Origin of the sequence: Saccharospirillum salsuginis (assembly GCF_014651855.1) — a bacterium.
Classification (GTDB): Bacteria; Pseudomonadota; Gammaproteobacteria; order Pseudomonadales; family Natronospirillaceae; genus Saccharospirillum; species Saccharospirillum salsuginis.
The window spans coordinates 1-114,503 of sequence record NZ_BMXR01000014.1 but is presented as its reverse complement, the minus strand read 5'-3'; the positions used below and the strand labels follow the sequence as shown (position 1 = coordinate 114,503).

At 60.2% G+C, this 114,503-nt stretch carries 110 protein-coding genes and 1 pseudogene; 74 read left to right on the top strand and 37 right to left on the bottom strand.

Annotated elements, in window-relative coordinates:
* The first annotated feature begins 26 nt into the window (after positions 1-26).
* From IE111_RS21625 to IE111_RS21610, 4 genes and pseudogenes are all read left to right on the top strand, one after another.
* Positions 27-440 carry an SRPBCC family protein gene (locus tag IE111_RS21625; RefSeq protein ID WP_189612783.1) on the top strand — a complete coding sequence of 138 codons (414 nt, stop codon included), beginning with the start codon at positions 27-29 and terminating at the stop codon, positions 438-440.
* 102 nt (positions 441-542) lie between these two features.
* Positions 543-953 (top strand): VOC family protein, encoded by a 411-nt coding sequence (locus IE111_RS21620; RefSeq protein WP_189612781.1) that lies wholly within the window; start codon positions 543-545, stop codon positions 951-953.
* Positions 954-1,056: 103 nt separating this feature from the next.
* A pseudogene (locus tag IE111_RS24835) lies at positions 1,057-1,293 on the top strand (GNAT family N-acetyltransferase); the annotation flags it as partial.
* A 122-nt stretch (positions 1,294-1,415) separates the two neighbouring features.
* Complete coding sequence (locus IE111_RS21610) at positions 1,416-2,315, top strand: hypothetical protein (protein ID WP_189612779.1); 900 nt, start codon at positions 1,416-1,418, stop codon at positions 2,313-2,315.
* A gap of 70 nt (positions 2,316-2,385) precedes the next feature.
* Here IE111_RS21610 and IE111_RS24680 read toward each other — a convergent pair whose 3' ends face one another.
* Positions 2,386-2,520: a hypothetical protein gene (locus IE111_RS24680; RefSeq protein ID WP_268245054.1), complete on the bottom strand. Its 135-nt coding sequence runs from the start codon at positions 2,518-2,520 to the stop codon at positions 2,386-2,388.
* A gap of 270 nt (positions 2,521-2,790) precedes the next feature.
* On the opposite strand from IE111_RS24680, the gene IE111_RS21600 reads away from it, so the two are divergent.
* Positions 2,791-3,084, top strand: coding sequence for a BrnT family toxin (locus tag IE111_RS21600; protein WP_189612777.1), 294 nt, complete (start codon positions 2,791-2,793; stop codon positions 3,082-3,084).
* Positions 2,966-3,286 (top strand): BrnA antitoxin family protein, encoded by a 321-nt coding sequence (locus IE111_RS21595; RefSeq protein WP_373300959.1) that lies wholly within the window; start codon positions 2,966-2,968, stop codon positions 3,284-3,286. The genes IE111_RS21600 and IE111_RS21595 overlap by 119 nt, the downstream gene beginning before the upstream one ends.
* Before the next feature lie 96 nt (positions 3,287-3,382).
* Here IE111_RS21595 and IE111_RS21590 read toward each other — a convergent pair whose 3' ends face one another.
* Positions 3,383-4,615 carry a cation:proton antiporter gene (locus tag IE111_RS21590; RefSeq protein ID WP_189612772.1) on the bottom strand — a complete coding sequence of 411 codons (1,233 nt, stop codon included), beginning with the start codon at positions 4,613-4,615 and terminating at the stop codon, positions 3,383-3,385.
* A 124-nt stretch (positions 4,616-4,739) separates the two neighbouring features.
* Positions 4,740-5,057, bottom strand: a complete 318-nt coding sequence (locus tag IE111_RS21585) for a MerR family transcriptional regulator (protein WP_189612770.1) — start codon at positions 5,055-5,057, stop codon at positions 4,740-4,742.
* Between the two features lie 291 nt (positions 5,058-5,348).
* On the opposite strand from IE111_RS21585, the gene IE111_RS21580 reads away from it, so the two are divergent.
* The 6 genes from IE111_RS21580 (at position 5,349) to recQ (ending at position 11,046) form a co-directional block, all read left to right on the top strand.
* Complete coding sequence (locus IE111_RS21580; protein ID WP_189612768.1) at positions 5,349-6,515, top strand: MFS transporter; 1,167 nt, start codon at positions 5,349-5,351, stop codon at positions 6,513-6,515.
* Positions 6,516-6,553: 38 nt separating this feature from the next.
* Entirely contained in the window at positions 6,554-7,096 is a 543-nt protein-coding gene (locus tag IE111_RS21575) for a hypothetical protein (RefSeq protein WP_189612766.1), read from the top strand.
* 20 nt (positions 7,097-7,116) lie between these two features.
* A complete protein-coding gene (locus IE111_RS21570) occupies positions 7,117-7,887 on the top strand; it encodes an AfsA-related hotdog domain-containing protein (RefSeq protein ID WP_189612764.1) in 771 nt (256 codons plus the stop codon).
* A 3-nt stretch (positions 7,888-7,890) separates the two neighbouring features.
* Positions 7,891-8,583 (top strand): HAD family hydrolase, encoded by a 693-nt coding sequence (locus IE111_RS21565; RefSeq protein ID WP_189612762.1) that lies wholly within the window; start codon positions 7,891-7,893, stop codon positions 8,581-8,583.
* Positions 8,580-9,086 (top strand): DUF2165 family protein, encoded by a 507-nt coding sequence (locus IE111_RS21560; RefSeq protein WP_189612760.1) that lies wholly within the window; start codon positions 8,580-8,582, stop codon positions 9,084-9,086. Before IE111_RS21565 ends, IE111_RS21560 begins: the two co-directional genes overlap by 4 nt.
* Positions 9,087-9,231: 145 nt before the next feature.
* Positions 9,232-11,046 (top strand): DNA helicase RecQ, encoded by a 1,815-nt coding sequence (recQ, locus tag IE111_RS21555; RefSeq protein WP_189612832.1) that lies wholly within the window; start codon positions 9,232-9,234, stop codon positions 11,044-11,046.
* Between the two features lie 153 nt (positions 11,047-11,199).
* On the opposite strand, the gene IE111_RS21550 is transcribed toward recQ, so the two are convergent.
* The gene (locus IE111_RS21550; RefSeq protein ID WP_229805473.1) at positions 11,200-12,426 is read right to left on the bottom strand and encodes an MFS transporter; all 1,227 of its coding nucleotides are present in this window, start codon (positions 12,424-12,426) and stop codon (positions 11,200-11,202) included.
* Positions 12,427-12,737: 311 nt separating this feature from the next.
* Positions 12,738-13,361, bottom strand: a complete 624-nt coding sequence (locus tag IE111_RS21545; protein ID WP_189612759.1) for a rhomboid family intramembrane serine protease — start codon at positions 13,359-13,361, stop codon at positions 12,738-12,740.
* Between the two features lie 277 nt (positions 13,362-13,638).
* On the opposite strand from IE111_RS21545, the gene IE111_RS21540 reads away from it, so the two are divergent.
* Entirely contained in the window at positions 13,639-15,000 is a 1,362-nt protein-coding gene (locus tag IE111_RS21540; RefSeq protein ID WP_189612757.1) for a tetratricopeptide repeat protein, read from the top strand.
* Here IE111_RS21540 and IE111_RS21535 read toward each other — a convergent pair.
* The gene (locus IE111_RS21535) at positions 14,997-15,815 is read right to left on the bottom strand and encodes an ATP-grasp domain-containing protein (RefSeq protein ID WP_189612756.1); all 819 of its coding nucleotides are present in this window, start codon (positions 15,813-15,815) and stop codon (positions 14,997-14,999) included. The genes IE111_RS21540 and IE111_RS21535 overlap by 4 nt on opposite strands.
* Before the next feature lie 408 nt (positions 15,816-16,223).
* Entirely contained in the window at positions 16,224-17,276 is a 1,053-nt protein-coding gene (locus tag IE111_RS21530; RefSeq protein WP_189612754.1) for a peptidase M42, read from the bottom strand.
* Between the two features lie 622 nt (positions 17,277-17,898).
* Between IE111_RS21530 and IE111_RS21525 the strand changes: the two genes are divergently transcribed.
* Positions 17,899-18,453 carry a hypothetical protein gene (locus tag IE111_RS21525; protein WP_189612752.1) on the top strand — a complete coding sequence of 185 codons (555 nt, stop codon included), beginning with the start codon at positions 17,899-17,901 and terminating at the stop codon, positions 18,451-18,453.
* Between the two features lie 54 nt (positions 18,454-18,507).
* Here IE111_RS21525 and IE111_RS21520 read toward each other — a convergent pair whose 3' ends face one another.
* From IE111_RS21520 to IE111_RS21510, 3 genes are all read right to left on the bottom strand, one after another.
* Positions 18,508-19,266, bottom strand: coding sequence for a DnaJ domain-containing protein (locus IE111_RS21520; protein WP_189612749.1), 759 nt, complete (start codon positions 19,264-19,266; stop codon positions 18,508-18,510).
* Between the two features lie 13 nt (positions 19,267-19,279).
* Positions 19,280-19,975, bottom strand: a complete 696-nt coding sequence (locus IE111_RS21515; RefSeq protein WP_189612747.1) for a vWA domain-containing protein — start codon at positions 19,973-19,975, stop codon at positions 19,280-19,282.
* Positions 19,976-20,044: 69 nt separating this feature from the next.
* Entirely contained in the window at positions 20,045-20,485 is a 441-nt protein-coding gene (locus IE111_RS21510) for a universal stress protein (RefSeq protein WP_189612744.1), read from the bottom strand.
* A gap of 244 nt (positions 20,486-20,729) precedes the next feature.
* On the opposite strand from IE111_RS21510, the gene IE111_RS21505 reads away from it, so the two are divergent.
* Positions 20,730-21,008, top strand: a complete 279-nt coding sequence (locus tag IE111_RS21505; RefSeq protein ID WP_189612742.1) for a type II toxin -antitoxin system TacA 1-like antitoxin — start codon at positions 20,730-20,732, stop codon at positions 21,006-21,008.
* On the opposite strand, the gene IE111_RS21500 is transcribed toward IE111_RS21505, so the two are convergent.
* A complete protein-coding gene (locus IE111_RS21500) occupies positions 21,005-21,871 on the bottom strand; it encodes a LysR family transcriptional regulator (RefSeq protein ID WP_189612741.1) in 867 nt (288 codons plus the stop codon). The two genes, IE111_RS21505 and IE111_RS21500, sit on opposite strands and share 4 nt — an antisense overlap.
* A gap of 94 nt (positions 21,872-21,965) precedes the next feature.
* Here IE111_RS21500 and IE111_RS21495 point away from each other — a divergent pair, with 94 nt between their 5' ends.
* Positions 21,966-22,943, top strand: coding sequence for a YeiH family protein (locus IE111_RS21495; protein WP_189612739.1), 978 nt, complete (start codon positions 21,966-21,968; stop codon positions 22,941-22,943).
* Here IE111_RS21495 and IE111_RS21490 read toward each other — a convergent pair.
* Positions 22,878-24,269: a cytochrome-c peroxidase gene (locus IE111_RS21490; protein WP_229805472.1), complete on the bottom strand. Its 1,392-nt coding sequence runs from the start codon at positions 24,267-24,269 to the stop codon at positions 22,878-22,880. The genes IE111_RS21495 and IE111_RS21490 overlap by 66 nt on opposite strands.
* A 274-nt stretch (positions 24,270-24,543) precedes the next feature.
* Between IE111_RS21490 and IE111_RS21485 the strand changes: the two genes are divergently transcribed.
* Positions 24,544-25,038 (top strand): tetratricopeptide repeat protein, encoded by a 495-nt coding sequence (locus tag IE111_RS21485; protein ID WP_229805471.1) that lies wholly within the window; start codon positions 24,544-24,546, stop codon positions 25,036-25,038.
* Positions 25,039-25,095: 57 nt separating this feature from the next.
* On the opposite strand, the gene IE111_RS21480 is transcribed toward IE111_RS21485, so the two are convergent.
* The 4 genes from IE111_RS21480 to IE111_RS21465 form a co-directional block, all read right to left on the bottom strand.
* Positions 25,096-26,175 carry a TRAP transporter substrate-binding protein gene (locus tag IE111_RS21480; RefSeq protein WP_189612737.1) on the bottom strand — a complete coding sequence of 360 codons (1,080 nt, stop codon included), beginning with the start codon at positions 26,173-26,175 and terminating at the stop codon, positions 25,096-25,098.
* A 123-nt stretch (positions 26,176-26,298) separates the two neighbouring features.
* Positions 26,299-27,588 (bottom strand): TRAP transporter large permease, encoded by a 1,290-nt coding sequence (locus IE111_RS21475; RefSeq protein WP_189612735.1) that lies wholly within the window; start codon positions 27,586-27,588, stop codon positions 26,299-26,301.
* A gap of 7 nt (positions 27,589-27,595) precedes the next feature.
* Entirely contained in the window at positions 27,596-28,159 is a 564-nt protein-coding gene (locus IE111_RS21470; RefSeq protein WP_189612732.1) for a TRAP transporter small permease, read from the bottom strand.
* A gap of 147 nt (positions 28,160-28,306) precedes the next feature.
* Positions 28,307-29,212 (bottom strand): aldo/keto reductase, encoded by a 906-nt coding sequence (locus tag IE111_RS21465; protein ID WP_189612730.1) that lies wholly within the window; start codon positions 29,210-29,212, stop codon positions 28,307-28,309.
* A gap of 287 nt (positions 29,213-29,499) precedes the next feature.
* On the opposite strand from IE111_RS21465, the gene IE111_RS21460 reads away from it, so the two are divergent.
* Together IE111_RS21460 and IE111_RS21455 are read left to right on the top strand one after the other, a co-directional pair.
* Complete coding sequence (locus tag IE111_RS21460) at positions 29,500-30,231, top strand: GntR family transcriptional regulator (RefSeq protein WP_189612728.1); 732 nt, start codon at positions 29,500-29,502, stop codon at positions 30,229-30,231.
* Positions 30,232-30,304: 73 nt separating this feature from the next.
* A complete protein-coding gene (locus IE111_RS21455) occupies positions 30,305-31,423 on the top strand; it encodes a Gfo/Idh/MocA family protein (protein WP_189612726.1) in 1,119 nt (372 codons plus the stop codon).
* A gap of 92 nt (positions 31,424-31,515) precedes the next feature.
* Here the strand turns inward: IE111_RS21455 and IE111_RS21450 are convergent, their stop codons facing one another.
* Positions 31,516-31,833, bottom strand: a complete 318-nt coding sequence (locus IE111_RS21450) for an antibiotic biosynthesis monooxygenase family protein (protein WP_189612724.1) — start codon at positions 31,831-31,833, stop codon at positions 31,516-31,518.
* Positions 31,834-31,965: 132 nt separating this feature from the next.
* Between IE111_RS21450 and IE111_RS21445 the strand changes: the two genes are divergently transcribed.
* From IE111_RS21445 to malG, 9 genes are all read left to right on the top strand, one after another.
* The gene (locus tag IE111_RS21445; protein WP_189612722.1) at positions 31,966-32,400 is read left to right on the top strand and encodes a GNAT family N-acetyltransferase; all 435 of its coding nucleotides are present in this window, start codon (positions 31,966-31,968) and stop codon (positions 32,398-32,400) included.
* 86 nt (positions 32,401-32,486) lie between these two features.
* Positions 32,487-32,957, top strand: a complete 471-nt coding sequence (locus tag IE111_RS21440) for a VOC family protein (protein WP_189612721.1) — start codon at positions 32,487-32,489, stop codon at positions 32,955-32,957.
* A 26-nt stretch (positions 32,958-32,983) separates the two neighbouring features.
* Positions 32,984-33,568, top strand: a complete 585-nt coding sequence (locus IE111_RS21435) for a sigma-70 family RNA polymerase sigma factor (protein WP_189612719.1) — start codon at positions 32,984-32,986, stop codon at positions 33,566-33,568.
* 373 nt (positions 33,569-33,941) lie between these two features.
* Entirely contained in the window at positions 33,942-35,171 is a 1,230-nt protein-coding gene (gene serA, locus IE111_RS21430) for a phosphoglycerate dehydrogenase (RefSeq protein ID WP_189612718.1), read from the top strand.
* 283 nt (positions 35,172-35,454) lie between these two features.
* On the top strand, positions 35,455-35,940 hold the full coding sequence (locus IE111_RS21425; protein ID WP_189612716.1) for a hypothetical protein: 486 nt from the start codon (positions 35,455-35,457) through the stop codon (positions 35,938-35,940).
* Positions 35,941-36,079: 139 nt separating this feature from the next.
* Positions 36,080-37,837, top strand: coding sequence for a methyl-accepting chemotaxis protein (locus tag IE111_RS21420; protein WP_189612714.1), 1,758 nt, complete (start codon positions 36,080-36,082; stop codon positions 37,835-37,837).
* A gap of 199 nt (positions 37,838-38,036) precedes the next feature.
* Positions 38,037-39,215 carry a maltose/maltodextrin ABC transporter substrate-binding protein MalE gene (gene malE, locus IE111_RS21415; RefSeq protein ID WP_189612712.1) on the top strand — a complete coding sequence of 393 codons (1,179 nt, stop codon included), beginning with the start codon at positions 38,037-38,039 and terminating at the stop codon, positions 39,213-39,215.
* A gap of 375 nt (positions 39,216-39,590) precedes the next feature.
* Positions 39,591-41,165: a maltose ABC transporter permease MalF gene (gene malF, locus IE111_RS21410; RefSeq protein ID WP_229805470.1), complete on the top strand. Its 1,575-nt coding sequence runs from the start codon at positions 39,591-39,593 to the stop codon at positions 41,163-41,165.
* A 10-nt stretch (positions 41,166-41,175) separates the two neighbouring features.
* A complete protein-coding gene (gene malG / locus IE111_RS21405) occupies positions 41,176-42,402 on the top strand; it encodes a maltose ABC transporter permease MalG (protein WP_229805469.1) in 1,227 nt (408 codons plus the stop codon).
* A gap of 295 nt (positions 42,403-42,697) precedes the next feature.
* On the opposite strand, the gene IE111_RS21400 is transcribed toward malG, so the two are convergent.
* A complete protein-coding gene (locus IE111_RS21400; protein WP_189612710.1) occupies positions 42,698-43,192 on the bottom strand; it encodes a MarR family winged helix-turn-helix transcriptional regulator in 495 nt (164 codons plus the stop codon).
* A gap of 102 nt (positions 43,193-43,294) precedes the next feature.
* Here IE111_RS21400 and IE111_RS21395 point away from each other — a divergent pair, with 102 nt between their 5' ends.
* From IE111_RS21395 to IE111_RS21380, 4 genes are all read left to right on the top strand, one after another.
* Entirely contained in the window at positions 43,295-44,179 is an 885-nt protein-coding gene (locus IE111_RS21395) for a DMT family transporter (RefSeq protein WP_189612709.1), read from the top strand.
* Between the two features lie 70 nt (positions 44,180-44,249).
* Positions 44,250-44,909, top strand: a complete 660-nt coding sequence (locus IE111_RS21390; RefSeq protein WP_189612707.1) for a fumarylacetoacetate hydrolase family protein — start codon at positions 44,250-44,252, stop codon at positions 44,907-44,909.
* Positions 44,910-45,440: 531 nt separating this feature from the next.
* A complete protein-coding gene (locus IE111_RS21385; RefSeq protein WP_189612705.1) occupies positions 45,441-46,277 on the top strand; it encodes an LEA/WHy family protein in 837 nt (278 codons plus the stop codon).
* Between the two features lie 93 nt (positions 46,278-46,370).
* Entirely contained in the window at positions 46,371-47,399 is a 1,029-nt protein-coding gene (locus IE111_RS21380; protein WP_189612703.1) for an amino acid ABC transporter substrate-binding protein, read from the top strand.
* A gap of 14 nt (positions 47,400-47,413) precedes the next feature.
* Here IE111_RS21380 and IE111_RS21375 read toward each other — a convergent pair whose 3' ends face one another.
* Positions 47,414-47,929 carry a C40 family peptidase gene (locus IE111_RS21375; RefSeq protein ID WP_229805468.1) on the bottom strand — a complete coding sequence of 172 codons (516 nt, stop codon included), beginning with the start codon at positions 47,927-47,929 and terminating at the stop codon, positions 47,414-47,416.
* A 134-nt stretch (positions 47,930-48,063) separates the two neighbouring features.
* Here IE111_RS21375 and IE111_RS21370 point away from each other — a divergent pair, with 134 nt between their 5' ends.
* The 18 genes from IE111_RS21370 (at position 48,064) to IE111_RS21285 (ending at position 64,615) form a co-directional block, all read left to right on the top strand.
* On the top strand, positions 48,064-48,870 hold the full coding sequence (locus IE111_RS21370; RefSeq protein WP_189612701.1) for a DUF432 domain-containing protein: 807 nt from the start codon (positions 48,064-48,066) through the stop codon (positions 48,868-48,870).
* A 10-nt stretch (positions 48,871-48,880) separates the two neighbouring features.
* A complete protein-coding gene (locus tag IE111_RS21365) occupies positions 48,881-49,726 on the top strand; it encodes a mechanosensitive ion channel family protein (RefSeq protein ID WP_189612699.1) in 846 nt (281 codons plus the stop codon).
* A 159-nt stretch (positions 49,727-49,885) separates the two neighbouring features.
* A complete protein-coding gene (gene mnmG, locus IE111_RS21360) occupies positions 49,886-51,787 on the top strand; it encodes a tRNA uridine-5-carboxymethylaminomethyl(34) synthesis enzyme MnmG (RefSeq protein ID WP_189612697.1) in 1,902 nt (633 codons plus the stop codon).
* A complete protein-coding gene (gene rsmG / locus IE111_RS21355; protein WP_189612695.1) occupies positions 51,784-52,428 on the top strand; it encodes a 16S rRNA (guanine(527)-N(7))-methyltransferase RsmG in 645 nt (214 codons plus the stop codon). Before mnmG ends, rsmG begins: the two co-directional genes overlap by 4 nt.
* A 4-nt stretch (positions 52,429-52,432) precedes the next feature.
* Positions 52,433-53,233 carry a ParA family protein gene (locus IE111_RS21350; protein ID WP_189612693.1) on the top strand — a complete coding sequence of 267 codons (801 nt, stop codon included), beginning with the start codon at positions 52,433-52,435 and terminating at the stop codon, positions 53,231-53,233.
* A gap of 21 nt (positions 53,234-53,254) precedes the next feature.
* Complete coding sequence (locus IE111_RS21345; protein ID WP_189612691.1) at positions 53,255-54,139, top strand: ParB/RepB/Spo0J family partition protein; 885 nt, start codon at positions 53,255-53,257, stop codon at positions 54,137-54,139.
* A gap of 160 nt (positions 54,140-54,299) precedes the next feature.
* Positions 54,300-54,716: a hypothetical protein gene (locus tag IE111_RS21340; RefSeq protein ID WP_189612689.1), complete on the top strand. Its 417-nt coding sequence runs from the start codon at positions 54,300-54,302 to the stop codon at positions 54,714-54,716.
* Positions 54,717-54,752: 36 nt separating this feature from the next.
* Positions 54,753-55,634 carry a F0F1 ATP synthase subunit A gene (gene atpB / locus IE111_RS21335; RefSeq protein WP_189612687.1) on the top strand — a complete coding sequence of 294 codons (882 nt, stop codon included), beginning with the start codon at positions 54,753-54,755 and terminating at the stop codon, positions 55,632-55,634.
* 88 nt (positions 55,635-55,722) lie between these two features.
* On the top strand, positions 55,723-55,953 hold the full coding sequence (atpE, locus tag IE111_RS21330) for a F0F1 ATP synthase subunit C (RefSeq protein WP_189612685.1): 231 nt from the start codon (positions 55,723-55,725) through the stop codon (positions 55,951-55,953).
* 53 nt (positions 55,954-56,006) lie between these two features.
* A complete protein-coding gene (locus IE111_RS21325; protein WP_189612683.1) occupies positions 56,007-56,477 on the top strand; it encodes a F0F1 ATP synthase subunit B in 471 nt (156 codons plus the stop codon).
* Between the two features lie 9 nt (positions 56,478-56,486).
* Positions 56,487-57,023 (top strand): F0F1 ATP synthase subunit delta, encoded by a 537-nt coding sequence (locus tag IE111_RS21320; RefSeq protein ID WP_189612681.1) that lies wholly within the window; start codon positions 56,487-56,489, stop codon positions 57,021-57,023.
* Between the two features lie 13 nt (positions 57,024-57,036).
* Entirely contained in the window at positions 57,037-58,581 is a 1,545-nt protein-coding gene (gene atpA, locus IE111_RS21315) for a F0F1 ATP synthase subunit alpha (RefSeq protein WP_189612678.1), read from the top strand.
* A gap of 44 nt (positions 58,582-58,625) precedes the next feature.
* Entirely contained in the window at positions 58,626-59,492 is an 867-nt protein-coding gene (gene atpG, locus IE111_RS21310; protein WP_189612676.1) for a F0F1 ATP synthase subunit gamma, read from the top strand.
* 23 nt (positions 59,493-59,515) lie between these two features.
* On the top strand, positions 59,516-60,922 hold the full coding sequence (atpD, locus tag IE111_RS21305) for a F0F1 ATP synthase subunit beta (RefSeq protein ID WP_189612674.1): 1,407 nt from the start codon (positions 59,516-59,518) through the stop codon (positions 60,920-60,922).
* Positions 60,923-60,945: 23 nt separating this feature from the next.
* Positions 60,946-61,365 carry a F0F1 ATP synthase subunit epsilon gene (locus IE111_RS21300; protein WP_308427570.1) on the top strand — a complete coding sequence of 140 codons (420 nt, stop codon included), beginning with the start codon at positions 60,946-60,948 and terminating at the stop codon, positions 61,363-61,365.
* Positions 61,366-61,842: 477 nt separating this feature from the next.
* The gene (locus tag IE111_RS21295; protein ID WP_189612670.1) at positions 61,843-62,772 is read left to right on the top strand and encodes a DMT family transporter; all 930 of its coding nucleotides are present in this window, start codon (positions 61,843-61,845) and stop codon (positions 62,770-62,772) included.
* Positions 62,769-63,392: a lysoplasmalogenase gene (locus IE111_RS21290; protein ID WP_189612667.1), complete on the top strand. Its 624-nt coding sequence runs from the start codon at positions 62,769-62,771 to the stop codon at positions 63,390-63,392. The genes IE111_RS21295 and IE111_RS21290 overlap by 4 nt, the downstream gene beginning before the upstream one ends.
* Positions 63,389-64,615 carry a sterol desaturase family protein gene (locus tag IE111_RS21285; RefSeq protein WP_189612665.1) on the top strand — a complete coding sequence of 409 codons (1,227 nt, stop codon included), beginning with the start codon at positions 63,389-63,391 and terminating at the stop codon, positions 64,613-64,615. Before IE111_RS21290 ends, IE111_RS21285 begins: the two co-directional genes overlap by 4 nt.
* A gap of 388 nt (positions 64,616-65,003) precedes the next feature.
* On the opposite strand, the gene IE111_RS21280 is transcribed toward IE111_RS21285, so the two are convergent.
* Positions 65,004-67,637 (bottom strand): bifunctional diguanylate cyclase/phosphodiesterase, encoded by a 2,634-nt coding sequence (locus IE111_RS21280; RefSeq protein WP_189612663.1) that lies wholly within the window; start codon positions 67,635-67,637, stop codon positions 65,004-65,006.
* Positions 67,638-67,881: 244 nt separating this feature from the next.
* Between IE111_RS21280 and IE111_RS21275 the strand changes: the two genes are divergently transcribed.
* Positions 67,882-68,862: a TauD/TfdA family dioxygenase gene (locus IE111_RS21275; protein WP_189612660.1), complete on the top strand. Its 981-nt coding sequence runs from the start codon at positions 67,882-67,884 to the stop codon at positions 68,860-68,862.
* Between the two features lie 238 nt (positions 68,863-69,100).
* On the opposite strand, the gene nirK is transcribed toward IE111_RS21275, so the two are convergent.
* From nirK to merR, 4 genes are all read right to left on the bottom strand, one after another.
* A complete protein-coding gene (nirK, locus tag IE111_RS21270; protein ID WP_189612657.1) occupies positions 69,101-70,174 on the bottom strand; it encodes a copper-containing nitrite reductase in 1,074 nt (357 codons plus the stop codon).
* A 261-nt stretch (positions 70,175-70,435) separates the two neighbouring features.
* Positions 70,436-70,981, bottom strand: coding sequence for a cytochrome P460 family protein (locus IE111_RS21265; RefSeq protein ID WP_189612654.1), 546 nt, complete (start codon positions 70,979-70,981; stop codon positions 70,436-70,438).
* On the bottom strand, positions 70,914-71,885 hold the full coding sequence (locus IE111_RS21260; RefSeq protein ID WP_189612652.1) for a PQQ-binding-like beta-propeller repeat protein: 972 nt from the start codon (positions 71,883-71,885) through the stop codon (positions 70,914-70,916). The genes IE111_RS21265 and IE111_RS21260 overlap by 68 nt, the downstream gene beginning before the upstream one ends.
* Before the next feature lie 60 nt (positions 71,886-71,945).
* A complete protein-coding gene (gene merR / locus IE111_RS21255; protein WP_189612650.1) occupies positions 71,946-72,368 on the bottom strand; it encodes a mercury resistance transcriptional regulator MerR in 423 nt (140 codons plus the stop codon).
* A gap of 110 nt (positions 72,369-72,478) precedes the next feature.
* Between merR and merC the strand changes: the two genes are divergently transcribed.
* The 3 genes from merC to IE111_RS21240 all read left to right on the top strand — a co-directional run bounded on the left by merC (position 72,479) and on the right by IE111_RS21240 (position 78,747).
* Positions 72,479-72,892, top strand: coding sequence for an organomercurial transporter MerC (merC, locus tag IE111_RS21250; protein WP_189612648.1), 414 nt, complete (start codon positions 72,479-72,481; stop codon positions 72,890-72,892).
* 266 nt (positions 72,893-73,158) lie between these two features.
* A complete protein-coding gene (locus tag IE111_RS21245; RefSeq protein WP_189612646.1) occupies positions 73,159-75,798 on the top strand; it encodes a type VI secretion system Vgr family protein in 2,640 nt (879 codons plus the stop codon).
* A gap of 24 nt (positions 75,799-75,822) precedes the next feature.
* On the top strand, positions 75,823-78,747 hold the full coding sequence (locus IE111_RS21240; RefSeq protein ID WP_189612644.1) for a hypothetical protein: 2,925 nt from the start codon (positions 75,823-75,825) through the stop codon (positions 78,745-78,747).
* On the opposite strand, the gene IE111_RS21235 is transcribed toward IE111_RS21240, so the two are convergent.
* Both IE111_RS21235 and IE111_RS21230 read right to left on the bottom strand, forming a co-directional pair.
* Complete coding sequence (locus IE111_RS21235; protein ID WP_189612642.1) at positions 78,715-79,686, bottom strand: formylglycine-generating enzyme family protein; 972 nt, start codon at positions 79,684-79,686, stop codon at positions 78,715-78,717. The genes IE111_RS21240 and IE111_RS21235 overlap by 33 nt on opposite strands.
* A gap of 377 nt (positions 79,687-80,063) precedes the next feature.
* The gene (locus IE111_RS21230; protein WP_189612639.1) at positions 80,064-81,002 is read right to left on the bottom strand and encodes a formylglycine-generating enzyme family protein; all 939 of its coding nucleotides are present in this window, start codon (positions 81,000-81,002) and stop codon (positions 80,064-80,066) included.
* Positions 81,003-81,486: 484 nt separating this feature from the next.
* On the opposite strand from IE111_RS21230, the gene IE111_RS21225 reads away from it, so the two are divergent.
* Positions 81,487-82,215, top strand: a complete 729-nt coding sequence (locus tag IE111_RS21225; RefSeq protein ID WP_189612638.1) for a KilA-N domain-containing protein — start codon at positions 81,487-81,489, stop codon at positions 82,213-82,215.
* Between the two features lie 55 nt (positions 82,216-82,270).
* Here IE111_RS21225 and IE111_RS21220 read toward each other — a convergent pair whose 3' ends face one another.
* From IE111_RS21220 to merE, 3 genes are all read right to left on the bottom strand, one after another.
* The gene (locus IE111_RS21220) at positions 82,271-82,789 is read right to left on the bottom strand and encodes a hypothetical protein (protein ID WP_189612636.1); all 519 of its coding nucleotides are present in this window, start codon (positions 82,787-82,789) and stop codon (positions 82,271-82,273) included.
* A 6-nt stretch (positions 82,790-82,795) separates the two neighbouring features.
* Positions 82,796-83,344: a redoxin domain-containing protein gene (locus IE111_RS21215; RefSeq protein WP_189612634.1), complete on the bottom strand. Its 549-nt coding sequence runs from the start codon at positions 83,342-83,344 to the stop codon at positions 82,796-82,798.
* A gap of 112 nt (positions 83,345-83,456) precedes the next feature.
* Entirely contained in the window at positions 83,457-83,687 is a 231-nt protein-coding gene (gene merE, locus IE111_RS21210; protein WP_189612631.1) for a broad-spectrum mercury transporter MerE, read from the bottom strand.
* A gap of 228 nt (positions 83,688-83,915) precedes the next feature.
* Between merE and merA the strand changes: the two genes are divergently transcribed.
* Complete coding sequence (gene merA, locus IE111_RS21205) at positions 83,916-85,562, top strand: mercury(II) reductase (RefSeq protein ID WP_189612629.1); 1,647 nt, start codon at positions 83,916-83,918, stop codon at positions 85,560-85,562.
* A gap of 191 nt (positions 85,563-85,753) precedes the next feature.
* Complete coding sequence (locus IE111_RS21200; RefSeq protein WP_189612627.1) at positions 85,754-86,374, top strand: class I SAM-dependent methyltransferase; 621 nt, start codon at positions 85,754-85,756, stop codon at positions 86,372-86,374.
* Between the two features lie 50 nt (positions 86,375-86,424).
* Here the strand turns inward: IE111_RS21200 and IE111_RS21195 are convergent, their stop codons facing one another.
* The gene (locus IE111_RS21195; RefSeq protein WP_189612625.1) at positions 86,425-86,976 is read right to left on the bottom strand and encodes a carboxymuconolactone decarboxylase family protein; all 552 of its coding nucleotides are present in this window, start codon (positions 86,974-86,976) and stop codon (positions 86,425-86,427) included.
* Between the two features lie 97 nt (positions 86,977-87,073).
* Between IE111_RS21195 and IE111_RS21190 the strand changes: the two genes are divergently transcribed.
* The gene (locus tag IE111_RS21190) at positions 87,074-87,991 is read left to right on the top strand and encodes an AraC family transcriptional regulator (protein WP_189612623.1); all 918 of its coding nucleotides are present in this window, start codon (positions 87,074-87,076) and stop codon (positions 87,989-87,991) included.
* On the opposite strand, the gene IE111_RS21185 is transcribed toward IE111_RS21190, so the two are convergent.
* Together IE111_RS21185 and IE111_RS21180 are read right to left on the bottom strand one after the other, a co-directional pair.
* On the bottom strand, positions 87,964-89,334 hold the full coding sequence (locus tag IE111_RS21185; protein WP_189612621.1) for a sigma-54-dependent transcriptional regulator: 1,371 nt from the start codon (positions 89,332-89,334) through the stop codon (positions 87,964-87,966). The two genes, IE111_RS21190 and IE111_RS21185, sit on opposite strands and share 28 nt — an antisense overlap.
* Complete coding sequence (locus IE111_RS21180; RefSeq protein WP_189612619.1) at positions 89,327-90,814, bottom strand: sensor histidine kinase; 1,488 nt, start codon at positions 90,812-90,814, stop codon at positions 89,327-89,329. The genes IE111_RS21185 and IE111_RS21180 overlap by 8 nt, the downstream gene beginning before the upstream one ends.
* 187 nt (positions 90,815-91,001) lie before the next feature.
* On the opposite strand from IE111_RS21180, the gene IE111_RS21175 reads away from it, so the two are divergent.
* Both IE111_RS21175 and IE111_RS21170 read left to right on the top strand, forming a co-directional pair.
* Positions 91,002-91,358, top strand: coding sequence for a DUF4168 domain-containing protein (locus IE111_RS21175; RefSeq protein WP_189612617.1), 357 nt, complete (start codon positions 91,002-91,004; stop codon positions 91,356-91,358).
* A gap of 298 nt (positions 91,359-91,656) precedes the next feature.
* On the top strand, positions 91,657-92,019 hold the full coding sequence (locus IE111_RS21170) for a DUF4168 domain-containing protein (protein WP_189612615.1): 363 nt from the start codon (positions 91,657-91,659) through the stop codon (positions 92,017-92,019).
* Positions 92,020-92,127: 108 nt separating this feature from the next.
* Here IE111_RS21170 and IE111_RS21165 read toward each other — a convergent pair whose 3' ends face one another.
* Positions 92,128-92,472: a DsrE/DsrF/TusD sulfur relay family protein gene (locus IE111_RS21165; RefSeq protein WP_189612613.1), complete on the bottom strand. Its 345-nt coding sequence runs from the start codon at positions 92,470-92,472 to the stop codon at positions 92,128-92,130.
* Positions 92,473-92,560: 88 nt separating this feature from the next.
* Here IE111_RS21165 and IE111_RS21160 point away from each other — a divergent pair, with 88 nt between their 5' ends.
* From IE111_RS21160 to IE111_RS21150, 3 genes are all read left to right on the top strand, one after another.
* On the top strand, positions 92,561-93,229 hold the full coding sequence (locus IE111_RS21160; protein WP_189612611.1) for an ArsR/SmtB family transcription factor: 669 nt from the start codon (positions 92,561-92,563) through the stop codon (positions 93,227-93,229).
* Positions 93,226-94,050, top strand: a complete 825-nt coding sequence (locus IE111_RS21155; protein ID WP_189612609.1) for a sterol desaturase family protein — start codon at positions 93,226-93,228, stop codon at positions 94,048-94,050. Before IE111_RS21160 ends, IE111_RS21155 begins: the two co-directional genes overlap by 4 nt.
* 112 nt (positions 94,051-94,162) lie before the next feature.
* Positions 94,163-95,479, top strand: a complete 1,317-nt coding sequence (locus IE111_RS21150) for an MFS transporter (RefSeq protein WP_189612607.1) — start codon at positions 94,163-94,165, stop codon at positions 95,477-95,479.
* Positions 95,480-95,483: 4 nt separating this feature from the next.
* Here IE111_RS21150 and IE111_RS21145 read toward each other — a convergent pair whose 3' ends face one another.
* Positions 95,484-96,464, bottom strand: coding sequence for a hypothetical protein (locus IE111_RS21145; RefSeq protein WP_189612605.1), 981 nt, complete (start codon positions 96,462-96,464; stop codon positions 95,484-95,486).
* A 127-nt stretch (positions 96,465-96,591) separates the two neighbouring features.
* Here IE111_RS21145 and IE111_RS21140 point away from each other — a divergent pair, with 127 nt between their 5' ends.
* A complete protein-coding gene (locus tag IE111_RS21140) occupies positions 96,592-97,029 on the top strand; it encodes an SRPBCC family protein (RefSeq protein WP_189612602.1) in 438 nt (145 codons plus the stop codon).
* A 34-nt stretch (positions 97,030-97,063) separates the two neighbouring features.
* Positions 97,064-98,443 (top strand): DNA recombination protein RmuC, encoded by a 1,380-nt coding sequence (locus IE111_RS21135; RefSeq protein WP_189612600.1) that lies wholly within the window; start codon positions 97,064-97,066, stop codon positions 98,441-98,443.
* Between the two features lie 76 nt (positions 98,444-98,519).
* On the opposite strand, the gene IE111_RS21130 is transcribed toward IE111_RS21135, so the two are convergent.
* A complete protein-coding gene (locus IE111_RS21130; RefSeq protein ID WP_189612598.1) occupies positions 98,520-98,966 on the bottom strand; it encodes an SRPBCC family protein in 447 nt (148 codons plus the stop codon).
* Positions 98,967-99,127: 161 nt separating this feature from the next.
* On the opposite strand from IE111_RS21130, the gene IE111_RS21125 reads away from it, so the two are divergent.
* The 5 genes from IE111_RS21125 to IE111_RS21105 all read left to right on the top strand — a co-directional run bounded on the left by IE111_RS21125 (position 99,128) and on the right by IE111_RS21105 (position 104,918).
* Complete coding sequence (locus IE111_RS21125) at positions 99,128-99,901, top strand: sulfite exporter TauE/SafE family protein (protein WP_189612597.1); 774 nt, start codon at positions 99,128-99,130, stop codon at positions 99,899-99,901.
* A gap of 44 nt (positions 99,902-99,945) precedes the next feature.
* The gene (locus IE111_RS21120) at positions 99,946-101,475 is read left to right on the top strand and encodes a hypothetical protein (RefSeq protein ID WP_189612595.1); all 1,530 of its coding nucleotides are present in this window, start codon (positions 99,946-99,948) and stop codon (positions 101,473-101,475) included.
* A 96-nt stretch (positions 101,476-101,571) separates the two neighbouring features.
* A complete protein-coding gene (gene dauA, locus IE111_RS21115) occupies positions 101,572-103,287 on the top strand; it encodes a C4-dicarboxylic acid transporter DauA (protein WP_189612593.1) in 1,716 nt (571 codons plus the stop codon).
* Between the two features lie 185 nt (positions 103,288-103,472).
* Positions 103,473-103,946, top strand: coding sequence for a hypothetical protein (locus IE111_RS21110; RefSeq protein WP_189612591.1), 474 nt, complete (start codon positions 103,473-103,475; stop codon positions 103,944-103,946).
* An 87-nt stretch (positions 103,947-104,033) separates the two neighbouring features.
* Positions 104,034-104,918 carry a TIGR02285 family protein gene (locus tag IE111_RS21105; protein WP_189612589.1) on the top strand — a complete coding sequence of 295 codons (885 nt, stop codon included), beginning with the start codon at positions 104,034-104,036 and terminating at the stop codon, positions 104,916-104,918.
* A 165-nt stretch (positions 104,919-105,083) separates the two neighbouring features.
* Here the strand turns inward: IE111_RS21105 and pobA are convergent, their stop codons facing one another.
* Positions 105,084-106,274, bottom strand: coding sequence for a 4-hydroxybenzoate 3-monooxygenase (pobA, locus tag IE111_RS21100; RefSeq protein ID WP_373300955.1), 1,191 nt, complete (start codon positions 106,272-106,274; stop codon positions 105,084-105,086).
* Between the two features lie 370 nt (positions 106,275-106,644).
* On the opposite strand from pobA, the gene IE111_RS21095 reads away from it, so the two are divergent.
* Entirely contained in the window at positions 106,645-107,556 is a 912-nt protein-coding gene (locus IE111_RS21095) for a LysR family transcriptional regulator (RefSeq protein WP_189612587.1), read from the top strand.
* Here IE111_RS21095 and IE111_RS21090 read toward each other — a convergent pair.
* Positions 107,553-108,545 (bottom strand): aldo/keto reductase, encoded by a 993-nt coding sequence (locus IE111_RS21090; protein WP_189612586.1) that lies wholly within the window; start codon positions 108,543-108,545, stop codon positions 107,553-107,555. The two genes, IE111_RS21095 and IE111_RS21090, sit on opposite strands and share 4 nt — an antisense overlap.
* 160 nt (positions 108,546-108,705) lie before the next feature.
* On the opposite strand from IE111_RS21090, the gene IE111_RS21085 reads away from it, so the two are divergent.
* The 3 genes from IE111_RS21085 to IE111_RS21075 all read left to right on the top strand — a co-directional run bounded on the left by IE111_RS21085 (position 108,706) and on the right by IE111_RS21075 (position 114,393).
* Entirely contained in the window at positions 108,706-109,911 is a 1,206-nt protein-coding gene (locus IE111_RS21085; protein WP_189612584.1) for an MFS transporter, read from the top strand.
* 108 nt (positions 109,912-110,019) lie between these two features.
* Positions 110,020-113,163, top strand: coding sequence for a glycoside hydrolase family 3 protein (locus IE111_RS21080; RefSeq protein ID WP_189612581.1), 3,144 nt, complete (start codon positions 110,020-110,022; stop codon positions 113,161-113,163).
* A 432-nt stretch (positions 113,164-113,595) separates the two neighbouring features.
* Positions 113,596-114,393: an AraC family transcriptional regulator gene (locus IE111_RS21075; RefSeq protein WP_189612579.1), complete on the top strand. Its 798-nt coding sequence runs from the start codon at positions 113,596-113,598 to the stop codon at positions 114,391-114,393.
* The last annotated feature ends 110 nt before the right edge of the window (positions 114,394-114,503 follow it).

Below are 114,503 nucleotides of genomic sequence, written 5' to 3'. Positions count from 1 at the left end.
CGTTATAACCTCGATGAGGAGTGAGCATGAACATTTCAATCGAAACTGAAGTCAATGCGCCTCTGCGCGCGGTTTGGGATGCCTGGGTGACACCCGAAGATATCACCCAGTGGAATTTTGCCATCGATGAGTGGTGCTGCCCAAGAGCGGAGTTGGATCTTGTGGCGGGTGGTCGCTTCAATTACCGAATGGAAGCCAAAGATGGGTCGGCCGGTTTCGATTTTGAGGGGGAGTTCACCGACATCAACCCTTACCAGTCGATCCACTTTAAGCTCGGCGATGATCGTGAAGTCGAGGTGCGGTTTACAGAAACGCAAAACGGCGTTCGGGTCATCGAAAAGTTCGAAGCTGAAGATGAGAATACTGCGGAGCAGCAACGACAGGGCTGGCTCAGTATCCTGAATAACTTCAAGCAGCACGTTGAGAGCAAAAGCAAATAACAAAGGCCACCAGGGGATGCTTCGCGCCCCTGGGTTCAAGCGTCCGGTGTCGTGAAGCCAAGCGTCAGGTCCGTTCAAATCGCCAAGAGGCAGGACACAACTATGGCCATTCAACTGGACCACATCATCGTACCGTCCAAAGACCGAGTCGCCGCCGCACGGCAACTCGGAACACTGCTTGGCGTGCCCTGGGCCGCTCAGGGCGCGGTCGGACCGTTCTCCCCGGTGTATGTCAGTGAATCACTGACGCTCGACTTTGACCAGTGGAATGATCCGGTTCCGAAGCTGCACTACTGCTTCCGGGTGGGTCAAGACACGTTCGACGTCATTCTCGCCCGCATCAAGGGGGCCAGAATCCCCTATCGAAGCCTTCCCCACGGCCCCGATGACTACACGGTCAACACTGCTTTCGGTGGCAACCTGGTCTATTGGAGTGAACCGGACGGGCATGTCTGGGAAATCCTCACGGTCAGCTATGAACGCCAGACCGCGCCGCTCGATGCGGGCGATTGACCTAAAGTCGCTAACCAAGCATAGGTACATTTGGGTCTGGCGTCCGGATGGATGGCCGGGGACTGAAATTGGCTGGGCTATCGCAACGTAGTATTGGGGGAAAGGGTACGCGAATGAGGCGGCTGAAGCCGCAAAAAATAGGGCCTTTGATTACCTTGATAACAACGAACTGATTATCGTGATTCATCCCCACAATGACGCGTCAAAGCGAGTGGCCCTGAGGATCGGAGAGGTTTATCGGAACACCACAGGAGTGAACGGTAATCTGTCGAATAAACTTACAGTCTACGCGTATGTTGGAAGGCAGAACGACGCCAGGCTCTTGAATTGCAAGGAGTAATACAATCGACCACGGAAATTGCATGCTGAATTCATAATCAGCCCACACCCAGTGGCTGAGTCCTGTCACTAACACGAACCCTGACGGTTCGAACCCTGTACAGTGGCAGTTGGAGGCCATTCATGTATATGTCTACGATCAGGAAATCCGTTCTGGCACTACCTCTCCTGCTGTTGTCCAGTGTGTTCGGCGCCAGTGTCGCTGAAGCCGGCATGCTCTATTGGAACCTGTTCAACTTCGAAGAAGAATCCTCTGTGGGCTCCGTTTTTGTCACGTACGCCACAGCCGATGACATGCTGAACGATGCCAATCGTCTCAGTGTTGTTTCCCCGGATGGACCCGGGAGCTCCGAGAACAACATCATTGGCTCCGGGTCGGATGGGGATATTTTCTGGAACGTATTTAACTTCGAGGAAGAATCCAGTACTTCGGCGGTCTTTGCCACATACGGCACGAGCGATGACATGCTGAACGACGCGAACCGGCTCAGTGTGGTCTCTCCCGACGGGCCTGGGAGTTCGGAAAACAATATCGTCGGCTCGGGTTCGGATGGAGAGTCCTACTGGAATGTGTTCAATTTCGAGGAAGAGTCCAGCGTGAGTGCGGTGTTCGCCACCTACGGCAGCAATGACGACATGCTGAACGATGCGAACCGGCTCAGTGTGGTTTCCCCAACTGGGCCGGGGAGTTCCGAGAACAACATCATTGGTTCAGGGTCGGATGGAAGTCTCTACTGGAATTTGTTTAACTTTGAAGGTGAATCCAGCGTCAGTGCGGTTTTCGCGACCTACATCACGCTTGAGGACATGCTGAACGATTCAAACCGGCTCAGTGTCGTCTCGCCCAATGGCCCCGGGAGTTCGGAGAACAACATCGTGGGTACGGGCGCGTTTGCCATGAATGTGAGCTTCCCGGTTAGCGCCCCAAATTCACTGGTCCTGTTGCTGTTCGGGCTTGCGGTTATGGGTGGTGTTCGGCATACGAAAATGAAGGCAGGCTCTTGGAGTCGACCCCTGGGTTAATTGTCGGCGGCTGAGTAACATCAAAGCGGGATGGACAGGCTACCGAGCCCGTCCATCCCACGCAATCGAGTTACGTCGCCAACCGACGGGCCAGCCGGCCGACGGTCAATCCCTGCACCAGCAAACTGAACAACACCACCGCATAGGTAACGGTCATCAGTAGGTCCCGTTCGTCGCCGGTAGGTAGGGACAATACCAGCGCCACTGATATCCCGCCGCGCAAGCCGCCTGGTTAACCCGCAAAATCGTCGGTTTAGGGCCGTTTATCTAGCCATTCGTACAGCTCAGTGTCGGGCAGGGGGCAGAGTAACAGTCTTTCCCGGCCGTAGAATTGGCGGATGTGGTCTACGCGCTTAACCGCTGGTCGATTATGGGATGGGCATTCTCCCTCGTAAACTCGCGCCGTGGTGCTTGGAGTTAGGAGTATTTGGCTCGGCACCTTGAAAATACGTACACTGTAATTACAATGTAATGCATGAGCCACCTTACCTTTGACTGGGATCCTCGCAAGGATGCCGCTAATCGGAAGAAGCATGACGTCTCGTTTAACGAGGCCAAAACCGCCTTTACAGACGAGTTTGGCCGTCTAATAGCGGACCCAGACCATTCTGATGAGGAGGATCGGTTCATACTCCTCGGAACGAGCATTCATTCTCGTTTGCTGGTGGTGTGCCATTGCGTTAGAGACGGCGAGACCATTCGATTTATTTCTGCACGAAAAGCGGACAAGCGAGAACGAAAGACTTATGAAGGGTATAGACATGCGTGATCATTACGATTTTTCAGATTCCGTTAAGAACCCATACGCCAAGAAGCTCAAGAAGCAGGTTACGATCCGGCTGGATGAGGATACCATCGCGTATTTCAAGAATCTGGCTGAGGAAAAAGACCTTCCGTATCAGAGCCTCATTAATCTCTATCTGCGCGACTGCGCACAGTCACATAAAGACCTTAAGATTGAGTGGCAATAAACTATTAACAAACGGCTGCTCTCGGGCAGGCAAAAGATCCGGCCAAAAATTGGCCTCCACTTTTGCCTGCCGCAAAGCCGGGCGTTAACTCTGAAATCAGGCCGTGAGCCGACGGGCCAATCGGCCGACGGTTAACCCCTGCACCAGCAAACTGAACAGGACGACTGCGTAGGTGACCGTCACCAGCAAGTCGCGCTCGTCCCCTGTTGGCAGTGACAATACCAGCGCCACCGATATACCACCGCGCAGACCGCCCCAAGTCAGGACCGGGATCGCACCGGGTGAGAAGGTGCGGAACCGGGACAGCATCATCACCGGCACGCTGACCGCACACAGACGGGCCAGCAACACCATGGGAATCATCAGTGCGCCGGCCAGCCAGGGGCCGACGGTAAAGCTCAATACCAATACCTCCAGGCCAATCAGGAGGAACAGAACGGCGTTGAGCATTTCATCCAGCAATTCCCAGAAATGCTCCAGATGCGACCAGGTCGATTTGGACATGGCGCTGTCCCGACTGCGGTTGCCGAGAATGGCGCCGGCGACCACCATGGCGATGGGGCCGGACAAATGCAGACTGTGCGCAAGACTGTAGCCGCCCAATACCACGGCCAGGGTGATCAGTATTTCGACCTGATACTGGTCGATGCTGGCCAGCATGCGATGAGCGATGCCCGCGAGCAACAAACCGAGAACCAACCCGCCCACGGCTTCCTGCACAAACAGGAGCGCCACACCGCCCAGGGTCGCCTGACCCGTAGTGGCGATGCCCACCATGACCAGAAACACCACCATGGCAACACCGTCGTTGACCAGGGACTCGCCGACAATCTTGGTCTCGAGGGATTTGGGTACCCCGGCGGACTTGAGTATGCCGAGCACGGCGATCGGGTCGGTCGGGGAGATCAGGGCACCAAACACCAGACACCAGATCAACGGAATCGACACACCGATCAGGTTGAACACGCCCCAGGCCAGAAAGCCGACGATGAAGGTCGATAGAATCACACCGCCGGTGGCCAGCATGCCCACCACGTATTTGCGTTCGGCCAGGGTTTTCAGGTCGACGAACAGAGCGCCAGCGAACAGCAGGAACGACAACATGCCGTCCAGCACCGTGGCGGAGAAATCAATGCTGTCGAGAAAGCCCTGACCCCAGGGGATCAGTCCCGGTGCGACGGTATGGCCGGCGAGCAGGATGCCCACGGACATCACCAGGGCCAACACCATGATCCCGATGGTGGTCGGCAAGCCGATAAAACGATGGTTGAACCAGGCAAACAGGGCGGCCAGTGAGACCAGCAGCCCTGCGGCATCCAGACTGTTCATATAGGTTCTTTCCTTAAGTGAGCATGTCAGGGCACCTTTCGGTGCCATGACGTAATTGGGGGAGCGTACTATAGCGGGCGAAGGGCGAGGCGTGAACCGGCATGCGGAGAACGGCTGCTCGGTTTCAGGAGGGGTCCTTGGTGGGCAGTACCAAGTCGAACATTTTATTCAGCTTTTCAATACGACGATTCACCTTGGTGGCCGCACCATCCAGAGTGTGACCGTCTTCAATCAGTTCCTGGATCAGGACAATCTTCTTCACATTGAACAGGTCATATTGACGGGTATTCCCTGAATCCGGTGTCGACTCGATGTAGCCCTTGTCCTGCCAATAGCGGATTTTCCGTGTGGGGACACCGGTTATATCGGATGCCTCGTGAATACCTACTTTTACTTTTTGAAGAAACTGCTGGTACTTGTTGTCGAATTCATTCCCGGTCATCGGACCTACCTATTCACTTGCTGATTGTTGAACGATTTCAGCATCCATGATGCCCGACCCATCTGGTCTCGGCACCGATCCAGTCATCGGTTGGTTCGCATTGTAACAATGCGGACACCGGGGCGGATCTTATATTCCTTCAACTGGGATACAGACGTTTGCCTACATCCATGAAAGGGAGGTTACATAAGCTGCAATAAAAAAACAACGAATGTAACTGTTGACCAACTGCATGGCGATAAAGTACATTCATTGTCGTCAAGTTACAAAGAATGTCGTCAAGGAGACATTATGGCTCGCTTAGGCAAAGTCCGTTTATCACTCGCCGTGCTGGTACTGACGGCCATAGCCGTCGTATCACAGTTGTATCTGTTTTTACCGGTCGCTGATGTACTCGCGGAGTATTTCGATGAGGATCTGTCCGCCATCACATTGCTGACCACCTATTTCGGTTTTGCCTATGCGGTAGGTTTCCTGGTTTGGGGCAGTCTGTCGGATCGCATTGGCCGCAAGACTGTACTGATCGTCGGACTGACCGGCCTGGCGACGACCAGTCTGCTGTTGGCCTGGGCGCCAAACTACACGGCAGCATTGGCATTGAGAGTGATCCAGGGTTTTATGGCATCCGCATTTCCACCGGTAGCCCTGGCATTGATTGCCGAATCGTTTCCGCCGGCTCAACGTATGAAAGGCATCGCCTGGATGAGCACCGCTTTTTTGCTGGCGGCCCTGGTGGGGCAGTGGCTCGGTAGTGTGCTGGTTGAGGGGTCTCTGCTGCCCATTATGGCTCTGCTGGCGACTGTCTATGCCATCAGTGTGTTGGCGTGTTCGACTCTGCCCGGACAGCCGCCGCAAAGCAGGGACTCGACAACACCAACAACCACACAAAATGGCAAGTTGACCGCAATTGCGACTAATACAGCCTTGTGGAAAGCCTATGCCATCGCGCTGGTGTTGCTGGGCAGCTTTGTCACGCTCTATGCCTCCTTGGCGCTCGAGTTCGGACAAAAACCAATTGTTCAGGGCGTCAGTGTGGCCACCTTGAGGTTACTCTCGATTCCCTGCATGTTCATGCCATTGTTCATCGGCCGGTTTATCGCCCGCTTCGGTGCTCAAACCACCGCTTTCCTGGCTGTCAGCCTGGCGGCCGTCATGCTGTTCCTTCAGGCCTTACTCATTGATAGTCCGCTGTTTGTCGTGTGCCATCTGATATTTGTGGCCTCCATCGCGGCGGCGGTGCCCAGCGTCATCGCCCGGGTCAACCAGGTCAGTGAACCGCATTTCAGGGGCCTGGCGGTCTCTCTCTACACCTTTACTCTGTTCATTGGTGCAAGTCTGGGGGCCAGCTTACCGGCCCAACTGGGTAGCGCTTCCACAGTGGTCATGGCCGTAGCGTTGTCCATCGCCGCATTCATCAACCTGCCGCGTCGTCAATCCTCTATGGTAACCGCACCATAGAGCGGTTGAAGACTCATTGTTCACGGTAGGAGAACGAAATGACCGACATCACCTCGCTGATCGAGCCTGATTTTACCGTTGCCGGCCAACTGGTCGGTACGCGGAACGAGACGACCATTCGGCTGACGCGTTACCAGAACAAGGGCACACCCGATATTCGTATGGGTGGGGAGCATATAAGCCTTGTGACGGATGAAAGTGGCCACTTGAAGGGGCTGGCTAAGCTCTTGGTGCGATCAGCCTGCGAGCCTGGCGATTTGCCTTCAGAAGAAGAAGCCCATCGGATCGCCACGGAATTTTTCAACACGCACGCACCCGATTTGCTTGAGGCAATCGAGGTGAAATGGATAAAACCCCATACAGAGGAGATTACGCACAACTCAAAGAAACATCATCTGCACGGTATGAAAGTTAAATGCAAGAATCAATGGAATGGCCAGTATTTTTGGGCCGTTGTCGGGCCAGATAAAAAAGTCATGGTTTTCGAACGTGACGTTATCTGGGACTTTCTAAAAGCCGGTAGACAAACCGAAAAGTGGCTTCACGATCATTGGCTGATAAAGAAAAACTACACGTACTGAAGAGCTATCAAGGATTTAGCATGGAATCGACCAGAGAACAGACTCTCTATACCATTGTCGGAGACAATTTATCCACATATCGCGACCTGGAGCGGTGCATTAGCTACAGCCAGGCAATAGACTACATCAAACAGGGCGACCTTAGTGAGGTTGGTTTTATATTGGGCCAAGGCTTGTCGGAAGAAGCCATTGGCTATCTGCAAGCAAAGCTTGCTCGGCGCGGCTATTCACATTGTTTGCTGAACAGTGAAACTAAACTGTTTCGGTTTGCTTCATCGGCTGAGACGCACAAACATAAGAAAGAAAACGTGTTGATTACATCGCCGGAGAAACTCGAGGAAGACCACTATGTCATGAAGTTGGTCGTTGATGAAAAAGGGGAGTTGCTCCAGGATCATCTGACGGGTTTTCATATCCAGGGTATGGTGTTGATTGAAGCGGCTCGTCAGGCATTCCTGGCTGTCACAGAGAAATTTTTCTTCCCTGATGACCTGCCATCGTCTCACTATGTGGTGATCAATCGGATGGACACCCATTATCAGTCTTTTGTTTTCGCGGTCGATTCTGACATTCACTATCGCATAACGAATAAGTCCATTCGTCCGGGGCGATCCACTTTTTCGGCGGCCATCAGTTTTCATCAGAACGGTACGTCCTGCACCACGGTCGATGTCGAGTTCTCCGTTTTCGAAGCATCCAAGTTGGCTTCGAAGGAGCGGAAAATGGCGGTCCGAGCCATCGCTTCATCACATCAGGCACATGAACCCAAGCCGATGGTCGAGGCGGTCTAAAACATGGATCGGATAGCAGCCTTTTTCGATGTGGATGAGACACTGATCAACCTAAAAAGCATGTTCAGTTTTCTCGAGTTCATGGTACATGACAAGCATCGTGACCCTGAACAAGCGGATAAAGAGTTTCAGGCACTAATGACGGAATTTCGTGATCTGGGCAAATCTCATCCGCGTTCCGAAGTCAACCGTCTCTATTATGAGCAATTCAAAGGGGTCAGACAGTTGGAATTCGAACATCTGGCTGATCGGTGGTTTCAACAGGTGGAAGCCGATACGAGCTTTTATATTCAACCCACACTGGAGCGACTTCGACATCATCAAACCTTGGGCCACGAAGTGGTGTTTGTGTCAGGCGCCTGCAACGAATTGCTGGCGCCGCTGGCTAACCGACTTGAAGTCTCACATCTACTGGGGGTGCAGCTGGAGGTGAGCGGAGGTTGTTTCACCGGAAAGCTACGGCCTCCGCAAACCATTGGCGGTGGCAAGGCGAAAGCCATCACGGCGTTCATGACTGAGAAAGGCATCGATGCGCCGGGCAGCTACGCCTATGGTGATCACTACAGTGATCGACACATGTTGGACTGCGTGGGTCATCCGGTCGTTCTGAAGGGGGATCAAGCCCTTGAGGACTGGGCTAAGGCTCGACCTCACACGCTGTTAAACCCTCTGTCGACTCAAGGAGCGGCCCTGTGAGATCAAACGTTTTATTTAAAGCCGTCATTATCACCGGGCTGGCCACTTGGCTGACCATAGCGGCCACCAACAATGCCCTGGATAGAGGCACCAATGTTCATCTGCTGTCGGCCATGTTCTCAATGTCCGGTCTAATTGACGACCCTGTATTTGGGAACGGGTTGGAAAATCGCGCGATTCAGTGGGAAGGAGCCGGTGCCCTGGCGCTGACGTTGATCGTCATTGTGCAATATGCGATTGCTATTGGCCTGTGGGTGGCGGCAGTCTTGCAATGGCGCTCCGCAGTGCGAAGTCAGGGAGAACAAGTTGCGATTACCGCCACTAATCTGGCCCTGGCGGCTTTTGCATCGCTGTGGTTGTTCTTTCTGTGCGGTGGGCTTTACTTTGGTTACTGGCTGAAGTTTTCCGGCCCCCAAAGTGTTCATTTCACCTTGCTGATCCTATCCGTGATCACCATGATGATGAACAACCAGCCAGTGAGGCTCGCTCAAGATACTGCCTGACGGTAACTTGAGTTGACAGCCGGGCGCATAGCCCGGCTGTTTCCACCTCCGAACCCAGTTGTCACACCGACAGCACGATGGGCTTGTGACTGACTCGCCGAAAACACTCCTGCGAGTCGTCTTCAGAACCGATATACTCGCCCGGATGGACACCTCACCGATCTCCGTACTGCAACACGTCTTTGGCTACGACGACTTCCGGGGCCCCCAAAAAGACGTCATCGATACCCTGGTCAGCGGCCAGGACTGCCTCGTGCTTATGCCCACCGGCGGCGGTAAATCCCTCTGCTACCAGATACCCGCGTTGGTTCGTGAGGGCACCGGCATCGTCATCTCGCCGCTGATCGCCCTAATGCAGGACCAGGTCAACGCGCTGCGTGAACTGGGCGTGCGCGCCGGCTTCCTGAACTCCACGCTCGGTTTCGACCAGGTGCGCGCCACTGAACAGGCCCTGCTCGCCGGCGAGATCGATCTGCTCTACATCGCGCCGGAACGGCTGCTGCAGGATCGGACGCTGGAGCTTTTGGCCCAGGCACGCCTCGCCCTGTTTGCCATCGACGAGGCGCATTGCGTGTCCCAGTGGGGGCACGATTTCCGGTCGGACTATCTCAAGCTCGATATTCTGGAACAGCGGTTCCCGGCTGTGCCGCGCATCGCGCTGACGGCGACCGCGGACCAGCGCACCCGGGTGGACATCCAGCAGCGGTTGGGGCTGACGCAGTCCCCGGCGTTTATCTCCGGGTTCGACCGGCCGAATATTCTGTACAAGATTCATCCCAAGCAGCAGCCGCGCAAGCAACTGCTGGCGTTCCTGCGGGAGGAGCATCCCGGTCAGGCGGGCATCGTCTATTGTCTGTCGCGCAAGAAGGTGGAACAAACGGCGGAGTGGCTGGTGCAACAGGGCTTCAATGCCTTGCCCTATCATGCCGGGTTGCCGGCCGATGTGCGCCAGAACCACCAACAACGCTTCCTGCGCGAAGACGGCGTCATCATGGTGGCGACCATCGCGTTCGGCATGGGCATCGATAAACCCGACGTGCGCTTTGTCGTTCATCTGGACCTGCCCAAGAGCATCGAGGCCTATTACCAGGAAACCGGCCGCGCCGGGCGCGATGGCGAACCGTCGACGGCGATGTTGCTCTACGGCTTCGAGGATGTGGTCAAGCTGCGCCAGATGATGGCGCAATCGCAGGGGTCGGACGAGCACCAGCGCTACGAACAGCAACGGCTGAACGCCATGCTCGGTCTGTGTGAAATCACCACCTGCCGTCGCCAGGCGCTGCTGCGCTATTTCGGGGAGGAACACACCGAACCCTGCGGCCATTGCGACACCTGTCTGGAACCGGTGGAAACCTGGGACGCGACCGAGGCGGTGCGCAAGGCGCTGTCCTGCGTGTACCGCACCGGCCAGCGCTTCGGCGCCAATCACATCATCGACGTCCTGCGGGGCAGCGACAGCGAAAAACTGCGCCGCTTCGGACACGACCGGCTCTCGACCTACGGCATCGGCACCGAACTGTCGGCGAACGAATGGCGCTCGGTGTTGCGGCAACTGGTGGCGAACGGCTTGCTGGAGGTCGACCCGGAAGGCTTCGGCGGTTTGCGGCTCACCGAGGCGTGCCGGCCGGTCTTACGCGGCGACCAGACCGTGGCACTGCGCAAAGACCTGGCGAAGTCCCGCTCCGCTCCCAAGCCGAAAACCGGGTACACCGACGACCCCCTGTCGCAAGACGGGGAAGTCCTGTTCGAAGCCCTGCGCCAACGGCGCAAGGAACTGGCGAATGAAAACGGCATCGCGCCTTTCATGGTGTTTCACGACCGCACCCTGCGCGACATGGTTCGCCAACACCCGCGCTCTCTGGACGACATGCGCACTGTCTCCGGCGTGGGCGACAGCAAGTTGGAGCGGTACGGCGAAGCGTTCCTGTCCGTACTGCAGGCCCAGGCTCAGGAAGCGTAGTTCGTAGGTTGGATCGGTCCGACGCTTCGGTAGCGCGCGAGCGCGTAATCCAACATGCCTTATTGTGGCTCTTAAATCCAAGCGGAATGATCCTGTTGGATTACGCCTTCGGCTACCGATTCCGGGGTGCCGGACCAGACGTACCGATCCAACCTACTGCTCCACCTCGGCGGGCCGGAACGAAAAGGTCGCCCCCACGGTGGCCACCAACGCATAACCGGCCATGGCCAGCAGCATCAGTCGCGCCGTACCGCCCGCATCGATCAGGAACCCCAGTAACACCGGCGAGGCCGAGGTGCTGATCACCATCATCGATGTCATCAGCGAGCGGATGCTGCCGAGGTGGGTGGTGCCGTACACCTCCGCCCAAACGGCATTGGCGATGGTGCCCATCATGCCGATGCCAATGCCAAGAGTGCCCATCATCAGATAGACCACCCAGCCACCTTCCAGAAACGCCCCGAAACAGAGCCCGACGACGAACGGCAGGCCCAGAAAGCGCAACAGGTGTGTGGCCGAAAAGCGGTCCACCAGGGTGCCGGTGACGATCGAGCTGGCCCAGTGCACGGCGCCGTAGACGATGAAGGCACTGGCGAACAACGCCGACGACCATCCTTTTTGTTCCAGAACGAACCCCTGGTGGATGAACAGGCCGGTGACGATAAACGGCGGTGCCAGGATCAGCGGAATCGCCAGCCAGAACCGGCGATCGGCCAGGACGGTGCGCCGGGACCCATCCGGGATGGACTCGGCCCGACTGGTGGCGGGTTCGCCCCGGGTCTCACGCTCGCTCGGTCCGGCCCGTTTCAACAGGAAGCCGATGGTGGGTAGAAAGACCAACGGAATGAACAGGGCGATGATCAGCCAGCTGTTCTGCCAACCGACCAGGGCGATCAACGCCACCGCCAGGCTCGGTAGCACCATTTCTCCCAGCGGCACGCCATTGCCCGCCACGCTGGTGGCCTTGCCGCGATTGTAGGAGAAATAGCGGCCCATGGTCGTCATGGCGGTGTGCGGCATCATCCCCTGGCCGCAGAAGCGCAGCAGAAAGAGAGCGATAACCAGGCTCGGCAGCGAACTGACCTGCCACATCAACAGGGCCGCCACCGTCAGCCCGAGTGCGGCGGCCGTGATGAACCAGCGCAACGCGATGCGGTCGATCATGCCGCCCACCACCAGAATCGTCAGGCCGCTGACCAGGGTCGCGGCGGAATAGGCCGAGCCGTAGGTCGCCGCCGACAACCCCAGCTGCTCCTGAATGGCCGTGCCGTACCAACTGATGAAAAAGGACTGACCGAAGTTGCCGAAAAAAACGGTCATCAGGCCGAAGACCAGCATCGGCCAATAGGATTGAAAGACGGTGACGTAGCCTTTGAGCACGGTGTTCCCCGGAATGGATGAATGGTGAAGGAGGCGGGCAGTGTACCGGTTTGGACCGTTGCTGTTTAGGAACGCAGGGGTGTTTGTGGTGGGACGAGCGCGGTTTTGTAGGGCAGAAGAGGCTTCGCCGATATCTGCCGTGGAATTGCCATTGGATTTCTTAGAGGCAACTCAGTGGGCTTCGCCCACTCGGCAGATGTCGCCTGGAGCTCTTCTGCCCTACGGTTGTGGGTTATGCCGGTGGCAGGGTACCCATTCGGCAGATAACGCCCTTCGGGCTCTTCTGCCCTACGATAGCCTCAGTTCGCCGGTTAAAACGGTCCGGGGCGTTGGCGTTGGGCGCGCCGCCGGACGTAGGGCAGCCACACATACCCCAATACAAACCCGCTCACCAAACCGCCGATGTGCGCGGCGTTGTCGATCGGCCCGAAAAAGCCGATGGCGATGTTCAGACCGACAAAACCCAGGGTGTTCTTCAGGAACATGCTGCGGAAGTCCGGCTTGAACAGGTTGGTGGTCAGCAGCGCCAGGAAGAAGCCGTACATGCCGAAAATGGCGCCGGAAGCGCCGACACTGACCACGTTGTCGTTGAACACCAGGCTGGCGGTGCTCGCCAACAGGCCGGTCAGCAGGTAGACGATGATGAAGGAGACCCGACCGAGCAGCGGTTCGAGAAAAATGCCGATGTTGGCGAGGACGATGGCGTTGAACACGATGTGCAGCAGGCCACCGTGCAGGAAGACGCTGGTCAGCAAACGCCACCATTGGCCATCCAGGGTCAAGGGGCCGAAATTGGCGCCGAGCTCGACCAGGGCCCGGGCCGGGAACCACATGATGCTTTGGGTATAGGCCACGGTGAACAGAAAGATGGCGGCGTTGATGTAGATGATGGCGGGCGTCAGCCAATAGCCGCGCCGCATGGCGAAGAGGTTCATCCAGGACGTCCTTCGAGTGTCTGAAGAAAAACAGTGTACCAGAGGATGGGGTAGGCTCGCGGGGGCACAAGCTCGGGCAAGACGGTTTGACAGTGCCTTTACCCACAGAAAGTGTGGATAACTGTGTGAATAAGCTGGGAGGCGATGGCGCCGAGGCGCTCCCGTCGGTAAGATCGAAAAGACGTTAAAAAACAACCAGTTATAACCCCCTCCCGTAGAACCCCCGGAATCGGCTATTATCCCGCCACGCCTGTTGACCGACGCCGGACCCAAGCCGATGACCGCGACCACCAAAGCGACCGAAATCCTGCAGCTGATCCAGCAAGATCGGCTCAGCCCGGCCTCCGCCCGGCTCAAACTCTGGTTGAAAAAGGAACCGGACAATGCGGACGCCTGGCACCTGATGGGCGTGGTCCACCTGCACCGGGAAGCCTTTGCGGATGCCCGGGAGGCCCTGGCGCGGGCGCATCGGCTCCAGCCCGGAAACCCCTACATCCTGAACAATCAGGCCGTCGCCCTGCTGCGCCTCGGTCGCCCGAACGAGAGCGTCGACGCCGCCCGCAAAGCGCTGGCCCTGGCCGATGCCGACCCCGGTTTCTGGGCCAACCTCGGTTACGCCCAGCAGGCGAGTCGGGATTTCGCGGCCATGGCCGAGGCTTTCGAACAAGCCAGTCGACGGGCGCCCGGCGACACGGAATTTACCCTGGGTTGGGCCACGGCGCTTCGCCAACAGGGTGATTACGCCGCCGCCCGAACCACCCTGGACAAGGCCGAGCACCCTGATCTTGGTATCCGTCTGGAACATCTGGTGCTCGCCGTGCTGACCGGTGACTCGAAGGCCGAACAACAAGCCGACCGCGCCCTTGGCGGGCACGATCTCGACGCAGCCGATGCCCTCGCCGACGCCGGCTGTACCGGGGCCGCCTTAACCCGATACCGCCGCCACCTCGAGCGACACCCGGACGACGCCACGGCGCGTTACCTGGCGCAGGCTCTGGAAGGCCGGATCGCGGAAACCAACAACATCGACTACGTCGAACACCTCTACGACGAGGCCGCGCCGCGTTTCGAGGAACGTCTGCTCGGTCATCTCGACTACCGGGGGCCGCGGTGGCTGGCGGAGCATCTGAATCACCTCGGCGAGCCCGACCTCATCTGGGATCTCGGTTGCGGCACCGGCCTCGCTGGGCCGGTCCTCAAAGCCGAATGGCCGAACGCCACCCTCGTCGGTGTCGATCTCAGCGACGCCATGCTGGCCCTGGCTCAGAAGAAGCGGTGTTACGCCGCGCTCCACCACGCGAGTCTGAACGATGGCCACTTTCTCGACCGGCTCGCGCCCGAACATCAACAGCCCGACCTGGTGCTGTTGATGGATGTGCTGATCTATTTGCCGAACGCCACCGACTGGTTACGATCGCTGGTGGATAAGTTGCCCGGTGGCTGTCGCGTGGTGATCACGTTGGAGCAAGGTCGGCACGAGCAGATCCAGCCGCAGGCGCGGATCCAGCATGACGGCGATGCGATTCGGGAAGCTCTGTTACCCAACCCCTGTGTGCTGGATGAAGCCGGGATGATCCGGCTGGAGAAAGGCCGGGCGGTTGAAGGGCGCTGGCTGATCCTGGAAAAAGGCGGTTGTTAAACCGCCACTGGAAAGTCCCCTGGCGGTGTGCCGGGACTGTCCGGATCTTCCGGTCGGGAATTGCGCTCAAGATAGGCCAGGATCGCGTCCCGGAGTTCCGTTCCCTTGTTCAAGCCCTGGTTGCCGAATAACCGGTTGAACTCGATCAGATAAGGGTAATCGCCCACCATGGCGATATCGAACCCGGCGTGATTCACTCCCAGCGTCGTGGCTACCCGCATCGCCAGGTCCAGTGCCGCCTGCGGCACCTCACCGTATTCGACCCAGCCACCGCGTGCGACGTTGTTGTAAAACCCCTGATCCGCCTGGTGTCGCCAATAGGCGGTGATCACTTTGTCCCCGACGATAACAATGCGCAGATCTTTCTCGATCGGCAGGTATTCCTGCACATACAGCACATCGGTGATCTCGCAATACCGCACCCAATCCAGCCGGTTTTGAATCAACCAGACGCCCTCGCCCATGCTGGCTTTCGGTTTCTTGGCGACGAACGGCAGTGTCATGGTGTCCCACAGCAGGTCGCGCTGGGTCGGGCCGTTGGGCTCGATCAGGGTCAGCGGTGTGTGTTCCGGGGCGACCATTTCAAAGGCGCGGGTCATTTCGATTTTGTTATGGCCGATGCGGTAGCTGGCTTCGCTCGGGAAGATGCGACAGTTGAGGCCGTAGAGCAGGGCGTTGAGTTGCCAGTAGCCGGGGAACAGGACCCAGTCGGCGTCGGCCAGGGCGTCTTTGTGAGCGAAGAAATGTTCCGGTTTGAGGGTCTGGACGTTGGGGAAGCCCAGGGTTCTGAACACGTCGAAGGAGATCAGTTTCATCGGGGTTGTCGTGGGTTGGGGAGGCGAAATTTTATACAGAAGTGGGGTGGGTGCAAGGGTTTGTTATTGTGCCAGTGGTTATTGGTGCCAGTGGTCCGCGACCGGTGCCGGGGGTAGGCCCATCGGGGCCGCCGTGTACCCATCCATGGGGGCTAGACCGCAGCATCCCTGCTGCGCACTACCCCTGATGCATTACCCCGGCGCCGGTCGCTTGGGTCCGTGGTTGCTCTCGCATCCGGTTCCACTGCCTGTAATTGGCGGGTACTCGCGTAGGGTGGGCACGGCCCACCATGGAAGGATACATCGGCTCCAGCCTGTCCTTTGGCTGTAAGGTGTCCAGACGTGGCGCATCCTGGACATTGGTGGGCCGTGCCCACCCTACCTGGCCTAGCTTTAACCAGTAGTTCGTCAGCGGTTACTCACCGCCTTGAGCAGTTCCACGAAGGCTTCCACGGCGGAGACCTGGGCGGTTTCTTCCATGGTGTGGTAGCCGGTGGTGGGGATTTGCATTGTGGTGCCGTGGACGAGGCCGTTGGAGGCGGCGGTGATGCGGCCGAGTTCGGTGCTGCCGAGGGAGGCGGGTTTCTGGCCTTGTTGTTCGGCGAGGGCGTTGCGGGCGAGGATGAAGTCGTCTTTGTAGCTGTAGCGGATGTCGAGGTCGCGGCAGATGGCTTCGAGTTCGGTGGTGGTTTCGATGTTGAATTCGGCGTTGGCGTCGCGGTGGCGCAGGACGATGTCCTGGGTGTCGGCGGTCTCGCGGTCGGGGTAGGGGCTGGTGTCGACGACGATGAGTTGGTTGGTGGTGCCGCCGAAACGCCGGAACCATTCGAGCAGGTAGCGCCAGCTTTTACCGGCTTCTTCCTGGGCGGTGAAGAAGGCGGTGCCCTGGTAGCCGAGGGCGAAGAGGTGGACGAGGATGGCGGCGGTGAGGACGTTGTCGAGCTGGCCGCTGAGCAGGCCGTTTTGCTGGTTGAGGCGGTCGCGAAAGGCGACGGGAGTGCCGGCGACGAGGTGTTCGAGGCCGTCGACGGTGAAGATGAGGTTGTTGCGGTATTCGCAGATGTAGGTATCGCGGATGACACCGGCGCCCCGGTAGGCGCCGGACCAGGGTTCGTAGGCCAACAGCGGGGTGTCGGAGAAGCGGTCGACGATTTTGCGCATCAGTTCTTCGGAGACGGAGTTGCCGAGCAGGTCGGAGCGGCTGCCGGCGACGAAGGCGGCGTACTGGAATTCGTTGGGGCCGGTGCAGATAAGGCCGTGGCGGTCGATGTGGGCGGAGAAGTAGTTGCTGTGCGGTTTGTCGCCCTGGGCGACGAGCAGGCCTTCGTACCAGGTGACCTGGGCGCCACGTTCTTCGAGTTCCCGTTGCAGCACGCGAAAGAAGGCGTGTTCGGCGCCGACGACGCTGGGTTCGCGGATGAGTATTTTCAGCAGGTCGATGAAGTCGTCAAAGTGCCGCATGGTGGTGGTCGTTCCCGCTGTGAGGTTGGTTCGAATAGCGTAGAACAGAGGTTGGGTTGGTGCCTAGTGGTTTGGGTGCCAGCGGAGCCGTGATATGTAGGGCAGAAGAGCTCCAGGCGATATCTGCCATGGTTTATGTACCGTGTCTTTGGATGACCTGTGGCACGTTATACTCCCATGGCAGATATCGCTCCGCTCTTCTGCCCTACATGCAAGTGGCCAGTTCGAATGTTGGCAATACACGTTCGGGGGTCAGGGGTGGGGGTGTCCCTAATCCGGGATGTCGGTGCGCAGGACGCGCGCCGTCAAGCCCCCATGGATGGGTTGAGTGGGCGGCATACCGCGCGACCCGGATTAGGGACACCCCCACCCCTGGCCCAAAGCACCGAAGAATAACCAACCACCGGGCCGCCGAACTCAACCATTTCCTCAGAACCCTCCCCTCAGAACCAACTCCAAGGTTGCTATATCAAAATATATTGATATAGTTGGAGTCACAATTGACCCGCTGATTTAATGTGTAACTTGCGAGCGGTATATAAATGCAGCTAAAGCGCCGTTGCTTTATCTACTCTTTTCCCCTCGCCATTGAATCAGCACCGATGAACGACACAGGTGCTCGATGACAACGCTTTTCTCTCATTTTCTCGCCCAGGTTCTGGGGTGTGCCAGTACCGAGAATGTTCATAATCTCGTGCGGACGCGGCTGGTGTTCACGCCGGACCATGGTTTGTCCAACGACGCCATCGACGATTTTATTCTGAACGGGACCGAGGATGAGGCGATGCTGATATTCTGGTCCAACACCTTGTCGATCGATCTGGATTTGCTGCGCGATGCGGCGTCCATGGCGCGTCGCAGTCGGGCGGCGCAGTCGAAACGCCTGCCGGAGTTGCAGTTGAACTGGACCGGGCGGACGGCGAATCTGGAGCCGGAACGGCTGATTCAGGTGACGGTGCGGCTGGATCTGGAAGACCACCCGTTGCGTGAGCGGTTCGAGCGCGCGGGGCCGGGGGTGCTGGAGCGCACTACCGGGTATACGCTGGCCGATCTGAATCGGCCGGGGGCGATGGATCAGGTGGTGTCGGTGGCCAATGCGCATTGGCATGAGGTGGAGCAACTGACCGGCCTGCCGGCGGAGCGCATCCACATCGAGCTTGAGGCCTTGCCGGTCTGATGAGGCAGCGTCCCCCGGTATGCCAGAGTCCCGGGGGAAGGGTTCGGAGGCTCCTCAATCCCCCAGCAAATGGCTGCGCGCGGCGTTGATGCGGGCGGCGAGGTAGGGGCTGCCGCCCCGGTCGGGGTGCAGGCGTTGCATCAACCGGCGGTGGGCCTGGATGATCTCGTCGCGGCTGGCGCCGGGTTGCAGACCGAGGATTTCATAAGCCTCGGTGTCGGTCATGCGGCCGTCGCCGGTGTTGCCGCTTGAGTCTTGGTGGTCGTCGCCGGTGGTCTGGCCGGGGTCGTCCTGGCGCCAGGCTTCGCCGAAGCGGCGGTCGAGGTAGGTTTCCAGCAAGCGGGCGGATTCGGTGTCCTGCTGACGGCAGTATTGCAACAGTTCGATGAATTCGTCGTCGCCGAGGTCGGCCAGGTCGCGGCCGGTCATGGGGCCTTCGAGAATGCGGCCGCTCATCTCGCCGCTGTCGTGATCGAGCACCATTTCCAGCAGGGCGGCCCGCACGGTGGATTGTTGGCCGGTGTTGGCCTGGCTCTGTTTGCGCTGTTGCCGGCGTTTGTGCCAGACCGCGAGAAACGGCAGGGCGCGAAGCAGAATGGGTAACAGGCGCCGCAGGAACGGCAGGCTGAAGGCGAGCAGGGCGCCGAGCAGATAGAGCCGCCGGGTCAGTGCCAGGTAGAGAATGGCGAAGAGCAGCAGGGCGACGACAACCTGGGCGGCGGCCCTGGCGCGTTTTTGCGGCGGTTGGCGTTGGATGTAGAGAAACAGTCCGCCCAGGGCGAGCAACAGCAATAACAGGCTGAATGGATTCACGGTCGTCCTTATGTCACTTCAATTGCCGGGTGAGGCGTTTGACTTCGCCGCCGTGTCGGGCCTGGAAGTCTTCCAGCGCCTGTTTGCCACCGGTTGCGTATACTGCCACGGCGCCGAGCAGGTCTTTCAGTACGGCCGGGCTGCGATGGTCGAAGGGCACGTAGGCGCCACCGGAGAGTTGGGCGATCTGTTGGAAAACGCGCTGGGCGTCGATGTCGTGGCCTTCCTGGAAGGCGAACACCGGCGTGCGCAGCATGCCCAGTTCACCGGCGAGCTGACACAGGTCGTCGGCTTTCTCCTCGCAACAGTCCCCCACCAGAATGACCGCTTTGACGGCCTGCTCACGCGTTTCGCGAATCGCCTGTTTGAGCACACGGGCGATCTGGGTGTGTCCGCCCAGGCAGGTTACACGGTTCATTTCCTTGAGCAAGCGTTCGGTTTGGGTCAACCAGGGAGAAGCGTGGAATTCCTTGAAGCCGCGATAATAGACCAACTGGATGGCGAGCCCGCCAAGATCGCGGGTGGCGAGAAAGAGTTCACTTTGCAGCTGGCAGGCGGTGTCCCAGGTGGGCTGGCGACTGGCTGTGGCGTCCAGCGCGAAAATCAGCCGGCCTTCGCGGCGAGCGACCACAGGGGTTTTGTCCGCTTGCTTGATGAAGCGGTCAATGGCCTGCGAACTGGAACGGGTCGTGATGTTGCGATCGGACATGGTCGTGGCGCCTCCTGCCCCGAATGGTACAAAGAGCGGGGGCGGAAGGCCACGGTCCGGTAACGTCGCTTACCGTACAGTTACACAGGTGCAGGGTGCGAGATGGCTGACCTTGTGCGAGACGCTGCCGATCAACAGGCTCTTCCAGTCGCCGAGGCCGCGAGTGCCCATGACGATCATGTCCACGCCCAGGGTTTCCGCCTTGGCGATGATTTTCCGGGCCGGATCTCCGATTTCCAGCGAGGTCTCGACATCGGTGACGCCCTGGTCCCGGACAATGCCGGCGGCGGCTTCGAGAATCTGATGACCCGCTTCTTCCAGTTCCTCGCGGGAGGCGTGCAGCGTAATGCTGGCACCGCCCAACACCATGACCTCGTCACCGGCGGCCGGTTCCGGCACATGGAAGAGGTGGAGTTTGCCGTCGTGGTGCTTGGCCCAGTCCGCAGCGAACTCGATGGCTTTCTTGGACTGTTCGGAGCCGTCCACCGGCACCAATACTGTCTTGCTCATGGTGTATACCTCCTGACTTGCGGTTCCCATAACCGCTGTATGAGTTCGGCCACCGTTCTCATCAAGGGGCGATGACCTCGACTATCAGCATGGCATAGTCTAGACGAGGTATTTTGATCTGCATCAAGATGCGGTATGGGCCGCATTTGTGAGCTGCGGTTCGGGTAATTGTGATCTTATCGAACGGCGCCTGCGAAGATCTGGTCTAAACTGATGCGTCATCACTTCCGGAAAGGATACGGCCATGCGATCCGAAGAACCCGCCCGTCAGGTTCACCCCTTTGAGTTTCACTTGACCGAAGCCGAATACCGCCTGTTCGAGCGCGCCGCCGAAGCCTGGCATTGTTCCATCCAGGATTTCCTGCTGGACGCCGCGCTGGAAAAAGCCATCGCCGTGACCGAGGAAGACGTCTCGTCCCATTTGGCGACCGTGACCTCGGATGAGCTGCACCCGCCGCTGGAGCCGGCACCGGAAACCCACACCATCGACGTTTCCCCCGCGAAGAATTCTTCGCTCGCTTAGTCCAACTGGGTGAGCATCGCTTGAACCAAGGCGTTATCCCGGTTCTCGGGTGAGCATACCCAGGAGAAACGCCGCATCAGGTTCAGTGGTGTGTCCAGTGGCACCAGGTGGCCGGCCGTTACCTCGTCCTCGATCGCCAGAGCCGACAGGCAGCCGATGCCGAGGCCGGCCCGGACCGATTGCTTGATCGCCTCTTGCCGCGTCAGTTCGAGCGCGACCCGGGGTTTCATGCCCTCCGCCTGAAAGGCGGCGTCGAGCACGGCCCGGGTACCGGACCCGGCTTCGCGCACCACCCAGTCCTCGCGGGCCAGTTCTGCGACCGACGGTGTCGGTCCGGAGGCGAGCGGATGATCCGGTGCGCAAAACACCGCCAGACGATCCGAGCGCCAGGGCACGATGTCGAGCGTCGGATGCAGGGCCGGCCCCTCGATCATGCCCAGTTGGGCACGGCCTTTTTCCAGTCGCTCCAATACGCCTTCTGTATTGAGAATATCCAGCTGCGTCGAGGCGTCGGGATAGCGCCGTTGGAACCGCGCCATCATGGTCGGCAACAGATAGCTGGCAATGGTCACGCTGGCGGCGACGCGCAGGGTGCCGGCGATGCGGTGGTCGTCGGCCCGGTTCAGGCCGTCACTGAGGCTGAGGATCTGCCGGACCCGGGGCAGAATCTGCTGGCCGGCGTCGGTGAGCACCAATTCACGCCCGATCCGGTCCAGGACGGCGTAGCCGAGCTGGCGCTCCAGCTCCTTGATCGCCTGGCTGGCGGCGGACTGGCTGATGGCCTGTTCGTCGGCCGCGAGGGTCAGGCGGCCGAGGCGGGCGGTGGCTTCGAACAGGCGCAGTTGGCGCAGGCTGAGATTCATTGGAAAATCTTAAGTGATGGATAAGAAATATCCAATATACTTATAGAGCGTCCGGTTTTAAAGTCCTCCCCAATTGGAATAAGGGAGCCGACCCGTGCTGATTCGCCTGTTGCTCATCGCCTTTGCCGCCACCGCCCTGGCGCAAACCGCCACGCTGACCGCCATCGGCTTGAGCGCGTTGCCGTTGGCGATTCTGATGGGCATCGGTTACGGCAACCTGGCCCGGCCGGAATACAACGACCGCGACGCCACCCTGTTGGCGTTCTGCCAGCAAAAGTTGCTGCGGCTCGGCATCATCCTGTTCGGTTTCAACCTCAGCTTTCAGCAGATCGCGTCCGTCGGCTACCAGGCCATCTTGTTGGATATGGCGGTCATCGTGATCGTGTTGTCCCTCGGTATTTTTGTCGGCGTCCGGCTGTTCAGGTTGCCGCGCGAAATCGCGGTGCTCACCTCGGTGGGCAGTGCCATTTGCGGCGCGGCGGCCATCATGGCGACCGAGCCGGTGATGCGCGCCCGCGAGCGCGATGTCACCGTGGCGGTGGCCACTGTGGTGTTGTTCGGCACACTGGCGATGTTCAGTTACTCGGTGATCTACAGCTTCGCCGGTATGGATCCGTCCCTGTTCGGTATCTACATCGGCAGCACGGTGCATGAGGTGGCGCAGGCCGTCGCCGCCGGACAGTCCATCGGCGGCGAGGCGATGCAGAACGCCGTGGTGGCCAAGCTGATCCGCGTGATGCTGTTGGCTCCGGTCGTCATTGCTCTGGGCAGTCTGATGTTCCGCGAAGCCGCCGAGCCGGGTCGGCGCCGGCCGATTCCGGTGCCCTGGTTCGTTTTCGGGTTCATCGCCACGGCCGCATTCAACAGCGTCGTTTCCTTACCCGCACTGGCCTTGGAAGGGCTGCAACTCGCGTCCCAACTGAGCCTGGCCATCGCTATGGCGGCGCTCGGCATCAAGACCCGCTGGGCCACCATCCGCCAGGCCGGCACCAAACCGCTGGCGCTGTCACTGGTGCTCTTTATCGTCCTGATGGTGGGCGGCTACGGCCTGAACCTCGTCTTCTACGGTTGATTGGTCGACTGGTAAACCGCTGGGCACCCGATCGGGAATGCCCAACCGATGCCCCAGGCTGGTGGCGTCGGACAGACTCTCCAGAAACGCCACCAGAGCATGTATCTCGGCATCGGTTCGTTCTGGAATATCGATGCTGATGCTGTTCCGGATGGTGGCCATCTCCCGTGCATCCTGCCACACCAGGAAATCGTGTCGATTCAGGTAATCGTCGTCGATCAAAATCAATTGTTCACGATCGTACCGATCCAGAGCCGCTTCCGGGTTCAGGTGGTGGCGAATCATGCCTTCCAGTGTGGCGTAGGCGCCGTTGTGACCGTAGGGCGCGGTGGCGGCCACATTGCGCAAGCTGGGCGTGCGGAAATGATAGCGATCGGCCAGGCGATCGGTCTCATTGATGCGACCCATGTCCCGCGCTTTGTGATCGAAGGCGCGCGTGCGTCCCGGTCCCAGCGGTGGCAAACCCAGGCCGTGGAATTGCTGGTCGCTTTGCAGTGGGCCGCTGTGGCAACCGCTGCATTGGGCCTCGCCATAAAAAAGCCGCATGCCGGTTTTTTGCGTGTCGGTGAGGGCGGTTTCATCACCGCGCAAATAGCGATCGAAGGGGCTGTCGTCGGCGCGCCATTCGAATTCCATGAAGGCGGCGAGCGCATTGGCGATGTGGCTGATGCGAATGTCGGCGGATTGGTCGACGTCGTCGAAGGCGCGTTGGAACCCGGGTTCATAGCCGCCAACGCCACGTACGCGTTCGGCGAGCACACGCCAGCCGTAATCGATGCGTCGGCGCACGGCGCCCAGCACTTCGTTTTCATTGGTGTCGCCGGCCATTTCGAATTCGGAGGTGATCGGAAACAGGGCCTGAGCTGCGACGATGTTGCGCAGGTCGGTGGGCAGAAATTCGAGAGCCGGTGAGTCGAAACCACTGGCGTAGAAGTCGCTGGTTGAAAGCCGACCGTCGTGAAACAGAACCTCCCAGCCGCGAAACCCGAGATTGAACAGCCCCGGTGCGTTGCGCGGTATGCGTTTTTTCACCTTGGATTCACCGGAACCGGATGTCCGTTGCGGGCCGAGGCCTTGACCGCCTTCGCCTATGCCGAGCGATAAGCCGTCCGAGGTGCCGAAGTCCGGATGGTGGCAGGTGCTGCAGGCGATGTTGCGGTTGCCGCTGAGTACCGGGTCGTAAAACAGCAATTGACCTAGTCGGGCCTGGTCCATGTCGATCGGGTAAAAGTCGTCATCGGTCAGGGCTCGGGGTAAATCCGATGCCTGAGCCATGGTAAAAAATACACCGATGAACAGCATTGAACGGAGCGGTTTTTCAATCATGGTTTTCCCCGCTTTTCTTGTTATATTGACGGAATGGATAGATCCATTCCAACGACTAAGACTGCAAAGTCGGCTGCTGTGCCAAAACCCGCACCGGCTACCGGACAGACCTATGCGGGGTCGCCGTAAACCCATCCATGGGGGCTTGACGGCCGCCGTCCAGGCGGCCGACATCCCCGCATAGGTCTGTCCGGTAGCCGGCGCTGGTCACCTGTTGACTCTGGATTGTTCAAAACCAATCTCCTCTATTATTCACGACACCGGGAGTACAACAATGACGATGAAATCCCTGTCGACCTCGATCGTAACCGGTCTGGTGTTATCGTTCGGTTCGATGACGACTCAGGCCGATGTGAAGGAAGGCCTGCGTCTGATGAAGGCCGATCAATTCGATGCCGCGATGGAAGAATTCCTTCCGGCGGCGGCCGCCGGGAATGCCACGGCGGAGGAGTTGATTGGTGTGATGTACGCCATGGGGCTGGGCGTCGAAAAAGACGACCGGCGTGCCTTTGAATGGTATCTGCGTTCGGCGATGAAAGGGCATCCGGGTGCGCAGTCCGGTGTCGGCTGGTATTACGAAGTCGGCCGGGGGATCGAGGCGCCGGAACTGGTTCGAGCCTATATGTGGTATGTCCTGTCGGCGATCGGTGGCGATCCGGACGCGGCGATGAGTCAGGAAGAAGTCGTGAAAAAGATGACGCCCGAACAAATCGAGCAAGCCAAAATTCTGGTGGAGGATTACAAACCCTTGTTGTATCCATTTCGGTAACCACCGGGTCGGTATTGGAAAAAAAAAGGGCGAGCCCGAAGGCTCGCCAAACTCCCCTTACATCAGGTCTTGCTCGTACTGAGCTTCGATCGCTTCCTCGGCTTCTTCCGCTTCGGAGGCGAGCAGGTTGTACCACTTCTCGCCGTCTTCGATGTTTTCCTGGAACCAGGTGTACACCGGGGCGGCGGCTTCACGGAATTGCTCTTTTTCTTCCAGCGTCGGCACGTAGAGCTCACCACCGGCTTCGGCGAAGTCCTGGTAGGCCTGGATGGACTTGCGCTTCGGTGACGCGAAGGTGGCTTGCTGCAACGCATCGAAACCATCCACGACGACACGGCGCAGGTCTTCCGGCATGTCCATGAAGACTTCGTTGTTCATGTACCACAACGCCGCCATGTAAGCGTGACCGTCCAGGGTCATGTGCTTCAGCCCGGCTTCGGGAAATTTCATGCCCATGACGTCGGTGATGCCGTTCTTGGAGCCTTCGACTACGCCGGTCTGGAACGAGGTGAACAGTTCCGGCCAGGGGATCGGTGTCGGGCTGGCGCCCATGGCCTTGACCAGTTCCTGCGGCAGGTCGGCGACGATGGTGCGGATTTTCATGCCTTCCATGTCGTCGGGTTCCTGAATGGTTTTCTCGGTGTTGGCGAAGTTGCGCCAGCCGCCGGTGTTGCCGATGGTCATCAGGCGGACCCGCTCGTCGGAATCTTCCAGAATGGCGTCGCGCATCTCGCGGGTGAAATCGCCCTGGAAGACGGTTTCGGCAACCCGGTCGTCGCGCAGTACGTACGGCAGATCCAGAACCTGCACGTACGGATACATATTGGCGGCACCGCCGGAGGTGGAGATGTAGATGTCCACCGATCCGTCTTCCAGCGCCTGCAGGCACTCGGTGCCGTTGGCGCACAGTTGGGTACCGATGTAGAGATCGACCGCGATGCGACCGTTGGACCGTGATTCCACGAAGTCCTTGAAGACGACCAGGCCGTCGTAATCCTCGTCGTTTTCATTCGAGTTGGCCACAGCGCGCAGGTTGTAGTCGGCCGCGCTGGCGACGCCCATCGCCATACTCAGAACGGTGCCGGTCACGGCGCCCACGCATTTGGCAATCAAGGTTTTTCTGGTGTCCAAGCTCATAGCTGGCTCCTCTTGTCGTCTTCCATTGTTATTGTCTTGACTTCACGATCGATGGTCGCGCCATCGGTAACCGGTTCGGCCCCGGGGGGCCGAACGTCGGATTCATCGGGTTCGTCGAACCCGTTATTTCACCAGTCCCAACCACTTCGGTACCGTCAGGGATACTTCCGGCACGAAGGTGATCAGGAAAATTACGGCGATCTCCACCGCCAGGAACGGCAGGATGGCCTTGGCAATGGATTCGACCCGTTCGCCGGATACGCTCGAGGCGACGAACAACACCAGCCCCATCGGCGGTGTCGCCAGGCCCACGGTCAGGTTCACGCTCATGATCATGGCGAAGTGCACCGGATCGACGCCGAGTTCGATGAAAATCGGGGCCAGGATCGGGCCCAGGATGATGATCGCCGGGCCGGCATCGAGGAACATACCGATGATGAACAGCATGATGTTGATCATGAACAGCAGAATGTAGGGCACCTCGCTGATCGACAGCACCCAGAACGCGAGTGATTCGGCGGCGTGGGACAGGCTCACCACGGTTTTGAACGTGATCGCGGAGCCGACCAGTAACAACACGACGGCCGATGCCTTGGCACTGCGTGTGAAGATGGCGGGCAATTCGGACACCTTGACGGTGCGCATGACCCACACGCTCAGTACCAGCGCATAACCCACGGCCACGGCCGAGGCTTCGGTCGGGGTGAAGATACCGCCGAGAATGCCACCCAGAATAATGACCGGTGTCAGCAACGGCAGGATGGCCTTGCGGGTGCTGCCCGCCCGTTGACGCCAGGTGTGTTTCTCCGAGGCCACCGGGAAGTCGTATTTCTTGGCCATGATGGCGGTGACGGCCATCAGCGCGCCGCCCATCAGAACGCCGGGCACCAGTCCGGCGGCGAACAAAGCCGCCACCGAGATCTCCATGGTGTAGGCGTAGATGATCATGATACCGGACGGCGGGATGATCGGTCCGATCACCGAGGACGCGGCGGTGATCGCGGCGGCGAACTTGCGCTTGTAGCCGTTCTTTTCCATCGCCGGAATCAGCATGGAGCCGATCGCCGAGGTATCCGCCACGGCGGAGCCGGACAGGCCGGCGAACAACATGCTGGACATGATGTTGACGTGTGCCAGGCCGCCCCGCACATGACCGATGAAAGACTGGGAAAAATGCACCAGGCGCAAGGTAATGCCGCCCTGGTTCATCAGTTCCCCGGCCAGCATGAAAAACGGAATCGCCATCAACGGGAAGGAGTCGATGCCGTTGTAGATGTTGCGGAACAATAGGGGCAGGTCACGGTCCATCCCCTCCCACACCAGCATGGCACCGGGGGCCAGCAAGGTCGCGAAGAATACCGGCAGGCCGATCAGCAACAGAATCAGAAACAGGGGTAAAAACAGAATCAGCATCGGGGCCTCACTCGGATACAACAGGGGTGGGGTGGCTGTCTTCACCTTCGGGCAAGCGTGAGGCGAATCCTTTGAACAGCAACAGACCCACGTCCTTCATCAACATCTCGATGTTGACCAGCAACATGGTGCCGAAGCAGACCGGCATGGCGAGATAGATCCAGGCGCGCGGCAGATCGAAACTGGCGGCACGTGTGCGGAACCCGCGCTGAAAATATTCGAGACCGAGTGTGAACAGGTAGTACAGCACCACCAGCGCACAGACATGGAGGAACAGTCTCAACAGTCGGGCGGCCGCCCTGGGAATGAAGTCGTGCAGCATCTCGATGGCGACGAACGACCCCTGGCGATAGGCGCCGGCGGCGACCAGGGCCATCATCCAGATCATCAGCGCCCGGGCCGCTTCTTCCGGCCAGGGCAGGGCGTTGTTGAACACATAGCGGAACACGACCTGCAACAGGATCGACGCCACCATCAAGGCGACGCAGATCCAGGCGATGGAGTGTCCGATTCGGATCAACCCGGTGTTGAGTTTGCGCAACCCGGTCAGGATGAAGAGGTAAGCGTTCATCGGGCGCATCCTCTCCGTGACCGGTGCGAGCGGTTCTTAGTTGTCATTGTTGAACCTCGCACGGTGGGCCGTTGTGGGTAACGGCCTTCTTTTATCGGTTGTGTATCGAGCCCGGTCGCCGACGGGTGGCAACCGGAGTCACGTCGATCAGGGCACTTCCTCGCCCGCGGCCGCGGTCCAGATTTCATACCACTGCTCGCGGCTGACGGTGATGTCGAGCGCGCCGGCCAAGCCTTCGATGCGTTTCAGGTTGTTGGTCCCGACCACCGGCACAATGCCGGCCGGATGCGCCAGCAACCAGGCGAACGCCGCCAGGTCGACCCGGTGCTCGTGATTGGCCGCCAGTTGTTCGAGCAGCGGGCGTACGCGCATCGCAGCCGCCGAGTCATTGTCGAACAATTGCCCGCCAGCCAGTGGCGACCACGCCATCGGCTGTAATAAATCCAATCGCATGTCCGACAGGGTGCCGTTGGTGAACGCGCTGCGTTCCAGCACGCTCATTTCGATCTGGTTGGTCACCAGTGAATGGCTCATGCACGACTGCAGCAGTCGCCAGTCGGGTGCGTCGAAGTTCGATACACCGACCGCGCGGACCTTGCCGCTGTCGATCAGGGCATCCAGTGCCGGGCCGGTTTCCTGAGGGTCCATGAACGGATCCGGCCGGTGGATCAGCAGCAGGTCGAGGTGGTCGGTGTGCAGGTGACGCAGGCTGTTCTCGACGCTGTTCTGGATGTAGGCGGCACTGGTGTCGTAATACTTCACCTTGCGCTCGGGAAACTTGTCGGTGTTCAGGGCGATGTCGCACTTGGAGATGAGTTCCATCCGGTCGCGCAACGCCGGGTCGGCTTTCAGCGCCTGACCGAATACCGCTTCGCACTCGTAATTGCCGTAGATGTCGGCGTGGTCGAAGCTGGTGATGCCCTGGTCGAGGCAGACGTCGATCTTGCGGCGGACATGGTCGACCGAGGTGTCGCTGTCGTCGGCCAGACGCCAGACGCCATAGACAAGACGGCTGAGTTGGACATCGCTGTTGGGGAGCGTGAGTTTCTGCATGTCAAAACTCCGGTTGCCGGCAATCGCCGGGAACGTTTTCAGTGGTGAATTGAGTCTTAATCCTATCTCAGATCGCTGTTGTTTGTTGGGAAGACTCAATTCAGAAATCGGTTGCATCCATACCCTAGCAATGTATTCTGTTGATGTAAATCAATAGTGAATGAATTATTTGAGGGGCGGTCGAAACGGCTGTGGTATGCTTGCCGCCGACCCCCGGTCTGGGACATGCTAGGCGGTTTTCCGGCCCAGCCAGTCCGGGTCATGATCGACAGCAACCGGAAGTCCGCATGACGAACATCAGCAGAGCCCACAAGAACAATGCCAAACGCCTGCCCCTCTACATTCAGATCAGTGAACTGCTGCATCGCGAGATTGCCGCGGGTCACTATCCGGTAGGAGAGCGACTGCCCGTCGAAGCCGACCTCGCCGCCCAACTGGGTGTCGCCGTCGGAACCCTGCGCAAGGCACTCGCCAAACTGGAAGAGGACGGTATGCTGGAGCGTCGTCAGGGGTCGGGGACCTATGTGAAGTCCACCCTGAACGACAAGGCGATTTACCAGCTGTTTCGGTTGGAGTTGATCGAGGGAGGCGGCATGCCTAATGCCGACATTCTCTCGGTCGACGGCCGTACCGAAGCCACCGTCGCCGACCAGTTGGCGCTGCCACCGGAGACGCCCCTGTGGCGAATCCGACGCCTGAGGTTCCTGAACAAGACGCCCGGGGCCTGCGAAGAGATGTGGATCAACCAGGCACACGACCCGAACCTGAACGCCGAAGTGCTGCACGAGAGTTTGTACAAGCATTATCGCGATCATTTCGACTTCTGGATCACCCACATCGAGGACCGCATCAGCTGCACCAAAGCCCCCGACTGGGTGGCCAAGCTGTTGAATAAGGAAGCGGGCGATATGGTTGGCTACGTGGAACGCCTGAGCTGGTCCAACAAGGAGCGCATCGAGGAATTTTCGCGCACCTGGTTCGACCCGGACATCGTGCGCTACATTTCCCGACTGTCCTGACCCTCCTGCCGGACTCCGAAACCGACATCCGGGCGCGTGCGCCCGGTATCCAGACCAAAGGGGAGTACCGGTGATGAAACACCTGAATTACGGCATTCTGGGCTGCGGCATGATGGGGCAGGAGCACCTGCGCAACCTGGCCCTGATTGAAGGCGCGCGCGTGATGGCCATCGTCGAACCGGACCCGGCCATGCGCGATGCCTGTCGCGAGTTGGTTCCGGATGTGACGTTTCTCGACAGCGTCGAATCCCTCTGCAGCTTCAACGATCTCGACGCCCTGGTCGTCGCCAGCCCCAATCACTGCCATGCCGAGCAATTGCTGACGCTGCTGGAACTGACCGAGCTGCCGATCCTGATCGAAAAACCCCTGGTGACCCGGCTCGATCAGGTCGAGCCGGTGCGTGAGGCGGTTGCCCGTCACCCGGCACCGGTCTGGGTGGCCATGGAATACCGCTACATGCCACCGATCACCCAACTGCGCAAGCACATCGATGACGGGGATCTGGGGCCGACCCATATGCTCAGTGTTCGCGAACACCGTTTCCCCTTTCTGCCCAAGGTGGGCGACTGGAACCGCTTCAATGCCAACACCGGCGGTACACTGGTCGAGAAATGCTGCCACTTTTTCGATCTGATGCGGTTGTTGTTGCAGGATGACGTGGTCCGGGTCATGGCCAGTGCCGGCCAGAACGTGAACCATCTGGACGAGCAATACGATGGCGCCACACCGGACATCCTCGACAACGCCTATGTCATTCTCGATTTTGCGGGCGGCCAGCGCGCCATGCTGGAGCTGAGCATGTTCGCCGAAGGGTCACGCTATCAGGAAGAGATCAGCGCGGTTGGGCCCAAGGCCAAGGTGGAATGCCTGGTGCCGGGTCCGGGCCGGTTCTGGCCGGAACACTTGGGCGAAGCACCGACGCCCAAGGTCATTCTGAGCCCCCGCGACCCGAAAGGCCCGATCGAATCCGACATCCCGGTCGACCCGGAATTGCTCGCCGCAGGCGACCACAACGGTTCGACCTTTTACCAGCATCTGGGGTTCTTCAAGGCGGTCACAGAAGGCGCGCCGGTTGAAGTGACGGTCGAGGACGGCCTGAAGGCGGTGGTGATCGGCCTGGCGGCACAACAGTCAGCCGCGACCGGACAGGCTGTGCGCATTACGGATGGAGGATTCAGTTTCGAGGGTTGATTGGTCGGGGAGCCCGGCAATCAAAACGGTGGTTTGTTCAAACCGTTCTCGGTGGTTAATCGGAACGGCGAAGATGGGTATGGAAACACCCGTTATTCACGCGCCGGGGGATTCACCACCCATTCGGGCTCCTCGAACTCACCCAGAGTTCGTATCTCGCAAAAGGGCGCCGCGCTCTTGATGATGCGGGCGACGTCGGGGTTGTGGTTCGACTCCATGGCATCGCGCTGTTCCTTGCTGTCCCAGTGGGCGATGGCGATCAGGGTGTTCGGGTCGCCGATCTTGCGATGCAGTTCTGTGCCACGCGCACCGGGTGCCTGCTGGATCAGCTCGCTGGCGCGGACCCAGGCGTCGGCGTAGTCCTCGGCGCGGTACCCCTCCTTGATGTGCACTTCGAAGATATATTTCATCGCGCTTCCTCCTGTCAGGTGGTCGGTACTGGCGCTGCGAAAAGCATAGCAGGGTCTTGGCTTCTCGATCGCTTGTGGGGCTCCAGACTTGGCCATAAACTGGTCAGCTTGTCTGACACAAGGAATGAAACGATGGCGGATATCGATATTCGAGAGGCGACCGTGGCCGATCTGGAATCCTGGGTGGCGTTGCGCCTTGCCCTGTGGCCGGACAATCAGCGGGAAACGCTGGTGGAGGAGTGTCACGAGTTGGTCGCGGACCCGCATCAAGTGGCGTTCATCGCCTGGGCGGACGACCGGCCGATCGGGTTGGTCGAGGGGGCGCTGCGCGGTTCGACCCGGCAGCCCTACGGTCATGTTGAAGGCTGGTATGTGGATTCCAACTGGCGTGGCGACAAGGTGGCGTACGAGTTAATGGATGTACTGGAAGACTGGTTCCTGCATAACTGGATCGAAACCGCCTATTCGGACACCAACAACGACTACCCACTGAGCCCACGTGCCCACGACAAGGCCGGTTACGAGGAAGTCGCCATGATCCGGGTATTCCGTAAAACCCTGAAGTGATTTTTTCGCGAAATCCTGCGACCTTTTTCGGTCTCCTTCGTCTTTATCCATGAACCCCTTGTTCATTGATCTCGACAGGAGACCCCATGAAACGCTTTCACGTGCATTTGTCCGTATCCGATCTCGACCGGAATATCGAGTTCTACAGCCATCTGTTCGGCCAGCCACCGGCCCGGCATGAAACCGATTACGCCAAATGGATGCTGGACGACCCGCGCATCAATTTCGCCATTTCCACCCGGGGCAGCCAGGCCGGCCTGGACCATTTCGGCTTTCAGGTCGACAGCCCCGAGGAGCTGGCCGGTATTCGGGAACTGGCCGAAGCCGCCGCCGGTGAGGATGTCTTCGATCAGGGTGAGTCCCAGTGTTGCTATGCTCACAGCGACAAACACTGGACCGTGGACCCGCAAGGGCTCGGCTGGGAGCATTTCCAAACCCTGTCCACCGCGGTACGCTACGGCGACGACATCGCCACCGCGGACGGCGCCTGCTGCCGTCCGGAAACGTCGGATGCGAACGCCGGCGAAAGCGCGCCAGCCGGCGGGTCATGCTGCTGATTCATGACCATTGAACGGGAGACCGGATGACTCGAACTCAGGATCCTGAGACTGGACTGGACCAGGCCTACGGCCAATTGCGGCAGGCCCTGACGCAATACCTGCAGCGCCAGCTGGGCGATGCCGGTACAGCGGAAGACCTGGTTCAGGACGTCTTCATCAAAGCCCTCAAAGCCATCCGGGAGGATCGCCCACCGCGCGATCTACCCGCCTGGCTGTATCGGGCTGCCCGGACCACCCTGATCGATCACTGGCGCACCCAAAAGCAGGGCACGGATGTAGTACCAGACGACCTGCCGGCCGGCGAGGAAGACGACGCCGTTCTGCTGCACCAGGCACTCGCGAGCTGTCTGCGGCCCATGACCGAGCGGTTGCCGGCCCACTATCGCGAGGCCCTTTTGGCCGCCGATTTCGACGGTCAACGGCTCAAGCCTCTGGCCGAGGCCGAAGGCGTATCCCTGTCCGCGATCAAGAGCCGGGTCAGTCGCGGCCGAGCCCTGCTGCGTGAAGAAGTGTTGGCCTGTTGCCATGTTGATATGGCCGATGGCTGGGTGCAGGATTATTACCCACATACTCATAGTTGCAGATCCGATCGGTGTTCCGGGAAATGATCGTCAGGTCGATTCCAGAGGTTGGAGTGCGCTAAAGGCTAGCGCCGGCGGCCGGGTAGACCTATACAGGGATGTCGGCCGCCCGGCCGGTTTATTTGCTCCATGCGAAACCGGCACTCCCGCCATCCATGGCGGTCGGACACGGCCGTCAAGCCCCCATGGATGGGTTGAGTGGGCGGCATCCCGCGCGACCCTGTATAGGTCTACCCGGCCGCCGGTGCGGGTTCTGGCACGGTAACGAACCCAGAAATGTACCTCCCAATGATGCCCCGGCCACAACAGTTCATTGCACAAATGGCTCCTCGTTCGCTCCCCGGGCTGTGGTATCATCCGCGCGCCACCCACTTTTTCCACCTGCACCAAGAGCCTGAGCATGAGCAAGAATTCGTTGGATAAGAGCAAGATCCGAATCCTGTTATTGGAAGGCGTGCACCAAAGCGCCCTGGACACCCTTCACAAGGCCGGCTACACCAACATCGAATACCACAAAGGGTCCCTGTCCGAGGACGATCTGGTCGAAAAAGCCCGAGACGCCCACTTCATCGGTATTCGCTCGCGCACCCAGCTGACCGAGCGGGTATTCGAAGCGGCGGACAAACTCGTCGCTGTCGGCTGCTTCTGCATCGGCACCAACCAGGTCAACCTCGATGCCGCCGCCGTTCGCGGTGTCGCCGTCTTCAACGCGCCTTATTCCAACACCCGCTCTGTCGCCGAACTGGTGCTGGCCGAATCGATCCTGCTGTTGCGCGGCATTCCCGAGAAAAACGCCTCCGCGCATCGCGGCGGCTGGATGAAATCCGCCGCCGACAGCTTCGAGATTCGGGGCAAGAAACTCGGTATCGTCGGCTACGGCAATATCGGAACCCAGCTCGGCGTTCTGGCCGAAGGTTTGGGGATGGAAGTGCTCTTCTACGACATCGTCACCAAACTGCCGCTCGGCAACGCCCGCCAGGTCGGCTCGATGAACGAACTGCTTGAAGAAGCCGACGTGGTTACCCTGCACGTCCCCGAAACCAGCTCCACCAAATGGATGATGGGCCCCGACCAGTTTGCCCGCATGAAACCCGGCGCCATCTTCATCAACGCCTCGCGTGGCACCGTTGTCGACATCGACGCCCTCGCCGGCGCGCTGGAGGAGAAGAAACTGCTCGGCGCCGCCGTCGATGTCTTCCCCGTCGAACCGCGCAGCAACGACGACGAATTCGTCTCTCCCCTGCGCGCCTTCGACAACGTCATCCTCACGCCGCACGTCGGTGGTTCCACCCAGGAAGCGCAGTACAACATCGGCATCGAAGTCGCCGAGAAGCTCGCCACCTATTCCGACAACGGCACCTCCCTCTCCGCCGTCAACTTCCCGGAAGTGGCGCTGCCGGCGCACCCTCATGCACACCGGCTGCTGCACATTCACCACAACATCCCCGGCGTCATGTCCGAGATCAACCGTATTTTCTCGGAGAACGACATCAACATCATGGGTCAGTACCTGCAGACCAAAGACAAGGTCGGTTACGTGGTGATCGACGTCGCGCAGGAATGCTCATTGAAGGCATTGGAGAAAGTGCGTGAGGTGAAGGGGACCATTCGGGCGCGGATTCTGTTCTAAGGCTGGAGGCAAACCGGCTGGGATCACGGTTTGATCAGAGGCATTCTCCGTAGGGTGGGCACGGCCCACCTTCTGTTCGATTTAACCATGAGGATATCTATGGTTAATTCGGCGGCCCATCCAACCACCGATGGTGGGCAGTGCCCACCCTACAGGGCTGTTCGAGACCTCCCCCACCTCCGGCACGGGCCCAGCCTCCAATCAACCACACCACCTTTCATTCCCCACCCAAACTGCCATAATCCCTGTGTAACAAAGCCATTGACCCAGGGATGCCGTCGCTATGTCCATCGCCTTCCGCCGCCTCAGCACCCTTGCCGCGACATTCGCACTGGCCGGCTGCGTGACCAACGGCATGGACGCGGAGCTGACCCGATGCACCTTCCCCGACAGCTCCCGCACGCCCGCCCCGGCTTTTATATGCGGGGAAACCGTCGATGGCTTTCATCTAACCCGCCTGACGTCCGTACCGCCCAGCGACACCACCTCCACCCAGGACCGCATCGAAACCGGTCGACTGGAAATCCAACAGGCCATGGCGCTGGAATGGCTGGAAGACTGGTTCGGCCACCTGAACGGCGACGATACCGATACCGCCCGCGAGGTCATCCTGACCTGGCTGGATGAAGAGTTGCGCGTCGTGCGCACCCGGACCAGCCCGACGGGCACCCTGTGGCTGCTGACCGGCCTGCCCGATCCGGAAGACACCGTTCAGGCCCGCGTGCGCGCCCGCCTGGTGGCCGCCGGAGTCGATCCCGCCGTTCGCTGAACCATCGTTCGAAAAACTCGACCCCCTCTCTAAGTCCAATCCCTTTCTATCTCTCCATTCCCATCGTTCCGGCTAGACTCGGATGATGCCCATCCAACAAGAATCGAGGGCGTCACGCCCTGGCCATAAAGGGGGTTCCATGGCTCGATCCCAATCCCGTTTCGCGGCCCTGCGTCGCGGTTTCAGCATCAAGACCCGCACCATCGCCCTGCTGGCGGCCTTCGCGCTGCTGGTCGTCGTGGCCAACAGTGTGGTCATCCGGCAGATCGCCGGCGTCAATGACCGGGTGGACCAACAGGCCGGCCTGATCGATCGTCAGCTAGAACTGGCCCGGTCGCAGCAGGCTCGCATCGAAGGGCAGAAAAGCCTGGTCGACCGGGTGCGCTTGATCAACCAGGCCATTAATCGGGTCGGCGAGATGCAATACTGGTATTTCCAGGGGGCGTTGACGTTGCTGATCGATTCGATCGAGTCCGGCCGGGTCGCGCACGAGGGCTTCCTTGAACTGGTGGGCCAACTTGAGCAGCAGGACCCCGGCAACCAGGCGATCTACGACGAGATCCGCGAGCATTCCGAGATGTTCACCACCTTTGCCGAGCGCATGTTCACCTTCTATGAGACCAACTCGGTGGCCATGGGGAAATCCATGGGCGACGGCGTACGCGAAGAAGCCGTGGCGATGGAGTCCCTGTTGGGCGAACTGCGCGATCAGTACACCGACGAACAGGCCGATTCCCTGGCGCAGGTCACCGAAGCCGCTCGTGAAGTGGCGCGCGAAGGGCAGTCCATCGCAGAGGGTGGCGAAGCCATCTCGGCGGCCGTGGTCGGTACCCAGCGGTTCGCCGTGGGTGTGGCGGTGTTCGCCATCCTGATCGGCGGCGTTATGGGGCTGGTGTTCCTGCGTGGCCTGCTCGGACCGATCCGCTACGTCTCGCGGAAGATCCAGAGCGTCGAAGCGAACAACAACCTCGCCGAACGCGTGGACTACCGGCGCAGCGACGAACTCGGACAGATCGGCCAGGCTTTCGACTCCATGCTGGCCAAGTTCCAATCCATGGTGACGCAACTGAACGACAGTGCCGATGCCGTCTATCAGGTCGCCAGCCAGGCCAAGGCCGGCAGCGAGGACTTCACCGCCGGCGTCCGGGCGCAGCAGCAGGAGACCGAACAAGTCGCCACGGCCACCAACGAAATGTCCACCTCCGCCGCCCACATCAAGGACACTACGGACCAGGCCGCCGGTCTGGCCGGCGAAGCCTCGCAAACGGCCGATCGCGGCCTCGAAGAAATGCGTCGCAGCGTAAGCGGCATCGACGCTCTGAATGAACGCATTGCCAAAACCGCCGACGGTGTCGCCCAACTGGCCGAGGAGACCCAAAGCATCGGCAGTATCGTCGATGTCATTCGCGGCATTTCCGAACAGACGAACCTGCTGGCCCTGAACGCCGCCATAGAAGCCGCCCGGGCGGGCGAACAGGGGCGGGGCTTCGCCGTCGTCGCCGACGAGGTGCGCAGCCTCGCGCAACGCACCCAGGAGTCCACCGAACAGATCAACGGTATGATCGAACGGCTGCAACAGGGGGCCCGCACCGCCGTTGGCGACATCGAGCACAGCCAGACCAGTGGCGAATCCAGCGTCCAGTCCATCCAGCAGGCATCGGAAACCTTGACCGCCATCAATCAACTGGTCGCGCAAATGACGGATCTTAATCGACAGATCGCCCAGGCCTCCGGCGAACAAAGCCAGGTGGCCGACGAGATCGATCACAGCATCAGCCGGATCAGCACCCAGGTCACCGACCTGGCGTCCAACGCGAGCCACCGTCAGGAAGCCGCGGTGCGGCTGGCCGATATCAGCGAGGAAGTCCGTTCCCTGGTGGGGCGGTTCAGTGTGTAAGGCGGTCGCGCCGGGTTCCACCCCGGGGTTGAGCCGTGAATCCACCCCGAAGTCGGAGTGGATGGTTGACGGGTTGGAGCAGGTGGAATTTCAGCGACGACCGAAAAACCCGCCTAGGCCCGTCCGGGTGCCTTGGGTACTTTAGACAGCGTCTCAGGGTTGTACCTGCCACAACAATAAAGACATAGGAAGCACGGATATGATGAAGAAAGCACTCGTTACCGCACTGGCCGTCGCCGGTGTCTCCGCCGCCGGCCAAGCCCTCGCCTGGGAAGAAGGCGAACTGGTCGTCTGGATCAACTCCGACAAAGGCTACAACGGCCTGCAAGCCGTTGGTGACCGCTTCGCCGAAGAACTGGGCGTCCCCGTCACCGTCGAAACCCCCGACGCCGTCACCGAAAAATTCCAGAAAGAAGCCGCCATCGGCAAAGGCCCGGACATCTTCATCTGGGCGCACGACCGCTTCGGCGACTGGGCCAAATCCGGCTTGATCGCACCGGTCGAGCCGAGCGACAGCGTTCGCTCCAAGCTGGACGACTTCTGGGGCGCCGTCAGCTACAACGGCAAAACCTACGGCTACCCGATCGCCGTCGAAGGCCCCACCCAGATCTGTAACACCGACATCGTCGACGAACCCTACGCCTCCTGGGAAGACGTACGCGAAGCCGCCCCGGCCCTGGCCGAGCAAGGCAAGAAACCGCTGCTGTACTGGTACAACAACGCCTACTTCAACTACGGCGTCATGACTGTCAAAGGCGGCTACGCCTTCGAAGAAATCAACGGTCAGTACAACCCCAAGAAAACCGGCGTCAACCACCCCGGCTCCATCGAAGCCATGGCTGAAGTCCGCGACATGATCGAAGACGGCGTCATGCCCGAAGGTGTCGACTACGGCGTGTTCGATTCCGAATTCAAAGCCGGCAATGTCGCCTGCGTCATCAACGGTCCCTGGGCCTGGGGTGACTACGAAAAAGCCGGCATCGACTTCGTCGTCGGCCCGTACCCGACCATGGACGGCGAAAGCGGCCGTGGTTTCACCGGCGTCCTCTCAGCCGCCGTCAACGCCTCCAGCCCCAACCAGGACCTGGCGGTCGAGTTCATCGAAAACTACATGCTGACCGAAGACGGCCTGAAGACCGTGAACGACGACCGCGCCCTGGGTGCCGTCACTCACAAAGACTTCATGGCGCAACTGTCGGCCAACAACGAAACCCTGGCCAACGCCTACGCCGTCTGGCAGAACGCCGAACCGATGCCGAACATCCCGGAAATGGCCGCCTTCTGGAGCAACACCGAAGCCGCCCTGACCGCCATCGTCCAAGGCCGTCAGTCCGCTGATGCCGCCCTGAACGACGCGGCCGCACGCATCATCAAGTAAGGCGTAGTAACACGACCCAGCACAAAAGGGCTTATCACCAACCAGGGGTAAGCCCTTTTTAATGGCAAGTGAGACCCTGGCTACCAGGGTAAGTGACCGATGCAGGGGTGACGTGTACGGGGATATCTGAGGCAGGATGCCGAAGTTAAGCCCCCATGGATGGGTCCACGGCGACCCCGTACACGTCATCCCTGTAGCGGGCACGGGTTCCAGGCAACCAATAAAAACCTGCCCACGAAACCAGACAGGCCGTTCGACCTCAGGAAATCAGAAATGACTCAGACCGGGCACTCCGCAGACGGGCTCAACCAATCTCCCCTGACGCCCTCAAAGCCAGCTAAGCTATTCAAGGCGATCTTCAACCGAGGCAACTTCATGGCCAACCCGAACGCCATTCCCATGGTGCCGCAGTCCGCCACGCAATCCCCGTTGAAACGATGGCTGCAACGGGGCATCGTCGGGGCCATCACCCTGTTCTTCCTCTACATCGTCCTGGTCATGTACAGCCAGAACGAACCCATTTTCGCCCTGGTTACCCTCTTATTCGCCACCGGCTTCGCCTTCATCTTCACCAGCGAGCGGGCCTACGTCTGGCGATACGTCTTCCCCGGCCTCGCCGGCATGATGCTGTTCATCGTCTTCCCGATCATCTACACACTCGGCATCAGCTTCACCAACTACTCCAACCTGCACCTGATCGATTACAGTCAGGCGCGGACCTACTTCCTCAACCAGACCTACATAGCCGAAGGGGGCGACTCCTACGACCTGTCCCTGTACGAACAAGGCAGCGACTACCGCATCGCCCTGACCGCCGGCAGCGACAACCAGCTCTACGTCAGTCAGGACGCCGTACCGCTGATCAACACCGAACAGATCACCCTGCAAATGGAAGCGGCCGAATTCGCGCCTGAACTGAGCGAGGCACCGCGTACCGCCGCCATCAAACTGCGCGGCGCGCTCGATAATGTACGGCTCGAACTGCCGGACGGGACCGCCCTGTTCAAATCGCGCCTGACCCAATTCGCCCCCAGCTACCCGTTGTGGGAGCCGGGTGAGGGCGACACCCTGGTCAACCAGCAGGACGGCACCGTCATCAGCCCCAACTATGAGACCGGCTATTTCGAAACCCGGGACGGCACCGCGCTCAACCCAGGATTCACCGTCGGCGTCGGCTTCGACAACTTCACCCGCGTTCTGACCGACCGGGGCATGTTCGACCCCTTCCTGCAGATCTTCACCTGGACGATGTCGTTCTCCTCGTTCACCGTCATCATCTGCTTCGTGCTCGGCCTGACGCTCGCCTCCCTGGTGCAATGGGAACCGATCAAGGGGCGCACCCTCTATCAGGTGCTGTTGATCCTGCCCTATGCGTTGCCGAGCTTTATCTCGATCATGATCTTCCGCGCCCTGTTCAACCAGAACTTCGGCGAGATCAACTTCATCCTCGACAGTTTGTTCGGCATCTCGCCCGACTGGAATTCCAACCCCAACCTGACCCGGGGCATGATCCTGTTCGTCAACTGTTGGCTGGGCTATCCCTACATGTTCATTCTGTGCCTGGGCATGTTGCAGTCCATTCCCAAGGACCTGTACGAAGCCTCCGGCATCGAAGGGTCGGGCATGTTCAACAACTTCTTCCGGATCACCCTGCCGTTGATTCTCAAGCCGATGTTGCCGCTGTTGATCGCCGCCTTCGCCTTCAACTTCAACAACTTCGTGCTGATCGAACTGCTGACCAAGGGCGGGCCGATCATGATCGGATCCAACCCACCGGCGGGCGAGACCGACCTGCTGGTGAACTACGCCTATCGACTGGCCTTCCGGGGCGACAGTCAGGACTTTGCCCTGGCTTCCACCATCTCGACCTTCATTTTCATCATGGTCGGCATCATCGCCTACCTCTACCTGAAAGTGACCAAGGTCGAAGTCGGACGCAAACGGAGCTGAGGAGCGCATCATGGTTAAGACAAAGAATCACACGGCCCGAGTACTGGGCGCCCACATCGTCCTGGTGGCGTTCCTGGCTTTCGTTGTTTACCCGTTGGCCTACCTGGTGTCGGTCTCCTTCCGGACCGGTCATACCCTGGTGGACGACATTGTTCCGTCCAACCCGTCGCTGGAGCATTGGTATCTGGCGTTCGAGCAACCCTATGTCGGCATGAACCCGCAAAAGAAAGACATCGACGGCGTCGATCAGACCACGTTCAACAACAGCCTGGGCACCGTCACCTTCGATGCCAACGGCAACTGGACACTGGACGCCGCGCCGGAATTCGAACCCGAGTTCTACCCGCTGCGCTCCTACCTCTACATTGGTTTCCTGAACAGCGTGGGTGATTCCGTCTCCAGCACGGAGCCAGTGCGCATCGTGCTCGACGAAGCGGCCAAGGCCGATGACTACGGAAAGGACGTCATCTTCGTCGCGCCGGACGGACAGGTCAGCGGCCGGCTGGCCATACCCGACCGACCGGAAGGCGCAACCCGAACCACCGTCCAATACGGCAAGGCCTATGTCTCCAAGCCGGTCTTCCCGGTGTTGAGCTGGCTGATGAACACCATCAAGGTGGCGGGACTGAGCGGTCTGCTGATCCTGCTGCTGTCCACGACCAGTGCCTACGCCTTCGGGCGACTTCCGTTCCGGGGTAAAAGCGGGCTGCTGAAAACGCTACTGGTGGTGCAGATGTTCCCCAACACCCTGTTCCTGGTGGCGTTGTATCTGCTGTTCGACAAGCTCGGTGGTTTCGTCGACTTCCTGGCCCTGAACACCCACTCGGCGCTGATCATCGGCTACATGGGCGGGCTGGCGTTGAATATCTTCATGGTGATCGGTTACTTCGACACCATCGACCCGGCGATGGAGGAATCCGCCGCCATCGACGGAGCCACGCCGTGGCAGACTTTCTACAAAATCCTGTTGCCGCTGTCGGTCCCGATTCTGGCCGTGGTCTTCATCCTGTCGTTCATCACCTTCGTCAACGAATTCCCGCTGGCCTCGGTGATCATCAGCGACCTGGACAAGATGACCCTGGCCGTCGGTGCCCAGCAATACATTCAGGACCAGAACCAATTGTGGGGCGACTTCGCCGCCGCCGCCGTCCTCTCTGGCGTACCAATCACCATCGTCTTCCTGATCGCCCAGAAATTCCTCGTGGGTGGTTTGACCGCCGGTGGTGTTAAGGGGTGAGCACGGAGAGTTTGCTTGATGACCGTAGGGCAGAAGAGCCTTAGGCGACATCTGCCGTTGGACAGGTGGCTATAAAATCACGCATAGCCACCGAACCAACGGTAGGGCAGAAGAGCCCGAAGGGCGTTATCTGCCGATCTGTTTCACTCGGCCAAGAATCGACCCATAGCCACGGTATAAGCGGCAGATAACGCCTTCGGCTCTTCTACCCTACCTGAAAGCCAAGTGGCCAGGAATGTCTCTATAGCCACCTTACTAACGGCAGATAACGCCCTTCAGGCTCTTCTGCCCTACTTTATTCGTGCGCCAACAACCACTTCTGCAGTAACCCGGCCAACTGCGCCTGCTCCTGCTCATCCAGCGGTTTCAACAACGCCGCTTCATTCGCCACATGCGCCGTCACGGCTTCATCGATCAGCTCTTCCCCGGCCTCGGTCAAACTCACCCGATTGCTGCGCCGGTCTTCCGCGCTTGGCACACGTTCCACCAGCCCCCGCTTGACCAAGGCCTCCAACCGAATACTCATCGCACCGGACGACAACATCAGCGTCTGATACAGCTCGGTCGGCGTCAGCGGCTCGCCGGAGCGTTTCAGCGTCGCCAGGATGTCGAATTCGGTGGGGGTCAGCCCGAATTCCTTGAAGCGCGCGTTAATGCCATCGCCGAGCAGCCGGGCGGTTCGGGCCAGTCGGCCCACTACCCCCATGGGCGAGCAGTCGAGGTCCGGGCGCTGGCGTTGCCACTGTTCGAGCACCTGGGCGACGTGGTCGGGTCTAAGCGGGTCATTCATTTTGGCTAACCGGTTCATTAATTATCTTATTGAAAAGATACTTGATCCGAAGGGGGATTCGCAAGAATATAGCTTTACATAAAGATACTTTGGAGAGAGAAGATGCCGATCCTGCTTGCGCTCACCGTCCCCGTGCTCTGGGGCAGTACCTACGCCGTCGTGGCTCTGTTCCTGGAAGGCCTATCACCGGTCTGGGTCGCCGTATGGCGCGCTTTGCCGGCTGGTGCATTGCTGTTGTTACTGCACCCCAAGCGGCCGCCGTTGCCCTGGTCCAAGGTCGGTTTGTTGGGCCTGTTCAACATCACCCTGTTCTTTCCGCTGCTGTTCACCGCCGCTTACCGATTGCCGGGTTCGGTGGCCGGGACACTTGGCGCCACCATGCCATTGATGTTGTTGCTGCTGCAGTGGCTGTGGCAGGGCAAACGTCCGGACGGGCGGGCGCTGGGCCTGGCTCTGCTGGGACTGACCGGGGTAGTGTTGCTGCTGAACCCTTCGGCCGATCTCGATCTGATCGGTGTCTTGGCCGCCCTGGGTGCCAGCCTGCTGGTCGCTCAATCCTCACTCTGGATGGGTAACTGGCCGGTGCGGGACGCCCTGGGTCTGACCGCCTGGCAGCTGTTTCTCGGCGGTCTGATGCTGGTGCCGGTCGCCTGGCTGCTGGCCGGACCGCCTCAGCCCGTAGCCCCGTCCGCCTGGCCGGGTTTCCTGTGGCTCACCGGCCTGGGCACGGCCTTCGCCTACTGGGCCTTCGTCCGCTCGCTGAATCGCATCGGCGCCAACCGGATGTCGATGCTGATGCTGCTCAACCCGGTGACCTCGGTCCTGCTCGGCATCGCCCTGGTCCAGGAGCACCTCGGTTGGGGACAATGGGTCGGGATCGCACTGGTACTGCTGGCACTGATCCTGATGAAGCGCAAGCCCGCTCCGCGCGCCGACGAGCCGGTTTCTCCCCGGGCGACACCCGCCATCGGCAAGGCGACCGGCTAGCGGGCCTGGTTTCTACATTCCCCGGTTCTTCGCTACAGTAAGGGTTCATTCTTTCAGGCAAGGATCGGGCATGTACCAACATCAATGGTTCTCCGGTGAATCCATCAATTTGCCGGTCGGCAAGGCGGTCTGTGTCGGCCGGAATTACGCTGAACACGCCGAGGAACTGGGCAACGCCGTCCCGGAGCGGCCGTTGCTGTTCATCAAACCGCAAACCGCCTTCGCCACCCTGGGCGACGAACTGGCGCTGCCGCGCCCGGGCCTGCATTTCGAGACGGAGCTGGCGTTGCTGATCGGTGCTCAGTTATCCGCGGACCATTCGGAAGATCCGATGCTGTCGGTCACCGCGGTCAGCCTGGGTCTGGACCTGACCGATCGTGCGCTGCAAAGCCAGTTGAAAGCCGAGGGGCATCCCTGGGAGCGGTCCAAGGCGTTCGATGGCAGTTTGCCGCTTGGTTCCTGGTTGCCGATCAACCAGATGCCGGAGCGACCAGAAGACTGGGCATTCACTCTGGTCCGGAACGGACAACTGCAACAGCAGGGTTATGTCGAGCGGATGCTGACGCCGATTCCGGAGCTGCTGCGCACCATCGTTCAGGACTTCCGTCTGGAGGCCGGCGACGTCGTCCTGACCGGCACCCCCAAGGGCGTCGGCGAACTGAACGCCGGAGATACTCTGGAATTGAGCATCGACCAGACCGACTGGAAGGTCACCACTACCATTACCTGATTTGGGGCTGCTACCCAAAGGAACCGGCGTTCCGCCGGCAGGTGGCTGGGTAATTGACAGTGCCAGGAATACGCTACGGGGGGCGGGGTATGCCCTTCCGGGGACCGCTATGAATACATCCATGTACGCTTAACTTCGGCATCCATGCCTCAGATGTCCCCTCCAGGGCATACCCCGCCCCCCGTAGCTCGTGTTCGGTGGTTCAATCAAGCCATGAACAGCAAACCGAGTGGCCGATCAAGGGTTATCAGAAGCAAATCGATCGTGGGTATAGTATTTGGTGGTTTCAAAGGGCTAGCAGCGGATGACCGGGGTGCTCATATGGGGATATCTGAGGCATGGATGCCGAAGTTAAGCCCCCATGGATGGGTTTACGGCGGCCCCAGATGAGCATCCCGGTTAGCCGATGCGGGTTCATGGCACCCAAACAAAACAAGCCACCTGCCGGCGGAACGCCGGAGCTCTTTGACTTGACACCAGCCTGGTTGCAGGCAAAGTTGCTTAAGTCCCCACGCCCTCAAAGGAATCATCATGTCACCGCGTCAGCTATTGTTTGTGTTTCCCGTCACCTGGCTGTTAACCAGTTGCGCCAACTTTGGCGTTCAGGATGTCTACCAGGAACCGAGTTTTGATCATCAAAATACCCGGCTGACCGGGTTGACCTGGACCGGGGTAACCGGTCGCAGCACGGTGACGATGAATAACCCCAATGCGTTCCGCTTGCCGATCAGCGGCTTCGATGCCGCCCTGTTTTTGGACGGTGAACCCTGGGTGGATCTGGAAACGCCGGCCATGTCCGGCATCGCGGCCCGGGGCTCGACCACGCTGACGTTCGATTGGGATCTGGTGGCCGAAGGCCTGCTGCGTCGGGCGAAAGACGCCTACGAGGCCGGCGAGGCGGAACTGGAGTTGCGTCTGAACCCGACCCTGGACGTGCCGGTGGTCGGCCCGCGCCAGGTGGACTGGGCGCATACCTTCACCGTGCCGGTGCCCAAACTGCCGACGTTGCGTTTGGCGGACTGGGCTGTGGAGGATGTCAGTCTGAGCAGCCTGACGGTCCGGTTGGATTTGTTGATCGACAACCCGAATCGCTTCGGCCTGGCCGCCGGTCCGATGCAGGTTGGAATCGACGGCGGCGCGGGTCGTCTGGCGGGGATGACGCTGGATCCGCTGTCGTTGAACGGTGGCGAGAAGCGGGTCGCCACGACGCGGGCGACCTTGTCGTTCGGTGATCTCGGGTTGTCGCTGGCCAATGCGCTGCGCACCGGTCAATGGCCGCGGGATCTGGCGTTGAACTGGCAAAGTCCGGTGTCCAGTCCGGATCTCGGCGTGGACCTGCCGGACATCAGTGGCCGGCTATCCCCCTGATTGACATAAAGGGCAGCCACACTGAGTGGTGGGGTCAGTTCGTGATAAGCTGTTTTTCCCCTGCGACACATCATTGAAGGCAAGAGAGTTCTCATGCGGCAACAACAAAAACGAGTCGTTTTCCGTTTCATCGCGAGCCTGTTGGTTATGGCCGGCGCCGGACTGGCTCAGGGCGCCACACTCGGCGACGTTCGCGGCAAGGACTATCTGGATTGCGGGGTGTCGACCGGCATTCCCGGTTTTTCCAACCCCGACAGCCAGGGCCGCTGGAGCGGGCTGGATGTGGACGTCTGCCGCGCGGTCGCGGCCGCGGTTCTGGGCGATGCCGACAAGGTGCGTTACACCCCGTTAACGCCGAGTGACCGTTTCAACGCCCTCAGCTCAGGCGAGGTCGATCTGCTGTCGCGCAATACGACCTGGACGCACTCGCGCGACACCACCATGGGCATGATCTTCGCCGGCATTGCCTTTTACGATGGTCAGGGGTTTATGGTCACCCGGTCTTCCGGGCTGACGTCGGCCAGTGAATTAAATGGCGCCGCGGTCTGTATTCAGTCCGGCACAACCAGCGAACTGAACCTCGCGGATTATTTCCGTGAGCACAACATGAAGTACCAGCCGGTGGCGTTCACGACGTCGGACCAAACGCTGGAGGGTTTTCAGGCCGGGCGGTGCAACGTGCTGTCGTCCGACCTGTCTCAGCTCTACGCGCAACGCACCCGGCTCAAGGATCGGGACAGTGTACGCATTCTGCCGGAAGTCATCTCCAAGGAGCCACTGGGGCCGGCGGTTCGCCAGGGCGATATGCAGTGGTACAACATCGTCAAGTGGACGCTTTACGCCATGGTCAACGCCGAGGAATACGGTGTGAATCAGTCCAATGTCGACGACATGCGCGCTTCGGACAAGCCGGTGATTCAGCGCATGCTCGGCGTCAATGGCGATACCGGCCGGGCCATGGGCCTGTCCGCCGATTGGGCTTACCAGATCATCAAGCAGGTCGGGAACTATGGCGAGGTGTTCGAACGCAACGTGGGTCAGGATTCCGAGCTTGGCTTCGACCGTGGCCTGAACGAACTCTGGAGTCGCGGCGGCATTCTCTACGCCCCGCCGTTGCGCTGATCCGGATGCGCCCGCTACAGGAACCGGCGGGCCTGCGAATAGCGATTACGCCAGTAGGGGTTGGCCAGCGATGATTCGGTCACCCCGACCGATGTCGCCGAATGGATGAAGCGGTGACCGCCGAGATAGATCCCGGCATGCTGTTCCTTGCCGCCAATGCGGAAAAACACCAGATCGCCCGGTTTCAGTTGATCCCGCCGCACATAGTGTCCTTCCGCCAGCATCTGGCCGGTGGTGCGGGGCAGGTCGGTGCGGTCCAGGCCTTCGCGATAGGCGGTCAGGATGAATCCTGAGCAGTCGAACCCCGTCGATGAGGTGCCGCCGTAGCGGTAGGGGGTGCCTTCGTAACGGTTGTAAACCCGCCAGAGTTTTTGCGCCACGGCATTGGATTCAGGTGCCGCCGTCTGTGGCCGACCCGTCGTGGCCGGGTCCACCCGAACGGCATCCATGCTCTGGTAACCGGCGCATCCGGCCAGCAACAGTGTCACTAGCAACCCGCCGCCGAGGCGGGGAAGGGGATTCAACAGCATGATGCCCGTCTCTTCTCAGTGATTCTTCGACCCGCCCTGGTGCCCGGTCGGCTGGTCAATGCACCGGCCCCTGTTAGCGACCGCGTGCTTCATATTATAGTGCATTCTCTCAGTCTCAAGGATTCCGTGTGCCCATGTCGTCCACCACATCCGCCGATCCGGATCTTCAGCTCAAGCCCTGGTGGCTGCCTATCCCGTTGACCGAGGACACGCCCTGGCACGGCGCCATCGGTCCTTTGTCGATCTATCTCGAACGCGGACAGCATGAATGGCGACTGGCCTGGGAGCACCGGCCCGACGTCATCGACAACAATCGGCTTGAGCTCGGAACCGACCGGTTGCCGCCGGACACTCTGGACACCGGCCGCTATGTCTTTCGTCAGGCGCCCTCGACGGTCCGGTTGCGGCCTCGTCTGCTGGATCGTCCCACGGTGGTCAAGACCAACGAGCCGGTGATGATACCGCCGGGCGAGCAGAGCACCTTCTACATCAGTTCGCCGGTCTGCGTCTGCATCGAATGCGATGCCCTGGAAAAACCCCTGCTGGAAATTCCCACCGTGCAACTGTCCGATACCTGGTTCGGCCCCAATACCCGGGAAGGGGAGTTGTGCTACGCCGCCCGCACCAGCGCCCGTAATGACGTGGACGATGTGCCGTTGCGACCGCATCGCGCCGTCACGCCCGTCCTGTTGCACAATCGGTCCACTGAGTTGCTGGCCATCGAAAAGCTCAGCATTCCGCTGCCCATGCTGTCGGTCTTCGGGCGGGACGATGGCACGCTCTGGACCGAGTCGGTGTCCCTGGAGCACCACGCCTCCGATTCGCTGGCGAGCCTGAAAATCGGCCGGAAGCCGGACGGGGCGACGCTGCTGTCCGAGGCGCGCCTGCCCTCGCAGAGGAACAACGTCGTTCGAGCCTTCATCAATTTGTTCACCGACTAGGGGAAACACCATGGCGGACATCATCGATTTTCTGAGTCAGTACAGTGGTCTGCTGTTTATCGTGCGCGCGGCCGCTCTTGTCGCCGCCGGCTTCGTGGTGGCGTCCCTGGTCGCCCGCAACGTGCGCCGCTTCATGCCGAAACACATCAGCGCCCACCACGCCACCCTGATGACCCGGTTGATCTATTGGGTGATTCTCGGTCTCTTCCTGGCCTCGGCCCTGCGCCAACTCGGGTTCAGCCTCAGCGTCTTGCTGGGCGCGGCTGGCGTCCTGTCGGTGGCCATCGGTTTTGCTTCCCAGACATCCGCGTCCAACCTGATCAGCGGTCTTTTCCTGGTCGGCGAGAAACCCTTTGAGTTGGGCGACGTGATCCGGGTGGGGGATGTGACCGGTGAGGTGTTGTCGATCGATCTGCTGTCGGTCAAGTTGCGCACCTTCGACAACCTCTTCGTGCGAATGCCGAACGAGAATCTGATCAAGTCCCAGGTCACCAACCTGACCCGCTTTCCGATTCGACGCTTCGACCTGGTGATCGGCGTCGCCTATCACGAAAACATCGCCCGGGTCCGCGAGGTGCTGAAAGACGTCGCCGACCGGAACCCGAAATGCCTGGACGACCCGGAGCCGTTGTTCATTTTTACCGGCTTTGGAGACTCGGCCCTGACCATCCAGTTCTCGGTCTGGGCCAGAAAAGAGACTTTCCTCGAATTGCGCAACTCCATGCAGGAGGAGGTCAAACTGGCTTTCGACGAAGCCGGAATCGAGATTCCCTTTCCGCATCGTACCCTCTATGCCGGCAGCCAGAGCGAACCCTTTCCGGTTCGGGTCGTGGCGAACGACGAACCAGCCGGATAACGCCGAACGAATACCCGGTGTGCCTGCGATGACGGGTGGCTTCCAGCCCGACGGTAAAATCCGTATAATCGCGACCCCATTTTCCCGGGTTGGCGAAATTTTGAACACCGCAACCGAGCGGTTTCGCCGATCCGGGCCTGAGAACACCCGAGGTGCCCTGTGGATTTTCCTGAGCGTTACGATGTCATAGTGATCGGTGGCGGCCACGCCGGTACGGAGGCCGCCCTGGCGTCCGCCCGAACCGGGGCCAGAACGCTGCTGTTGACGCACAACGCCGACACCGTCGGGGTCATGTCCTGCAACCCGGCCATCGGCGGCATCGGCAAGAGTCACCTGGTCAAGGAAGTCGACGCGCTGGGCGGGGCCATGGGCCGGGCGACCGACCGGGCCGGCATCCAGTTCCGGGTGTTGAACAGCCGCAAGGGGCCGGCAGTACGCGCGACCCGCGCCCAGGCGGACCGCCAGCTGTACCGCTCCGCCATCCGCGCCATCGTCGAGCAGCAGCCGAATCTGGAGCTGTTCCAGCAGGGCGCCGACGACCTGATCATGAACGGCGACCGAGTCGCCGGCGTTGTCACCCAGACCGGCATCCGCATCCACGCCGAGACCGTGGTTCTGACCGCCGGCACCTTCCTCGGCGGCAAGATTCACGTCGGTCTGAAGAACTATTCCGGCGGCCGCATGGGCGACGCGCCCAGCAATGCCCTGGCGGAGCGCCTGCGTGCCATGCCGTTCCGCGTCGGCCGGCTGAAAACCGGCACCCCGGCGCGCATCGACGGCCGTAGCCTGGACTACAGCCAGCTCTCCGAACAACCGGGCGATGCGCCGCTGCCGGTCATGTCCTACCTGGGCTCGGTTGACGAGCATCCGGAACAGGTGTCCTGCTGGATCGCGCATACCACCGAGCAGACGCACGACATCATTCGCGACAATCTGCACCAGTCGCCGATGTACGCCGGCGAGATCGATGGGGTGGGCCCGCGCTACTGTCCGTCGATCGAGGACAAGGTCACCCGCTTCGCGGACAAGACCAGCCACCAGGTGTTCGTCGAGCCGGAAGGGCTGACCACCTATGAAATGTACCCGAACGGTATCAGCACCAGTCTGCCGTTCGAGGTGCAGTTGCAGTTCATCCGCACCATCAAGGGCTTCGAGCGGGCGCACATCACCCGTCCGGGCTACGCCATCGAGTACGACTATTTCGACCCGCGCGATCTGAAGCACAGCCTGGAAACGCGGTTTGTGGAAAACCTCTATTTCGCGGGCCAGATCAACGGCACCACCGGTTACGAGGAAGCGGCCGCCCAGGGCTTGTTGGCCGGCCTGAACGCCGCCCGCCGCGCCAAGGGGCTGGAACAGTGGTATCCGCGTCGCGACGAAGCCTACCTCGGTGTGCTGGTCGACGATTTGATCACCATGGGTACCCAGGAGCCGTACCGCATGTTCACCAGCCGCGCCGAATACCGCTTGCTGCTGCGCGAGGACAACGCCGATGCGCGACTGACCGAGCAGGGGCGGAACCTGGGCCTGGTCGACGACGAGCGCTGGGCGGCCTTTTCCGCCAAACAGGAAGCCATTGCGCTCGAGACCGAACGGATGCGCACGACCTGGATCCAGCCGAAGTCGACCCAGGCCGAGCAACTGGCGGACAAACTGAACCAGCCGTTGTCCAAAGAGGCCAATCTGCGCGACCTGCTCAAACGGCCGCAGCTGGGTTATGCGGACCTCGAAGCGATTTCTCCCAGAGATGCGGAGCTGGACCTCGCGGTCAAGGAGCAGGTCGAGATCAGCGCCAAGTACGAAGGCTACATACAGCGCCAACTGGACGAGATCGAGTCGCTGCGCCGCCACGAGAATATGGCGTTGCCCGAGACCTTCGACTACGACGCCGTCGGCGGCCTGTCCAACGAGGTGAAACAGAAGCTGAAAGAGACCCGCCCGGAAACCCTGGCGCAGGCATCGCGCATCTCCGGGGTGACGCCCGCCGCCGTCTCCATGCTGCTGATTCACCTGAAGAAGCAGGCGCTGCGTGATTCGTCCGAGGTGAAACACAGCGCATGAGCGATGCATATCGACAGGCGCTCGCCGCCGGTATAGCCCGGCAGGATCTGGCTCTGGATGACGCCACCCTGGACCGCCTGTTGGCCTACCACGCTCTACTGGTGAAGTGGAACAAGGCGTACAACCTGACCTCGGTGCGAGACCCCGGGGAGATGATCGGCCGCCACCTGCTCGACAGCCTGTCGATCCTGTCGTATGTCGGCGAAGACGATCTGCTCGATGTCGGCACCGGTCCGGGTCTGCCGGGCATGGTGCTGGCGCTGGTCCGGCCCGGCCAGTCGGTGACGCTGCTCGACAGCAACGGCAAGAAGACCCGTTTCCTGATCCAAGTGAAGATGGAGCTCGGCGTCGACAACGCCGAGGTCGTTCACAATCGCCTGGAGTTCTGGCAGCCGGGTCGCAGCTACGCGCAAATCAGTTCGCGCGCCTTTGCCACCCTGGCCGACATGGTGGCAAAATCGGCCCACCTGCTGGCCCCCGGCGGTCGCTTCCTGGCCATGAAGGGCCAATTCCCGCAGGACGAGATCGACGACCTGCCGGACGGTTTTCACGTCGACCGGGTTCAGGTTTTAACGGTTCCGGGCACCGCTGGCGCTCGACATCTGGTAGAGTTGTCCGCTGGTTCTTCTCAAGGGTTATAGCGTTGTGACTCATATATTCGCCATTACCAACCAGAAAGGCGGCGTCGGCAAGACGACGACGGCCATCAACCTGCCTGCGTCGCTGGTGGCGATGAAGCGCAAGGTGCTGGTTGTGGATCTGGATCCCCAGGGCAACGCGACCATGGGCAGTGGCATCAACAAGAACGAAGTCGAGCGCAGCGTCTACGATGTCATCACCCATCAATGTCATTGCGCCGAGGCGGTTCAGCACACCCCGGAAGCGGGCTACGATCTGCTGCCGGCCAACAGCGACCTGACCGCCGCCGAAGTCGAGCTGATGTCGCTGAAAATGAAAGAGCACCGGCTGCAGTACGCCCTGGCCGAGATCAAGCACGAATACGACTACATCTTCATCGACTGCCCGCCGGCGCTGAACATGCTGACGGTCAACGCCCTGGCCGCCGCCGAGCAGGTGCTGATTCCGATGCAGTGCGAATATTACGCGCTGGAAGGGCTGGCGGCGCTGATGGACACCATCGGCCACATTCAGAAGGTGGTCAATCCGCGCCTGGAGATCGGCGGCTTGCTGCGCACCATGTACGATCCGCGCAACAGCCTGACCAACGACGTTTCCGACCAGCTCAAGGCGCATTTCGGCGACGCCGTCTATTCATCCGTCATTCCCCGCAATGTGCGTCTGGCCGAGGCGCCCAGTTACGGTCTGCCAGCGCTGCAGTACGACAAATCCTCCAAGGGGGCGATGGCGTACCTGGCCATGGCCGGGGAGATGGTGCGCCGGGTCGAGGGCATCAAGGCGCCGGATACGGCCCACATCACGGGATAAGTCACAGGAATTCAAGACACCATGGCAGCAAAGAAACGAGGTTTGGGACGCGGGCTGGACGCCCTGATCACCACCCGCAAGGAGGTGGAGGCCATTTCCGAGCAACCGGTCCAGGAGGTTCGGGACGGGACGCTGCGTGAACTGCCCATCGAATGGGTGCAGCGCGGCACCTACCAGCCGCGTCGCGACATGTCCGCCGAGGCACTGGAGGAACTGGCCGCCTCGATTCGCGCCCAGGGCGTGATGCAGCCGGTTGTGGTGCGCCCGCTCGGCGCCCAGTCGTTCGAGCTGATCGCCGGCGAGCGCCGTTGGCGCGCCGCCCAGATGGCCGGGCTCGACACCATCCCGGCGGTGATCCGCGACGTCGCCGACGAAGATGCCATCGCCATGGCGCTGATCGAAAACATCCAGCGCGAAAACCTGAACCCGATGGAAGAGGCGTTCGCGCTGCAGCGTCTGCAGAAAGAATTCGAACTGACCCAGGCCGGCGTGGCCGATGCCGTCGGCAAGAGCCGGGTCACGGTAACCAACCTGTTGCGGCTGATCAGTCTCGAGGCCGAGGTGCGCCGCATGCTCGAGCACGGTGACCTGGAAATGGGCCACGCCCGCGCCCTGCTGGGGCTTCAGGGTGAGGCTCAGGTCGACGCCGCGCGCCAGGTGGTCGCCAAGGGCATGACGGTGCGCCAGACCGAACAGCTGGTGCGCAACCTGGCCGAAGGTCGTAAACCCGGCAAGACACCGCGCGACCCGAAACAGGACGCCAACATCCAGAACCTGGAGACCATGTTGTCCCAGCGCCTGGGGGCGAGCGTCGCCATCAAGCACGGCGCCAAGGGTAAGGGGTCGCTGGTGATCAAATACAACAGCCTGGACGAATTGGACGGTATTCTGAATCACGTGAAGTGAGACGTCCGATCCATGTTAAATACGAGTCAGTTCCGTGTTGATGCGCCCAGCCTAACCCAATATACTCTGCCGAGTTTTTTTGACTGAACCCCGGATATTACCGAACAAGCCCGGTCTAGGACGGGCTTTTCGACGCCGACGGACTCAATTACGGTACGGCATGACAAACGACAAGAACCGGGACGTCACAGTGTTTAAACAAGCCCGGCCGCGCCGGGTGCCCCGCCCCAACGTCTGGCGGGTGGTCTATGTTCAGGCCGGCGCGGGGCTGATCTTGCTGGCGGTCGCCGGCCTCTGGTTCCCAGGAACCGTCCAAGCGGTAATGGCTGCGGTGATGCTCAGCGTCATCGGCCACAGCTACTTTACCTGGCGGAGCATGCGTCACTACGGCGCCCGCATCACAGGCCTGTTCGTAACGGGTACATCCCAGGGTCTGTATGGAAAATGGATTATCGTGGCATTCGGGCTGGCGTTGCTGTGGACAGCCCACCCGGACCTGAATGCCTTCGCAATGCTGCTGACCGTACTGGTGTTGAACACTCTGGCGGCGGCATTGGCACCGTTTCTGGTTAAGTAACCGCCCTGCGGGGCGGCCAAAAGGGGTAAGTGACTTATGGCAAGTGAAGGCGGATACGCTAACGCGAGCGAGTACATTCAGCACCACCTGACCAACCTGACCTACGGTAAGCTGGAAGCCGGGTCGGCGTTGTGTGACGGTTCCACGCTGGAGCAGGCAACCTGGAAAGTTGCCAAATGCAGTGACGAAGTGAACGGCATGGGGTTCTGGGCATTCCACCTGGACAGCATGATCTGGTCAGCGGCTCTGACCGGGTTGTTCCTTCTGTTTTTCTGGCGAATCGGCCGCAAGGCCACGACCGGGGTTCCCACGGGCGCCCAGAATTTCGTGGAAACCATCGTCGAGTTTGTCGACTCCCAGGTCAAAGATGTCTTTCATGGCCGCAATCCCTGGATCGCACCCATCGCTCTGACGGTGTTTGCCTGGGCCTTCCTGTCCAACCTGATGGACATCATTCCGGTCGATCTGATTCCGTACACCCTTGAATTGATGGGCGTTAAGTTCCAGAAGATTGTTCCCACAACGGACCCGAACATTACGCTGGGTACGGCCACCTTTGTCTTCTTCCTGATGCTGTACTACTCCTTCAAGGTGAAGGGCATGGGCTTCATCAAGGAACTGTCCTTCACACCGTTCAACCACTGGGTCTTCATACCGTTCAACCTCTTCCTCGAGTTGGTCGGTCTGCTGGCCAAGCCGTTCTCACTGGGTCTGCGGATTTTCGGCAACCTCTACGCCGCCGAGATGATCTTCATCCTGATCGCGCTGATGTTCGGCGGTGGCATTCTGATCGCCATCTTCGGCGGGGTATTGCAAATATCCTGGGCGATCTTCCACATCCTGGTTATTCCGTTGCAGGCCTTCATCTTCATGGTACTGACCATCGTGTACCTGAGTCAGGCCCACGAAGACCATTAAACGATTCACCGGGACGGCCGTGAGGCCGCCCAATGACTTAAACCCTTAACTTCAAGAAAACTCAAGTAAAAAACCTTAGGAGATAAACATGGAAACTTTGGTATTCATCGCCGCTGCAATCATGATCGGTCTGGGTGCGGTTGGTGCCGCGATCGGCATCGGTATTCTGGGTGGCAAGCTGATGGAATCCACCGCTCGTCAGCCGGAACTGGGCCCCATGCTGCAAACCAAGTTCTTCATCGTGGCCGGTTTGATCGACGCGATCCCCATCATCGGTGTTGGTATCGCCATGTACCTCATCTTCGTTGTGGGCGGTTAATCAAACGGTCCCCCGAGGTACTTTGATATAACCAACCAAAACGAGGTGAAGGCGTGAATTTCAACGCAACTTTTATTGGACAAATCGTCGTCTTTGCCATTTTCGTCTGGATCTGTGCCAAATTCGTCTGGCCTCCGATCATGGAGGCCATGCAGGCCCGCCAGAAGAAAATCGCCGAAGGGCTGGATTCCGCCGACAAGGCTGAGAAAGACCTGGAACTGGCCAAGCACGAAGCGGCGAAAAAGCTGCAGGAAGCCAAGCAGGAAGCGGCGTCCATTCTTGAGCAGGCGAACAAGCGCGCGGCGCAGATCGTCGATGACGCCAAAGGCGAAGCTCAAGAGGAAGGCAAGCGCATCGTAGCGTCCGCTCAGGCCGAAGTCGAGAAAGAGGTCAATGCCGCTCGTGAAGAGCTGCGCGGCCGCATTTCCGAACTGACCCTGGCCGGTGCCGAGAAGATCCTGGGCTCTGAAGTCGACGCGAAAAAACACAGCGAGTTGTTGGATAAACTGGCAGCCGAGCTGTAAGGGGGGATCATGGCAGAACTGAGTACGCTGGCCCGTCCTTACGCCAAAGCCGCGTTCAACGCCGCACTGGACAACCAACAGCTGGAGCCGTGGTCGACTGCCCTGTCGACCCTGGCCGCTATCAGTCAGCAACAGGTCGTCGAAGACCTGATTGCCAATCCTGAGCTTTCCGCCAACGCCAAGGCCGATGTACTGAAACAGGTGGCCGGCGACGCCCTGAACGAAGGCGTCGCCAATTTGGTCGATGTTCTGGCCGAGTATCGCCGCCTGGCCTTGATCAGCGAAATCAGCGAGCAATTCGAGACGCTGAAAGCGGAACAGGAAAAGACGTCCGACGTTCTGGTGACCAGTGCATTTTCCTTAAGCGACAGCCAGCAGAAGACCCTGGCCGAGAAGCTCGCCACCAAGTTTGGTCGTCAGGTAAACCTGACCGTCGAAATCGACGAAGCCCTGCTCGGTGGTGTGGTGATCAAAGCCGGCGACACCGTCATCGACGGGTCGGTTCGTGGCAAGTTGGCCAAACTCGCTGACGCAATGAATTCCTAGTGAGGGAAAAGAAATGCAGCAACTGAATCCTTCAGAAATCAGTGACATCATCAAGGAGCGTATCAGCAAGCTTGATACCAGCTCCAAGGCCCAGAACGAAGGCACCATCGTCAGCGTTTCCGACGGTATTGTGCGTATCCACGGTCTGGCCGATGTGATGTCCGGTGAAATGATCGAGTTCAACGACGGCCTGTACGGCATGGCCCTGAACCTCGAGCAAGACTCTGTCGGTGCGATCGTTCTGGGTGACTACAAAGGCCTGGCCGAAGGCCAGACCTGTAAGTGCACCGGTCGCATCCTGGAAGTACCCATCGGTCCGGAACTGCTCGGTCGCGTCGTCGACGCCCTGGGTAACCCGATCGACGGCAAAGGCCCGGTAAAAACCGACCTGACCGATCCGCTGGAGAAGGTCGCGCCGGGCGTTATCGCCCGTCAATCGGTCGACCAGCCGGTGCAGACCGGTTACAAGGCCGTCGACGCCATGGTTCCGATCGGTCGGGGTCAGCGCGAGCTGATCATTGGCGACCGTCAGACCGGTAAGACCGCCCTGGCCGTTGACTCCATCATCGCCCAGAAAGGCTCCGGCATTAAGTGTTTCTACGTCGCGATCGGTCAGAAGCAGTCGACCATCGCCAACGTGGTCAAGAAGCTGGAAGAGCACGGCGCGATGGAATACACCACCATCATCGCCGCGTCCGCTTCCGAGCCGGCGTCCATGCAGTTCCTGGCACCCTATGCCGGCTGCACCATGGGTGAATACTTCCGCGATCGTGGTGAAGACGCTCTGATCATCTACGATGACCTGTCCAAGCAGGCTGTCGCCTATCGTCAGATCTCTTTGCTGCTGCGTCGTCCGCCGGGCCGTGAAGCCTTCCCGGGTGACGTTTTCTATCTGCACTCCCGTCTGCTGGAGCGCGCGTCCCGGGTCAACGCCGACTACGTCGAGCAGTTCACCAAGGGCGAAGTGAAAGGCAAAACCGGTTCTCTGACCGCGTTGCCGATCATCGAAACCCAGGGTGGCGACGTATCCGCGTTCGTACCGACCAACGTGATCTCCATTACCGACGGTCAGATCTTCCTGGAAACCGACCTGTTCAACGCCGGTATCCGTCCTGCGATGAACGCCGGTATCTCCGTATCCCGTGTGGGTGGTTCGGCCCAGACCAAGGTCATCAAGAAACTGGCCGGTGGTATTCGTACCGCACTGGCCCAGTATCGGGAACTGGCGGCGTTCTCCCAGTTCGCCTCCGACCTGGACGAAGCCACCAAGGCCCAGCTGGACCACGGTGCCCGGGTAACCGAGCTGATGAAACAAAATCAGTATGCACCGCTGTCGGTTGCCGAAATGGCTGTCTCGGTATACGCCGCGAACGAAGGCTACCTGAAGTCGCTGGAAGTCAGCGAAGTCAGTCGCTTCGAGGCGGCTCTGCATTCCTACATGAACAGCGAACACGCGGATCTGATGAAACAGATCAACGAGACTGGCAACTACAGCGACGACGTTGCCAAATCGCTGAAGGACGCCCTGGACAAGTTCAAGGCGACGCAGACCTGGTAATTCACCGGCCGTCCCCGGACGGCCGACTGAACTGAGGCATTGCTATGGCAACCGGAAAAGAGATTCGCACGAAAATATCGGGCATTAAGAATACGCAGAAGATTACTTCGGCGATGGAAATGGTCGCTGCGAGTAAGAAGCGTAAAGCTCAAGACCGGATGGACGCCAGCAAGCCCTATGCTGACAAAATCCGGGCGGTGATCGGGCATCTGGCGAACGCCAATCCCGAATACCGTCATCCATATCTGCAAGAGCGGGACGTCAAACGGGTAGGCTACATCGTGGTCTCGACCGACCGCGGCCTGTGTGGTGGCTTGAACGTCAATCTGTTCAAGCAATTGACCCAGGACGTGGCCGCCTGGAAAGACAAGGGCGCCAGCGTCCAGGTCTGTGCCATTGGCAGCAAGGGCGCCGGTTTCTTCAAGGCGCGTGGCTACGATTTGTCCGCCACCCTGTCCGGGCTTGGCGACAAGCCGGCTGTGGCCGATCTGATCGGTGGCGTCAAGGTCATGCTGGACGATTACAACGAAGGCAAAATCGACCGCTTGTTCGTGGTGTTCAACGAATTTGTCAACACCATGGTGCAGAAACCCCGGATTGAGCAGTTGTTGCCACTGAAGGCCGCCGATGACGAATCATCGCGCAAACATACTTGGGATTATCTGTACGAGCCGGATCCGCAGTCCCTGCTGGATCACCTGCTGGTGCGCTACGTCGAAGCCGTGGTGTATCAGGGCGTGGTCGAGAATCTGGCTTGTGAACAGGCCTCGCGCATGATGGCGATGAAGAACGCCTCCGAAAATGCCGGGGAACTGATCGACAGTCTCAATATGGAATACAACAAGGCGCGTCAGGCGGCGATTACCCAAGAAATCGCCGAGATTGTCGGTGGCGCCTCCGCGGTGCAATAAACGGTTTTGAGAGGATACAGAAGATGAGTAGCGGACGTATCACACAGATCATTGGCGCCGTTGTCGACGTGGAATTCCCGCGTGACAGCGTCCCCAAGGTCTATGACGCTCTGAAAGTCAAAGAAGTAGGTTTGACCCTCGAAGTTCAGCAGCAGCTGGGCGACGGTATTGTCCGGGCGATCGCCATGGGCTCCACCGAAGGCGTCAAGCGTGGTCTGGCAGTCGACAACACCGGCGAAGGCATTTCCGTGCCGGTCGGCAAGGCGACCCTGGGCCGTATCATGAACGTACTCGGCGAAGCCATCGACGAGCGCGGCGACATCAACTCCGACCAGCACAAGGTCATCCACCAGGATGCCCCGAGCTACGCGGAACAGTCCCAGAGCCAGGATCTCCTGGAAACGGGCATCAAGGTGATCGACCTGATCTGCCCGTTCGCCAAGGGTGGTAAGGTCGGCCTGTTCGGCGGCGCCGGTGTGGGCAAGACCGTGAACATGCTGGAGTTGATCAACAACATCGCGACCGAGCACTCCGGTCTGTCCGTATTCGCCGGTGTCGGTGAGCGGACGCGGGAAGGTAACGACTTCTATCACGAAATGAGTGAAGCCGGCGTTATCCAGCTGGAGAACCTGGCGGAATCCAAGGTGGCGATGGTTTACGGTCAGATGAACGAACCGCCCGGCAACCGTCTGCGTGTGGCACTGACCGGTCTGACCATGGCCGAGCAGTTCCGTGACGAAGGCCGTGATGTTCTGTTCTTCGTGGACAACATCTACCGTTACACCCTGGCCGGTACCGAGGTATCCGCACTGTTGGGCCGTATGCCGTCCGCGGTGGGTTACCAGCCGACTCTGGCCGAGGAAATGGGTGTACTGCAGGAGCGGATCACCTCCACCAAGACCGGTTCCATTACCTCCGTTCAGGCGGTATACGTACCGGCGGATGACTTGACCGACCCGTCTCCGGCGACCACCTTCGCCCACTTGGACGCCACCGTTGTACTGAGCCGTGACATCGCCGCACTGGGTATCTACCCGGCGGTTGACCCGCTGGACTCCACCTCCCGTCAGTTGGATCCGCTGGTCATCGGCAACGAACACTACGACTGCGCCCGTGGCGTTCAGGGTGTTCTGCAGAAGTACAAGGAACTGAAGGACATCATCGCGATTCTGGGTATGGACGAACTGTCCGACGAGGACAAGCTGACCGTTGCCCGTGCGCGTAAGATCGAGCGTTTCCTGTCCCAGCCGTTCCACGTGGCGGAAGTATTCACCGGCGCTCCCGGTAAATACGTTTCCCTGAAAGAAACCATCCGTGGTTTCCAGGGCATTCTGGACGGTGAGTACGACGAGATCTCCGAGCAGGATTTCTACATGAAGGGCACCATTGACGAAGTGTTGGAAGCTCACAGCAAGCGGGCTAAATCCTAAGCGCGCCGGAGGTGCTAATGGCTATGACATTACACTGTGACATCGTCAGCGCTGAAGAGAAGATCTTCGAAGGTCGTGTCGAGACGGTGATCTGTGAAGGCGAGCAGGGCGAGTTGGGGATCAAACCCCAGCACGCTCCGCTGCTGACACGGTTGAATCCGGCTCCGGTCAAGCTGACGTTGCAAGACGGTAGCGAAGAGGTGTTCTACGTCTCGGGTGGCTTCCTGGAAGTTCAGCCGCACGTCGTGACCATCCTGGCCGACACCGCCTTGCGTGCCGATGACATCGACTCGGCCGCGGCTGAAAAAGCCAAGGCCGATGCCGAGAAGGTCATCGCGGACAAGATGGCGGAACAGGAATTCGCTCAGGTCGCCTCAGATCTGGCGCGTGCCGCGGCCCAGCTGCGCACTCTGCGCGAATTCAAGCGCCGCAAGGGCCGTTAATCACACACCCTTGCCAAAAAAGGCGACCTTCGGGTCGCCTTTTTTTTTGGCCGGGAGGGTCTGGCTCTTTGCCAATAACCCGCACCGGGCGGCGGGGTATGCTCTTCCAGGGGCCGCTGTTAACCCATCCATGGGCGCTTAGCTTCGCCATCCATGGCTCAGATACCCCTTCCAGAGCATACCCCGCCGCCCGGTGCTAGCCTGTTGTAGGCACTTGCCCCAACCGTAGGGCGGAAGAGGCTTCGCCGACATCCGCCGTGTGGGCGAAGCCCACCGTTTGACCATCGTATTTCCCCCTGCCACCCCCAACGGCGGATAACGGCCTTCGGCCTCTTCCGCCCTACGTATTACTAATCCCTCCCTGGGTTGAGGCATTCATGCACCTCATTCATTAGTCGCCCGACCGCTCTTCCCTCCTTGCCCACCCCCGCTAAAATCGCGAGACTGTCGAAGAACAATGACAAAAAGACGACCACCGTGACCGTACGCAATGTTCTCATCTGTGCCGGGTTCGCGGCGCTGGCGAATTTCTTCTGGGCCACCAACGCCATTGTTGGCAAGATCGCCGTCGCCTCGCTGCCTGCTTTCACGCTGTCCCAGTTTCGCTGGTGGCTGGCGTTCGTCTTTATCGCGCCGTTCGGCCTGCCGCACATTCGTCGACAGTGGGGCTGGTACCGGATGTACCTGCCTCGCCTTCTGCCTTTGGCCGTGCTCAGCGTGACGCTCTATAACACGCTGCAATACTGGGCGCTTGAATACACGGAGCCGGTGAACATCGGCGCTATGTCGGCTCTGATGCCGGTGATGATTTTCGTGCTCAGTGGTTGGCTGGGGCAGGGCAAGCTGACCGGTTTGCAGTGGCTGACCGCCGGTGTGGCGGTTTTCGGGGCGTATCTGGTGTTGACCAAGGGGCGCTTCATGCTGAACTTCAGCGACACCGGGCTGATCGGGGACGGTATTTTCGTTCTGGGCCTGCTCAGTTGGTCGCTGTATTCGGTGGTGCTGAAGACGGTGCCGACCTATGAGGTCAACGGGCTCGGTCTACTGACGTTCATGATCGGGGCCGGGAGTCTGGTGATCATGCCGTTCTGGCTGAGTGGACTGGCGACCGGCGATGCGTTGCTGCCGAGCATGGATGTGCTCTGGGCCGTGGTCTATGTGGCGTTATTCCCGTCCCTGGTCTCCTATTTCAGTTGGATACGGGCGGTCAGTGTCGGCGATGCGAATATCGCGGGGCTGATGATGACGACGGCGCCGATCTTCAATGCCCTGTTGACCCTGATCGTTCTGCGCCAGCCGGTTCTGCTGACGCAGTGGATCGGCATCGCGTTGGTGATCACCGGTGTCGTGCTTACCCTCAACCTGGCCCGACGACGTGCCCGAGCACAAAGAGAGAATAACGAATGACCCGACCGCAGACCGCTGTTTATTGGGCTCTGGCCGCCCTGTACCTGATCGTCCAGGGCTTTTCGCCGTTCCCGATGGAATGGGCGGTCAAGGTCGCACCGATCTGGTGGCTGGCCGGCTGCGTCATCGTTCAGCCCGATGTGCCGCGTCGCCAGGTGTTGATCGCGGCGGTACTGTTCGGATCGGTCGGCGATATTTTATTGGCACTCGGCGGCTTTATTGGTGGTCTGGGGGCATTCCTGGTCGCGCAGTTGTTGTACGCCACCCTGTTCAGCCGGCAATTCAAATGGCGGCCGGAACGTCTGAGTTGGGCGTTTTTCCTGGCGCTGTGGGCGGCGGCGGTGCTGCTCTGGGTCTGGACCAGCCTGGGGGCCTTCAAGGCTCCGGTTCTGGCGTACCTGGTGGCCATCTCACTGATGGGGTTGGCGGCCATTTTCAGTCGTTTTCCGCTCTGGCCCGGTGTGATCGGGGCCGGAACCTTCATTCTGTCGGACAGTCTGATCGCCATCGGCCGGTTCATTGAACCGCTGCCGGCGCAGGATCTGGCCGTGATGCTGAGCTATTATGGGGCGCAGTGGATGATCGTCCGGGCGCTGATGACGAGGAATGTGGACTCATGAACCTGATTTTATACGCCATTCCGGGTTTTATGCTGCTGTTGCTGATCGAGATCGTCGTGGATCGCAAACGCGGCACGGGCTATTACCGGGCCAACGACGCCATCAACTCATTGAGTACCGGTATTCTCAGCCAGACCATGGGTTTCGCCACCAAGTTCGTCGGGTTTCTCGGCTACGCGACACTGTGGACGGTGCTGCCACACCCGGAATTGGCGATGACGCCGCTGCTCTGGGTCGTCGCCTTCGTGTTCTACGATTTCTGCTATTACTGGAGCCACCGCTATCAGCACAAGATCAATGTGCTGTGGGGCATTCACGTGGTGCATCACCAGAGTGAGGAATTCAACCTGTCGACGGCACTGCGTCAACCGTTCAACGGTTTTATCATCGGCTCGATCTTCTACTTGCCGATGCTGTTCGTCGGCTTCCCGCCGGAAGTGATCGTCACCGTCGGTTCGCTGAATCTGATCTACCAATACTGGGTGCACACCCGCTTCATCGGGGAGCTGGGCTGGTTCGAGAAAGTCTTTGTCACACCGATGAACCACCGCGTGCACCACGCCATCAACGACCCCTACATCGACCGTAATTTCGGCGGTGTCTTCATCCTCTGGGACCGGTTGTTCCGCAGTTACCAGCCGGAGCTGGCCGACGAACCCTGTGTGTACGGCGTACGCAAGCCGCTGCACAGCTGGAACCCCTTCTTCGCCAACGTTCATGTGCACTGGCAACTGTTCAAGGACGCCTGGCACGCCAAACGCTGGCAGGATAAACTGAAAATCTGGTTCATGCCCACTGGCTGGCGCCCCGCCGACGTACAGCAAAACTACCCGCTGCCGCGCTGCCTGCCGGACACCCAGGTCAAGTACGACTCGGTGCCCCCGCCAACGCTCGCGTGGGCGGTCATTTCCAGTCACATTCTGTTGATGGCCTTTACCGTCTGGTTCCTGCTGTCGACGTCCGACCTGACCTTCACCATGGCACTGGCGCATTTCCTGCCATTGGGGGGTGGTTTGTGGATCAACGGTTGGGTTCTGGAACAGAGGGCGGGTGCCATTCGCCTGTCGCTGCTGTTCTGGCTGGTATGCGCGGCCCTACCCTGGGTAGTGCCGGGTTGGCTGTTGCCGCAGTTAGCCACAACAGCCGTCTGCATCGGCCTCGCATTGCTCATGCCCCTGGCCCACTGGCTCACCAACCGCCATCCCGCCACCGAAGTCGCCTAACCCTGGGTTACGTTACATATGAGCAACTAACCCGCAGCGGCTGCCGTTGCTAGTCATTGGAGTCACCAGCGCGAGCACTAGGGGGCGGGGGTATGACCTGTAGGGGGCATCTGAGGCAGGATCGGTTCGACGCTTCGATTGCCGAAGTCCGTAGGTTGGATTAGCCGAAGGCGTAATCCAACGTTTGTTTTTGTGGCTTCCAAATCTACCCAGGCTAACCATGTTGGATTACGCCTTAGGCTAATCCAACCTACAGACCTTATATCCATCCATGGGCTATTAGCTTCGACTGAGGCTAAGCGCCCATGGATGGGTTTACGGCGGCCCCAGAGGAGCATCCCGGTTAGCCGATGCGGGTTTAAGCACACCGTTAATTTAGGCACCAATGTTAAGAATGGGTGACTTCGCGTTGGAGGCCGCCGAGGAGGGTGTCGAGGAGTTGGGGTCGGTAGAAGTAGTATCCCTGGAGTTCGTCGCATTGCAGTTCGGTGAGCAACGCCACCTGTTGCGCCGTTTCGACGCCCTCGGCCACGACCGTCAGGCCCAGAGTGTGTCCCATGTTGATGATGGCGCGCACCAGCTCCAGATCCTTGCCTCCGGTCTCGACCCGTTGCACAAAACGTTGATCGATCTTCAGCACATTCAACGGCAACGCCTGCAGCATGCCGAGATTGGAGTAGCCGGTGCCGAAATCGTCCATCGCGAAGCGGATGCCCATGTTGGACAGTTCCGCCAGGGTCGCCAGCGTGGTTTCCGATTCCTCGGTCAGCGAATGTTCGGTGATCTCGAATTCCAGGCGGTAGGCGGGAATGCCGGTCTTTCGAATCTCTTCGGCGACGAAACGGGTCAGGTCACGGTGTTCCAGCTGTTTGGGCGAGAGGTTGATGGACAGAACCGTGTCCGGGTCCAGCTCGTCGTAATGGTCCGCGAACTGGCGCAGAGCTTCGCGAATCACCCAGTAACCAATGTCGACGATCAGATGACTGCCCTCGGCGATGGGGATGAACTCGCCGGGCGAGACAAACCCCAACACTTCACTGTTCCAGCGGATCAGGACCTCGATGCTCGACCAGCGCTGGTCGGTGGCGGCCACCCGGGGCTGCAGCACCAGATGGAATTCGTCGTTATGCAGCGCATTGGGCAGCAGGCGCAGAATCTCCTGACGCCGGTCGTTCTCCATATTCATCTGATCGGAGTAGAACTGGTAGTAACCCCGATCCACTTCCTTGGCTTTGAGCAGCGCCATTTCGGCCTTTTTGACCAGGCCTTCATAGTCCAGGTCGTCTTCGGGGCAGGTCGCGATGCCGAGCGTGCCGGTCACATTGATCAGATGCCGGTCCACCTCGAGAGTCTCGGCTATGGATTTAAGCAGGGTATCGGCAACGAAAATGGTGTGGCTCGGGTCTTTCAGGTTTTGTAGGCAGACCGCGAATGTATCGCCTGACAGGCGGGCTACGGTGTCGCTTCGGCGAATGTTGCGTTTAAGACGTTCGGCCAGCAATTTCAATACCTCGTCGCCGATGGTATGACCGTACTGAGCGTTGATGTCCTTGAAGTTGTCCAGGTCGAACAGCACCAGCGCCAGGTGATTACCGTTGCGGCGCGACAGGGCGATGCCTTGCTGGACCTGTTTCCCGAAGAAGTTTCGGTTGGAGGCACCGGTCAACGAGTCGTAGTAGGCCAGTTTTTGCAACTCGGCTTCGGTGTTCTTGATGTCGGTAATATCCCGGAGCATACCGCTTAATTGGCCATTACTATTTAAGGCAACGCTGTGTTCGACCCAGATCAGGCGATCAGGTGCGATCAGACGATGTTCGAATTTGGTGAAAGGGATATTCCGGTCCATTACAGCTTGTGTCTGACTCATGTAATAGTCTTGGTCCGGCTCATAAATGAAATAAAGCACGTCATCCATAGTCAGCGTATCTGTGCCGGTTCCCAACAGCTCGGCCAATGGTGCGGAAATGGCGAAAGTCTTGCCGTCTTTCAACGTGTTCCATGACCCCAGTCGCCCCAGGCGTTGAGCTTCCAGCAGTTGTCGCTCTTTGGTTTTAAGCGTCAATCGTTCACGGTCTCGCTGAAGCATGGCTCGATATTGCCAGCCGAATGCGATCAGCAGGAACAACCAGGTGATCAGGGCACCACCGGAAGCGAACCAGAGTTTGTACACAGGGCGGCTCCAACCATTAATGGGCTCGGCCGAAAAGCGCCAATTAACGCCTTCTTCTGTGAATTCGGTATGGATATCCCGTCCCGACAAGTTCTCGGCTGACAATAATTCGGTTGTCCGACCGTCTCGTTCCACGCTGAGTCGGAGCCGTAACGCCTGGGAGCTGGCTGATACCGCCCCCGCCAGAATCTGATCCAGAGACAATACTCCGGTTACAACCAGGTCCGGTTTGTTGGGTACCGGTAGTCGATAGATGATAGCCGTATCACCCTGCAACACAGTCAACGGTCCGGCGACTACTGGCTGTCGTGTTTCCATAACCTGACCGACCGCGTCCCGTTGGTCCGGCACGGCGCGTAGATCAACGCCGACTATGGCGAGGTTGGGCTCCGATTCCGGGTAAACATGCGTGATGACGTAATCCTGTACTAGCGCGATGTCCAAGAAGGAAAAATCTCGGTCCATGCGTAGGTTGTCTAGCCAACTGCTGTACTGTTGTTGGCTGATGTCGCCCTGGTTTCCGACGAGCAGTACGATGGCATCCAGAAAGCTGCGGTTCACAATCAAATCGCTTTCAATATGGTTCGCCATGTGGGTCATTTCTTCTTCCACAGCCATGTGTTGAAAATGGAGATCGCGATCCAGAATCTGCGTCGTCACCCAATCGTGAACGGGAAGGACCGGCACGGCCGCCAATACCATCAACTGCCAGAAATGGGCACGTTTCTCGCGCCAAATCGCGTAAGCCAGGCACAAAGCAGCTGCGACCGCCAAAAATGCATCGGCCAACAAGGGGGTGAAGAATGTACCGGCCAACAGCGCGATGGCGACGACCAGGCTGACTACGGGCATTCGAGCATCCGATAGATTCGTTGCTATTCCAGTCCAGTATAGACCAACTCGTCAATCTTGCTTTTCTACCCTGGACCAACCTTGGAATCAGGCTCTTTCAACGAAAGGCGCCGGAAAACCGTCACAAATGATTCATGATTGATGTACAAATGCAAACTGAACTGCTAAGGTCTTCGGACAATTCATTCGCTATTCATTTACTTTTTGCTCCCGCTCTTTGACGGAGCGAAGAAACGGAGGCCGCATGGAACTCAACATTTCCGCCATACCCGAACAAAAAACCGTTAACGGCCTGGATTTCCCGCTGGTGGTCACACCCCACTCCGACGCCGTCGCCAACGACCCGGCCGCCTTCGACGCCTGGATTCACGAGCACCGCGAAGACCTGAAAGCCTTGCTGATCAAGCACGGCGCCCTGCTGTTCCGAGGCTTCCCGGTACCCGATGCCGAGGCCTTCGAACGCCATCTGGACCAGTCGTCCTTCGAGAACATGCCCTATGTCGGCGGCGCGGCACCGCGCAACCAGGTGACCCAGTCCCGGATCGTCACCGCCAACGAATCCCCCGCGACCGAGAAAATCCCGTTTCACCACGAAATGGCGCAAACCCCGAACCCGCCGGGTTACATCTTCTTCTATTGCGACATCCCCTCCCCGGTGGGCGGTGCCACCTCCCTGCTGCATTCCGGCGAAATCTATCGACGGTTCGCCGAGATCAACCCCGAAGTGGCGCGGAAAATCGAGGACGAAGGCGTACGCTACATCCGGGTCATGCCGGAGGAAACCGACAACAACTCGGCCATCGGCCGCTCCTGGAAAGACACCTTCCAGGTTCAAACGCGTGAGGACGCCGAACGGGTCATGCGCGAAGCCGGCATGAGCTGGGAATGGCTTGACAATGGCAACCTACGCACCGAATCCCGCACCCTGCAGGCGATCCGCTACGACGAAGAGACCGACCAGAAAGTCTTCTTCAACGCCCTGATCGCCGTCTACACCGGCTGGAACGACAGCCGCAACGACGGCGAAAAAGCCGTCGTCACCGGTGATGGCGACTACATGGACCCGGCCGTGATGGAAGCCACGGCAAAAGCGATGGACGAACTGTGCGTCAACTTCAAATGGGAAGAGAATGATGTGCTCTGGGTCAGCAATTACACCGTCCTGCACGCCCGCCAGCCTTATGAGGGCGATCGCCGGATTCTGGCGTCCATTGCTTTGAAGTAACTCGTTTTCCGGGGCGTACTTAGTTAGCGACGGATGCCGGTGGAACCCCTGCGGGGAAGTCCGCAGCAGGGATGCTGCGGTCTAGGCTCCATGGATGGATTCACGCCGACCCCGCAGGGGTTCCACCGGTAGCCGGCGCGGACCAGGGGCACATGCTGAACCATGGCCGAGGAGAATCGGATCACCAAAAAAAACCGGCCGCGAAGGGCCGGTTTGATGTTTTTCTCTACTCCTGTGATCAGTAAGCAGCTGCGGGCTCCACTACTGTCATCAGGTCGTCGTTCCACTCGCCTTCAACCTGGATGTGAGCGGCGGCGCCGAATTCGATCGCCTCGATCAGGTTATGGTTCACGTAAGCGTGCAATCCCGGCTGCTGGAACTCGTAGAGTGCCGCGACCGCCGCACCGCCCGGGACAAACCAGGTTTCCTGGTCAGTCATCGGCTGGTCGTTGAAGGACCCGCCGGCCCAGACCAGGTCACCGTGACCGCCGATCAGGTGGGGGCGTGTGTCGCGGTTGGCCTGGCTGTGGATGAACAGTACCTTCTCGCCAACCCGGGCTTCCATCGCATTCGGACCGGTCAAGGCACCCTTGGCGCCGTTGAACACGATGTGGCTCGGCTTCAGCGTGCGCATCTGCTGCATAGTGTCCGCCATGCTGGCGGCCAGGTTCGGGTAGCTCTTGTAACGACCGCTGGCGTCTGACAGTACATAGAGATCCTGTTCGCCGATGTAGAAGGCGCGGTCGTAACGCACCGGTTCGCCGTTTTCATCCTTCAGACCGTCGCGCGGCAGAACCATGATCGCCCCGTTCATGCCGCTGGCGACGTGCCAGGGAATCATGGATCCGCCCGGTGCGCAGTGGTAGACAAAGACACCGGCTTTGGTGGCCTTGAAGCGCATTGTCACCGATTGCCCGGGGCTGACCATGGTCAGTTCGCCGCCACCCATGCCGCCGGTCGCGGCGTGGAAGTCGACGTTGTGCACGAACTGGTTGGTGCTCGGGTTCTTCAGCGTGACTTCAACGTAGTCGCCTTCGTGCGCGACGATCATCGGGCCGGGGACGGTGCCGTTGAAGGTCATGACCCAGGCGTTGACCCCGGGTGCGATCTCCTGCTGTTTCTCCTCGATCACCAGTTCAACCTCGACCACCTTGGCTTCGGTTGCGGCTACCTGAAGGTGTTCCGGCAGGGCGGGCGGCGGAACCAGTACCTGCTTCTCGCGCGGCAGGGCTTCGGCGCCGGCTTGAGCGGCGAGCGCTACACCCAGGGCGAGGGCGGCGAGACGGGCTTTGAAGGAACGTTGGGCTGTCATGGCGGTGTCTCCTATGGGAGCGAAAGAAATCGGCTTGTTGAGACACACTTTAAAGAAATAGATGAAATGAATGTTTGATTTGGGTCAAGTTGTCTGATTGGTCAGGAAAAAAAGAGGTAGATCGAAGGAGGCAGGTTGTGTTTTCGGGGAAACGACTGGGTGGGAATGGCCGACGTGCTGTCACTTTAGGGGCATCGTAGCGGAGACGGGAGGTGTGAGCGATCTTGCTCTCGCTCACTCTTCGGGACGTACATGCTGAGCTCAGTAGCGGTCGTTGATGAAGACCCGGTCGCCACCTGGAGCGCCGGTATGGCAGGCGATGCAGCCTTCGGGCATACCCTTGGCGACGCGACCGGTCAACGGCATGCCGTTGGCGTTGGTATCGAACGAACCGTCGGGCAGATACTTGGCCCAGAACCAGTCGTTGTTGTCCGGGTCGTACCCCTCACGCTGATACATGACGGTTACCGCCGCGAGATAGGCATCGGGGTCATTGGAGACGGCCTCGATGGAAACCCCTTCGCCACCGTAGTTGTTCTTAACGATCACGGCCCCGCTTTCGCCGTCGATGGTCAGTGTGCCTTCGATGGTATCCAGAATGGCCCCGTGTGGATGTTGGCCCTGGTAGGGTCGCGACACCATCCGGTTATTGCCGGCCAGGCCGTTTCTGACCAGGCTGTTCCACAGTTTTTTGCCGAAGGTCTGGTCCTCGGTTCCGCCGAAGGGTGCGCCGTGCGAGTCAGCATGGGCGAAGCTGATCATGGTGCCGATCAGTAGAGAGCTGGTTAGCATCAACCATTTTTTCATTGGTGTTCTCCTTGTCAGCTTGAAGGTCGGGGTTGCCCCATTGGTCCGACAGCAGGAGCGTTCGGGAAGTTCCGTTAAAGTGTGTAATTGTGATCCGGTCCCGGTTGGATCCCGGTTGCCAGTGCACTACCGGTGCTCCGGTATCCAGACAGCGCAGCCGTCGATTGTTCACATTCAGCCAATGCCCATCGTCCGCCCAGGATAATTCATCGCCCACCCTCTGGAACCAGCGCACCGGGCTCTTGCCCTGACGACGCAGTTCAAACTCGCCGGTGTTCAGACGCCGATGAAGGTGGCCGTTTTGACTGAGATAAAACCCGTCGGGTGATGCCGTGATCGCCGGGGCGGGTAACCGGTATCGATCGGTTTCTCGCAAGTGTTCCGGCTCCAGAACCAGCCAGTGACGGGCGTAGACACCGATGGCGATGCGACCGTCACGCCAGGACAGGGGCGAATAAACGGCCTCGTTGGGCAGGGGAGCGGTCGCCAGAGTCGAGCCGCTGTCGCGATCGAGCTTGAACAATCGGTGTGGCTGGCCGGAGATAAAGATCGCTTCATCCTGTACCAGGGGAGGGAACATCCAGCCCTCGAACCGGCGTTGCCACAGCAGCCGTCGTTCCTCCAGATGCCAGGCCGATACACGCCCGTCCACACCGGTAGCGAACAGCAGCGGCGGCTCATGGACCGGGGGGAAACCTCGGTGACCGGCATGCAATCGAACCGACTCGCCATCGGTGTACTCGATGACGGTTCCGGTGGTGTCCGCGAAGGCGAGGAAATCGTCCGTGACAACAAAGGGTAGTTGCCAGTCCCGGCCAACATCGGGCGGTGAGGCCACGGCAGGTGCAATCAGGCTGCCGGGGCCGATCAGCAGACACAGTAGCAATAACCGGACGACTTTCATGGTTAGATCTCTGACACAGTTCAACGATGTTGGACAGAGCCGGGTGATTCAAGTTCCCCTTCAATCGTCTGGAGACTGCGATGCGCGTTGCAGTCGATCGATCAATGGGCACGACACCGAGCCGTCCTGGCCTCGACAGGCCTCGACCAACTGCGACAACGCGGATTCCATGCCTTTCAGTTCCGCCAACTTGACGCGCACATCGGCCAGCTTGTGTTCCGCCAACAGGCGGGCTTCATCGCAATGGGTCCCATCGTCGAGTCGCAACAGTTCCCGGATTTCGTCCAGGCTGAACCCCAGGCGTTGAGACGATTTGATGAATCGCACGCGGGCGATGTCCCCGGACCGGTAACGCCGTATACCGCCCGGCGGTCGGTCGGGTTCCCGCACCAGGCGCTTGCGCTGATAAAACCGAATGGATTCCACGGATACGCCGGCTTTCGCCGCCAATGCACCGATGGTCAGGGATTCGCTCACAGGCATACATTTGACTCCGTACTTAGGTACGGACCTAAGCTTAGTGCAGTGACCGCGGTTGACGCCAGAATCCGGCGTCTCTGTGGACGACCCATACCGACAAGAGGAGTGATCGAATGAACTGGCTATCTCGGGGAGCAGATAAAACCGGCCTTTTGGGGGCGGCGGTGTCCGCCATGAGTTGCGGGTTGTGTTTTCCGGCGGCGGCGAGCATCGGGTCCGCCATCGGGCTGGGGTTTCTGGCTCAGTGGGAACCGTTGTTCCTGAACATCCTGTTGCCGTTGATCGCCGGCATCGCTTTGCTGGCCAACGCTCTGGGCTGGTTCTATCACCGCCAATGGCATCGCAGTGCGCTGGGGATGATCGGTCCGGGCCTGGTTCTGTTGGGTCGCTTATTTTTCAGCGGTGCGTTGTTGTACCCCGGGTTGATCATCATGATGGTGGTGGCCGTTTGGGACCTTGTATCCCCGGCGAACCGGCGCTGCGGACCCGATAGTTGCGGTCTTCCCGAAGGGCATCCGGAGCGGTAATCAGTGGGTTTGCACATCGTGGGTTTGCTTCCGATTGACGTCGGTTCTGGTATCAGGAATTCCCACATTTGTGATTGATTCGTCATACAACCAACGACAATTTCGCTAACGTCCCGCTTCGACGCCCCGGCTGTAACACAGGCGCTTTTCATCACCGTTCATTTCATGAAGGACGGCCGGGCAGGGATCCGCCATTCGTATTTTCCCTCGCTCGCCCATTAATTGCTCGGGCCGAGTTTTAATCGGCTCAAGGAGGGAGAATCGCTATGTCGCTTTCCATGGCCATGCAAAGGACCCGGATCCGCCTGACCGTCTCGGGCTACGAGTGCGCGGTGCAGTCACTGACCGGCGAGGAAGCGCTGAACGCCCCCACGCGACTGACCGTCACCACCGACGACGACCTGCCGTTCGAACTGGACGAGCTGCTCAACCAACCGGTCGCCCTCGCCCTGACCGGCCCCGGCGCGTTGGAGCGGCGCTTCTCACTGACCGTGTTCGACGCCGAGGAAGTCTGGGCCGGGCCCCGACCGCAACTGACGCTGCACCTGGCCAGCAAGGTGTGGCGCGGCCGCGACCAGTTCCACAGCCGCCTGTTCATGGACCAGCCGCGCGACCGGGTGATCCGCCGGTTGCTTGCCGAGATGGGCTACGCTGCGGACGAGATCGACCTGCGCCTCGACCCGGTGCCGGCCCACGACGGCCCCTTCCTGCAGGCGCGCGAGTCCAGCCGGCATTGCCTAGAACGGCTGCTGGCCGAGGTCGGCGCCAACTACTGGTTCGAACCGGCCGAGAACGACTACAGCGAACGCCTGGTGATCCGCAACGACCCCCTGATCAGCCCCTACCTGCCGCACATCGAGTGGGCCCAGGCGACCTCCGGCCTGGCGCCGGACCAGCAACTGAACCGCATCACCGCCGCCTACCGACGCTGGCGCTGGCAGCCCGCGACCAGCGGCCACGCGGTCACCGGCAGCGCCGCCGGCGCCCAATCCAACGACCGCGCCACCCACCAATCCTTCGAGCCGCCGCGCCCACGCAGCGAAGCCGAACAGCGCGCCCTGTTCGCCCAGCAACACCGCGACCAGAGCCGCTACACGCTCGAACTGCACAGCCACCAGCCGCTGCTGACCGCCGGCCATACGTTATCGCTGGACGCCCACCAACTGCCGGTCCAGACCGCCGGCGAATTCCGCATCATCAGCGTCCAACACCACGCCGAACCGACCGGCCGCGACAACCCCGCCAGCGGCGGCGTGCAGTACCGCAACACCGCCGACGTCATCCCCCGGGCCACCGCCGTCCGCCCGGCTCTCAAAACCCCGCCGGACCTGCCGCAACTGTTCCCGGCCCGAATCGAAAGCCGCCGCGCCTACGCCGAACTGGGCGCCGACGGCCGCTACTACTTCCGCTACGACTTCGACCGTACCGACCAGCCGCTGGCCCAGGCGTCTCAACTCACCGAACGGCTGACCCCCTACGCCAGCCCCATGGACCCGGAGCAGGGCAAAACCATCGGCTGGCACTTCCCGCTGCTCAACCGCAGCACCGTCATGGTCAGTTGCCTGAACAACGACCCGGCGCGGCCGCTGATCCTCGGGTTCGTGCCCAGCCGAGGCCAACTCGGCCCCGTCACCAACAAAAACGCCACCCAGAGCCGCATCGTCACCCCCGGCCAGAGCGAACTGACCTTCGACGACGCCAAAAAGGCCGAGTGCATCGCCCTGCACACCTTCGACCGCCAGCTCTGCCTCGAACTGAACGCCGCCCAGGCCGAACCCTACTGCCAGATCCTGGCTCAGTTCGGCGGCATCCGCCTCTACGCCGAGCAAAACCTGGACCTGACCACCGACAACGGCAATCTCGACGAACGCATCGGCGCCGACCGCAGCCAGACCGTCAAACAGAACAGCGCCACCACCACCGAAGAGGGCGCCGTCCAGCACCAGGCCAAGACCGAACAGCACCACACCGCCCAACTGACGATGACCCAGGCCGCCGAAGGCGACTACAGCCTCTGGGTGCAGGAAAAACACCTCAGAATGGACGCCAAGACCGGCCACAGCACCACCGTGGACGCCGGCGATTACCAACTGCAGGTTCAGGACGGCGCCGTCATCCACCAGGTGGCCGGCGACATCACCATCCAGGGCAACGGCGGCGGCGATATCCTGCTGGTCAAGGGCGACGCCGGTATCCAGATGGACGCCAGCGGCAACATCAAATTGTTCGGCGCGAAGATCACGCTCAAGGGGCAGGGTGGGGTGACGTTCAATGGGGATGTGCAGTATGAGACCGGGGCCGGGAATGAGCCGGAGGGCGCCGGTACCCCGGCCATACCGGAGGTCCCCGAAACCGCGACGCTGGAACTGGATGCCCAGTCGGCCGAGCAGAGCCCGGCACTGAATGCCCGCTGGCTGGACCCGGTGATCCGCAGCGGAGACACCGTAGCCATGGAGATCAGCTATCAGTCCATGGCCGATGGATGTGACCTGACCGTGACCGTCGCTCAGGAGAACCCGGATGGCCAGTTGCACACCATCGACGAATTCACGCATTCGCCGAACGAACTCTCGGGTCTGGACACCCTGAACTGGACAGCCCCCGACACCCTGGCCGAGGGCTACGAACAGAGAGAGTCGGAGCAGCCCCGCCCCTTTCATTACCGGTTCAAGGCAGTTGCCGACGGGGTTGAATCGGACTGGTCGGAACCCGCCCAGGTCAATGTCGACATCCAGGTGCGTGTGGAGACCGAGGCCGGTGTACCCATGGATGACGGGACCCGAGTTCAGGCGCGCGCGGCGGACGGGCAGCACCACCGCGCCCGAGTCCGCAATGGCAAGGCCCGCTTCACCAACATCGCCAGCGGCGCCACCCGGATACGGCTCGAAGAAGCCAATCAAGAATAAAGGATAAACCCAAAGGACACCCCTATGGATCAGGATACGACACAAGCCCGAACCGACGAATCACCCGCAGCCGACACCACCGGCAGCTCAGCTCGGGGCATTCATCATGTACACCTAACACCGGGCAGCAATTGCGTGGAACTGACGCTCCAGTGCACCGTGCCTCGGTTGTACGATGTTCTCTATTGTCCCGAACATCGCGCCCTGGTCGCCCTCGACACCAACGACGCCGAACTCATTGAGGAAGAAACCGGCCGTTACAATGCCCTGGTGACCGCCCTTCAGGATGCGCAGCACCAAAAAGAAGAAGCCCATCGGCAAAACCGCAACATCCGTCAGGCCGAACAGGCGGTGGCAACCGCCAAGGCGGAGATGGAACAGGAACTGGAACGCCTGGTAAAAGGGTCGAGCGCCCACAACAACCGGTGGTATGAGCTCCATTCTTTGCACGACAGCAAAAAGGTCTACTTCGTTCCGGGCGACCTGCTCGACCGCGATGACAACCGCCGGTTCTTTTCGCTCGAACCGGATGTCGAGGACGGCAACGCCCTGGAATCCTTCCGCCGGGACAACGGCGAGATAGACCCGGCCCGTTTCGGCGACGCCTTCAAACAAGCCAGCGCGGACATCAAGGCCGAATGGAAACTGGTGGACGACAGCGGCCAGGTAGCGTCCCAAACTTTGGTCGGCCTGGTCGACCCGATCCTCGCCGACCTGCTGGAGGATGAACTGGATGCGTTGGATGCCACCATCGCGGACTGGAACGAGGCCCTGCAATGGCAAAACCGGCAATACCAGGCCGAGCGAGATGAGGCGGTGGCGTTACTGGAGGCCGATGACTTCACACATGAGGATTTTGGCCGGGTCAGGGCGATGTGCGACTCGGTTTGGGGAGCCGACAGTCCAATAAACGGGGTCGAGTACGGCGCTCTGGAAGGCGACGACAACCAGGCCGCGCGCAGCCGGTTAGCCGGGATTGTTCGTGACAAAACCCTGCCACCCGCCGTCTGGAACGCCAGCGCCGAAGCCAACCTGATGCGCTACACCCGAGGCGTGACGCTGGGCATGAAAGCGGACCTCGCCAAGGGCGTGCTATCGGGCGAAGCCAAGGCCGAGTTCGAATTCGCTCTGGCCGAGGCGCAACTGAAGGGCGCCGTGTACTACCCGCACGACCAGGGTTATCACGTCCGCCCTCGGCTCAATACCAAAGTCACCCGAACCGAATGGCGGGTATTCGACCGATGCCTGCCAAAGGCGACGCACTTCGACCACGATTCCGAATTCATGAAGTTGGCGGACGTTGGCGAAGTGATTGAAGCCTTCGGGCATTGGGACCTGCTGAAAAGCACGGTGGACAACCGGTTCCAATTGATGATTCTCGGGCACACCGACGGGGTTGGCCCGGACGACTACAACCAGGCCTTGAGCCTGAGGCGCGCCCAGGTGGTGTATGGCTTGCTCACCCGCAACCCCGACCCCTGGGTGCGGATGTTCGAGCGGGGGCACTGGGGTGAGGCGGAACGCAATTACATGACCGAGAACTCGGATGCGATTCACGGCGACTCGCCGGCCGAAGTGGTTCGGCGTTACTTCAATGCCTGCGAACAACGCTTCCATCTTTCGCGTCTGAACCGTTCCTTGCTGCCGCGTCTGACCGAACAGGCCTTCGCCCTGAACTACCTGATCCCTCGGGGGGAACTGGACCCCGTGGTCGATACCGACGCGAGCGAGCGGCGTAACCGCCGAGTGGAGTTTGTGTTGCTGGAATTGGCCGGCGAGACCGAGGAAGAAGGCTTGCAGCGGCTGGAACTCGGTCATCTGCGCGTCAAATTGGAAGGCCATGTCGGTGGCTTCGCCGGGGTGAACCTGGGCTTGGCGGCGCAGGTCAATGTGAGCGTCAACCAAGGCGGCCTGGTCCTGGCCAACAAGGCCGATGTGGACAGCCAAGCGAACGAGGCATCTCGTGCGGGAGGCGACGTCTCGGCTGAAGCATTCATAGGCGCCCGGGTCGAGGCGGGCCTGGCGGCGGCGCTCGACTGGAAGGAACCGCCTCGGGAGACCGCCGACCCGTCGGCGGAACCGCCTGACTTCGCCTCATTGGGTACTCTGGGTTATATCGCCAGTGCCCAATTGGGTGGCGGTTTTAAAGGGCAGTTTAAGATCGGGTTTGACGACAATACGTTTCGATTTGTGGTTAAGGTCAAAGCCTCGCTTTGCATCGGCGTGGGCGCCGGTGGCAAGTTCGAATTCATGGTGGATGCCCGCCAGGTCTGGAATTTCTTCAAGTTGGTGCATGAGCAACTGCTGACGGCGGACTTTAGTTGGTTGGACTTATTCGAGAAAGACGTTTATGACCGTTTGGTCAATTGGTCCTACGAATTGATGAAAAGAGGGCTGTGGTTCCAAGGCGTTCAGCTCCGAAGCGGAACCATGATTGCGAACCAGGCCGTTCAAGTGCTTCGGGAAGTCGATCGATTGACAACATCCCTGGGGGCATATGAAGACCAATCCGAAAACCTTCACGAACTGATCGACGATCTGGGTAGCATCGAATATGCGGTACAAGCCAAATATGCTCCACCCGAGGTCAAGGGCCGCATCCTGTACCGCCTGATGGACTCGTCGCGCCATGTCTGGCGAGACTGGTCGTTCACCTGGACCGGGGTAGATGTGGACCGACCGCGAGAACGGGCGATCCGTAATCTACTGGTTCAGGGTGTCTCGACCCGGCGCGAGTTTCTGGAAGTGTTGGAGCACACCTTGGGGGCTTCCAAGAGCGGCCGCTCGGTCGGCGAGCGCTGCCTGGACGCTTCCAACGCTTTGGGGAGCCTGCTCAAATACATGAACGACGCCGAAGACCGGGAAGCGCTGCGGGACTGGTGGGCACGTCTGTCGGACCCTAGCGGCTGCGCTTGCTCAGATGTCGCCCTCGGCACCAACCCCTTCTAGCGGTAGTTCCGAGGCATCGTGGAGGGGCTCGTCACTGTGCAGGGCACAGCGGAAGCCCTCGCCGCTGCCGTCATTTTCCGGATTTCGGGGCAGGCGTCGAAAAACCAAATTCCGGGTCCAGTCTGAATTGGCCAGTCCCGAGCCGCGTGAAACCTTTTGTGTGGCATAGAGGTTATCGTATTCGGGACCTTGAGGGTCGAGTTCAGGCGATTGCTCGTAGTAACGATGGTGATACCAATCCCTCACCCACTCGTTGACGTTACCGGTCATGTCGTAAAGCCCAAGAGGGTTGGGCGGGTACCGGCCTGGCACGTCGGGAACAAATGCTTCGGCTTCAAGTGACCGATAGTTCCGGCCGGGTTCCATCTTGCCGTTATCGGTTGCGTATCGTACGGCCCGGCCCCGGCTGCGGGCAGCGTATTCCCACTGAGCCTCGGTCGGCAGGTCGAACGCCAGCCCGGTGATCTTGCCTAGCCATTGGCAGTAGTCCCGGGCACCATACCAGTCGACGCCCACATAGACGGGCCTCTCAGGTTGAACAGCCACGGCTTTGCCACGTACTTCCGCCATGGCCCTGGGCAAGCCATTGGCTTCAGTATAAACATCGTATTCGCCGTAGGTGGTCTCGTATTTGTTGATGTAATAACCGGTCAAGGTCACTTTATGCATCGGGTAACAACCGGCATTGCAACCGAAGGGTTTGCGATAGCTCTTGCTACCGTCGGCCATGGTTACCCATTCTCCGTCCGGGTCGCTTTCCGGAACTTCATATCCGATGTCGCCCATCATAAAACTGCCGCCCTCGACATAGACCAAATTGTCCAGGGTGCGTTCGATGAGAGCGTCGACGTCTTCCGGTGGTGCTGGGTCCTGACAGGCGGCGATGAGGGGCAGGCCGATCAGAAGCGTCCCTCGACATAGACTGTGTCTGGTCAACATGATGGTGGAAATCCTTTTGAAGTCTGCGGAGAGAATACCAAAGTGCGGAATGGGGTGCTGTGATCCTTTGCGCATAGGTTAGATGTCTGACATGACTGGACCGGGGTCGAAGTGGACCGTCCGCGCGAACGGGTGATCCGCAATCTAATGATCCAAGGCGTATAGACCCGTAGGGAATTCCTGGAACTCACACTGGCAGCTTCCAAAAGTGGCCGCTCCGTGGGTGATCGCTGCCTGGATGCTTCTAACGCTTTGGGGCGCCTGCTCGAATATATGAGCTATTCAGAAGACCGGGAAGCGCTGCGGAACTGGTGGGCAAATCTAACGGATCCGAGTGGCTGTGCTTGTTCAGATGTTGCCCTAGGACCCAATCCCTTCTAGCGTATCTCTGAGGCATCGGTTAAAGGCTTTTCGCTGTAAAGAGCACAACGGAAGCCATTGCCATTGCCATCATTTTCAGGTGGATCAGCAATGCGTCGGTAGACCAAATTCCGACTCCAATCCGAATTGGCAGTTCCGAAGCCTCGTGAGAACTTTTGTGTGGCGTAGAGGTTATCGTATTCGGGACCCTGAGGATCGAGTTCGGGCGATTCCTCATAATAGCGAAGGCTGTACCAATCTCGCACCCATTCGTTCACGTTGCCGGTCATATCGTAGAGCCCCAGCGGGTTGGGGGGATACCTGCCCGGTACATCGGTCACGAACGCTTCAGCCTCCCGTGAGCGATAATTCTTGCCAGTCTCTATTTTATCGTTATTGGTGGCGTATCGCACGGCGCGGCCCCGGCTACGGGCAGCGTATTCCCATTGTGCCTCGGTCGGCAGGTCGAACGCCATGCCGGTGATCTCGCCCAGCCACAGGCAGTAGTCTCGGGCGCCGTACCAGTCCACACCGATGTAGACAGGCTTTTCCGGTACAACCGCCTTGGACTTGCCACGTCGGTCTTCATGCACCATCGGCAACCCGTTGGCTTCGGTGTATACATCGTATTCACCGTAGGTGGTCTCGTACTTGTTGATGTAATATCCGCTCAAGGTCACCTTGTGCGCCAGACTACAATCAGGTCCACAACCGAAGGGCCTGCGATAACTTTCACTACCGTCGGCCATGGTCACCCATTCACCATTCGGGTCGCTCTCCGGGACTTCATAACCGATGTCACCCATCATAAAACTGCCACCCTCGACATAGACCAGGTTGTCCAGAGTGCGTTCGATGAGGGCGTCGACGTCTTCAGGCGGGGCCTTGCCCTGGCAGCCGGTCAATGGCAATACAATGCAGGCGGAAAGCAGGGTTACGATGGGTAGACACTTCATATCAGGGTAGTGCTTCCTTGGCGTATATCCGTCAGAGTGCAAGACGATGATATAGTACAGCCACCGGTTTTATGAAGGTGTGATGCGTTGCTGATTCTTGAGCTTCGTATAGGGAAGCCAACAATTGAGACGTTAGCGCCGGTGCCATTTGAAAAGGCGCCACGAGAAGGTACCGTTTTATATTGAACGCCAGGTTGGTCGTACTTTCGAATACAGTTGGGTCAGAAATTTTGCTCGGTCAAAGCGGTGCTTAATTACTTCCGAAAATCGACGCCATGTTGTCGAATAACAGTTCACAGTTCATACAAAAACTGTTGATTTTTACAGTGTTTCATGAGTGAATGGACTGGTGCGTTTTACGCACAAAAAGCCAAGTTAAAAAGGTCGCACTATCGACCGACACAGCAGAACGTTAACAAGCGCTACCTCCGGGTGCTGGAACACCCGAAGATAGCTAACCATGCAGACTGAATAGGAGTCCACAATGGCTATCACTCATGATACGTCACAACCTCGCTCGTCCCAAAATAATTCGCTCACCGTTCTCTCCCACAGCATTCGCCGACAGGGCGATTTCTATTCATTGAACGACCTGCACGAGGCTGCCGGCGGCGACCCGGCGCACCATCCCGACCGTTTTCTGGAAACGCCTCAGGCAAAGGCCTGGGCGTCCGATATGGACGAGCGCCATGGGCGGCCCTATATTCCCGCCACCCCGTCATCCGCCGAGCTGAAAAGCGGTTCCGTCTCGGTGTTTGCCCGGCGTGAACTGGTCGAGGCTTACGCGCTCTGGGTCGGTTCCGGTTTCGCTCTGGCGGTATTGCAGGCCTTCGGTTCCCGGCCCCGGTCGACGGATCTCGATCCGAAACCCCTCACCCGATACGACCTCGGTTACGTTCGCGACCTCCGGTGGGATGAAGACCGGTCGGGCGATGCCGTCTGGTGGGAGTTCGATGGGCTGGGGGCGTTAACGGCAGAGGAAGCGGTTAACCAAGGCTGGGACTTCTTCGAACAGACCCGGCAATTGGCCAGAATGAACCCGGGGGACGCGGAAATGGCGTTGAAACACTGTTTGATGCGGTGGTTTGAGGGTGGTTTCCGGGGCCGGGGTTTTCACTATTGTGAAATGGTGTTCTGCGAATGGCTGAGTCGAGCGGCCGTGGCCTGGATGGCGTCGTCGGAGGATGAGGTGTTGCCATTGGCGGCGGAGTAGGGCGTTTTCCGTCGACCTGATTCAGCCAAGGCCGGGCGTTGAACGCTCGGCCTTGTTATGTGTTGGATACCCGGCAGTGTGTGCCGGCTGCTACCCGCCTGGCGTTTTGTAGAAAAGCCACGGCCGTTAATACCAGGGCGACACTCAGAATCTCGATTTCATGAATGGCAATGAAGGCTTGCACCCTTCCGGCGGCGGCCCCGGCCAGTGCGGGAAACGCAACGGCCAACCCTCCGATCGCCAGTGGGAGTAGAGGGCTGCAGCACAGAATCGGCGTAAGCAAAGCAATAGTGGCACCACCGGCCGCCGTTCCCTTGCTGGATTTGTAACCCTGGCGAATAAGCCAGACCATCATGGACAACGTTAAGGCCAGAAACACCGATAAACCCGTCGCCAGCACGGCCAGCGAGGGTGTCAGCATCTTCAGGCTGACCCAACCGATTCGCCCCCCGGTGAAGGCGGCCGGTAACGTCGCCGCATACAGTGGCCACAAGATCAGCAACCCCAGTATCGCCGTCCGACGGCTGACGGCGTCTTCCCAAACACGCTTCAGTGCTTCCAATATCGAACGCATGGCCGGTCAATCCCCTTGTTGGTCGATGGCGAAGGTCAGGATGCGATCCATGGTCGCCGCTGGCGCACTGCTGACGTCCTGGATGCGACCGTTCGCATCGATCAGAAAATAGATGTCCGGATAGTGGCGAGCGTAATAGGCCTGGTCCAGTTTCTCGGACGCCTGACCCAGAATCCAGTTTTCCGGCTGAACGAAGTTCGATACCACCTGTTCGACGTAGGGCTGAATGTCCATGCCGGGGTACCCTCCATTCTCATAATTGCGCAACACCACGACGCGCAGCCTCAGGTCTTCTAATTGATCGGCCTGGCGATAGAGGGCTTTTACCCCGGCCGAGCAACTGGTGCACCAAGTCGACAGCAGAAATAATAAGGTCGGCTCTCCTTTGAGTTCCGCCGTGGACACAGTCATTCCTTCGGCCGTTCGGAAGTACGCATCCGGTGCTTCGGGGGCGGGCGCCGCGAACGCTCCCTGGATGGCCACGAGGCCGGCGAGAAGCAGGCCGGCGCGTCGCCGGCGCAGATCTTTTAAAACGGCTTGAACCCAGGCGAACATCGTGGTTTCTCCTCTCAAGAAGGCAATTTACGGGGTCGGTGACAGAGGCGCTTGATACAGGGGTCGGGTCGATCGGAGGCCGCCTGGAAAAAACGGCGGAAGCCCTCCTCGATCACCGGCTCCGACTCATGGCCATGTACAACGACAGCCCGAACAACGCCACCAGTAAGCCTGCCGCGACCAGGATGTAATCCATCAATATTGCACCAAAAGACGTACCCGCCAGAGCCAGGGCGACCAGCGGTAGGTGGCAGGGGCAGGTCAAGGCGGCCAGAACACCCCAGGCGTAAGTCCCGAGGGAAGGCTGTTTGTCGACACTGGATGGACGGGCTGGTTTGTTCACGACCCCCTCCAGGCGATGACGCGACTACGATTTGATTAAAGCTTAGTGCCGTACCTTGGTACGGAGTCAAGGCTCAGTGCTCCACAGAGAGATGCTTTCTCAACCAGCGTCGACCCGGGGGCTTGACTCCGTACCAAACTACGGAGCTAGCCTTGATGGTTAAGCGATTCCCGATATTCAAGTCCGGCCTTGAGAGCCTCACTAGACCGGCTAATGTGGAGAGACACCATGATTACGCTGAGCATCAAAGGCATGACCTGCGACCAATGTGCCACTCATCTGGAAGCCGCCTTGACGGGCGTGGCCGGCGTTCGGTCGGCCAGGGTGTCCTATCCGGAGGGTTCCGCCCATGTATGGACGGAAGCGAACCTGGTTGCCACGGCCCTGATCGAGGCCGCATCCGCGGTCGGCTACCAGGCCGGTGTCGTGGATAACACGGCAATCGAAACCTCCGCTCCCGGGTCCGGGCATGGGCGTTCGGACACCCCTCATATCGTCGTCATCGGCAGTGGCGGTGCCGCCATGGCTGCGGCGTTGAAGTCGGTCGAGCGGGGCGCTCGGGTAACGCTGATCGAGCGCGGTACCCTGGGCGGTACCTGCGTCAACATCGGCTGTGTCCCGTCCAAGATCATGATTCGCGCGGCGGAGATCGCTCACCGGCGTCGGACCAGCCCCTTCGACGACGGCATCGAGGCTTGCGAGCCGAGGATCGACCGGCGTGCCCTCCTGGATCAGCAGCAAACGCGGGTTGAGGCGCTGCGTGAGGCCAAGTACGAGCGCATCCTTCGCGACAGCGATGCCATCACCGTAGTAAAAGGAGCAGCGCGCTTTGTAGACCGGCATTCCCTGGTGGTGGAGACGCCCAATGGTGAGGTACAGACTGTGACCTTCGACCGGGCCTTTATCGGTACCGGCGCCCGCCCGGCCATACCGCCCATTGCGGGTCTGGACGAGGTTCCTTATTGGACCTCCACCGAAGCCCTGGCCAGCGACACCGTTCCGGATCGTCTGGTGGTGATCGGCGCGTCCGTTGTGGCTGTCGAACTGGCCCAGGCCTTTTCCCGGTTGGGCAGCCAGGTGACCATACTGGCGCGCAGCCGGCTGTTGTCCCGGGAAGACCCGGCGGTGGCCGAAGCACTGGAAGCCGCTTTTCGCGTCGAAGGCATCGAGGTGTTGAACCGAACCGAGGTCAGCCGGGTAAGGCCGGAAGAGGGCGACATTGTTCTCACCACGCCGGCCGGTGACATTCGTGCGGATCGATTGCTGGTGGCCACGGGCCGGATACCGAACACGGATTCCCTGAATGTGACGGCGGCTGGCGTGACGACCGTTGATGGCGCCATTCAGGTGGACGAGCACCTGCGAACCAGTACGCCGGGTATCTATGCCTCGGGCGACTGCGCGGATATGCCGCAGTTCGTTTATGTGGCCGCCGCCGGAGGCAGCCGCGCCGCCATCAATATGACAGGCGGTACGGCCCGGCTGGATCTCGACACTATGCCGGCCGTGGTCTTCACCGACCCTCAGGTGGCGACCGTGGGGCTGACTGAAGAGCAGGCGCAATCCAGGGGGCTTGCGACGGACAGCCGCACACTGACGTTGGACAGTGTCCCCAGGGCCCTGGTCAATGTCCAGACCCGGGGTTTTATCAAAATGGTTGCCGAACAAGTAAGCGGTCGCTTGCTGGGTGTACAGGCGGTGTGCGGTGAAGCGGGAGAACTGATTCAGACGGCCGTGATGGCGATGCGTGCACGCATGACAGTGCAGGACATCGCCGATGAACTCTTCCCCTATCTGACCATGGTCGAAGGGCTCAAACTCTGTGCTCAGACTTTTACCAAGGACGTTAAGCAGTTGTCCTGTTGCGCGGGCTAAAGGGAGAACAGCCGCGAAGTGGACGGCGGGCGCGTTCGTCCGTCCATCGCCTGCTACACTCCGACTGATCGGCACCAGCATGCAGATTAGGGTGGCTCGACACGGCACCCTCTGATGCGGTCCGCTTGTCGATGGATTAGGTGAAGGGTTCCATTTCCAAGCTCGTCCTTTCCGGACTCGGAGTCATCCAGATGCCAGTGAACCTGTACAATCGGTATGTCCTGCCTCACTTGATCAATCTATCCATGGGGGCGGAGTTCCTCCGCGACTATCGCCAACGTTCGGTGGGAAATGCTCGCGGCTGTGTTCTTGAACTGGGCGTTGGCTCGGGCATCAATTTGCCTTTTTATCAGGCCGCACAGGTTGAGCGCCTCTATGCCCTGGAACCCGAGGCCGCCCTGCTCAAACTGGCGCGGAAGCGATTCGACGAGGCTTCGTTTCCGATTGAAGTGCTGGAAACCGGTGCCGAGCGAATTCCCCTGGATGACAACACCGTCGATACGATCGTCAGCACCTGGACCCTATGCTCCATCGCGGATATCGAGGCGGCGCTGGTCGAGGCCCGGCGGGTACTCGCGCCGGGAGGTCGCTTTGTTTTTGTCGAGCATGGACTGTCGCCGGAAAAGCGGGTCGCCTTGTGGCAACGAAGACTGACCCCGTGCTGGCGGTGCTGCGCCGGAGGCTGCCACCTGGACCGCCAACCCGATGCGCTTTTGAGAAAGGCCGGTTTTCAGGTCGAGACGGTGAACAACGCCTACCTTGGCCATCCGAAATTCTTGACCTACATGTACGAAGGCCAGGCTCATCCTTGAAACAAATGGAGTCTACGGTTCGATGAAGTCGAGCAGACCGAGCCCGAATGTCAGGTATCGGCCGGCTCCCAGGCGAACGGTTCCAGCTCCGGGTTCAGACTCGGGTCGGTCATGTGGTTGCTGTAGTTGGACAGGGTCTTCATCGCCACGGCGGTCAGCACATCCATGACGTTGGCCTGTGTGAAGCCCGCGTCCAGAAAGTCCCGGACTTTTTGTTCTCCCACCCAGCCGCGTTCGCGCACCACGGATTGGGCGAAATCGGCGAGGGCGGCGTCTTCCCGGTTGTCCGGGGCGCGGCCTTCGCGCAATGCGGTGATGGTGTTCGGGTCGACCCCGGCCTTGGTGGCGCCGGCACTGTGCGCCGCCACGCAGAAGCGACACTGGTTGGCGACGCTGACCGCCAACACGCTTATCTGCACCTGCTGCGGGGTCAATGAAGACTCACCCAATAGGGCATTCAACTGGGTGTAGGCTTTCATGGCCGTGGGGGATTCCGCCAGATACGCGAACAGGTTGGGCACGAAGCCCATGGACTGTTCGACGCCCTTCATCACCTCGGCCGATTCTTTTGGCGCGCTGTCTCGGGTGTGTTCCTGAAACATGGTGTGTGCTCCTGTTGAGAAATTCAGTTCACAGGATAATGCGCGGGGTGATACGGTTGATGCTGTATTGGCTAAATAAATTGCTTGAGCGTATCAAATGACGGCCCTGGACGATTACCTTCGCCTGATTCAGCTGCACTGCGAGGTCTACCACAACCAGCAAGTATGCGGGAACTGGGTCATTGAAGAGCATGAAGAAGGGCAGACCTGCTTTCATCTGGTCTCCCACGGTCGCTGCCGTCTGGAAGTCGGACAGGCCTCGACAATTCTGGAGACCGGCGATGTGGTCCTGTTCCCGCGCGAAGTGCCGCACCGGCTGGTGCCATTGGCCGGTCGGGGGCCGGCCCGCCGACTGCCGATGACGCAGGATTGGCAGGAGGATGCCACCGGTTTGCTGTGCGCCGCCATTCAGTTCGAGCACCGGGCATCGGAACCCCTGCTGAACGCCTGGCCGACCTACCTGATCGTCCGCCGGGATGCCGAAACCGCCCGCTGGCTGATGCCGTTGCTGGAACAGCTGGTCGCCGTCAGTCGCGAAGCCGGGCCGGGCAGCCGGGCCATTGTCGATCGGTTGGCGGAAGTGGTGTTCATGCAGGTGCTGAGGCATCGGTTGTCCGATCCCGAACAGACCGTCGGTTTTGTCGCCGCATACGCCCACCCACGCCTTGGCCCGGCGATGTCCGCGTTCCACGCCACTGCGGACCAAGCCTGGACACTGGCGGAGGCCGCTGCCCGGGCGCACCAAAGCCGAGCTCAGTTCGCCCGAACCTTCAAGACCGTTACCGGTTGGACCTGGCTGCGCTACCAAAACTGGTGGCGTATGCAATTGGCCTGGTCGAAGCTGGAACGGGGAGAATCGGTGATCGAAACTGCCCTGAGTGTCGGCTACCGGTCCGAAGCGGCGTTTTCGCGGGCATTTTCGCGTCATTTCGGTTGCCACGCCGGTGCCGTTCGGCGTGCCTACCGAAACGGGAATCGCCGACCGGATCAGGATTCCTCGGACAACCACCGATAGAGCGTACGTCGGGTCACGCCCAGAATCGAAGCGGCCTGGCGTTTGTTGCCCCCGGTGTGCGCCATGATCCGGTGGATGTACTGCCGCTGGACGTCGTTCAGCGTGGGCAGGGCATCGCCGTCGGGTTCCACTTCCGGCCGTACCGGCTTTGCGTCCGCGTGCCGACTGGCCTCGCGCATTCTATCGGGCAGATCCTCGGCCTCGATCAACGGGCCGTCGCAAAACGCCACCGCCCGTTCGATGGCATTGCGCAGTTCGCGCACGTTGCCCGGAAACGGGTAGTCCAGCAAGACCTGGCGGGCCGATTCGGCCAGTCCTTCGACTCCGGCCGCGTTGGGTTGTTCGGTGGCCTTCAGGAAATGATCGGCCAGCTGCAGCACATCGTCCGAGCGTTCCCGCAGCGGCGGCACCGTCAGGGTAAAGGTCTCCAGTCGGTAGTAGAGGTCCTGGCGGAAGGTGCCGGCCTGGACCCGCTGTTCCAGATCCTGATGGGTCGCCGCCAGGATACGGACATCCACAGTACGTTCGCGGTCCTCGCCGACGCGTCTCAGCCGGTGCTCCTGCAACACCCGCAGCAGTTTCGATTGTAAGGCCATCGGCAGTTCGGCGATTTCGTCCAGCATCAGGGTGCCGCCATCGGCCTGCTGGAACAGACCGGCACGGGCCGACTTGGCACCGGTGAACGCGCCGGCGGCATGGCCGAAGAATTCGCTTTCCATCAACTCGGTGGGTATCCCGGCGCAATTGACCGCGATGAACGGCCCCTGCGACCGCTGGCTTTCGGCATGCAGGGCGCGGGCCACCAGTTCCTTGCCGCTGCCGCTCTCGCCGAGGATCAACACCGGCCCTTCGGCCTGACCGGTTCGCTGGATGTCCCGGAACAGCCGCCGGGCGGCTGGGCTCTGCCCGATGATGCCGTGAAAGTCGTCCTGTTCGAACAGCTTTCGGTAGCGGGCGACTTCCGAATCAAGCGCCCGGTGTTCCATCAGTTTGCGTATCCGGATCAGGAAATGGTCCATCGACAGCGGCTTGGTCAGGAACTCGTCCGCCCCCAGTTTGAGGGCGTCGACCGCCTGGCCGATGGTGCCGTAGGCGGTGATCATGACGAACAGCGGCGACCAGTCGCACCGGCGGCAGTGCTCCAGCATCGCAAGGCCGTCGGCGCCCGGCAGTTTCAGGTCGCTGACCACGAGTAGGGGGCGCTGTTCGTGCAATTGGGGCAGGGCGGCCTCGGTGGACTCCGCCTGGCTCACGGTAAACCCTTCGTCGGTCAGTTCCTCCACCAGCAGTTCGGCCAGATCCGGGTCGTCCTCCACCACCAGGGCGGTTCGATGTTCAGGCATGATGCTGTCCCTCCTCGGTGTCCGGATCGGTGGTGCTAAAGCTCAGTACGACCTCACAACCGCCGTCGCTCCGGTTGGCCAGGTGCAGGGTGCCGTCGTGTTCCTGAGCGACCTGATGGACGATCGCCAGTCCCAGACCGATGCCCTGTCCGGCCGGCTTGGTGCTGTTGAAGGGCTGGATCAGCTGTTCCTGCGACTGGCTGAGACCGGGGCCCCGGTCGCGCACCCGGTACGACACGGCATCGGGACCGTCTAAGGCCACCTCCAACTCGACCGAATCCGGATCGGCCTGGGCGGCGTTACGCAGCAGGTTAACCAAGGCCAGCGTGACCCGGTCCGCGTCGACCGGGATGTCCGGCAGGTCGTCGTCAAGTATCAGGGTCGGGCCCGGCCTGGATTCGGGCCACTCCGGTGAGACCTCGTCCAGCGCCCGGCGGGCCAGCCGGGCGGGGGGCACCCGGGTCCGCGCCTGGCCTTCGGGACGGCAGTAATCCAGCAACTGGTGGACGGTGCGGTTGAGTCGGTCCACTTGCCGTTCGATTTTCTCCAATTGTCGCAACTGCTCGGGCGAGAGTGGATGGCGTTCCCGCAGTCGGCGCGCCCGGCCGGCGATGACACTCAACGGCGCCCCCAACTCGTGGGCGACACCGCTGGCCATGCGCCCGATGGCGGCGAGCCGTTCCTGGCGCTGCAGGCGCTGATTCAGGGCCTGTTCCTCCGCCCGGTGTTCCGCCAGCCGATGTTCCGCTTGTTGCAGACCATCCAGCATGCGGTTGAACGTCGTACTCAGCAGTTGCAACTCGCGCGGTCCTCCGGCCGAGGCGCGGACGGATCGGTCACCGCTTTCGACACGACGCATCGACCGGACAAGATCCCGGACATGGCGTCCCACGCCGCGATAGTGACCCAACAGAACGATCACGGCCATCGACGCGGTCGCCAGAGCCCAGCCGCTCCAGGCGCGCCATTGCATACGATCCGTGGCCTGATCGAAATCGCTTTCGCGTCGGGTGATCTGCACCAGGCCGCTGATGTGGCCGCCGGCGGTATAGACCGGCAGGAACTGGGAAAACACACTCTTGCCGTCGATCTCCCGGTAGCGTTCCTGGGTTTCGCCACTGTCGAAGGCATCCTGAGCCACGCGGCTGTTGTTCAGCGTGTTGTCCGACGTGCCGATGGAGGCGATTGGCGTGCCGTCGGTGTCGAACACTGTGGCGCCATAGACCCGGCCGATGGTGAAAATGGAGTCCAGTGCGTTCTGGATCTCCTCCAGGTTGCCGCTGGCCAGGCTCTCGCCAATCGGCAGGCGCACAGCCCGGGCCACCAGGTTCAGTTCTTCCTTGAGGCGCTGCTCTTCGAGTGGGGCCGCCACTTGCAACCCCCATTGCACAGCCAGGGCGGAGATGAGGGCCAGTGGAAATACCACCCAGGCCATCATCGAAAAATGCAGAGCCCTGACGACCGGAAATTCAGTTCGCATGCCCACTTTGTCATTGCCAGAGTGTTTATTAAGGATACAGGGTGTATCGAAAGTATTCACTTTTGGTGCGCGTAAACGGGGATTAAATACTCTAGCGGTGTCTTGAGCCCCTCTCTATGCCGCTTGCGCGATGGTGGCACGAATTCCGCTAGGTCCGGGCTGGATATTGGTGGAGCCCACATGCGTTATGAAATTCGGAAAATTGGTCCTGATGGGAGTGGTGATCGGGTTATTGCTGGTCACGTTGCGAGAGGCGCTGGCCGGGGAGCCGGTCATGGAATCGGATGAGATTCAGGAAGAGACCTTGCAACAATTCGCATTGGCGTTCATCACCGTTCGGGAGTTGAACGCTCTTTATCGTGAGGAGATCGAGCAAACGAAGGAATCGGAAGAAGCGGTTCAGCTGCGCGACGAAGCCCGGGCAGCCATGACCGAAGCGATTGAACGTACCGGGCTTGAGGTGGGAGAGTACAACTTTATTGCCCATCAGATGCGGCGCAACCCGCAGCTGTTCATGACTCTGGATGAAATGCTGTCGCCTTAGCGATGCTTTGTCACCCACTTCTTTTCGCCGCGGCCGACCCCCTACTATCGCCGCGGTTTTTTTTGAATGGTTGTTGCTCATTGAGAGACATGAATAAACACCCTGTATACAAAGTATCCACTCTTTCGATGGGCGTGAATCGGGAAAATTCGGACAGCCAAAGCCCGAAGCCCGGCATCAGCGTCTTGGGGCGATGCGGAGGATTTCTGGCATTGTTCCTGCAATTCACAATCTGTCACCCGATCGACGCGACATCGCGTCGATCGAAATGAATCGACTCACTACAAGGAGTCCCACCATGAAACAACTGAACGCATTCTGGATGAGCCTGGCATTGGTCTTGGGTTTCGCGGCGGCCGCCGTCCCGGCGCACGCCGAAGACACGGATCCGGCTCAGCCCCAAGCTCCGGAAGTCAGCGATGAAACCCTGGAGCAATTCACCACTGCCATGGCGGACGTACGCAGCATCGGGCAGGTGTATTCCGACCGGATCGCCAATGCAGAAGATACCGAGGCCGCCCAGGCTTTGCAGCGTGACGCCCAGGAAAAAATGATGAGTGCCGTGGAAGACGCCGGCCTCTCGGTTCAGCAGTACAACGCCATCGCGCAACGCATGAACCAGGACGAGGAACTGATGGAGCGCGTTCAGGAAATGCTCTGAAGGCCCGTCGTCCCTGCGGGAGCGCCGATTCCGATCGGCGTTCTCCCGCCATTACCCAGCCTCCCCTTCCAACGCTCCAGGCATTGAATCGCCACCCCGGACAGCCAGCTAGAAGACCAGCACTCTATCGGCATGCACTGTGGCTTCCGCCAGGGCATCCATAGTGCTGCGTTCGCAGCCATCGACCACTTCCTCTTCCGTCATACCGCGCGCGTCCATGCAGGTACCGCACAGTAAAACCCTACCCTTGACCGCCACGCGTTTGACCATCCGTTCGGCATTGTAATAGCCGTCCGGCGTCTTCTGTCCCTTCTTGGCCCCGATGACCGCGTCTCCCATCAGAAAGACGGTGACGTCGCTGTCGTGTTTCAACAGGGCATGCGCGAGGCGCAGGCCGTTGTAGAGCCGTTCGGTACCGTAGGGAGGATCGTTGATGATGATGAGGGATTGCATGGCGGATTACCTGTTCTATCATTCAAGTAATTAATAGATTAATATATCGAAGAGCGAAATCAAGTTATTCGATGGAGGTATCGGGGTCATGACATCGCGACAAGCTCTGCTCGACACTCTGTCCCAGGTGGGTCGCGCGTTGAGCAACGGCCACCGGCTCGCGCTTCTGGAAAGGCTGGCGCAGGGCAAGGCTCCGGTGGAAACTCTGGTCGAATCGACAGGGCTGACCGTGGGAAATGCCTCGCAGCATTTGCAGCAGCTTCGACGCGCTGGCCTGGTGACGGCCGAGCGTTCCGGAAAACAGATGATATACCGGCTGACGGACGAACGGATCGTGACGCTGATGGATCTCATGCGTCAGGTCGCGGAAACCAATCTGGCGGAAATGGAACGTCTGGTCGGCCGACTGTTCGACGAGGGTGACTCGGAAGGCGCGCTCGAATCGGTCTCCCGGGATGAGCTGCGGTCCGCGCTGAAAGCGGGGAGCGTCGCTTTGCTCGATGTCCGGCCGGAGGACGAGTTCGAGGCCGGCCACCTGCCCGACGCCATCAACATCCCGCTGGACCGGTTGGAATCCTGGCTCGACCGTGTGCCGAAAGACAAGGACATCGTGGCGTACTGTCGCGGCCCCTACTGTGTGATGTCCCACGAGGCCGCGCAGCGGTTGAGGAAACTGGGCTATCGCGTCAGGCGGTTTGAAGAAGGCGTTCCCGAATGGAAGGCGGCCGGACTGCCGGTTGTGGAGGCTGAGGCATGACGATCTCGGACGCGATCCTGACCCGGGAACCGCTGGTTCGGATCAGCGTCTTCTTCGTTGTGCTGACGGGCATGGCGGTGTGGGAAGTCCTGTCCGCTCGTCGCCCTCAACATATTCCACGACGCATCCGCTGGCCGAACAATCTTTCGATCGTGGTGGTGGACACACTGGCCGTGCGGTTGCTGTTTCCCATTGCCGCCGTGGGTACCGCCGTCTGGGCCGGCGATCGCGGTTGGGGGCTGTTCAACCTGATGCCGGCGCCGGGCTGGCTGGTTTTGATCGTCAGCCTGGTGCTGCTCGATCTGACCATTTATTTCCAGCACCGATTGTTTCACGCCGTCCCCTGGTTGTGGCGGCTGCACCGCATGCACCACGCCGACCTGGAGTTCGATGTCACCACCGGGCTGCGGTTCCACCCGTTGGAAATCGTTGTGTCCATGGCGATCAAGATAGCGGCCGTTATTGCCTTGGGCGCGCCGCCTTTGGCGGTGATCCTGTTCGAAGTGGTGCTCAACGCCACTTCCCTGTTCAACCACGGCAATGTCCGGTTGCCAATTGCGCTCGACCGCCGGTTGCGCTGGCTGGTGGTCACGCCCGACATGCACCGGGTGCACCATTCCATCATCCCATATGAGACGGACAGCAATTTCGGCTTCAACCTGCCCTGGTGGGATCGCCTGTTCGGCACCTATCGGGATCAACCCGAAGCCGGCCATGATGGCATGACGATTGGGCTTAAAGCGTTCCGACAGACTGGAGAGCTCCGGCTGGATCGGATGTTGCTGCAGCCGTTTCAAAGTGAGCCGACTGAACCCAACTGAGCGCATCATGGGTGGTTCACAGGTACTTTCCATCGAGGTTGCGGGTTTCTTGTTATCATTCTATATATTAGTAGAATGTAATCTAATAAGCGTTTTCACCGGAGGGTGAACCATGTCAGCCGTACCATCCTCGTCCCCAGAGGACAACCTGGAAATGGGCCTGAAGCCCAACCGCGCCCAGGTCATTCACCAGTTGCTGCAGGTGTTCTTCGTTGGTCTGACCATCGGCATGCTGCGCACCGTGGTGCCGGCACTGGCGGAGACCGAATTCGGCGTCGCCGAGGGCTCTTTCCTGATGTTGACGTCCTTCGTCGTCGCTTTCGGCTTCGTCAAGGGCGCGCTCAATTTCGTTGCCGGGCGGCTGTCCGAGCGGATCGGGCGCAAGAAGGTGCTGGTGCTCGGTTGGCTGGCGGCGCTGCCGATTCCTTTCCTGGTGCTGTGGGCGCCGAACTGGAACTGGATCGTGGTCGCGACCGTCCTGCTCGGCGTTAATCAGGGGCTCGCCTGGTCCATGACCCAGACCGCGAAAATGGACCTGACCCGGGCCGACGAACGCGGCCTGACCATGGGTCTCAATGAATTCTCCGGCTACGTCGGCGTGGCGGTGGCCGGCATTGTGACCGGCTATTTCGCCGGCTGGTTTGGTCCGCGTCTGGGCCTGATGATCTTCGGCATCAGTGTGATTCTGGTCGCACTGCTGCTGTCGATACTGGCCGTTCGGGAAACGCTGGACTGGGCCAAAGCCGAGAGCGCCCGCCACGCCAGCGGCCAGGCCACGGGGCCACGTGCCCGGCTGCCTGAGCAGATCTCGGACAATCCGACCACCTGGGCTGTGTTCACCCTGGTCTCCTGGCGGGATAAACGCCTGTTCGCCCTCAGTCAGGCCGGTTTGGTGGAAAAATTCGTCGATGCCCTGGTCTGGGTGTTTTATCCGGTCTTCCTGTTCGAACAGGGTGTCAGCCTGGCGACCATCGGCTGGATCGTCGGCGTCTACGGTTTTGTCTGGGGCGGCTCCCAGTTCCTGACCGGGAAGTGGTCCGATCACATCGGCCGCCAGAAACTGATTGTCTGGGGCATGTGGCTCTGCGGCGCTGGCGTTGGCATGACGGTGTTGGGCGAGGGCGTTTGGTGGTGGTCCCTGTCCGCCGCCGTGTCCGGGTTCGGCATGGCCATGTTGTATCCGACGTTGAGTGCCGCCGTGGCGGACATTTCTCATCCCAACTGGCGCGGATCGGCCATCGGCATCTATCGGTTCTGGCGTGATCTGGGCTACGGCATCGGCGCACTCGGGCTGGGCCTGGCGGCGCACTGGGCCGGGGCGGTTACCGCCGGGTTCTGGTTCGTGTTCGTGGCGATGATGGTATCCGGTGCGGTGGTGTGGGTGTTCGGGGAAGAGACCCATCCCCGCTTGAACCCGGCCACGGAGTGAGCGTTTACTCCCCGCCGTCGGACTCGGTCTGGACCGGGCACAACCCCACGCCCAAACCGGTCCCCAGGGTGACCATGATGGCGGTGTGCGGGAACCGGAAGGCCAGGGCGGCGGCGGTGCTGTCGTGTTCGAGCAGGGCCAGGGAGTCGAAGCCGGCCTCGGGCAGCCAGTGTTCGTTCAACTCGGTCGCCAGGTGATCGCAGTCTTCGAACAGCCGGTGGTAGACGCCGGAGCGGTAATCGAACGGATGGCCTTCATTCAGGTAGCAGGCCAGGCTGATCGCCACCGGCAGTGACCGGTCCACCAGGGTACGGGTATCGTTCAGCACCTGGCGAAAGGCGTTCGCGCGAAACAGGCCGTCGTCGTCGAGCCAGTGGTCGACCGTCAGTTCCGGCAGCGACTGTACCTTGTTACCGTGGTAACGGGCGATGCCGCGCTTGATGCCGGTGGCGCCGAAATCCATCACCACCAGATCGTTCGCCGAACGCAGGTGTTGCGCGAGCCCCACCATGCCTGTCTGCCCGCCCCAGGGCGAGACCAACAGGCTGATTGTCTTCAGCCGGATCTCCAGTTGCTTGGCCAGCGCCTGGCCGAATTCCCCGCTGGTCAGGCCGCCGCCGAGCACCACGGTCTCGCACGACCGCCATAATTGGGCATACCCCTGTTGAAACGGTGAACCGGCCAGCCAATGGTCGGCCGACAGAGCCGTGGTCAGCACACTGGCCAGTCGTTCGCTGTACTTTGCTAAAATGCGGGCGTCGCCCGGGCGGGTCGGGTCGAAGGACTGCAGGAAGCCGCGGACCGAGCGGTCATCGTCCGGGTTCTCGTGCAGCAGCAGGCTGTGCAGCGCCTGTGCCGATACCCAGTGGCGCGCCGGTCGCGCATCGCTGCCGCCCACCGACACCGGCAAGCGGTTCAGCGAGGCTTCCGGCGTCAGCGTCAACGGCCGGGCGATGGGGTCAATGGGCGTCGCTCTCTGGGTCATGGAGATGAACGATTGATGACGTGTCGTCTTACCTTAGATCCACGCAGGCGACTTGAACAGTAAAAACGTGTCAGAATACTTCTGACGAATTCACCCCGATGCCGCATCGGGCCCGACGAGGACGGTTATGGCCACTCTGTTTCATCAAATTCGCATCGACGCTCCGGCTCCCCGCATCTGGGAGCTGTTGACCACCCGCGCCGGATTGCAGTCCTGGTGGTCGGGCACCGTGTCCATCGCCGGTGGCGACCGGTGGCGGTTCAGCAGTGATGAACTGGACAGCGCCGTGGTGCTCAAGGTGGTCGAGGAAGAGCCCGACAAGCGCCTGGAATGGTTGTGCGTTCAGGGCGATCCGGACTGGGAAAACACCCTGGTCCTGTGGACGCTGGAGCGTGCCGAACAGGGGTTCCACATCTGCCTCGAACACCGCGATTGGCGCCAAACCGAAACCGAGCTCGCCCTGGAGAACACCCGCTGGGGCGAGCGCCTGGTCAAGTTGCGCTCGATGTGTCACCACAACGACGACTTGCCGTTCAACGACCAGGATTTGAGCGTCTGGACGTGATGGACCCTCTGGCACATCAACCCGGGAGCGCCTGATGCCTTGGTGGCAACTGCCCGAAGTCTGGATCAGTACCGTACTGGCCGCTGTTGTCGGAGCTCTGTTGGGATCCGGGGTGATGTGGCGCGCCCGCCGGCGCAGCGAAGCGGCGCTGCAAGCCTGCGAGCAGCAACTGCAGCAAAGCCGGTTTGACGCCGAGCAGTCCGATCGCGCCTACGAGGACTGTGCCGAGCGGCTGCGGGATCTGGAAGCCCGGCACGAGCAACTGCAAACCCGTTTGCACGAACGCGAGAACCGACTCGTCGCGCTCGAGACCCAGCGCAAGGCCGACCACCGACACTACCAGGAACAACTGCGGCTGCTGAACGACAACCGCGAACAGTTGAAGCAGGAATTCAGCAACCTGGCGCAGGACATATTCGAGGCCAAGGGCAAACGCTTCGCCGAACAGAACCAGGAAAACCTGACCGCTCTGTTGCGACCCTTCCGCGAACAGGTCGACCAGTTCCGCAAACGGGTGGACGACATCCACCTGCGCGACACCGAAGGCCGCGCCGAACTGAAAAACCAACTGCAGTCACTGCGCGAGCTGAACACCGACCTCAACCGCCAGGCCAGCGACCTGACCCGGGCCCTGAAAGGCGACAAGAAACTGCAGGGCAACTGGGGGGAATTGCAGGTCGAGCGCATTCTGGAAAGCGCCGGGTTGCAGCGCGGACGCGAGTACGAACGCGAAGCCAATTTTAAGGACGACGACGGCCAGAACCGCCGGCCGGATTTTGTCGTTCACCTGCCCGACGGCAAGCACCTGATCATCGACAGCAAGGTTTCGCTCAATGCCTACCAGGAGGCCGTCGCCGCCGAGACCGACCTGGACCGCGATGCGGCGCTCAAACGTCACCTGGCCTCGGTGCGGCAACACATTCAGGGCTTGAGCGAGAAGAACTACCCGCACCTCGACGGCATGAAAGCGCCGGACTTCGTGTTGATGTTCATGCCGGTCGAGCCCGCCCTGACCACGGCTCTGGAAACCGACCCGGCGCTGTTTGAGGTCGGCTTCGCGCGCAACATCATCCTCGTAACGCCCACGACCCTGCTGGCCACCCTGCGCACCGTCGCCAACCTGTGGACACTCGAACGCCAGAACGACAACGCCAAGAAGTTGTTCGACCAGGCCGGCCGGATCCTGGAGAAGTTCAGCGTCTTCGCCGAAAAAATGGAACGGCTCGGCAGCCAGATCGACACCGCCCACCGCACCTACGACGACGCCTGGAAAAGCCTCTCCGACGGACGCGGTTCGCTGGCGCGACAGGTGGAAAAACTGCAGGAACTGGGCGCCCAGGGGCGGCGCAAGATCCCCGAGTCGGTCAGCACCGGCTTATCTGAAGAGCCGGATCGGAAAGAATCGTCTTCCTGAAACTCAGGCCCGTAGGGTGGGCACGGCCCACTATGGAAACAAACCCTGCCTCCGGCCGGTCACCCACCCAAACACCTCACTCATGAACCGTCTTCCCGGTCTCGGCAAACGCCTTGAAGTGGTTCATCATGGTCCGGGTTTGTTTTTTGAAACTCCACGGCATCACCCAGGTCAGGACTTTAAACCAGCCCGAGCCAATAAATTCGGAATCGATGTGCCAGCGGGTTCGGCCACCCCGATCCTCGAAGCGATTCACCAGATGATTGATCATGCCGGGCGTGGTGTAGGTGCCGGCAAAGCGGTCGGGCAGTTGGCGCTCGGTGATGGTCTCGATCATCTCGATCTCGCGCGACCCCATCCGGTACACCAGCCGGGTCTTACCGCCGGGCTGGCCGGGAATGCCTTCGACGGGTTCCATCTCCACCAGACCCGGTTGCCACTTGGGCAGATTGTCCGGGTTATCGAACAGCTCGATGAAGGTGTCCCGGGGCAGATCGATGTCGACGTGCACTGAATACTTCATGGAGAAGCTCCCTCCCGGTCGCTGATCCCGCTCGCGTTCGTCCTCCAGTCTAAGCCAGCGATGCCAGGCTGTCGACGCCGCGTTCCGTCGTGGGGACTGGGGCCTTAAAGCCGCTTCCGGTACACTGGCCGCTGTTTTTTGCCCGCAGTCCCGATGCACCTATGACCGATTTGACCTGGATTCAGTACGCCCTGATCGCCGTGATCTTCATCTGGAGCGGCTTTGTCCGCTCCGGCCTGGGGTTCGGCGGCGCGGCCCTCTCGTTGCCGTTTCTGCTGCTGGTCAGCGACCGGCCCGTCGTGTTCCTGCCCATCATCGCCATTCAACTGCTGGTGTTCTCCTCGATCACCGTGGCCCAGAGCCACCACCGCCATCGGGTGTCCGGCGGCGACGGGGAGGGCACCGTCGACTGGCGCTATTTGCGTCGGGTGCTGCTGATCCTCCTGATTCCCAAGCTGGCGGGCGTTTTCGGCCTGCTGACCCTGCCGGACGCGGTCATGAGCGCCATCATCTTCTGCATCGTCGGGGCCTACTCGCTGACCTACATCGGCAAGATCAAACTGCGCAGCCACAGCAAGACACTCGACCTGGTGTTTCTGGCCATTGGCGGCTACATCAGCGGCACCTCCCTGGTCGGTGCGCCGCTGATCATCGCCGTCATGGCGCAGCACGTCAGCCGTTATCAACTGCGCGACACCCTGTTCGTGCTCTGGTTCATCCTGGTGTGTATCAAGCTGTCGGCGTTTATCTGGGTCGGGGTCGACCTGCAGCTGCGTCACCAACTCTGGCTGCTGCCGGCCGCCGCCATCGGGCACGTCATTGGTTTGCGTTTCCACGCCCGCTTGCTGAAAACGGACGCGACCCGGTTCTATCAGGGGCTGGGTTGGGTATTATTGATCACCAGTGGTTTGGGGTTGGTCCGGGTGATGCTTTAATGCGCCTCGGCCTTTTAATGGAGCCGTAATTCAAGGAGAAAGGTATGCAATACATCCGACGGCATTGGCAAGGAGAGTGTTCTCTGGCCTGGGGGTTCTGGGTCAATCTGGTCGTTATCAATCTGGTGGCGTCCGTGATACTCCATCTGCCGCTGACCTTCGGCTGGATCGAAAATCCGGTGTTTCAGTCACGCTGGACTCTTATTTACCAGATGGTTTGGTCCGGTCTCGTTTTTCCCTGGCAGATCGTCGGACTGATACGAGCCGCGTATCGTGTCTGGGCGGATGAACACCAGCGGATTGCGCCCATACTGGTCTTTGGTGTGGTCCTGATCGTTCTTGCTGGCTTTGGCCGCACAATGAAACTCGAAATGCCGGTCTATCAGGAGTTGTGGTCCTTCTCGTTTCAACCGGACCCAATGGCCGATTACCGCATCACAGTATTGCGCGACAAACCCCTGATTCACGTGACTGGCTTCTTCGGATTCGGGATGACTCGTGAGTTGGAAGCCGTCGTTGAGGGGCTGGACGACCCGACGGCCATCGAGGGCATTATTCTCGACAGTGGTGGTGGCAGGCTTTACGAAGGCCGTGCGCTCGCCGACGTGATCGAACAGTATGAATGGGACACCTACTCCGCAGCCGGCTGCCTCTCAGCCTGCCCACTGGCCTACGTCGCCGGGGCCAATCGAACCCTCATCCGGGGCTCCCTCCTCGGGTTTCATCAATACATTAATCCGACCACTCAGGTCCCACTGCCAGTCGACGCAGCCGACTACCGCGTCGACAAAGAGTACTACCTCGACAAGGGCATTCCATACTCGGTTGTTAAACGCATGTTTGAGGCTGAGCCTGGCCAGTTATGGGTACCCACGCTCAGTGAGCTGAAAGAGTCCACTTTGGTTCATGACTTTGTCGAGATAGATAGTGTATTGCCGAACGACTACCGGGAGCGTCTGTACCAACCGGTTCGCGAGGCGGCGAACTCACAGTTATTCTTTGCTACTGGCGCATGGTTGAATGCCAACCTTCACCGGAACCATGTTCACGACCTATGGAAGCAACGAGTGCTCAACGGATCGAATTTCGATGTTGCGCACGCCGTGAAGCAGTATCTGGATGATTGGGCTATGCAGGCAGCCGGCGGGGTGGGAGACTACGACCTTGCCCGGTTGATGGAAGCGTTGGCGGAGACGATTGACCGGCTGCTGGTGAACAACCCCCAGAAATGCCTTCAGGTGCTTAGCCCGGAACGGTTTGGCAAACTGGATTATCGAACTGTAACTACTGAAGCTCAATGGAAGACATTATCGGACTTGTTCAGTCGTATGGTGGTTAAGTCGTATGGACCTGTGGAAACGTTAGACCCAGCGACATACAACCGTCTAGCCTACAGGTTGAGCGAACGGTTTGGAGACGATTTGCGTTACTTGAACGCCACCGAGGGGGACGACTTCAACAGCACTGAGCGATGCCGGGTCTTTTCACGGTTTTTGCGCGAACTTCTCGCTATGCCGAACGGCCAGGGTGCTGCGTTTTATCGCACCATGCGAGCGAACAATTCGGCTTCCTGATCGGAAGCCTTTCCACACGCTGAGCCGGGCTCGCTACCCGGCACAGGGCCGTTTGATATATAATGAATGTCTAATTTACCCGCAACGGGAGTTTGGATGCCGCACCGCGCCCATCTGTTTTCCCTTCGCGTCGGTCACGCCCTACGCGAAGTCCTGTCCGAAGGTTACTCCGCCTCTCACCTGATCAAAGACGGCCTCGCCGGCCTCACGGTCGGCATCATCGCGATTCCCCTGGCCATGGCGTTGGCCATCGCCAGCGGCGTGCCGCCCCAATACGGCTTGTACACGGCCATTGTCGCCGGCTTCCTGATCGCCTTGACCGGAGGCTCGCGCTTCAGCATTTCCGGGCCGACGGCAGCCTTTGTGGTCATCCTCTACCCCATCGCCCAGCAGTACGGTCTGGGTGGGCTGCTGATGGCGACCGTGATGGCCGGCGTGATCATGATCCTGCTGGCCGTCATGCGGCTCGGCCGCCTGATCGAATACATACCCGAGCCGGTGACCCTGGGGTTCACCGGCGGCATCGCCGTGGTCATCGCTTTGCTGCAGGTGAAGGACTTCCTGGGGCTGGGTCTGGAGGAGATGCCCGAGCACACGATCGAGAAGGTATCGGTGTTGGCGACGCATCTGGATGCGCTGCATTGGCCAAGCCTGATCGTAGCCCTGGCGACCCTGGCCGTCATGCTGGCCTGGCCACGCCTGAAGACGCCGGTGCCGGCTCATTTGCCCGCCGTTCTGGTGGGCAGTCTGGTCGCCGCGGTTCTGAATGCGCAGGGGTTGGGCATTGACACCATCGGCAGTCGTTTCAGCTATGCATTGGCGGACGGCAGCGTCGGGCTGGGCATTCCCCCGTTTTTGCCAAGCTTTGAATGGCCCTGGTTGCGACCGGGCGCTGAGGGCGAACCGGTTGGCTTGAGCTGGACACTGGTGACCGATCTGTTGCCGGCCGCCTTCGCCATCGCCATGCTCGGCGCGATCGAATCGCTGCTGTGCGCAGTGGTGCTGGATGGCATGTCGGGCAAGCGGCACAGCGCCAACAGCGAACTGCTGGGACAGGGCATCGGCAACATCGTCACCCCGTTTTTTGGCGGCATCACGGCCACAGCGGCGCTGGCCCGATCGGCCGCCAACTTCAAGGCCGGGGCGCACAGCCCGATCTCGGCCATGGTGCATGCCGGGGTGGTCCTGCTGGGCCTGGTCGTACTCGCGCCCTGGCTCGCCTATCTGCCGATGCCGGCGATGGCCGCCCTGCTGTTGATGGTTGCCTGGAACATGAGCGAGGCACCGAAGGCGGTGCACCTGCTGAAAACCGCCCCGCGCGGTGATTTATGGGTGTTCCTGACCTGTTTTTCCCTGACCGTGCTGATCGACATGGTCATGGCGATCACCGTTGGCGTACTGCTGGCGGCCGTGCTGTTCGTCAAGGACATCGCCGAGATGACCCGGGTCCGCGACATCAGCGACAACCGCAAACTGGTGGATGTCGACCTGCCCGAAGGCTGGTCCGTCTTCAAAATCACCGGCCCTCTCTTCTTCGCCGCCGCGGACCGGATATTCGGCGAACTCGCCACCCTGTGCGAATCCCGCAAGGGCATCATCCTCTACATGGACGGCGTAACGATTCTGGATGCCGGCGGCCTCGCCGCACTGAACAAATTGATCAGCCAATGCCAGCGCACCGGAAGCCGCATTCTCATCGCCGACCTGCAGTTCCAACCGCTGAAAACCCTGGCGCGGGCCGGTGTGAAACCGGTAGACGGCGTCAGTTCGTATCACTCAACGCTGAGTGAGGCGTTGGAGGTGATTGGGTAGAAAAACAGTCCCCTCACCCGTCGGGAGAGGGTTAGGGAGAGGGACAAGCTATTCCTTCACTTCTCTCCCATCGGGCGGTCCAATGCTTCGGGAGGGCTGGTAAGAGGGGCAACCCTTGAGATACATTTGTTTACTGGCCGACGTTCTCCGATTAGGGTTAACCAGAGTTCAGTGAGGAGCGCTGCATGAGCGAACCCTGTCCATTCTGTGGGTTTGAAAAATCCGACTTTCGAAAGAGTCACAACTGGCGCTGCTCCCAATGTGGCAAGGACTACGCAAATTGGTTAATGGCTCGGAAAACGACTGCGGACTCCCAAAACGTTTCACCGGATGACGGCGGAATCAAGAAGCAGTCACTGTTTTCAAAGCGCGAGATTCCTTCAGAGGCTGAGCCGGTAAAATCCGCTCAGTCGTTGTTGGTGCTGGCGATACTGTCATTGCTGGCTTTGAACTTCGTTGTCGATGATGTTTTCTCATGGATTTATCCTGTATCCATACCTTTAGCGGCCTATTACGCGTTCACCATCCATAGAACGGGCTATGCACTGGGCCAGCATTCTGTATATAGCCGTGGTAAAAACCCGATTATGTATAATGTTCATTTATGGGGCGTACTCGGCTATACCCTTGTGGCTGTTTTGGCGTGGATGGGTGTGTAGTGACTGTGTTCGAAGTTTCTTTTTGCAGCAGTTTTTTCATCCCTGAATCAGGAACGGATTGAATACGGAAGCGGAGGGAGGGCGACATTGAAAGGTGTCAGTCGGGTAACCCTGTGTTTGGTGGCCTCGTGGGTGTTCCTGCTTGCCACCTATGTGGCCAGTGAAGAGACGGAAGCATCTCAGGGCGCCATCCTCTGGGCGGTTAATAACGCACAGCCGTTTTATATCCTGGAGGGAGAAAACCAGGGCCAGGGGTTTGGTGATCGAATTCAACAGCTGATCATCAAAGCACTTCCTCAATACGAACATACGATTCAACGCATTCCGCTCAGGCGGGTGGTTCATTCGATGGAGCAGGGGTCGCCGCTCTGTTTCTCCACCTGGATCTACGGTACCCGACCGGATATCAGTATCAGTTCGGCGCCGTATCTGCATTACCACGAACACGGGCTGGTCATGTTGACGTCAACCTATGATCGATTGGGTCGTCCGGAGCAATTGTCACTGAGCCGTTTGTTGCAGGATTCTGACTTGGCGCTTGGGCAACCTCTGGGGCGTGGGTATGGAACACGGCTGGATCCGATTCTGGATCAGTATGAACAATCCGCACCGATCATCCGCAGTTCGGGGCCATCCACCGAATCGATTTTCAAAATGCTGCAGTTCGGCCGTGTGTTATACACCATCGAATACCCGTACACGATGCGGTACTACGAACAGGCACTGAATCTGCAGGACCAATTGGAGTTCGTTCCCATAAAGGAAAATCGTGGCAATATCGTCCTCGGGTCTGTGGCCTGCACGCGTTCCGAATGGGGGCGTCGTGTTATCGAGGATATCAACCAGGCGATCCGATCCATCCGCACCACCGAAACCCATCGGGAAATACTGCGGGACTGGTTGGTGTATCCGGAAAGTGAAGGCTCTTATTGGCAGTTTTACGAGTCCAACGTGCTCACGGTACCGCAGTGAATGCCCCCTGCGAAATGAGCACCTCCAAAGGCACTTAGTGGATAAACGCTTCTCTGTCACCACGCCCACTTTCATTCCAGGCACACGGGGAGGGCAAGACTCCCCATGTGCGGGTGCAACGTGTCGGTGATGGTGTAGATGAAAGCCCAATGAAAGCGGGCGTTTCTATCCCCAATCCTCAATCGGAAAACCCGCATACTGCTCGGACAACCAGGCCAGCCCGGTTTCGGAATGCGCGATGCTGTCCAGTTCCGCTTCCTGGGTCCGGGTTTCGAACGGGGACTGGTCCGGGAAGACGTGCAGCAGGTTGGTCAGCCACCAGCTGAAACGCTCGGTTTTCCAAACACGGGCGAGCGCGGCTTCGGAGTAGCGGTCGATCAGGGCGTTGCTGTTTTCGTGGAAGTGCGTGACCAGGGCGCGCCACAGGTAGTAGACGTCCGAGGCGGCCAGGTTCAGGCCCTTGGCGCCGGTCGGCGGTACGATGTGGGCGGCGTCGCCGGCCAGGAAGAGGTTGCCGTAGCGCATGGGTTCGCTGACGAAGCTGCGCAGCGGGGCGATGGATTTCTCGATCGATGGGCCGGTGACGATCTGTTTGGCGATGTCCGGCGGGAAGCGGCCTTTCAGTTCTTCCCAGAAGCGGTCGTCGGACCAGTCTTCGATCTTGTCGTCGATCGGGCACTGGACGTAGTAGCGGCTCAGCATCGGGCTGCGCTGGGAGGCGAGGGCGAAGCCGCGTTCGTGCTGTACGTACCAGAGGTCGTCCAGCGGCGGGGTTTCGGACATGACGCCGAGCCAGCCGAACGGATACACCTTTTCGAAATTCTTCTGCACCGAATCCGGAATGGACTGGCGGGAGACGCCGTGGAAACCGTCGCAGCCGGCGATGAAGGCGCAGTCAACGCGGTAGTCTTCGCCGCCGCGTTTGAAGGTGACGTAGGAGCGGTCGGTCAGTTCGTGCAGGACGACGTCTTCGGCGTCGTGGTGGACTTCGCCGCCCAGCCGGTCCATCTCCGCGTACAGATCTTCGGTGATGTAGGTCTGGCCGTAGGCCATGAACTGGCGGTCCGCGTATTTGTGGGAGTCGATCATCATGTGGTGCTCGCCTTTCCAGGCGACGCGGGTGCCGTTGTGTACGTGGCCTTCGCGGTCCATGCGTTCGCCGACGCCCGCCCGGCGCAGCAGTTCGACGGTGCTCCATTCGAGCACACCTGCGCGGATGCGGGACAGTACATGGTCGCGGGTGGCGCGTTCGATCACCACGGAGTCGATGCCTTCGCGGTGCAGCAGGATGGACAGCAGCATGCCGGCGGGGCCGCCGCCGATGATGGCTACCTGGGTTTTTATAGTCTGTGTCATTGTCCTCTCCGGATCTGGATGGCAGTGGTAGTCAGTTGTTCGGTCTTACCAGTGCCAGGAATCCGTACCGGTTGCCGGGTAAGCCTATTCGGGGTCGCGCGGGGTGCCGCCCACTCAACCCTTCCCTGGGGGCTTGGCGGCCGTGTCCGACCGCCATGGATGGCGGAAGTGCCGGTTTTGCATGGAGCAAAAACCGGCCTGGCGGCCGACACCCCCGAATAGGCTCACCCGGCACCCGGTACTCGCCCATGTTCGCCACGAGTGGGCCGTGTGGTTGATCAGAAAATTACCACCGCCTGCCCTATTGCAATAGATGCCAGTTTCTTTGTCGTGATAACCTAGTGTTATACCCAAGCACGAACGCCTAACCATGAAACTCGACCTGATCGAAGCCTTTCTCGCTACCGTGGAGACCGGCAGCATCCGTGCCGCCGCGAAGCGGTTGAACCAGTCGCAACCAGGGTTATCGAAGAAGATCCGGCAGTTGGAGGGGGAGTTGGGGGTGCCGTTGATCACGCGCAGTGCCAAGGGCATTGATCTGACGGTGTATGGCGAGGCGTTCGAGGTGCGCGCTCGGGCGATCCGGAACGAGACCGGGCGGGCGTTGGAGGAGGTGCGGCAGCTTCGTGGGCAGTTGGAGGGGGTGGTGCGGATCTCGTTGGCGCCGTCTTCGTCGGTGGATCTGGTGGCGAAGACGGTGCGGTTGTTCCAGCGGGATTGTCCGAATGTGCGTCTGGACATTCATGAGGGGTTGCAGGCTCTGGCGGTGGAGAAGCTGAGGGCGGGAAGCATCGATTTCGCGGTGTGTCCGTTGTGGGAGCCGTTGCCGGAGTCGGAGTTCATCGTCGAGCAGATCGAGGTGATGAAAATGGCGGTGGTGACCAGCGCCAACAGTCGCTATCGGGACTGCACCAGCCTGTCCGAACTGGACGATGCCCACTGGGTGCATGTTGGCGCGGGCGCGAACATCAGCCCGCTGGTGGTGAAGATATTCCAGGAGGCGGGGCTCAGCGCGCCGTTACCGAAGATGGAGTGTTATTCGCTTACCAGCACGCTGGCGTTTTTGTTCGATTCCGATGCCGTGGCGCTGTTGCCCGCGAAGATGGCGGAACAACCGCAATATCGTTCACTGCTGGCCAAGGTGCCGGTGCGCGAACCCATTCCGGATTACCCGTTGTACATCATTCACCGTCGGGAGAGCCCGCTGACGCCGGCCAGCAAGACGCTGGCGACGTATTTTCAGCGGGTCGCGGAGAGCAAGCGGCTGGCGGCAGGTTCCTAAGCGGGTTCGCCTTCGCAGCGCTCGGTGTCGATTTCGGAGAATTGGGCCGTGGCGTAGCGGGGGCCGTACACGGTGCGGGTGTTGATCAGACCGTCGAGCTGATCGGCGATGTCGTCATTCAGGGTCACGGCCTCCGCCGCCAGGTTGTCTTTCATATGCGCGGTCCGGGTGGTGCCCGGGATGGCGACGATGGACGGCGACCGGTGCAGCACCCAGGCCAGGGCCAGTTGCGCGGGGGTGACGTCCAGGCTCTCGGCCAGGTTGCGCATTGGTTCGAGCAGCGCCAGGTTCTTCGGGTAATTCTCCGCCGAGAATCGCGGCATTTTCAGGCGAATGTCGGTCTCCGGCAGGTGACTCAGGTCGGTCAGTTCACCGCCCAGGTACCCCCGCGCCAGCGGGCTGAACGCGACGAAGGTGATGCCGAGTTCCTCGCAGGCCGGGATGACGGCGATCTCGGCATTGCGGGTCCACAGCGAGTATTCGGTTTGCACCGCGGCAATGGGGTGTTCGGCGTGGGCGCGCCGGAGGGTCCGGGCCGAGACTTCGGACAGGCCGAGTTCGCGGACCTTCCCTTCGCGCACCAGGTCGCCCATGGTGCCGACGCTTTCCTCGATCGGTACGTTCGGGTCCAGGCGATGCAGGTAATACAGGTCGATCACCTCGGTGCCGAGGCGTTTCAGTGAGGCTTCGCACAGGCGGCGGATGGTTTCCGGCCGGCCGTCGAGGGTCTTCTTGCCTTCCTCGTTCAGAAACAGTCCGCACTTGCTGGCCAGACAGAATTCCGAACGCCGGTGCATCACCGCTTTGCCGAGCAGGGCTTCGTTCTTGCCGCCGCCGTAAAGCGCGGCGGTGTCGAGATGATCGTAGCCGGCATTTAGGGCTTCGTTGATCAGCCGAGCGGCGTCGGCTTCGCCGGGGCGCGGCCCATAGGCGTGGGATACGTTCATGCAGCCGAGACCGATGCGCCGGGTCTCCTTGAGGGTTTTCATGGCGGCCTCCTGTGGGCGGCGTGACACTGTGGATTCAGGGCGGTCAGTGTACCGCCCCGGGGCGTTTCATGTTTAGTACGCTGTGTTGCACCGGGGCTCGGTTCGACGGGAGTAGACTGGCGACTCTTGTACGCCAGATCGCTCACTTCGAAGGAACCCCATGGCCGAACCCAATCGCGCTTTTTACGTCACGCTGGTGCTGGTCATCAGCCTGTCCGTCATCGCCATCGACAGTTTGATACCCGCCATTCCGCTGATGATCGAAGCCTACGGGGCCGACCCCGGCCTGGGTCAGTTGACGGTCGGGCTCTACCTGGGCGGCTACGCGCTGGGTCAGATCCCGGTCGGGCTGGCGGCGGACCGGTTCGGGCGTCTGCCCATTCTGTACGCTGGCATGATTCTGTTTACATTGGCTTCGCTTGCCACCGTGCTGGCTCCGACGATGGAAGTGCTGTTGGTCGCGCGCTTTCTGCAAGGGCTGGCCGGTACGGTGGGGCCGGTACTCGCCCGCGCCATCGCGCGCGATACCCACAGCGGCATCCGCCTGGCACACATCATGGCGGTATTGGTGACGGCGCTGGCCGCCGGCGCCATGGTGGCCCCCATTTTCGGCACCGTGCTGGTTCAATTGATCGGCTGGCAAGCGCCGCTGGTGTTGAATGTGCTGGTCGGCGTGGTGACGCTGGTGCTGATGGTGCTGTATTTGCCGGAAACCCATACACCACAACGCGATCTGCACCCCTGGCAGCAGTGCAAGACCAGCCTCGGCCGGTTTCTGGAAACGCCCCAGGCGGTGTGGGGCACTTTGCTGGTCGGCGCGACCTTCTTCGCCTACTTCTCCATCGCCACCGGCCTCGGTTCCGTTCTGGTGGACTATTACGGGTTCTCGCCCAACCTCGTCGGCTGGGGCTTCGCCTTCGCGGTCGCCTTCTATATGGCCTCGGCCCAGTCGGGGCGTTTCCTGGTACGCCGGTTCGACAAACTCCGGCTGATTTACTGGGGCAGCATTTTCTATGGCCTCGCCGTCCTGATCGGCGCCGCGGCCCTGTTCAACGTCAGCCGGGGCAACCCCTTGCCGCTGTTCTGGATGGGGCTGACCATCGTCGTCTATCTGCTCGGCATGGGGCTGATCTTCGCCAACGCCTCGGCGATCACCCTGGACCCGATACCGGACATCGCCGGGTTCGGCGCCTCGTTGCTCGGTACGGTACAAATGGGGCTGGGTACCCTGGGCGCGACCCTGACGGCCGTGTTCTATCAGCACAGCCCGACCAGTCTGCTGGGCGTGATGGTGACCGGTGCATTGATGTCATTCGGGTTGATCATCGTGCAGCGGCGAAGGCGATTCGTTCTGGCCGATACCTGACCTGTCCATCCCTCGCCAAATACTGACCAATCCTCCAGTGCGCTTCAGCGCTCGCCCCTGAATCTTCATGCTGCCCCATCCACAACAACAATACCCTGGGATGACAGCATGAAGTTCCATACTCCCCTGTTGACGGCGGCGGCGCTGGCGGTTTTGACCGGCTGCGTGGCCGACAACGCCAAAGACGATAAGCAGCAAGACGACGGCGGCGACACCAAACAGTCGCAGACGCTCAGTTACCGGACCGATCACACCGACTGGCCCAGCGTGGACAGCGCCATCGACCTCGATCCGAACATTGAAGCCGAGATCGACACCCTGTTGATGAACATGACGCTCGCCGAAAAGGTGGGCCAGATGGTCCAGCCGGAAATCAAGAACGCCACACCCCAGGACGTGATCGATTATCACCTCGGGTCCGTGTTGAACGGCGGCGGTTCCTGGCCGGGTAACGACAAATACGCGACGGCGGCCGATTGGGTGGCCCTGGCCGACCAGTACTACGACGCCTCGATGAACACCGACGACGGCAAGGCGGGCATCCCGCTGATCTGGGGCACCGACGCGGTGCACGGCCACAGCAACGTTCACGGTGCGACGATTTTCCCGCACAACATCGGTCTGGGTGCGGCCAACGATCCGGACCTGATCAAACGCATCGGCGAAGCCACCGCCAAACAGGTGGCTGTGACCGGCATCGACTGGACCTTCGCGCCGACTCTGGCGGTCGTCCGTGACGACCGGTGGGGCCGCACCTACGAGGGCTACTCCGAAGACGCCGAGATCGTCTACCACTACGGTGGCGCCATGGTCGAAGGCCTGCAGGGCGATTTCTCCGACGACCAGGTCGTGGCGACAGCCAAACACTACATCGGCGACGGCGGTACCGAGCTCGGCAAGGACCAGGGCGACAACCTGGCCAGCGAGACGGACCTGATCAACGTCCACGGCCAGGGTTACTACTCCTCCCTGAGCGCCGGCGTGCAGACGGTCATGGCGACCTTCAACAGCTGGCAGGGCGAGAAGGTGCACGGCCATAAGTACCTGCTGACCGATGTGCTGAAAGAAAAGATGAACTTCGACGGCTTCGTCGTCTCCGACTGGAACGGCATCGGCCAGGTCGACGGCTGCACCAACGCCGATTGCCCGCAGGCGATCAACGCCGGCATCGACATGATCATGGTGCCGGACGACTGGAAAGCCTTCATCGACAACACCATCCAGTCCGTCAACGATGGCGACATCGCCATGAGCCGGATCGACGACGCGGTGCGCCGCATCCTGCGTGTGAAAATGCGCTCAGGCCTGTTCGACAAACCCAAGCCGAGCGAACGGACCGATGCCGGAGACGATGCGCAACTGGCCACTGCAGAGATGCGCAGCCTGGCGCGCGAAGCCGTGCGTGAGTCGCTCGTACTGCTGAAAAACGAAAACCAGGTCCTGCCGTTGGCCAAGGACGCCAAGATTCTGGTGGCCGGCGAGTCCGCCAACAACCTGGAAAACCAGACCGGCGGCTGGACGCTGACCTGGCAGGGTACCGGCAACACCAACGCCGACTTCCCGAACAGCGACAGCATTTTCGACGGCATCGTCGAAGTGGCCGCGGACGGCACCATCGAACTGAACGAAGACGGCAGCCAAGCCGACGACACCTACGACGCCATCATTGCCGTCATCGGCGAACCGCCCTACGCCGAGGGCGTAGGCGACATCACCAAGTACGAAACCCTGGCTTTCGAAGAGCACTATGCCGAACAATCCGCCCTGCTCGAAACCCTGCGCACCAACGCGCCGGGCGTGCCCATCGTCACCGTTTACGTTGGCGGCCGTCCGTTGTGGATGAATCCCGAACTGAACGACTCCGACGCGTTCGTCGCCGCCTGGCTGCCGGGCACCGAAGGCGCCGGTGTGGCCGATGTCCTGTTCGGCGACTTCGAATTCAGCGGCAAGCTCTCCTACAGCTGGCCGGCGACCGACTGCCAGGTGCCGCTGAACAAGGGCGATGGCGAGACCGCGCTCTTCCCTTATGGGTTCGGGCTGACCACGGCGGACGACGGTGCTTTGTCCGTGCTGGCCGAAGACCGGTCCGATAAGGGCTGCGACGCTCCGGATGTCACCGATGCCGGCACCACCGATCAACCGCTGGACGTCTTCACCAATGGCGCTAATCAGGGCGACTACGTCCTGCGCATCGGCGGCCCGTCCAATTGGAGCGGCACCGACGTCAGCGTCGACCCGGCCGCTACGACCACGCTACCGAGCAACGAAGTCACCGTCACCACAGAAGACGGTCAGATACAGCACAGCGCCAAGCGTGTCGATTGGGCCGCCACCGGTCAGTTGTACAGCCAATCCACCGATATGACCGGCACGGACCTCTCCCCGTACGCCAATTCGCAAACGTCGCTGCAATTCCGCGTCAAGGTCAACGAAGCACCGGCATCGTCTACCGTGAACCTGTCGATGCACTGCGAGTACCCCTGCGGCGCCGACATCAACATCGCCGGCATGCTCGGTGACCTGACCGTGGGCGAATGGAGTGACATCAGCGTGCCGTTGCAGTGCTTCCTGGACAACGGGCTGGACATCACCAATGTCAACACACCGTTCTTGCTCTACACAGACAACACCATGGATCTGTCCGTCGAAAACGTGCGCTGGGTGCCGAACACGGCCGGTGAAAACCCGGACTGCAGCGCCATCGCCCCGACTGAACCGGCCCCGGTGGTCGATGCCGATACCGACGTCTACATCGACGCCATCGCGGACACCGACCTGTTCAAGCAGCCGGGCGTCTGGGCCGCCAATACCGACACCTGGGCCGAGGATCCGTCCTTCATCACCCTGGATGCCGCCTTCAACGACGGCACCAGCACCGTGGTCGACGCCCAGTACGGCGATTCCAGCGTTCACAAAGGCGTGGTCCTGTTCTCGACCACCGAAGCGCTGGACCTGTCGTCCCTGGCGTCGAGTGGCCGCATCCAGTTCGACCTGAAAGTGGTCGACCTGGCCGGCGCCACCGGCATGGTCGGCAAGTCGGTGTGCAGCAGCGATCCGGATAACTGCAACACGGGTGACATCGCCCTCAACTACACCGTCGGCAGCTGGGTGACCAACGAGATCAGCTTCGCGGACTATCCGGACTTCACCTGGGCGGAACTGACTTCGGTCCTGGAGATTCTGCCGGTGTGGGCCGACGACCACAGCAACGTTCACTTCCAGGTGGATAACGTGCGAATCCTCGCCAACTGATGCGCTAGGCATCGGGCACACAGTTGCCTCATGCGGCCGGGCCGATGATGGGAAGCCATCGCCCCGGCCGCTTTTTTATTGTTTCCCTGTAGGGCCGAAGAGGCTACGCCGACATCGGCCGTATCGTCCCGTGCCTCGGTTTAAAACGGCCGATGTCGGCGTAGCCTCTTCGGCCCTACGATCTGCCACCAGTAGGTCGGATTAGCCGCGAAGCGGCGTAATCCGACACACAACCCAAGCCACAACCCCAACCCCGCCCACCGGTCCCGCCCAACCCAGCCAACGCACACAGCCCATCGACAAAATTCCGTTACATGGAAGCGCTTTCATAATCCGTGCTCTTTGTATAGAATCTATCCAAAGCCCTCAAAGAAGGGCGTATTCCGGTTGCATACCAGCGAACTTCACAATAACAACAATGGAGTATCGCGGATGAATCATGTGAAAGGCCTGCTGGCGCTGATGCATTTCGGTACCTATGGCCACCGCTACCAGTCCCGAACGATTCGCGAGCATCGCGAAGAGCTTGAGCTCGTGCTCGACGGCCAGGCGATCTGTCAGGTCGACGGCGAACAATTCGTGGTCGGTCCGGGTCATTTGATCTGGCACCGCAGTGGCGAGCGCACCATTCACAGCAACGCCCGCTCGGACGATTACGAATGCCTGATCCTGGCGTTCGAGATCGAGCCCGGCCGCATTGCGACGCCGCCGCGTCTGTCCTACTGGGACGGCATCATCAGCCCGCGCCAGTTCTGCGACGATGCTCTCGCCCACTTCGCGCGGCATACCGCCCCGTCCGTCGACTTTTGCCGCTACCTCTACGGCTGCTGCAAGGTCCACGCGCAACCGGTCAGCACCGACCGCACCCTGCCGGACCGGGTGCTGCACCGTGCGCTCGGCTTCATCGCCGACCATTACCGGGGCGCCATCAGCGTCGCCGACATCGCCCGCGCCGCCCACGTCAGCGAATCCCACCTGCACACCCTGTTCCGGGAACGCCTCGGCCGCACCCCGCACCAGGTGCTGGTGCAGTACCGAATGGAAGAAGCCGTGGGCATGCTGATGCGCAAACAACCGATCAAGCAGGTGGTGAACGCCTGCGGGTTCGAATCCGAAAGCGGGTTCATCCGAGCGTTCAAGAAGAAATACGGCGTGCCGCCGGGGGCGTATCGGCGAGCGGAGCCATCCATCGGTTCGGCCCCATCTCAACCGATCATGAACCTGGCTTGAAATCCAGTAGGGTGGGCACTGAGGCTGTGAAAGTATCCCTTCTTTAAGGTTAAAATCACGGCTTGCTATTCAAAAGGAGCTTTCCAGTGCCTGCCCGCCGCTACAAAACC

Bases quoted from the DNA above. Each gene is read 5' to 3' on its own strand.
- IE111_RS21625 (WP_189612783.1), top strand. From the start codon at position 27: ATGAACATTTCAATCGAAACTGAAGTCAATGCGCCTCTGCGCGCGGTT.
- IE111_RS21620 (WP_189612781.1), top strand. From the start codon at position 543: ATGGCCATTCAACTGGACCACATCATCGTACCGTCCAAAGACCGAGTC.
- IE111_RS21610 (WP_189612779.1), top strand. From the start codon at position 1,416: ATGTATATGTCTACGATCAGGAAATCCGTTCTGGCACTACCTCTCCTG.
- IE111_RS21600 (WP_189612777.1), top strand. From the start codon at position 2,791: ATGAGCCACCTTACCTTTGACTGGGATCCTCGCAAGGATGCCGCTAAT.
- IE111_RS21590 (WP_189612772.1), bottom strand. From the start codon at position 4,615: ATGAACAGTCTGGATGCCGCAGGGCTGCTGGTCTCACTGGCCGCCCTG.
- IE111_RS21585 (WP_189612770.1), bottom strand. From the start codon at position 5,057: ATGACCGGGAATGAATTCGACAACAAGTACCAGCAGTTTCTTCAAAAA.
- IE111_RS21580 (WP_189612768.1), top strand. From the start codon at position 5,349: ATGGCTCGCTTAGGCAAAGTCCGTTTATCACTCGCCGTGCTGGTACTG.
- IE111_RS21575 (WP_189612766.1), top strand. From the start codon at position 6,554: ATGACCGACATCACCTCGCTGATCGAGCCTGATTTTACCGTTGCCGGC.
- IE111_RS21570 (WP_189612764.1), top strand. From the start codon at position 7,117: ATGGAATCGACCAGAGAACAGACTCTCTATACCATTGTCGGAGACAAT.
- IE111_RS21565 (WP_189612762.1), top strand. From the start codon at position 7,891: ATGGATCGGATAGCAGCCTTTTTCGATGTGGATGAGACACTGATCAAC.
- recQ (WP_189612832.1), top strand. From the start codon at position 9,232: ATGGACACCTCACCGATCTCCGTACTGCAACACGTCTTTGGCTACGAC.
- IE111_RS21545 (WP_189612759.1), bottom strand. From the start codon at position 13,361: ATGAACCTCTTCGCCATGCGGCGCGGCTATTGGCTGACGCCCGCCATC.
- IE111_RS21540 (WP_189612757.1), top strand. From the start codon at position 13,639: ATGACCGCGACCACCAAAGCGACCGAAATCCTGCAGCTGATCCAGCAA.
- IE111_RS21535 (WP_189612756.1), bottom strand. From the start codon at position 15,815: ATGAAACTGATCTCCTTCGACGTGTTCAGAACCCTGGGCTTCCCCAAC.
- IE111_RS21530 (WP_189612754.1), bottom strand. From the start codon at position 17,276: ATGCGGCACTTTGACGACTTCATCGACCTGCTGAAAATACTCATCCGC.
- IE111_RS21525 (WP_189612752.1), top strand. From the start codon at position 17,899: ATGACAACGCTTTTCTCTCATTTTCTCGCCCAGGTTCTGGGGTGTGCC.
- IE111_RS21515 (WP_189612747.1), bottom strand. From the start codon at position 19,975: ATGTCCGATCGCAACATCACGACCCGTTCCAGTTCGCAGGCCATTGAC.
- IE111_RS21510 (WP_189612744.1), bottom strand. From the start codon at position 20,485: ATGAGCAAGACAGTATTGGTGCCGGTGGACGGCTCCGAACAGTCCAAG.
- IE111_RS21505 (WP_189612742.1), top strand. From the start codon at position 20,730: ATGCGATCCGAAGAACCCGCCCGTCAGGTTCACCCCTTTGAGTTTCAC.
- IE111_RS21500 (WP_189612741.1), bottom strand. From the start codon at position 21,871: ATGAATCTCAGCCTGCGCCAACTGCGCCTGTTCGAAGCCACCGCCCGC.
- IE111_RS21490 (WP_229805472.1), bottom strand. From the start codon at position 24,269: ATGATTGAAAAACCGCTCCGTTCAATGCTGTTCATCGGTGTATTTTTT.
- IE111_RS21485 (WP_229805471.1), top strand. From the start codon at position 24,544: ATGACGATGAAATCCCTGTCGACCTCGATCGTAACCGGTCTGGTGTTA.
- IE111_RS21480 (WP_189612737.1), bottom strand. From the start codon at position 26,175: ATGAGCTTGGACACCAGAAAAACCTTGATTGCCAAATGCGTGGGCGCC.
- IE111_RS21475 (WP_189612735.1), bottom strand. From the start codon at position 27,588: ATGCTGATTCTGTTTTTACCCCTGTTTCTGATTCTGTTGCTGATCGGC.
- IE111_RS21470 (WP_189612732.1), bottom strand. From the start codon at position 28,159: ATGAACGCTTACCTCTTCATCCTGACCGGGTTGCGCAAACTCAACACC.
- IE111_RS21465 (WP_189612730.1), bottom strand. From the start codon at position 29,212: ATGCAGAAACTCACGCTCCCCAACAGCGATGTCCAACTCAGCCGTCTT.
- IE111_RS21460 (WP_189612728.1), top strand. From the start codon at position 29,500: ATGACGAACATCAGCAGAGCCCACAAGAACAATGCCAAACGCCTGCCC.
- IE111_RS21455 (WP_189612726.1), top strand. From the start codon at position 30,305: ATGAAACACCTGAATTACGGCATTCTGGGCTGCGGCATGATGGGGCAG.
- IE111_RS21450 (WP_189612724.1), bottom strand. From the start codon at position 31,833: ATGAAATATATCTTCGAAGTGCACATCAAGGAGGGGTACCGCGCCGAG.
- IE111_RS21445 (WP_189612722.1), top strand. From the start codon at position 31,966: ATGGCGGATATCGATATTCGAGAGGCGACCGTGGCCGATCTGGAATCC.
- IE111_RS21440 (WP_189612721.1), top strand. From the start codon at position 32,487: ATGAAACGCTTTCACGTGCATTTGTCCGTATCCGATCTCGACCGGAAT.
- IE111_RS21435 (WP_189612719.1), top strand. From the start codon at position 32,984: ATGACTCGAACTCAGGATCCTGAGACTGGACTGGACCAGGCCTACGGC.
- serA (WP_189612718.1), top strand. From the start codon at position 33,942: ATGAGCAAGAATTCGTTGGATAAGAGCAAGATCCGAATCCTGTTATTG.
- IE111_RS21425 (WP_189612716.1), top strand. From the start codon at position 35,455: ATGTCCATCGCCTTCCGCCGCCTCAGCACCCTTGCCGCGACATTCGCA.
- IE111_RS21420 (WP_189612714.1), top strand. From the start codon at position 36,080: ATGGCTCGATCCCAATCCCGTTTCGCGGCCCTGCGTCGCGGTTTCAGC.
- malE (WP_189612712.1), top strand. From the start codon at position 38,037: ATGATGAAGAAAGCACTCGTTACCGCACTGGCCGTCGCCGGTGTCTCC.
- malF (WP_229805470.1), top strand. From the start codon at position 39,591: ATGGCCAACCCGAACGCCATTCCCATGGTGCCGCAGTCCGCCACGCAA.
- malG (WP_229805469.1), top strand. From the start codon at position 41,176: ATGGTTAAGACAAAGAATCACACGGCCCGAGTACTGGGCGCCCACATC.
- IE111_RS21400 (WP_189612710.1), bottom strand. From the start codon at position 43,192: ATGAATGACCCGCTTAGACCCGACCACGTCGCCCAGGTGCTCGAACAG.
- IE111_RS21395 (WP_189612709.1), top strand. From the start codon at position 43,295: ATGCCGATCCTGCTTGCGCTCACCGTCCCCGTGCTCTGGGGCAGTACC.
- IE111_RS21390 (WP_189612707.1), top strand. From the start codon at position 44,250: ATGTACCAACATCAATGGTTCTCCGGTGAATCCATCAATTTGCCGGTC.
- IE111_RS21385 (WP_189612705.1), top strand. From the start codon at position 45,441: ATGTCACCGCGTCAGCTATTGTTTGTGTTTCCCGTCACCTGGCTGTTA.
- IE111_RS21380 (WP_189612703.1), top strand. From the start codon at position 46,371: ATGCGGCAACAACAAAAACGAGTCGTTTTCCGTTTCATCGCGAGCCTG.
- IE111_RS21375 (WP_229805468.1), bottom strand. From the start codon at position 47,929: ATGCTGTTGAATCCCCTTCCCCGCCTCGGCGGCGGGTTGCTAGTGACA.
- IE111_RS21370 (WP_189612701.1), top strand. From the start codon at position 48,064: ATGTCGTCCACCACATCCGCCGATCCGGATCTTCAGCTCAAGCCCTGG.
- IE111_RS21365 (WP_189612699.1), top strand. From the start codon at position 48,881: ATGGCGGACATCATCGATTTTCTGAGTCAGTACAGTGGTCTGCTGTTT.
- rsmG (WP_189612695.1), top strand. From the start codon at position 51,784: ATGAGCGATGCATATCGACAGGCGCTCGCCGCCGGTATAGCCCGGCAG.
- IE111_RS21345 (WP_189612691.1), top strand. From the start codon at position 53,255: ATGGCAGCAAAGAAACGAGGTTTGGGACGCGGGCTGGACGCCCTGATC.
- IE111_RS21340 (WP_189612689.1), top strand. From the start codon at position 54,300: ATGACAAACGACAAGAACCGGGACGTCACAGTGTTTAAACAAGCCCGG.
- atpB (WP_189612687.1), top strand. From the start codon at position 54,753: ATGGCAAGTGAAGGCGGATACGCTAACGCGAGCGAGTACATTCAGCAC.
- atpE (WP_189612685.1), top strand. From the start codon at position 55,723: ATGGAAACTTTGGTATTCATCGCCGCTGCAATCATGATCGGTCTGGGT.
- IE111_RS21320 (WP_189612681.1), top strand. From the start codon at position 56,487: ATGGCAGAACTGAGTACGCTGGCCCGTCCTTACGCCAAAGCCGCGTTC.
- atpA (WP_189612678.1), top strand. From the start codon at position 57,037: ATGCAGCAACTGAATCCTTCAGAAATCAGTGACATCATCAAGGAGCGT.
- atpG (WP_189612676.1), top strand. From the start codon at position 58,626: ATGGCAACCGGAAAAGAGATTCGCACGAAAATATCGGGCATTAAGAAT.
- atpD (WP_189612674.1), top strand. From the start codon at position 59,516: ATGAGTAGCGGACGTATCACACAGATCATTGGCGCCGTTGTCGACGTG.
- IE111_RS21300 (WP_308427570.1), top strand. From the start codon at position 60,946: ATGACATTACACTGTGACATCGTCAGCGCTGAAGAGAAGATCTTCGAA.
- IE111_RS21290 (WP_189612667.1), top strand. From the start codon at position 62,769: ATGACCCGACCGCAGACCGCTGTTTATTGGGCTCTGGCCGCCCTGTAC.
- IE111_RS21285 (WP_189612665.1), top strand. From the start codon at position 63,389: ATGAACCTGATTTTATACGCCATTCCGGGTTTTATGCTGCTGTTGCTG.
- IE111_RS21280 (WP_189612663.1), bottom strand. From the start codon at position 67,637: ATGCCCGTAGTCAGCCTGGTCGTCGCCATCGCGCTGTTGGCCGGTACA.
- IE111_RS21275 (WP_189612660.1), top strand. From the start codon at position 67,882: ATGGAACTCAACATTTCCGCCATACCCGAACAAAAAACCGTTAACGGC.
- nirK (WP_189612657.1), bottom strand. From the start codon at position 70,174: ATGACAGCCCAACGTTCCTTCAAAGCCCGTCTCGCCGCCCTCGCCCTG.
- IE111_RS21265 (WP_189612654.1), bottom strand. From the start codon at position 70,981: ATGAAAAAATGGTTGATGCTAACCAGCTCTCTACTGATCGGCACCATG.
- IE111_RS21260 (WP_189612652.1), bottom strand. From the start codon at position 71,885: ATGAAAGTCGTCCGGTTATTGCTACTGTGTCTGCTGATCGGCCCCGGC.
- merR (WP_189612650.1), bottom strand. From the start codon at position 72,368: ATGCCTGTGAGCGAATCCCTGACCATCGGTGCATTGGCGGCGAAAGCC.
- merC (WP_189612648.1), top strand. From the start codon at position 72,479: ATGAACTGGCTATCTCGGGGAGCAGATAAAACCGGCCTTTTGGGGGCG.
- IE111_RS21245 (WP_189612646.1), top strand. From the start codon at position 73,159: ATGTCGCTTTCCATGGCCATGCAAAGGACCCGGATCCGCCTGACCGTC.
- IE111_RS21240 (WP_189612644.1), top strand. From the start codon at position 75,823: ATGGATCAGGATACGACACAAGCCCGAACCGACGAATCACCCGCAGCC.
- IE111_RS21235 (WP_189612642.1), bottom strand. From the start codon at position 79,686: ATGTTGACCAGACACAGTCTATGTCGAGGGACGCTTCTGATCGGCCTG.
- IE111_RS21230 (WP_189612639.1), bottom strand. From the start codon at position 81,002: ATGAAGTGTCTACCCATCGTAACCCTGCTTTCCGCCTGCATTGTATTG.
- IE111_RS21225 (WP_189612638.1), top strand. From the start codon at position 81,487: ATGGCTATCACTCATGATACGTCACAACCTCGCTCGTCCCAAAATAAT.
- IE111_RS21220 (WP_189612636.1), bottom strand. From the start codon at position 82,789: ATGCGTTCGATATTGGAAGCACTGAAGCGTGTTTGGGAAGACGCCGTC.
- IE111_RS21215 (WP_189612634.1), bottom strand. From the start codon at position 83,344: ATGTTCGCCTGGGTTCAAGCCGTTTTAAAAGATCTGCGCCGGCGACGC.
- merA (WP_189612629.1), top strand. From the start codon at position 83,916: ATGATTACGCTGAGCATCAAAGGCATGACCTGCGACCAATGTGCCACT.
- IE111_RS21200 (WP_189612627.1), top strand. From the start codon at position 85,754: ATGCCAGTGAACCTGTACAATCGGTATGTCCTGCCTCACTTGATCAAT.
- IE111_RS21195 (WP_189612625.1), bottom strand. From the start codon at position 86,976: ATGTTTCAGGAACACACCCGAGACAGCGCGCCAAAAGAATCGGCCGAG.
- IE111_RS21190 (WP_189612623.1), top strand. From the start codon at position 87,074: ATGACGGCCCTGGACGATTACCTTCGCCTGATTCAGCTGCACTGCGAG.
- IE111_RS21185 (WP_189612621.1), bottom strand. From the start codon at position 89,334: ATGCCTGAACATCGAACCGCCCTGGTGGTGGAGGACGACCCGGATCTG.
- IE111_RS21180 (WP_189612619.1), bottom strand. From the start codon at position 90,814: ATGCGAACTGAATTTCCGGTCGTCAGGGCTCTGCATTTTTCGATGATG.
- IE111_RS21175 (WP_189612617.1), top strand. From the start codon at position 91,002: ATGAAATTCGGAAAATTGGTCCTGATGGGAGTGGTGATCGGGTTATTG.
- IE111_RS21170 (WP_189612615.1), top strand. From the start codon at position 91,657: ATGAAACAACTGAACGCATTCTGGATGAGCCTGGCATTGGTCTTGGGT.
- IE111_RS21165 (WP_189612613.1), bottom strand. From the start codon at position 92,472: ATGCAATCCCTCATCATCATCAACGATCCTCCCTACGGTACCGAACGG.
- IE111_RS21160 (WP_189612611.1), top strand. From the start codon at position 92,561: ATGACATCGCGACAAGCTCTGCTCGACACTCTGTCCCAGGTGGGTCGC.
- IE111_RS21155 (WP_189612609.1), top strand. From the start codon at position 93,226: ATGACGATCTCGGACGCGATCCTGACCCGGGAACCGCTGGTTCGGATC.
- IE111_RS21150 (WP_189612607.1), top strand. From the start codon at position 94,163: ATGTCAGCCGTACCATCCTCGTCCCCAGAGGACAACCTGGAAATGGGC.
- IE111_RS21145 (WP_189612605.1), bottom strand. From the start codon at position 96,464: ATGACCCAGAGAGCGACGCCCATTGACCCCATCGCCCGGCCGTTGACG.
- IE111_RS21140 (WP_189612602.1), top strand. From the start codon at position 96,592: ATGGCCACTCTGTTTCATCAAATTCGCATCGACGCTCCGGCTCCCCGC.
- IE111_RS21135 (WP_189612600.1), top strand. From the start codon at position 97,064: ATGCCTTGGTGGCAACTGCCCGAAGTCTGGATCAGTACCGTACTGGCC.
- IE111_RS21130 (WP_189612598.1), bottom strand. From the start codon at position 98,966: ATGAAGTATTCAGTGCACGTCGACATCGATCTGCCCCGGGACACCTTC.
- IE111_RS21125 (WP_189612597.1), top strand. From the start codon at position 99,128: ATGACCGATTTGACCTGGATTCAGTACGCCCTGATCGCCGTGATCTTC.
- IE111_RS21120 (WP_189612595.1), top strand. From the start codon at position 99,946: ATGCAATACATCCGACGGCATTGGCAAGGAGAGTGTTCTCTGGCCTGG.
- dauA (WP_189612593.1), top strand. From the start codon at position 101,572: ATGCCGCACCGCGCCCATCTGTTTTCCCTTCGCGTCGGTCACGCCCTA.
- IE111_RS21110 (WP_189612591.1), top strand. From the start codon at position 103,473: ATGAGCGAACCCTGTCCATTCTGTGGGTTTGAAAAATCCGACTTTCGA.
- pobA (WP_373300955.1), bottom strand. From the start codon at position 106,274: ATGACACAGACTATAAAAACCCAGGTAGCCATCATCGGCGGCGGCCCC.
- IE111_RS21095 (WP_189612587.1), top strand. From the start codon at position 106,645: ATGAAACTCGACCTGATCGAAGCCTTTCTCGCTACCGTGGAGACCGGC.
- IE111_RS21090 (WP_189612586.1), bottom strand. From the start codon at position 108,545: ATGAAAACCCTCAAGGAGACCCGGCGCATCGGTCTCGGCTGCATGAAC.
- IE111_RS21085 (WP_189612584.1), top strand. From the start codon at position 108,706: ATGGCCGAACCCAATCGCGCTTTTTACGTCACGCTGGTGCTGGTCATC.
- IE111_RS21080 (WP_189612581.1), top strand. From the start codon at position 110,020: ATGAAGTTCCATACTCCCCTGTTGACGGCGGCGGCGCTGGCGGTTTTG.
- IE111_RS21075 (WP_189612579.1), top strand. From the start codon at position 113,596: ATGAATCATGTGAAAGGCCTGCTGGCGCTGATGCATTTCGGTACCTAT.